Source organism: Streptomyces sp. NPDC039424 (genome assembly GCF_055639495.1).
Genome location: NZ_JBVKAI010000003.1, coordinates 365989 through 479658 on the forward strand (window position 1 = coordinate 365989; position 113670 = coordinate 479658).

100 protein-coding genes, 1 tRNA gene and 4 pseudogenes (2 of these 105 cut by a window edge) are annotated in these 113670 nt (G+C 71.4%); 58 read left to right on the top strand and 47 right to left on the bottom strand.

What is annotated here, in order from left to right; translation table 11 throughout:
• Both ACZ7L0_RS09900 and ACZ7L0_RS09905 read left to right on the top strand, forming a co-directional pair.
• Positions 1 to 80, top strand: partial view of an SDR family oxidoreductase gene (locus ACZ7L0_RS09900; RefSeq protein WP_471241927.1) — the 3' portion only. Its footprint begins 655 nt before the window's first position; 80 of the gene's 735 nt are visible here — the last part of the coding sequence; its start codon lies beyond the left edge, outside the window; it ends in the stop codon at positions 78 to 80.
• Between the two features lies 1 nt (position 81).
• The gene (locus ACZ7L0_RS09905; RefSeq protein ID WP_471241928.1) at positions 82 to 993 is read left to right on the top strand and encodes an SDR family oxidoreductase; all 912 of its coding nucleotides are present in this window, start codon (positions 82 to 84) and stop codon (positions 991 to 993) included.
• A gap of 7 nt (positions 994 to 1000) precedes the next feature.
• Here ACZ7L0_RS09905 and ACZ7L0_RS09910 read toward each other — a convergent pair whose 3' ends face one another.
• Positions 1001 to 1474: a MarR family winged helix-turn-helix transcriptional regulator gene (locus tag ACZ7L0_RS09910; protein WP_471241929.1), complete on the bottom strand. Its 474-nt coding sequence runs from the start codon at positions 1472 to 1474 to the stop codon at positions 1001 to 1003.
• A gap of 145 nt (positions 1475 to 1619) precedes the next feature.
• Here ACZ7L0_RS09910 and ACZ7L0_RS09915 point away from each other — a divergent pair, with 145 nt between their 5' ends.
• A complete protein-coding gene (locus ACZ7L0_RS09915) occupies positions 1620 to 3062 on the top strand; it encodes an MFS transporter (RefSeq protein WP_471241930.1) in 1443 nt (480 codons plus the stop codon).
• 52 nt (positions 3063 to 3114) lie between these two features.
• Here the strand turns inward: ACZ7L0_RS09915 and ACZ7L0_RS09920 are convergent, their stop codons facing one another.
• Both ACZ7L0_RS09920 and ACZ7L0_RS09925 read right to left on the bottom strand, forming a co-directional pair.
• Entirely contained in the window at positions 3115 to 3996 is an 882-nt protein-coding gene (locus ACZ7L0_RS09920) for a hypothetical protein (protein ID WP_471241931.1), read from the bottom strand.
• Between the two features lie 38 nt (positions 3997 to 4034).
• The gene (locus ACZ7L0_RS09925) at positions 4035 to 5807 is read right to left on the bottom strand and encodes a glycoside hydrolase family 35 protein (RefSeq protein ID WP_471241932.1); all 1773 of its coding nucleotides are present in this window, start codon (positions 5805 to 5807) and stop codon (positions 4035 to 4037) included.
• Between the two features lie 136 nt (positions 5808 to 5943).
• Between ACZ7L0_RS09925 and ACZ7L0_RS09930 the strand changes: the two genes are divergently transcribed.
• The 5 genes from ACZ7L0_RS09930 (at position 5944) to ACZ7L0_RS09950 (ending at position 11429) form a co-directional block, all read left to right on the top strand.
• On the top strand, positions 5944 to 6843 hold the full coding sequence (locus ACZ7L0_RS09930; protein WP_471241933.1) for a helix-turn-helix domain-containing protein: 900 nt from the start codon (positions 5944 to 5946) through the stop codon (positions 6841 to 6843).
• Between the two features lie 11 nt (positions 6844 to 6854).
• Positions 6855 to 7205: a chorismate mutase gene (locus ACZ7L0_RS09935; protein WP_471241934.1), complete on the top strand. Its 351-nt coding sequence runs from the start codon at positions 6855 to 6857 to the stop codon at positions 7203 to 7205.
• Positions 7206 to 7319: 114 nt separating this feature from the next.
• A complete protein-coding gene (locus tag ACZ7L0_RS09940) occupies positions 7320 to 7865 on the top strand; it encodes a response regulator (protein ID WP_471241935.1) in 546 nt (181 codons plus the stop codon).
• Between the two features lie 113 nt (positions 7866 to 7978).
• Complete coding sequence (pepN, locus tag ACZ7L0_RS09945; protein ID WP_471241936.1) at positions 7979 to 10483, top strand: aminopeptidase N; 2505 nt, start codon at positions 7979 to 7981, stop codon at positions 10481 to 10483.
• A gap of 112 nt (positions 10484 to 10595) precedes the next feature.
• The gene (locus tag ACZ7L0_RS09950) at positions 10596 to 11429 is read left to right on the top strand and encodes an NAD(P)H-binding protein (protein ID WP_471241937.1); all 834 of its coding nucleotides are present in this window, start codon (positions 10596 to 10598) and stop codon (positions 11427 to 11429) included.
• A gap of 23 nt (positions 11430 to 11452) precedes the next feature.
• Here the strand turns inward: ACZ7L0_RS09950 and ACZ7L0_RS09955 are convergent, their stop codons facing one another.
• On the bottom strand, positions 11453 to 12001 hold the full coding sequence (locus ACZ7L0_RS09955) for a GNAT family N-acetyltransferase (protein ID WP_471241938.1): 549 nt from the start codon (positions 11999 to 12001) through the stop codon (positions 11453 to 11455).
• Between the two features lie 199 nt (positions 12002 to 12200).
• Here ACZ7L0_RS09955 and ACZ7L0_RS09960 point away from each other — a divergent pair, with 199 nt between their 5' ends.
• Together ACZ7L0_RS09960 and ACZ7L0_RS09965 are read left to right on the top strand one after the other, a co-directional pair.
• On the top strand, positions 12201 to 13559 hold the full coding sequence (locus ACZ7L0_RS09960) for a pyridoxal phosphate-dependent decarboxylase family protein (RefSeq protein WP_471241939.1): 1359 nt from the start codon (positions 12201 to 12203) through the stop codon (positions 13557 to 13559).
• Positions 13556 to 14977, top strand: coding sequence for a lysine N(6)-hydroxylase/L-ornithine N(5)-oxygenase family protein (locus ACZ7L0_RS09965; protein ID WP_471241940.1), 1422 nt, complete (start codon positions 13556 to 13558; stop codon positions 14975 to 14977). Before ACZ7L0_RS09960 ends, ACZ7L0_RS09965 begins: the two co-directional genes overlap by 4 nt.
• Positions 14978 to 14996: 19 nt before the next feature.
• Here ACZ7L0_RS09965 and ACZ7L0_RS09970 read toward each other — a convergent pair whose 3' ends face one another.
• Entirely contained in the window at positions 14997 to 16802 is a 1806-nt protein-coding gene (locus ACZ7L0_RS09970) for a bifunctional metallophosphatase/5'-nucleotidase (protein WP_471241941.1), read from the bottom strand.
• 148 nt (positions 16803 to 16950) lie between these two features.
• Between ACZ7L0_RS09970 and ACZ7L0_RS09975 the strand changes: the two genes are divergently transcribed.
• Positions 16951 to 17640: an SIMPL domain-containing protein gene (locus tag ACZ7L0_RS09975; protein WP_471241942.1), complete on the top strand. Its 690-nt coding sequence runs from the start codon at positions 16951 to 16953 to the stop codon at positions 17638 to 17640.
• Positions 17641 to 17921: 281 nt separating this feature from the next.
• On the top strand, positions 17922 to 19358 hold the full coding sequence (gene pyk / locus ACZ7L0_RS09980; protein ID WP_471241943.1) for a pyruvate kinase: 1437 nt from the start codon (positions 17922 to 17924) through the stop codon (positions 19356 to 19358).
• Positions 19359 to 19380: 22 nt separating this feature from the next.
• Here pyk and ACZ7L0_RS09985 read toward each other — a convergent pair.
• Both ACZ7L0_RS09985 and ACZ7L0_RS09990 read right to left on the bottom strand, forming a co-directional pair.
• Positions 19381 to 20135 (bottom strand): annotated as a pseudogene (locus ACZ7L0_RS09985) (helix-turn-helix domain-containing protein).
• Positions 20136 to 20240: 105 nt separating this feature from the next.
• A tRNA-Leu gene (locus ACZ7L0_RS09990) sits at positions 20241 to 20315 on the bottom strand.
• Between the two features lie 98 nt (positions 20316 to 20413).
• Here ACZ7L0_RS09990 and ACZ7L0_RS09995 point away from each other — a divergent pair.
• Positions 20414 to 21079: an ANTAR domain-containing response regulator gene (locus ACZ7L0_RS09995; protein ID WP_471241944.1), complete on the top strand. Its 666-nt coding sequence runs from the start codon at positions 20414 to 20416 to the stop codon at positions 21077 to 21079.
• A gap of 95 nt (positions 21080 to 21174) precedes the next feature.
• Here ACZ7L0_RS09995 and ACZ7L0_RS10000 read toward each other — a convergent pair whose 3' ends face one another.
• The 7 genes from ACZ7L0_RS10000 to ACZ7L0_RS10030 all read right to left on the bottom strand — a co-directional run bounded on the left by ACZ7L0_RS10000 (position 21175) and on the right by ACZ7L0_RS10030 (position 30087).
• Positions 21175 to 21891, bottom strand: coding sequence for an ABC transporter ATP-binding protein (locus ACZ7L0_RS10000; protein WP_471241945.1), 717 nt, complete (start codon positions 21889 to 21891; stop codon positions 21175 to 21177).
• Complete coding sequence (locus tag ACZ7L0_RS10005) at positions 21888 to 22775, bottom strand: ABC transporter ATP-binding protein (protein ID WP_471241946.1); 888 nt, start codon at positions 22773 to 22775, stop codon at positions 21888 to 21890. The genes ACZ7L0_RS10000 and ACZ7L0_RS10005 overlap by 4 nt, the downstream gene beginning before the upstream one ends.
• Before the next feature lie 6 nt (positions 22776 to 22781).
• On the bottom strand, positions 22782 to 24569 hold the full coding sequence (locus tag ACZ7L0_RS10010) for a branched-chain amino acid ABC transporter permease (RefSeq protein WP_471242205.1): 1788 nt from the start codon (positions 24567 to 24569) through the stop codon (positions 22782 to 22784).
• A gap of 5 nt (positions 24570 to 24574) precedes the next feature.
• Entirely contained in the window at positions 24575 to 25513 is a 939-nt protein-coding gene (locus tag ACZ7L0_RS10015; RefSeq protein WP_471241947.1) for a branched-chain amino acid ABC transporter permease, read from the bottom strand.
• A 109-nt stretch (positions 25514 to 25622) separates the two neighbouring features.
• Positions 25623 to 26846 carry a branched-chain amino acid ABC transporter substrate-binding protein gene (locus ACZ7L0_RS10020; RefSeq protein ID WP_471241948.1) on the bottom strand — a complete coding sequence of 408 codons (1224 nt, stop codon included), beginning with the start codon at positions 26844 to 26846 and terminating at the stop codon, positions 25623 to 25625.
• A gap of 441 nt (positions 26847 to 27287) precedes the next feature.
• A complete protein-coding gene (locus tag ACZ7L0_RS10025; RefSeq protein WP_471241949.1) occupies positions 27288 to 27758 on the bottom strand; it encodes a hotdog fold thioesterase in 471 nt (156 codons plus the stop codon).
• Between the two features lie 49 nt (positions 27759 to 27807).
• Positions 27808 to 30087, bottom strand: coding sequence for an FdhF/YdeP family oxidoreductase (locus tag ACZ7L0_RS10030; protein WP_471241950.1), 2280 nt, complete (start codon positions 30085 to 30087; stop codon positions 27808 to 27810).
• 177 nt (positions 30088 to 30264) lie between these two features.
• Between ACZ7L0_RS10030 and polA the strand changes: the two genes are divergently transcribed.
• Positions 30265 to 32991, top strand: a complete 2727-nt coding sequence (polA, locus tag ACZ7L0_RS10035) for a DNA polymerase I (RefSeq protein WP_471241951.1) — start codon at positions 30265 to 30267, stop codon at positions 32989 to 32991.
• 205 nt (positions 32992 to 33196) lie between these two features.
• Positions 33197 to 33604 (top strand): hypothetical protein, encoded by a 408-nt coding sequence (locus ACZ7L0_RS10040; protein WP_471241952.1) that lies wholly within the window; start codon positions 33197 to 33199, stop codon positions 33602 to 33604.
• Here the strand turns inward: ACZ7L0_RS10040 and ACZ7L0_RS10045 are convergent.
• Complete coding sequence (locus ACZ7L0_RS10045; RefSeq protein ID WP_471241953.1) at positions 33525 to 34379, bottom strand: DUF4184 family protein; 855 nt, start codon at positions 34377 to 34379, stop codon at positions 33525 to 33527. The genes ACZ7L0_RS10040 and ACZ7L0_RS10045 overlap by 80 nt on opposite strands.
• 250 nt (positions 34380 to 34629) lie before the next feature.
• Here ACZ7L0_RS10045 and ACZ7L0_RS10050 point away from each other — a divergent pair, with 250 nt between their 5' ends.
• The 3 genes from ACZ7L0_RS10050 to pgfA all read left to right on the top strand — a co-directional run bounded on the left by ACZ7L0_RS10050 (position 34630) and on the right by pgfA (position 37702).
• Positions 34630 to 36375 carry a lytic transglycosylase domain-containing protein gene (locus tag ACZ7L0_RS10050; RefSeq protein WP_471241954.1) on the top strand — a complete coding sequence of 582 codons (1746 nt, stop codon included), beginning with the start codon at positions 34630 to 34632 and terminating at the stop codon, positions 36373 to 36375.
• 150 nt (positions 36376 to 36525) lie between these two features.
• Positions 36526 to 36660, top strand: a complete 135-nt coding sequence (locus ACZ7L0_RS10055; RefSeq protein ID WP_471241955.1) for an SPW_0924 family protein — start codon at positions 36526 to 36528, stop codon at positions 36658 to 36660.
• Positions 36661 to 36709: 49 nt separating this feature from the next.
• Positions 36710 to 37702, top strand: coding sequence for a cell envelope lipid trafficking protein PgfA (gene pgfA, locus ACZ7L0_RS10060; protein ID WP_471241956.1), 993 nt, complete (start codon positions 36710 to 36712; stop codon positions 37700 to 37702).
• Here pgfA and hrpB read toward each other — a convergent pair.
• Both hrpB and ACZ7L0_RS10070 read right to left on the bottom strand, forming a co-directional pair.
• Positions 37692 to 40232, bottom strand: coding sequence for an ATP-dependent helicase HrpB (gene hrpB, locus ACZ7L0_RS10065; RefSeq protein WP_471241957.1), 2541 nt, complete (start codon positions 40230 to 40232; stop codon positions 37692 to 37694). The genes pgfA and hrpB overlap by 11 nt on opposite strands.
• A 4-nt stretch (positions 40233 to 40236) precedes the next feature.
• A complete protein-coding gene (locus ACZ7L0_RS10070) occupies positions 40237 to 41046 on the bottom strand; it encodes a class I SAM-dependent methyltransferase (RefSeq protein ID WP_471242206.1) in 810 nt (269 codons plus the stop codon).
• 367 nt (positions 41047 to 41413) lie between these two features.
• Here ACZ7L0_RS10070 and rpsA point away from each other — a divergent pair, with 367 nt between their 5' ends.
• The 4 genes from rpsA to ACZ7L0_RS10090 all read left to right on the top strand — a co-directional run bounded on the left by rpsA (position 41414) and on the right by ACZ7L0_RS10090 (position 45218).
• Positions 41414 to 42907 (top strand): 30S ribosomal protein S1, encoded by a 1494-nt coding sequence (gene rpsA / locus ACZ7L0_RS10075; RefSeq protein ID WP_471241958.1) that lies wholly within the window; start codon positions 41414 to 41416, stop codon positions 42905 to 42907.
• 178 nt (positions 42908 to 43085) lie between these two features.
• Positions 43086 to 44024 carry a PAC2 family protein gene (locus ACZ7L0_RS10080; RefSeq protein ID WP_471241959.1) on the top strand — a complete coding sequence of 313 codons (939 nt, stop codon included), beginning with the start codon at positions 43086 to 43088 and terminating at the stop codon, positions 44022 to 44024.
• Positions 44025 to 44157: 133 nt separating this feature from the next.
• Positions 44158 to 44787 (top strand): dephospho-CoA kinase, encoded by a 630-nt coding sequence (coaE, locus tag ACZ7L0_RS10085; RefSeq protein WP_471241960.1) that lies wholly within the window; start codon positions 44158 to 44160, stop codon positions 44785 to 44787.
• A 50-nt stretch (positions 44788 to 44837) separates the two neighbouring features.
• A complete protein-coding gene (locus ACZ7L0_RS10090; RefSeq protein ID WP_471241961.1) occupies positions 44838 to 45218 on the top strand; it encodes a tetratricopeptide repeat protein in 381 nt (126 codons plus the stop codon).
• Between the two features lie 7 nt (positions 45219 to 45225).
• Here ACZ7L0_RS10090 and ACZ7L0_RS10095 read toward each other — a convergent pair whose 3' ends face one another.
• Entirely contained in the window at positions 45226 to 45546 is a 321-nt protein-coding gene (locus ACZ7L0_RS10095) for a DUF6343 family protein (RefSeq protein WP_471241962.1), read from the bottom strand.
• Positions 45547 to 45612: 66 nt separating this feature from the next.
• Here ACZ7L0_RS10095 and ACZ7L0_RS10100 point away from each other — a divergent pair, with 66 nt between their 5' ends.
• From ACZ7L0_RS10100 to ACZ7L0_RS10110, 3 genes are all read left to right on the top strand, one after another.
• Positions 45613 to 46545, top strand: coding sequence for an acyltransferase domain-containing protein (locus ACZ7L0_RS10100; RefSeq protein ID WP_471241963.1), 933 nt, complete (start codon positions 45613 to 45615; stop codon positions 46543 to 46545).
• Positions 46546 to 46651: 106 nt separating this feature from the next.
• Positions 46652 to 47344, top strand: coding sequence for a class I SAM-dependent methyltransferase (locus ACZ7L0_RS10105; RefSeq protein WP_471241964.1), 693 nt, complete (start codon positions 46652 to 46654; stop codon positions 47342 to 47344).
• Between the two features lie 91 nt (positions 47345 to 47435).
• On the top strand, positions 47436 to 47879 hold the full coding sequence (locus tag ACZ7L0_RS10110; RefSeq protein WP_471241965.1) for a DoxX family protein: 444 nt from the start codon (positions 47436 to 47438) through the stop codon (positions 47877 to 47879).
• 39 nt (positions 47880 to 47918) lie between these two features.
• On the opposite strand, the gene ACZ7L0_RS10115 is transcribed toward ACZ7L0_RS10110, so the two are convergent.
• Positions 47919 to 48506: an RNA-binding S4 domain-containing protein gene (locus ACZ7L0_RS10115; RefSeq protein WP_471241966.1), complete on the bottom strand. Its 588-nt coding sequence runs from the start codon at positions 48504 to 48506 to the stop codon at positions 47919 to 47921.
• A 95-nt stretch (positions 48507 to 48601) separates the two neighbouring features.
• Here ACZ7L0_RS10115 and ACZ7L0_RS10120 point away from each other — a divergent pair, with 95 nt between their 5' ends.
• On the top strand, positions 48602 to 49303 hold the full coding sequence (locus ACZ7L0_RS10120; protein ID WP_471241967.1) for a uracil-DNA glycosylase: 702 nt from the start codon (positions 48602 to 48604) through the stop codon (positions 49301 to 49303).
• 14 nt (positions 49304 to 49317) lie between these two features.
• Here ACZ7L0_RS10120 and ACZ7L0_RS10125 read toward each other — a convergent pair whose 3' ends face one another.
• Positions 49318 to 49977 (bottom strand): GntR family transcriptional regulator, encoded by a 660-nt coding sequence (locus tag ACZ7L0_RS10125; RefSeq protein ID WP_471241968.1) that lies wholly within the window; start codon positions 49975 to 49977, stop codon positions 49318 to 49320.
• Positions 49978 to 50136: 159 nt separating this feature from the next.
• Between ACZ7L0_RS10125 and ACZ7L0_RS10130 the strand changes: the two genes are divergently transcribed.
• Together ACZ7L0_RS10130 and ACZ7L0_RS10135 are read left to right on the top strand one after the other, a co-directional pair.
• Positions 50137 to 51609, top strand: a complete 1473-nt coding sequence (locus ACZ7L0_RS10130; protein WP_471241969.1) for an NCS1 family nucleobase:cation symporter-1 — start codon at positions 50137 to 50139, stop codon at positions 51607 to 51609.
• 5 nt (positions 51610 to 51614) lie between these two features.
• Positions 51615 to 52334 (top strand): aspartate/glutamate racemase family protein, encoded by a 720-nt coding sequence (locus ACZ7L0_RS10135; RefSeq protein ID WP_471241970.1) that lies wholly within the window; start codon positions 51615 to 51617, stop codon positions 52332 to 52334.
• Here the strand turns inward: ACZ7L0_RS10135 and ACZ7L0_RS10140 are convergent, their stop codons facing one another.
• From ACZ7L0_RS10140 to ACZ7L0_RS10150, 3 genes are all read right to left on the bottom strand, one after another.
• A complete protein-coding gene (locus tag ACZ7L0_RS10140; protein WP_471241971.1) occupies positions 52335 to 52793 on the bottom strand; it encodes a GNAT family N-acetyltransferase in 459 nt (152 codons plus the stop codon).
• Positions 52790 to 53191 carry a RidA family protein gene (locus ACZ7L0_RS10145; protein WP_471241972.1) on the bottom strand — a complete coding sequence of 134 codons (402 nt, stop codon included), beginning with the start codon at positions 53189 to 53191 and terminating at the stop codon, positions 52790 to 52792. The genes ACZ7L0_RS10140 and ACZ7L0_RS10145 overlap by 4 nt, the downstream gene beginning before the upstream one ends.
• 92 nt (positions 53192 to 53283) lie before the next feature.
• Positions 53284 to 54234, bottom strand: a complete 951-nt coding sequence (locus tag ACZ7L0_RS10150; RefSeq protein WP_471241973.1) for an expansin EXLX1 family cellulose-binding protein — start codon at positions 54232 to 54234, stop codon at positions 53284 to 53286.
• A gap of 290 nt (positions 54235 to 54524) precedes the next feature.
• On the opposite strand from ACZ7L0_RS10150, the gene ACZ7L0_RS10155 reads away from it, so the two are divergent.
• A complete protein-coding gene (locus tag ACZ7L0_RS10155; protein WP_471241974.1) occupies positions 54525 to 56399 on the top strand; it encodes an FUSC family protein in 1875 nt (624 codons plus the stop codon).
• 172 nt (positions 56400 to 56571) lie between these two features.
• Positions 56572 to 56748, top strand: coding sequence for a hypothetical protein (locus tag ACZ7L0_RS10160; protein ID WP_471241975.1), 177 nt, complete (start codon positions 56572 to 56574; stop codon positions 56746 to 56748).
• 6 nt (positions 56749 to 56754) lie between these two features.
• Here the strand turns inward: ACZ7L0_RS10160 and ACZ7L0_RS10165 are convergent, their stop codons facing one another.
• From ACZ7L0_RS10165 to ACZ7L0_RS10175, 3 genes are all read right to left on the bottom strand, one after another.
• On the bottom strand, positions 56755 to 58719 hold the full coding sequence (locus ACZ7L0_RS10165; protein WP_471241976.1) for an ABC transporter ATP-binding protein: 1965 nt from the start codon (positions 58717 to 58719) through the stop codon (positions 56755 to 56757).
• A 132-nt stretch (positions 58720 to 58851) separates the two neighbouring features.
• Positions 58852 to 59280, bottom strand: coding sequence for a hypothetical protein (locus tag ACZ7L0_RS10170; RefSeq protein WP_471241977.1), 429 nt, complete (start codon positions 59278 to 59280; stop codon positions 58852 to 58854).
• Positions 59277 to 59972 (bottom strand): ATP-binding protein, encoded by a 696-nt coding sequence (locus tag ACZ7L0_RS10175; RefSeq protein ID WP_471241978.1) that lies wholly within the window; start codon positions 59970 to 59972, stop codon positions 59277 to 59279. Before ACZ7L0_RS10175 ends, ACZ7L0_RS10170 begins: the two co-directional genes overlap by 4 nt.
• 221 nt (positions 59973 to 60193) lie before the next feature.
• On the opposite strand from ACZ7L0_RS10175, the gene ACZ7L0_RS10180 reads away from it, so the two are divergent.
• From ACZ7L0_RS10180 to ACZ7L0_RS10190, 3 genes and pseudogenes are all read left to right on the top strand, one after another.
• Positions 60194 to 61054 carry a helix-turn-helix domain-containing protein gene (locus ACZ7L0_RS10180; protein ID WP_471241979.1) on the top strand — a complete coding sequence of 287 codons (861 nt, stop codon included), beginning with the start codon at positions 60194 to 60196 and terminating at the stop codon, positions 61052 to 61054.
• Complete coding sequence (locus tag ACZ7L0_RS10185) at positions 61055 to 61309, top strand: DUF397 domain-containing protein (protein ID WP_132854465.1); 255 nt, start codon at positions 61055 to 61057, stop codon at positions 61307 to 61309. It abuts the gene before it with no gap.
• Positions 61310 to 61445: 136 nt separating this feature from the next.
• A pseudogene (locus ACZ7L0_RS10190) lies at positions 61446 to 61604 on the top strand (SAM-dependent methyltransferase); the annotation flags it as partial.
• 15 nt (positions 61605 to 61619) lie between these two features.
• Here ACZ7L0_RS10190 and pdxR read toward each other — a convergent pair.
• The gene (pdxR, locus tag ACZ7L0_RS10195; RefSeq protein WP_471241980.1) at positions 61620 to 63053 is read right to left on the bottom strand and encodes a MocR-like pyridoxine biosynthesis transcription factor PdxR; all 1434 of its coding nucleotides are present in this window, start codon (positions 63051 to 63053) and stop codon (positions 61620 to 61622) included.
• 47 nt (positions 63054 to 63100) lie between these two features.
• Here pdxR and ACZ7L0_RS10200 point away from each other — a divergent pair, with 47 nt between their 5' ends.
• Complete coding sequence (locus ACZ7L0_RS10200; protein WP_471241981.1) at positions 63101 to 63580, top strand: carboxymuconolactone decarboxylase family protein; 480 nt, start codon at positions 63101 to 63103, stop codon at positions 63578 to 63580.
• 16 nt (positions 63581 to 63596) lie between these two features.
• On the opposite strand, the gene ACZ7L0_RS10205 is transcribed toward ACZ7L0_RS10200, so the two are convergent.
• From ACZ7L0_RS10205 to ACZ7L0_RS10215, 3 genes are all read right to left on the bottom strand, one after another.
• Positions 63597 to 65084 (bottom strand): glutamate synthase subunit beta, encoded by a 1488-nt coding sequence (locus tag ACZ7L0_RS10205; RefSeq protein ID WP_471241982.1) that lies wholly within the window; start codon positions 65082 to 65084, stop codon positions 63597 to 63599.
• A gap of 190 nt (positions 65085 to 65274) precedes the next feature.
• Positions 65275 to 65754 carry an anthrone oxygenase family protein gene (locus ACZ7L0_RS10210; RefSeq protein ID WP_471241983.1) on the bottom strand — a complete coding sequence of 160 codons (480 nt, stop codon included), beginning with the start codon at positions 65752 to 65754 and terminating at the stop codon, positions 65275 to 65277.
• A 131-nt stretch (positions 65755 to 65885) separates the two neighbouring features.
• Positions 65886 to 66578, bottom strand: coding sequence for a DUF2293 domain-containing protein (locus ACZ7L0_RS10215; RefSeq protein WP_471241984.1), 693 nt, complete (start codon positions 66576 to 66578; stop codon positions 65886 to 65888).
• A 61-nt stretch (positions 66579 to 66639) separates the two neighbouring features.
• Here ACZ7L0_RS10215 and ACZ7L0_RS10220 point away from each other — a divergent pair, with 61 nt between their 5' ends.
• Both ACZ7L0_RS10220 and ACZ7L0_RS10225 read left to right on the top strand, forming a co-directional pair.
• Complete coding sequence (locus ACZ7L0_RS10220; RefSeq protein WP_471242207.1) at positions 66640 to 67281, top strand: nucleoside/nucleotide kinase family protein; 642 nt, start codon at positions 66640 to 66642, stop codon at positions 67279 to 67281.
• 63 nt (positions 67282 to 67344) lie between these two features.
• Positions 67345 to 67758, top strand: a complete 414-nt coding sequence (locus ACZ7L0_RS10225; protein ID WP_471241985.1) for a PPOX class F420-dependent oxidoreductase — start codon at positions 67345 to 67347, stop codon at positions 67756 to 67758.
• A gap of 28 nt (positions 67759 to 67786) precedes the next feature.
• On the opposite strand, the gene ACZ7L0_RS10230 is transcribed toward ACZ7L0_RS10225, so the two are convergent.
• Complete coding sequence (locus ACZ7L0_RS10230) at positions 67787 to 68914, bottom strand: magnesium and cobalt transport protein CorA (RefSeq protein WP_471241986.1); 1128 nt, start codon at positions 68912 to 68914, stop codon at positions 67787 to 67789.
• Between the two features lie 103 nt (positions 68915 to 69017).
• Between ACZ7L0_RS10230 and ACZ7L0_RS10235 the strand changes: the two are divergent.
• Positions 69018 to 69712 (top strand): annotated as a pseudogene (locus tag ACZ7L0_RS10235) (methyltransferase domain-containing protein); the annotation flags it as partial.
• 64 nt (positions 69713 to 69776) lie between these two features.
• Here the strand turns inward: ACZ7L0_RS10235 and ACZ7L0_RS10240 are convergent.
• Together ACZ7L0_RS10240 and ACZ7L0_RS10245 are read right to left on the bottom strand one after the other, a co-directional pair.
• On the bottom strand, positions 69777 to 70727 hold the full coding sequence (locus tag ACZ7L0_RS10240) for a carbohydrate kinase family protein (protein WP_471241987.1): 951 nt from the start codon (positions 70725 to 70727) through the stop codon (positions 69777 to 69779).
• A complete protein-coding gene (locus ACZ7L0_RS10245; protein WP_471241988.1) occupies positions 70724 to 71632 on the bottom strand; it encodes a pseudouridine-5'-phosphate glycosidase in 909 nt (302 codons plus the stop codon). The genes ACZ7L0_RS10240 and ACZ7L0_RS10245 overlap by 4 nt, the downstream gene beginning before the upstream one ends.
• A gap of 100 nt (positions 71633 to 71732) precedes the next feature.
• Here ACZ7L0_RS10245 and ACZ7L0_RS10250 point away from each other — a divergent pair, with 100 nt between their 5' ends.
• On the top strand, positions 71733 to 72161 hold the full coding sequence (locus tag ACZ7L0_RS10250; RefSeq protein WP_471241989.1) for a VOC family protein: 429 nt from the start codon (positions 71733 to 71735) through the stop codon (positions 72159 to 72161).
• A 15-nt stretch (positions 72162 to 72176) separates the two neighbouring features.
• Here the strand turns inward: ACZ7L0_RS10250 and ACZ7L0_RS10255 are convergent, their stop codons facing one another.
• Positions 72177 to 72731 carry a methylated-DNA--[protein]-cysteine S-methyltransferase gene (locus ACZ7L0_RS10255; protein ID WP_471241990.1) on the bottom strand — a complete coding sequence of 185 codons (555 nt, stop codon included), beginning with the start codon at positions 72729 to 72731 and terminating at the stop codon, positions 72177 to 72179.
• 51 nt (positions 72732 to 72782) lie between these two features.
• Positions 72783 to 73655 carry a glycerophosphodiester phosphodiesterase gene (locus ACZ7L0_RS10260; RefSeq protein ID WP_471241991.1) on the bottom strand — a complete coding sequence of 291 codons (873 nt, stop codon included), beginning with the start codon at positions 73653 to 73655 and terminating at the stop codon, positions 72783 to 72785.
• Positions 73656 to 73944: 289 nt separating this feature from the next.
• On the opposite strand from ACZ7L0_RS10260, the gene ACZ7L0_RS10265 reads away from it, so the two are divergent.
• From ACZ7L0_RS10265 to ACZ7L0_RS10290, 6 genes and pseudogenes are all read left to right on the top strand, one after another.
• Positions 73945 to 74811: an MHYT domain-containing protein gene (locus ACZ7L0_RS10265; RefSeq protein ID WP_471241992.1), complete on the top strand. Its 867-nt coding sequence runs from the start codon at positions 73945 to 73947 to the stop codon at positions 74809 to 74811.
• A gap of 40 nt (positions 74812 to 74851) precedes the next feature.
• Positions 74852 to 76999, top strand: coding sequence for an excinuclease ABC subunit UvrB (gene uvrB / locus ACZ7L0_RS10270; protein WP_471241993.1), 2148 nt, complete (start codon positions 74852 to 74854; stop codon positions 76997 to 76999).
• A gap of 157 nt (positions 77000 to 77156) precedes the next feature.
• Positions 77157 to 77735 (top strand): TerD family protein, encoded by a 579-nt coding sequence (locus ACZ7L0_RS10275; RefSeq protein ID WP_471241994.1) that lies wholly within the window; start codon positions 77157 to 77159, stop codon positions 77733 to 77735.
• Between the two features lie 46 nt (positions 77736 to 77781).
• A complete protein-coding gene (locus tag ACZ7L0_RS10280; protein WP_471241995.1) occupies positions 77782 to 79746 on the top strand; it encodes a TerD family protein in 1965 nt (654 codons plus the stop codon).
• A 221-nt stretch (positions 79747 to 79967) separates the two neighbouring features.
• Entirely contained in the window at positions 79968 to 80969 is a 1002-nt protein-coding gene (locus tag ACZ7L0_RS10285) for a TerC/Alx family metal homeostasis membrane protein (protein WP_471241996.1), read from the top strand.
• Between the two features lie 103 nt (positions 80970 to 81072).
• Positions 81073 to 81438: pseudogene (locus tag ACZ7L0_RS10290) on the top strand (ionic transporter y4hA); the annotation flags it as partial.
• A gap of 124 nt (positions 81439 to 81562) precedes the next feature.
• On the opposite strand, the gene ACZ7L0_RS10295 reads toward ACZ7L0_RS10290, so the two are convergent.
• Complete coding sequence (locus ACZ7L0_RS10295; RefSeq protein ID WP_471241997.1) at positions 81563 to 82852, bottom strand: MFS transporter; 1290 nt, start codon at positions 82850 to 82852, stop codon at positions 81563 to 81565.
• A 93-nt stretch (positions 82853 to 82945) separates the two neighbouring features.
• Positions 82946 to 83992: a S66 family peptidase gene (locus ACZ7L0_RS10300; protein WP_471241998.1), complete on the bottom strand. Its 1047-nt coding sequence runs from the start codon at positions 83990 to 83992 to the stop codon at positions 82946 to 82948.
• A gap of 102 nt (positions 83993 to 84094) precedes the next feature.
• Here ACZ7L0_RS10300 and aroQ point away from each other — a divergent pair, with 102 nt between their 5' ends.
• Positions 84095 to 84568 carry a type II 3-dehydroquinate dehydratase gene (gene aroQ / locus ACZ7L0_RS10305; protein WP_471241999.1) on the top strand — a complete coding sequence of 158 codons (474 nt, stop codon included), beginning with the start codon at positions 84095 to 84097 and terminating at the stop codon, positions 84566 to 84568.
• Positions 84569 to 84593: 25 nt separating this feature from the next.
• On the opposite strand, the gene ACZ7L0_RS10310 is transcribed toward aroQ, so the two are convergent.
• The 5 genes from ACZ7L0_RS10310 to ACZ7L0_RS10330 form a co-directional block, all read right to left on the bottom strand.
• Entirely contained in the window at positions 84594 to 85346 is a 753-nt protein-coding gene (locus ACZ7L0_RS10310; RefSeq protein ID WP_471242000.1) for an amino acid ABC transporter ATP-binding protein, read from the bottom strand.
• A complete protein-coding gene (locus tag ACZ7L0_RS10315; protein ID WP_471242001.1) occupies positions 85343 to 86275 on the bottom strand; it encodes an amino acid ABC transporter permease in 933 nt (310 codons plus the stop codon). Before ACZ7L0_RS10315 ends, ACZ7L0_RS10310 begins: the two co-directional genes overlap by 4 nt.
• Positions 86272 to 87156, bottom strand: a complete 885-nt coding sequence (locus tag ACZ7L0_RS10320) for an ABC transporter substrate-binding protein (RefSeq protein WP_471242002.1) — start codon at positions 87154 to 87156, stop codon at positions 86272 to 86274. Before ACZ7L0_RS10320 ends, ACZ7L0_RS10315 begins: the two co-directional genes overlap by 4 nt.
• Before the next feature lie 280 nt (positions 87157 to 87436).
• Positions 87437 to 88093, bottom strand: a complete 657-nt coding sequence (locus ACZ7L0_RS10325) for an MBL fold metallo-hydrolase (protein ID WP_471242003.1) — start codon at positions 88091 to 88093, stop codon at positions 87437 to 87439.
• A gap of 47 nt (positions 88094 to 88140) precedes the next feature.
• Positions 88141 to 88830 carry a maleylpyruvate isomerase family mycothiol-dependent enzyme gene (locus ACZ7L0_RS10330; protein ID WP_471242004.1) on the bottom strand — a complete coding sequence of 230 codons (690 nt, stop codon included), beginning with the start codon at positions 88828 to 88830 and terminating at the stop codon, positions 88141 to 88143.
• A 222-nt stretch (positions 88831 to 89052) separates the two neighbouring features.
• Here ACZ7L0_RS10330 and uvrA point away from each other — a divergent pair, with 222 nt between their 5' ends.
• The gene (gene uvrA, locus ACZ7L0_RS10335; RefSeq protein ID WP_471242005.1) at positions 89053 to 92064 is read left to right on the top strand and encodes an excinuclease ABC subunit UvrA; all 3012 of its coding nucleotides are present in this window, start codon (positions 89053 to 89055) and stop codon (positions 92062 to 92064) included.
• Positions 92065 to 92118: 54 nt separating this feature from the next.
• Here uvrA and ACZ7L0_RS10340 read toward each other — a convergent pair whose 3' ends face one another.
• From ACZ7L0_RS10340 to ACZ7L0_RS10350, 3 genes are all read right to left on the bottom strand, one after another.
• A complete protein-coding gene (locus ACZ7L0_RS10340; RefSeq protein WP_471242006.1) occupies positions 92119 to 93030 on the bottom strand; it encodes a carbohydrate kinase family protein in 912 nt (303 codons plus the stop codon).
• On the bottom strand, positions 93027 to 94070 hold the full coding sequence (locus ACZ7L0_RS10345) for a LacI family DNA-binding transcriptional regulator (protein WP_471242007.1): 1044 nt from the start codon (positions 94068 to 94070) through the stop codon (positions 93027 to 93029). Before ACZ7L0_RS10345 ends, ACZ7L0_RS10340 begins: the two co-directional genes overlap by 4 nt.
• 127 nt (positions 94071 to 94197) lie before the next feature.
• Positions 94198 to 95145, bottom strand: a complete 948-nt coding sequence (locus ACZ7L0_RS10350) for a hypothetical protein (protein WP_471242008.1) — start codon at positions 95143 to 95145, stop codon at positions 94198 to 94200.
• Between the two features lie 304 nt (positions 95146 to 95449).
• Here ACZ7L0_RS10350 and uvrC point away from each other — a divergent pair, with 304 nt between their 5' ends.
• The 12 genes from uvrC to pgi all read left to right on the top strand — a co-directional run bounded on the left by uvrC (position 95450) and on the right by pgi (position 111024).
• On the top strand, positions 95450 to 97480 hold the full coding sequence (gene uvrC / locus ACZ7L0_RS10355; protein WP_471242009.1) for an excinuclease ABC subunit UvrC: 2031 nt from the start codon (positions 95450 to 95452) through the stop codon (positions 97478 to 97480).
• Complete coding sequence (gene rapZ, locus ACZ7L0_RS10360) at positions 97477 to 98478, top strand: RNase adapter RapZ (RefSeq protein ID WP_471242010.1); 1002 nt, start codon at positions 97477 to 97479, stop codon at positions 98476 to 98478. The genes uvrC and rapZ overlap by 4 nt, the downstream gene beginning before the upstream one ends.
• Positions 98475 to 99542, top strand: a complete 1068-nt coding sequence (locus ACZ7L0_RS10365) for a gluconeogenesis factor YvcK family protein (protein ID WP_471242011.1) — start codon at positions 98475 to 98477, stop codon at positions 99540 to 99542. Before rapZ ends, ACZ7L0_RS10365 begins: the two co-directional genes overlap by 4 nt.
• Positions 99533 to 100522, top strand: coding sequence for a DNA-binding protein WhiA (gene whiA / locus ACZ7L0_RS10370; RefSeq protein ID WP_030642347.1), 990 nt, complete (start codon positions 99533 to 99535; stop codon positions 100520 to 100522). The genes ACZ7L0_RS10365 and whiA overlap by 10 nt, the downstream gene beginning before the upstream one ends.
• 148 nt (positions 100523 to 100670) lie before the next feature.
• Positions 100671 to 103625 carry a M14 family metallopeptidase gene (locus tag ACZ7L0_RS10375; RefSeq protein WP_471242012.1) on the top strand — a complete coding sequence of 985 codons (2955 nt, stop codon included), beginning with the start codon at positions 100671 to 100673 and terminating at the stop codon, positions 103623 to 103625.
• A gap of 248 nt (positions 103626 to 103873) precedes the next feature.
• A complete protein-coding gene (gene gap, locus ACZ7L0_RS10380; protein ID WP_471242013.1) occupies positions 103874 to 104881 on the top strand; it encodes a type I glyceraldehyde-3-phosphate dehydrogenase in 1008 nt (335 codons plus the stop codon).
• 137 nt (positions 104882 to 105018) lie between these two features.
• Positions 105019 to 106230 (top strand): phosphoglycerate kinase, encoded by a 1212-nt coding sequence (locus tag ACZ7L0_RS10385; protein ID WP_471242014.1) that lies wholly within the window; start codon positions 105019 to 105021, stop codon positions 106228 to 106230.
• Positions 106231 to 106236: 6 nt separating this feature from the next.
• On the top strand, positions 106237 to 107013 hold the full coding sequence (gene tpiA / locus ACZ7L0_RS10390; RefSeq protein ID WP_471242015.1) for a triose-phosphate isomerase: 777 nt from the start codon (positions 106237 to 106239) through the stop codon (positions 107011 to 107013).
• 114 nt (positions 107014 to 107127) lie between these two features.
• Complete coding sequence (gene secG, locus ACZ7L0_RS10395) at positions 107128 to 107358, top strand: preprotein translocase subunit SecG (RefSeq protein ID WP_388384486.1); 231 nt, start codon at positions 107128 to 107130, stop codon at positions 107356 to 107358.
• Positions 107359 to 107571: 213 nt separating this feature from the next.
• Positions 107572 to 107907: an RNA polymerase-binding protein RbpA gene (locus ACZ7L0_RS10400; protein ID WP_003976875.1), complete on the top strand. Its 336-nt coding sequence runs from the start codon at positions 107572 to 107574 to the stop codon at positions 107905 to 107907.
• Positions 107908 to 108029: 122 nt separating this feature from the next.
• Positions 108030 to 109298, top strand: coding sequence for an MFS transporter (locus tag ACZ7L0_RS10405; RefSeq protein WP_471242016.1), 1269 nt, complete (start codon positions 108030 to 108032; stop codon positions 109296 to 109298).
• 73 nt (positions 109299 to 109371) lie between these two features.
• Positions 109372 to 111024, top strand: coding sequence for a glucose-6-phosphate isomerase (pgi, locus tag ACZ7L0_RS10410; protein ID WP_471242017.1), 1653 nt, complete (start codon positions 109372 to 109374; stop codon positions 111022 to 111024).
• 207 nt (positions 111025 to 111231) lie between these two features.
• Here the strand turns inward: pgi and ACZ7L0_RS10415 are convergent, their stop codons facing one another.
• Positions 111232 to 113514 carry an ABC transporter permease gene (locus ACZ7L0_RS10415; RefSeq protein ID WP_471242018.1) on the bottom strand — a complete coding sequence of 761 codons (2283 nt, stop codon included), beginning with the start codon at positions 113512 to 113514 and terminating at the stop codon, positions 111232 to 111234.
• A 7-nt stretch (positions 113515 to 113521) separates the two neighbouring features.
• Positions 113522 to 113670: the final stretch of an ABC transporter ATP-binding protein gene (locus ACZ7L0_RS10420; protein ID WP_471242019.1), read on the bottom strand. The gene runs 613 nt beyond the window's last position; 149 of the gene's 762 nt are visible here — the last part of the coding sequence; the start codon falls outside the window, past its right edge — the gene reads right to left on this strand; it ends in the stop codon at positions 113522 to 113524.

Consider the following 113670-nt stretch of genomic DNA (forward strand, 5'->3'; position numbering starts at 1 on the left):
GCGGGGCGAGCCTGCTCGTGCACGGGGGCGGGGAGCGACCCGCGTTCCTGGACGCCGCCACCGCCAACAAGGAGGTCTGACATGAACGCGAGCGGAATCTGTGCGGGCCGCGTCGTCGTGGTCACCGGCGCCGGCCGGGGGCTCGGCCGCGCCCACGCCCTGGCCTTCGCCGCCGAGGGCGCGCGGGTCGTCGTCAACGATCTGGGCGTCGGGCTCGACGGGGCGCCCGGGCCGGACAGCCCGGCGGGCGCCGTCGTGGCCGAGATCCGGGCGGCGGGCGGCGAGGCGACGGCCCACGGCGGCGACATCTCGACGACCGAGGGGGCCGCCTCGCTGATCCGGGCCGCGGTGGAGACGTACGGCCGTCTCGACACCCTCGTCAACAACGCCGGTTTCCTGCGCGACCGGATGCTCGTCAACCTCGACGAGGACGACTTCGACGCCGTCCTCCGCGTCCATCTCAAGGGCCACTTCCTGCCCCTGAAGCACGCCGCCGCGCACTGGCGGGCCGAGGCCAAGGCGGGGCGCACTCCGGTGGCCCGGATCGTCAACACCAGCAGCGGCGCGGGACTGCTGGGCTCGGTCGGGCAGGGCAACTACAGCGCCGCCAAGGCCGGGATCGTCGGCCTGACCCTGGTCGCGGCGGCCGAGCTGCGCCGGTACGGGGTCCAGGTCAACGCCATCGCGCCGGCGGCCCGCACCCGTATGACGGAACGCGCCTTCGCCGAGGCCATGGCGGCTCCCGGCTCCGGCTTCGACGCCATGGCGCCCGAGAACGTCTCCCCGCTGGTGGTCTGGCTGGGCTCCGCCGCGAGCGCCGGAGTGACCGGCCGGGTCTTCGAGGCCGAGGGCGGCCGGATCACCGTCATGGAGGGCTGGCGGCCGGGCCCCACGGCCGACCGGGGCGCGCGGTGGACTCCGGCCGGGGCGGGGGAGAAGGCGCTGAAGCTGCTGGCGGAGGCGGAGGCTCCGGGCGCGGTGTACGGGGCGTAGGAGCCGGTCAGCCGGTCAGCCGGGCGGCGGCTGCCTGCTGCCGCTCGCTCATCACGCCCAGGAAGCGGATCACGGTCCGCAGCTCCTCCGTGCTGAACGCCTCGCAGGCCTCGGCGACGTCGCGCGCCCAGTCCTCGAAGAACACGGCCAGTTCGCCGACCTTCTTGTCGTCCAGCTCCACGACCACCCGGCGCTTGTCCGTGGGGTGCCTGACCCTGCGGGCGAAGCCCTTGGCCTCCAGGCGGTCCAGCAGTCCGGTGACGGAGGCGGGCGCCAGGCCGGTCAGCCTCGCGAGGTCCTTCGCGGTGAGCGGGCCCTCGCGCAGGAGGTAGTCGAGGGTCTTCTCCTCGGTGGCGTTCAGCCCCTGCTTCGCGGCGACCGCCGAGTGGAACATGATCGTGACGGCGCTGTGCGCGCGCCCCACCTCCATGAGGCGCCGCAGTGTCTCGTGCCGCTCCGCTGCGTCTTCGTCCCGCGTCATGGCTCCAGGCTAGCAAAAATTTCGTTCGGTCGAACTAAGTACTTGCGTGGGCCGAGGTGCCGGTGCAACTATTTCGTTAGTCCGAACGAAATAAATCTGAGCGCTGAATCCTAGGCGCAGCACATCCTGGATCAGGGGAGCCAGCATGACCACGTCCCTCACCGCACCACCGCTCACCGAGGCGGAGCCGTATCCACGCCGCTGGGCCGCCGCCGTCGTGATGATGATCGCGGCGCTGATGGACCTGCTGGACGTGACGATCGTGAACGTCGCCATCCCGTCCGTCGGGCGTGACCTGCACGCCTCGTCGAGCGAGCTGCAGTGGCTGGTCTCGGCCTATCTGCTCGGCTTCGCCGCCACCCTGATCGTCTCCGGCCACCTCGGGGACCGTCTCGGACGCCGGACCCTCTTCCTCGCCGGTACGGCGGGCTTCGGGCTGGCGAGCCTGGCCTGTGGGGTGGCGCAGTCGCCCGGCCAGCTCATAGCCGCCCGCGCGGTGCAGGGGGTGCTGGCGGCGGTGCTGGTGCCGCAGGTGCTCGGTTCCTTCCGCACGCTGTTCCGGGGCAAGGAACGCGGGGCCGTCTTCGGGGTGTACGGCGCCGTCGCCGGGTTCGCCTCGGCGGTGGGGCTGCTGCTCGGCGGGCTGCTCACCGACGCCGACCTGTTCGGCTGGGGCTGGCGGTCGGTGTTCCTGGTGAACGTGCCGGTGGCGCTCGGCACCTTCGTCGCGGGGCTGTCGCTGGTGCCGGCCACCCGGGAACGGTCGGCGGGGCGCCCGGACGTGCTGGGCAGCCTGGTCCTGGCCGCCGGCCTGGTGGCGATCGTGCTGCCGCTGGTCCAGGGCCGGGAGAACGGCTGGCCGCTGTGGGGCTGGGCCTGCCTCGCCACCGGTACGGTCGCGGTCGGCGGGCTCGGGCTGTACGAGGCCCGGCGCCGGCGCGGGGGGAAGACCGTGCCGCTGCTGCCCGCGCGGGCCTTCCGGCTGCCCGCCTTCTCCGTAGGTGTTCTCGTCCAGCTGCTGTTCTCCGTGGGGATGCAGGGCTTCTTCCTGGTCTTCGCGATCTGGCTGCAGGGGGGCGAGGGGTACTCGCCGATGCAGGCCGGCATGGTGACCGCGGCCTTCTCCGTCGGCGGCTTCCTGACCGCGCCCGCCGCGGACGGGCTCGCCGTGCGGTACGGGCGGACGGTGCTCGGCGCCGGGGCGCTGATGATGGCGGGCGGCTTCGGCTGGGTGTGGGCGTCGGTCGACGGGGCCGCCGCCGCGCACACCGGGGCGTGGCCGCTGGTGCCCGGACTGGTGGTCGCCGGCGCCGGACTCGGGTTCCTGGTGGTGCCGCTGGTGAACGTGGTGCTGTCCGCGGTGCCGGGCGAACTCGCGGGCGGGGCGTCCGGGATCTTCTCCACGGCCCAGCAGTTCGGGGGCGCGCTCGGGGCGGCGGTGATCGGGACGGTGTTCTTCGACCACGCCGGCCAGGGGACGACCGAGGCGCTCGGCTCGGCGATGCCCTGGGTGACCGGCGGGTTCGTGGTGTGCGCCGCCCTGTGCGCGGCACTGCCCCGGCGGGCGGTGGCCGGGCACCAGGAGTGACACGCGCGAAGGGGCGGGACCCGGATGGGCCCCGCCCCTTCAGTCGTCTCCGCTACGTGTCGCACTCCAGCACCGTCCGGCACAGCGAGCACCGTGCCCGGACCCGCCCCTTCACCGGCACCCGGATCCGCTGGTGGCAGGTCGGGCAGGGGAAGGAGACGCGCAGGTGGCCGCCGCCGTCGGGGGAGAAGGTGTAGGGAACGCCGGGCTGGGGGCCGGGGGCGTGGCGGCGGTCGCGGGCGTAGCGGCGGCGGCCCGCCCAGCCGGCGGCGGTCAGCGGGGGCTGCTGCTCGTCCTGGCGGGCCTGGGCCATGCCCTTGACGTACGCCGTGTACGCCTGCGGGCTGGTGAACCACACCGAGGGGTCCTCATGGAAGACCAGGGCGCGCTTGGCCAGTACGTAGCCGAACTCCTCCGGGGTGAGGTAGCCCAGCTTCTGGGAGGTCAAGGAGTCCTCCCGGTAGGCGTCCAGCAGCAACCAGCCCGCCCCCAGGTAGGTGGTCGCCGTGTCCGTGAGGATCTCGTTGTCCGCCGTGCCGGGGAAGGACAGGTCGAGGCGATGCAGGTAGACGTGCATCACCTCGTGGGCGAGCGCCGCTCCGATGTCGCGCCGGTGGGTGCGGAACCGGTCGTTCAGCTCCACGAAGTACTCGGGCCCGGCGGCGAGTTCGACATTCGCCGCATGGGTCATCTCGCGGAAGCTCACGACCAGACGGGCGTCCGGCAGCCGGAAGTGCCGCACCATCTCCCGGGCCACGCGCTGCGCCCCCAGGTAGAGGTCGTCGGTGTCGCAGAAGGCCACGTCGGCGGGGGCCAGGCTGGCGGAGAACGTCTGGACGGTGTCGTACGAGAGGCGCTTGTACAGCGCGGTGATGGCGGCCCGCACCGTCTCCAGATGCGGGTAGCCGTGCTCGACCGGTCCGCCGTTAGCCACGTCCGTACCCCCAGAGACGTTCGGGCCTCCTCTCCACTCTATGCGCGGGGCCGCGGCGGGGCGCTCAGCCGTGCGGTGGGCACCCCGGGCTCCGTCTCCTGGAGTTCCAGCACCCACACCTCGTTGTCGCCCTCCCGCAGGACCGGGCCGGGGACGTACAGGGACCGCTGGGGGCCGGCGGACCAGTAGCGGCCCAGGTTGAAGCCGTTGACCCAGACGAACCCGCGGGTCCAGCCCGGCAGTTCCAGCCGCGCGTCCCCGGCCCCGTGGACCGTGACGGTGCCCCGATACAGCCCCGGGGCGCCGCCGGCGGGCAGCGCGCCGAAGGGCACCGGCTCGACGCCGCCGTCGAAGGCGTCCAGCCGCAGTCCACGCGCGCGTACGCCGTGCAGATACTGCCGCTCGTGCAGGACGCCCCCGGTGAGGCCCTTGGGCTCGCCGCTGCGGGGCCCGTAGTTGACCCGCCCCAGGGACTCCACCCACACCTCCACGCGCGCGGGCCCGGCGACGGGCTTCTCCAGCGTGTCGTCCTCCTCGGTGAGCACCCCGGCCCGCTCCCCGTCGACGTACACCACCGCCAGATCGCGCAGCCCGCGCAGGGCCAGCGGGTACGGCTGCCGCGGGCCCGGCACACTCACCTCGTAGCGGACCAGCCCCCGGTCGACGTCCAGCTCCTCGAAGGTGGGCGGCACGCCACCGACGCTCTCCCGGCCGCCGAGTGCCTCCAGCACGTCCCCCAGGGGGGCCCAGTCGGACAGCCGCACCTCCGTGGGAACACCCAACGGTGCCGGGAGCGGGGGCGGTTCGGGCAGCGGGCCGGGATTGTGGGCGGCGAGCACCTCGCGGAAGGCCCAGAACTTCTCCGTGGGGCGCCCGTACTCGTCGATCGGCGCGTCGTAGTCGTACGAGGTCACGTCCGGCTCCAGCGGCCCCTCGTGCATGTCGCCGCCGCCCCGGTTGGCGCCCGCCCAGCCCGCGAAGTTGGTGCCGCCGTGCGCCATGTACACGTTGACCGAGGCGCCGCACTCCAGGATCTCCCGTAGGCTCCGCGCCGCGTCCGCGGCATCCCGGACGACATGCTCGCCGCCCCACCGGTCGAACCAGCCGCACCAGAACTCCATGCACATCAGCGGCCCGGAGGGCTGGTGCCGGCGCAGCGTCTCGAAGGCCTCGCGCGCGCGGGAGCCGAAGTTCACCGTGGCCAGGACGCCCGGCACCGAGCCGCCGGTGAGCATGTGGTCCTCCGGGCCGTCGGAGGTGCACAGCGGGACCGTGATCCCCTTGGCGCCGAGCATGTCGGTCAGGTGCCGCAGATAGACCTCGTCGGAACCGTAGGCGCCGTACTCGTTCTCGACCTGCACCATGATCACCGGTCCGCCGCGGTCGGACTGCCGGGGCACGACCTCGTGCAGCAGATGGTGGAACCAGCGGTCCAGGTGGGCCAGATAGCGCTCGTCACGGGTACGCACACGCGTGCCCAGCTCGCCCGTCAGCCAGTGCGGCAGGCCGCCGTTCTCCCACTCGGCGCAGATGTAGGGGCCCGGCCGCACGATCGCCCACAGCCCCGCCTCCCGCACCGCGTCCAGGAAGCGGCCCAGGGACTGTACGTCCCGGAAGTCGCCGGGGCGCGGCTCGTGCAGGTTCCACGGGACGTACGTCTCCACGCAGTTGAGGCCCATCGACCGCAGCAGCGCCAGCCGGTGACGCCAGTGCGCCTCGTGCACCCGGAAGTAGTGCAGCGCGCCGGAGAGCAGCCGCACCGGCCGCCCGTCCAGCAGGAAATCCGTGTCCCCCACAGTGAACTCGCTCATGCGCCCACCCTCGCCCCTGGCGGCGATCAACTCCATGGACAAAGATCGGCTGTACTTGGACGGAAGCGATGCCGGAAACGACGTCCGAAACGACGGAAACAACGCCGGTAGCGACGCGGGGGAGGAGCGCGCGGCCATGTACCACACCTGGATGCGGTACTTCAGCCCCAGCCCGGTCCACCACCGCCTCGGTCTGGTCTGCCTCGGCGTCGGCCTCCAGTACGGCGCCCTGCCCGCCGTCGGACCGCGCACCCTCGACCACCACGTCGCCGTCGTGATCAGCACGGGCGGCGGCTGGTACCGCGGCCCCGACGGGCGCCCCACCACCATCACCGCGCCGGCGCTGCTGTGGCTCACACCCGGCGTGCCGCACCACTACGCGGCCGACCCGGCGAACGGCTGGGACGAGGGGTTCGTCGGCTTCACCGGCCCGGCCACCGCCACGTACACCGAACTCGGCTACATCGAACCCGAGCGGCCCGTCGTGCCCCTCGCCGACGCCACCGGCCCCCGAGCCGTCGTCGGCCGCATCGCCCGCGCCGCCGGCCGCGGCAACCCGCTGCTGGAGGTGGAGACCGGCGCCGCCGTCCACGAACTCCTGGTCGCCCTGCGCCGCGCCCGCGCCGACCTCGCCCCCGACGGCGACCCGGTCCTACAGGCCCTCGCCCGGGACGCCTGCACCCCGATGACGGTCGCCGAACACGCCGCCCGGCACAACATGACCCCCGCCGAGCTGCGCGCCGCCGTCCGGCGCGGTGCCGGGTGCAGTCCCAAGGACTACCTGCTCGGCATCCGCCTGGGCCGCGCCAAGGAACTCCTCGCGGCCACCGACCTCCCGGTCGCCTCCGTCGCCCGCCGCGTCGGCTACGACGACCCGGCCTACTTCTCCCGCCTGTTCGCCCGCCGCGTCGGCCTGGCCCCCGTCCGCTTCCGCGCCCAGCAGGGCCGCGCCGCCCCCGGCGACGGCAACGACCGCGCCCCCGACGATCCGTCCGCGATGGAAGACCCCCACGCCCCCGAGGACGACAGGGCCTAGGGTTGACGCCCATGACCACCAGCAACACCGGTAACGGAGCCGTCGACCCCGCCGTCCGCGAGGAGCTCGAGCGGCTGCGCGAGAGCATCGACAACATCGACGCGGCCGTCGTGCACATGCTCGCCGAGCGCTTCAAGGCCACCCAGCAGGTGGGCCGGCTCAAGGCCGTCCACCAGCTGCCGCCGGCCGACCCGGCGCGGGAGGGGCGGCAGATCGCCCGGCTGCGCAGCCTCGCCGAGAATGCCAAGCTCGACCCGGCGTTCGCCGAAAAATTCCTCAATTTCATCATCGCCGAAGTGATCAGGCATCACGAGCGCATCGCCGAGGACACCGTCAACCACCAGGCGTCGAGCGCCACCTGATCACCGGCGGCAGCCGCGGACCGGGCCGCCGGAGCGCACTCCCCGTCAATCGGCGAGCACCCGCTGTCAGTGCCGGGAAGTAAGCTGGTTGCTCACGTGGGAGGGACGTTGGCCATGCCATCGGATGCCAAGATCCTCATCGTCGACGACCACAAGGACACCTTGTACGCGCTGGAGAGCGCCCTGGCCCCGCTGGGCTACCGGCTCGGCCGGGCCACCAGCGGCGACGAGGCGCTCAAGCAGGTCCTGCGCGGTCAGGTCGGCCTCCTGCTGCTGGACGTCCGCATGCCCGGCGTCAGCGGCCTGGACGTCGTGCGCTATCTGCGCCGCCTGGAGCAGACCCAGCACATACCCGTCATCCTGCTCACCGGCTTCGGCCCGGACCAGGAACTGACCGCCAGCGCCTTCGCCCTCGGCGTCGCCGACCTCGTCCTGAAACCCGTCGACCCCTGGGCCCTGCGCACCAAGGTCCGCTACCTCTACGACGCCCACCAGCACCGGCTCGCCCTGGAACAGGAGATCCGCGACCTGCGCGCCCTGGTCAAGGGCCACCCGGACGCCCAGGAACACGCCCCGCACCACTCCCCGCCCCCACCCGACAGCCACGTCCCACCCCAACGCGACGCCCACCGCAGCCGCGCGACACCGGACCGCAGCTAGGGCCCAGGCCCCGCCCCGGCGCACGCCCGGACGCGGCCCGGCGCCAACCGGACATAGGCCGCGTACCGATCCGCCTCTGTGCCGTGTCGGTGACATCAGGCAGCATGTCGTTCATGTCCGTACTGACGCGCGACGAAGCGCAGACCCGTGCCCAGCTCCTCGACGTCCACCGCTACACGATCGACCTCGACCTGACCACCGGGGACGAGCGCTTCGACTCCCGCACCGTGATCCGGTTCTCGGTACGGGCCGACGGCGCCAACGTGGACACCTTCGTCGAGCTCAAGCCCGCCGAGCTGCGCTCCGTCACCCTCGACGGACAGCCCCTCGACCCGGCGACCCTGGACGACAACCGGCTGCCCCTGAAGAACCTCACCCCCGGCGAGCACGAACTGCGCGTCGACGCGGCGATGCGCTACTCCCGCACCGGCGAGGGCATGCACCGCTTCACCGACCCCACCGACGGCGAGACGTACGTCTACTCCCAGGTGTTCATGGACGACGTACAGCGCGTCTACGCCGCCTTCGACCAGCCCGACCTGAAGGCCGTCTTCGAACTGAAGGTGACGGCCCCCGAGGGCTGGACCGTGCTCGCCAACGGCATCACCGAACACCTCGGCGAGGGCCGCTGGCAGGCCGCCCCCACCCCGCCGCTCTCCACCTACCTCGTCGCCGTCGCCGCCGGCCCCTTCCACTCCGTGCGCACCGAGCACCGCGGGCTGCCCTTCGGCATCCACTGCCGCCGCTCGCTCGCCCCCCACCTCGACGCCGACGCCGACGAGATCCTCGACGTCACGCGCGCGTGCTTCGACCGCTTCCACGAGAAGTTCGAGGAGCCCTACCCCTTCGACTCCTACGACCAGGCATTCGTCCCCGAGTTCAACGCGGGCGCCATGGAGAACCCGGGCCTGGTCACCTTCAGCGACAAGTTCGTCTACCGCTCCGCCGTCACCGACACCGAACGCCAGACCCGCGCCATGGTCGTCGCCCACGAGATGGCCCACATGTGGTTCGGCGACCTCGTCACCCTCAAGTGGTGGGACGACATCTGGCTGAACGAGTCCTTCGCCGAGTACATGGGCTACCAGACCACCCTCGAAGCGACCCGCTTCACCCAGCCCTGGGTCGAGTTCGGCGTCACCCGCAAGGCCTGGGGCTACGACGCCGACCAGCGCCCCTCCACCCACCCGGTCGCCCCCGAGGCCGTCGACGACACCGCCGCCGCGCTGCTCAACTTCGACGGCATCTCCTACGCCAAGGGCGCCTCCGCCCTGCGCCAGCTCGTCGCCTGGCTCGGCGAGAAGGACTTCCTGGCCGGCATCAACATCCACTTCGCCCGCCACAGGTTCGCCAACGCCACCCTCGCCGACTTCATCGACTCCCTCGCCGCCGCCACCGACCGCGACGTCCACGCCTGGGCCGACGCCTGGCTGCGCACCACCGGCGTCGACACGCTCACCCCGCGCGTCACCACCACCGACGAGGGCACCCGCGCCCTGACCGTCGAACGCGCCGGCAGCCGCCCGCACCGGATCACCGTCGGCGTCTACGACCAGGACCTCGCCGACGAAGGCCGCCTCACCCTGCGCGAACGCCTCGACGTCGACCTGCCGCAGACCGCCCCGCAGCCCATCGGCAAGCGCCCCGAGCTGCTCGTCCTCAACGACGGCGACCTGACCTACGCCAAGGTCCGCTTCGACCCCGAGTCCTTCCGGGCGGTGCGCGCCGGCCTGTCCGCCCTGCCCGAGCCGCTCACCCGCGCGGTGGTGTGGAACGCCCTCCGGGACGCGGTCCGCGACGGCGAACTCCCGCCCGCCACCTACCTGGAGGCCGCCCGCACCCACCTCCCGCACGAGACCGACCTCGCCCTCGTCCAGGGCGTGCTGGCCTTCGCCGCCACCCATGTCGCCGACCGCTACCTGGCGACCGAGGAACGTCCCGCCGCCCTGGCCACCCTCACCTCGCTCTGCCGCGACCTGATCCGCCGCACCGAGGACGGCGACAACCCCGGCCTGCGCCTGGTCGCCGTACGACACTTCATCGACGTCGCCGCCCACCCCGACACCATCGCCGCCTGGCTCGCCGACGGCACCGTGCCCGGCGGCCCGGAGCTCGACCCCGAGCTGCGCTGGCGCATCCTCGGCCGGCTCGCCGTCCTCGGCGCCACCGACGAGACCGCCATCACCGGCGAACTGGAGCGCGACCCCAGCGCCACCGGCCAGGAGGGCGCCGCCCGCTGCCGCGCGGCCCTGCCCGACCCGGAGGCCAAGCGCCGGGCCTGGGAGGCGATGTTCGCCACCGACGACCTGTCCAACTACCTGTTCATCGCCACCGCCCAGGGCTTCTGGCAGCCCGAACAGGCCGACCTGGTACGGGAGTACGTGCCGCGCTACTACGAGGACGTGGTCGCCCTCGCCGCCCGCCGCGGACCCGCCATCGCCGCCGCCGCCGGCCACTGGGCCTTCCCCGCCCATGCCGTCGACGACGAGAACCTCCGCCTGGGCGAGGCCTGCCTGCGCGACGCCGCCCCGGTCACCGCGCTGCGCCGCAAGCTCGCCGACGAACTCGACGACCTGGCACGGGCGTTGCGCGTACGGGAGGCCCAGGGCAGGTCCTAATACCGGCGACGTAGGGCACGTCTGGTCCTTGCCGACGATGCGGCGGACCGATCGTCCTTCCTAGGCTCGGCAGAGCCCGAGGACGATCGGCCGAGCATCCGAGGAGAAGACTGTGATCGTAGTGACCGGTGCCACCGGGAATGTGGGCCGTGCCCTGGTGGAACGGCTCGTCGCCGCGGACCGGCCCGTACGGGCGCTGACCCGCGACCCGCTGCGGGCCGGGCTGCCGGAGGGGGCCGAGGTGGTGCGGTTCGACCCCGAAGAGGGCGCCGCCCTGTTCGAGGGCGCGTCCAAGCTGTTCCTGTACGTGCAGGCGGGCGGCGCACAGGCCGGCGCCCTGCTCGACGCGGCCCGCACGGCCGGGGTCCGCCACGTCGTGCTGCTCTCCTCCGGCATCGTCCAGGAGGGCGCCGACGAGACCCACCCCATTCACGTCATGCACGCCACCGCCGAACGGCAGATCCGCGACAGCGGCCTGGAGTGGACCTTCCTGCGGCCCAACGCCTTCGCCACCAACGCACTGCAGTGGGCCCCGCAGATCCGTACCTCGGACACGGTCCGGGGCGTCTACGCGGGCATGGTCACGGCCCCCATCCACGAGGACGACATCGCCGCGGTCGCCGAACGCGTCCTGCTGGAGGCCGGACACGAGGGAGCCGCCCACCGCCTCACCGGTCCGGAGGCGGTCACCAACGCCGAACAGATCGCCGCGATCGGCCGGGCGGTCGGACGCGACCTGCGGTTCGTGGAGACATCGCCCGAGGAGGCCGGCCCCGAACTGTTCCCGCACGTGCCGCCGGAGGTGCTCCAGGGACTCCTGAAGTCCTTCGCGGCCACCGTGGGCGTCGCCCCGGAGATCACCACCACCGTCGAGAAGATCACCGGCGTCCCGGCCCGCACCTTCGCCCGGTGGGCCGAGGACCACGCGGACGACTTCCGGGCCTGAGCGGAGCGAGTAGACCGAGCGCGTCAGCCCCGGCCGACGCGCAACTCCGCCCGCCGCACGGCGGCTTCACGCGGCCCCGCCCGCCGGTTGCCCACGTCCGCGCCCACCCCCGACTCCTCCTCCAGCGTGAAGCCGAGCCGTTCCAGGAAGCGTTCGCCGGGCCGCCAGCCGGGCGGGACCGTCGCCCGCACCCGGGTGACGCCCCCCGCCCGGGCCAGGAGCGACTCGGCCAGCGCCCGGCCCAGGCCCCGGCCCCGTGCCCACGGCGCCAGCAGGAACATCCCCACCGACACGGCACCGGGCTCCGGGTGGTCCCGCACGGCGTCCACCAGGCCCGTCACCACACCGTCCCGCTCCAGGACCAGGAGCACCTTGTCCTCCGGGCGGGCCCCGTCCGGCAGCGAGTAGAACAGGCTCTGCACGTCACCGGGCGCCGACGGCAGACCCGTAGCGGCCACGAACCAGTCCTCGGACGCCTCGAACAGGGCCAGCAGCGGCGCCTCGTCCGCCGGGACGGGCTCCCGTACCACCACCCGCTCACCGGGCACGTCCACCATCCACGCGTCAACCATCCGACCGACGCACCCACCTTCCCTCACGGCCCCGACGACACGGTCTTCCCACATGGTCTTCCAACACGGTCTCCCCGTACGGGAGTACCCACTTTCGGGTTGTGATCGTCGGGCTTCCCGGACGCGCCGCCCCCTGCGCGTACAAGCTGGAACTCCCCCTGCGGATGTCCCCACGTCCCACGCCCCGTGAGGAGAGCCCATGAGCACGCCGTCCCTCGCCTCAGGACCCGACGGCCCCGCAGCCCTGGGGCCCCTGCTCGACACGGTCCTGGACGCCCTGCGCGAAGGCGGCCGGTCACGCGGCGGCCCGCTGCCCGCGGGCGGACCGGACGCCGTCGCCACACGGATCGCCGACGCCATGGGCGACGTCCTGCCCGACGACGGCGACCCCGACGCGCTGCGCACCCTCGTCCACGCCCTCGCCGCAGGCTCCGCCGACCCCGCCGACCCGCTGTGCGCCGCCCACCTGCACTGCCCGCCCCTCGCCGTCGCCACCGCCGCCGACCTCGCCGCGAGCGCCCTCAACCCCTCCCTCGACTCCTGGGACCAGGCCCCGGCCGCCTCCGCCCTGGAGGCCCTCGTCACCCGCGCCCTCGCCCAGGAGATCGGCCTGGCCGACGCCCTCGTCACCACCGGCGGCACCGAGGCCAACCAACTCGCCCTGCTGCTCGCCCGCGAGGCGCACGGCGGCAGCGTCCAGCTGATCTGCGGCGCGGGCGCCCACCACTCCCTGCCCCGCGCCGCCTGGCTGCTCGGCCTGCCCGACCCGGTCGTCGTCCCCGCGCCCCGCGGCACCCTCGACCCCGCCGCACTCGACGAGGCCCTCACCCGCCTCCCCGGCCCGCTGCTCGTCGCCGCCACCGCCGGCACCACCGACGCCGGACTGATCGACCCGCTGCCCGAGATCGCCGGCCTGTGCGCCGCCCACGGCGTCCGGCTGCACGTCGACGCCGCCTACGGCGGGGGCCTGGTCTTCAGCGACCGCCACCGGGAGAAGCTCGCCGGACTCGAAGCCGCCCACACCGTCGCCCTCGACCTGCACAAACTGGGCTGGCAGCCGGTCGCCGCCGGCCTCCTCGCCGTCGCCCGCCCGCGCGACCTCGCCGTCCTGAACCAGCGCGCCGACTACCTCAACGCGGACGACGACACCGAGGCCGGCTACCCCGACCTGCTCGGCCGCTCCCCGCGCACCACCCGGCGCCCCGACGTCTTCAAGATCGCCGTCACGCTGAAGACCCTCGGCCGCACCGGCCTCGGCGCCCTCGTCGACCAGGTCTGCGCCCGCGCCCGGCAGTTCGCCGCCCTCGTCCACGACCACCCGGGCTTCGAGCTCTACGACCGGCCGGTCATCAGCACGGTCCTGTTCCGGCCCGCGGAGGCCACCGACGACGCCGTCGCCGAGGTGCGACGCGGGCTGCTGCACGACGGACGCGCCGTCCTCGGCCGGGCCCGCATGGACGGCCGCCTCTGGCTCAAGGCCACCCTCCTCAACCCCCGCACCGGGCCCGACGACCTGGCCCATCTCCTGAAACTCGTGGAAGGGACCACCCCCCGATGAGCCAGACACCCAGCCCACCACCCCACGAGCCCGGAGTACCACGCGACCTGGTCGGCATCGGCATCGGACCGTTCAACCTCTCCCTGGCCGCCCTCGCCAACCCCCTCCCCGGACTCGACGCCGTCTTCTACGAACAGCGCCCCGGCTTCGACTGGCACCCCGGCCTGCTCATCGACGGCGCCACCGTCCAGGTCCCCTTCCTCGCCGATCTGGTGACGCTCGCCGACCCGGCCAGCCCCTGGACCTTCCTCAACTACCTCCGGGCCCGCGACCGGCTCTTCCCCTTCTACTTCGCCGAGCGCTTCCACATCCAGCGCGCCGAGTACGACGCCTACTGCCGCTGGGTGTCCCAGAACGTCCCCGGACTGCACTTCTCCCACCAGGTCGACGCCGTCCGCTGGAACAGCGAACACGACGTCTTCGAGGTCGACTTCACCCAGCTCGGCGCCGACGGGGAGGCCGAGGCCCTCGGCCGTACGCTCGCCAGGAACATCGTCCTCGGCGTCGGCACCGCACCGTATGTGCCGGATCCGCTGAAACCCCTGGTCGAGGCACCCGGCGTCCCCGTCATCCACGCCGCCGACTACCTCGACCACCGCGACACCGTCCTCGCCGCCGGCCATGTCACCGTCGTCGGCTCGGGACAGTCCGGCGCCGAGGTCTTCCTCGACCTGCTGCGCCACCGCCCGCCCGGCCGCGAGAGGCTGCACTGGCTCGGCCGCACGGAGGCCTTCGCACCCATGGAGTACTCCAAGCTGGGCCTGGAGCACTTCACCCCGGACTACACCCGCTACTTCCACGCCCTCACCGAGCCCGTCCGCGACCGGCTCGTCGCCTCCCAGTGGCAGCTCCACAAGGGCATCGACGCCGACACCATCGCCGCCATCCACGAAGAGCTCTACCGGCGCACCCTGCACGGCGGCTGGCCCGACGCCGTCCTGACCCCCGGCGTCCACCTCCGCACCGCCGGACGCATGGCCATCAGCAAGCTCGAACTCCACGTGGAACACGTCCAGCAGGGCACCCGGTCCAGCCTGACCACCGACGCCGTCGTCCTCGCCACCGGCTACCGCGAACGCCCCCTCGGCCGTCTCCTGGCCGGTCTCGACCCCTACCTGCGCCGCGACAGCGGCGAACGCCCGCGTATCGACGAGCGGTTCCGGATGCTCCTCGACCCGTGCGTCACCGGCGCGGTGTACGTGCAGAACGCCGAACTGCACACCCACGGCGTCGGCGCCCCCGACCTCGGCCTCGCGGCCTGGCGCAGCGCCACCATCCTCAACTCCCTCACCGGGAGGGACCCGTACCCGCTGCCCACCCGGACCGCCTTCACCACCTTCGGCCTCGGCCGGCAACCGCAGGTACCCCTCGCGCGGCGGCCGGCCAAGACCCTCATCCCCCTCGTCGAGGGACGATGAGCGGGAAAGCGCCGGACCTCTAGAACACCGGCGTGCCGTTCCGCGTGAGCTTCCAGTCCACCGACGCGAAGTCCTTCGGGTCCAGCACACCCTTCGCGGTCACCCACTCCGCGATCCGGGTCCGGATCTCGGTCGACTCCGACCACAGCTCCTTGGCCGAGGCGACATGCGGGAACGCGCCGCCGCCGTTGGCGCGGTAGTTGTTCACCGCGAGCACGAACTGCTGGGCGTCATCCAGAGCGGCACCGTTGAAGGTGAGGTTCTTGATGCGCGAACCGGCCGCCTGGGCGATGTCGATCTCGTACTGGAAGCCCGAGACGTAGTCGTAGTTGTAGTCCGGACGGCCACCGGCGTTGGTCAGCTTCTCCACGTCGACCGCCGCGTCGGCGGCCGTCTGGACGAAGTACTCCGCCGAGTACTCCAGGTACGCCCGCACCTGCGCGCCCGTCATCAGCTTCGCGACCAGCGTGTTGTCGTACACGTACAGGCTCGACAGGTCCCGGATCGTCACCTTGCCCGCCGGGATCTCCGAGGTGCGGGAGAACGGCGAGGCCTGCGCGATCACCGGCAGCGAGGCGTACTCGGTGCCCGCCAGCGCCGCCTTGACCACGTCCTCCTGGACCTTGGTGATCAGGTCGATGATCGGGGCGTCCTTGTAGCGGGCGTCGACCGTGGTCAGCGTCGCGGTCGCGGAGCCGACCACCTGGTTGACGTACTCGACGACCTTCGCGTGCTCGTCCGTCAGCAGCCTGGTGATCTTCGGGTCGTCGGCGACCGAGGCCGAGTTCAGCAGCTTGGCGGCGACCGACTCCACCTCCCACCTGCCCTTGCTGAACACCAGCTCGATGTCGAAGAGGGTGAGGCGCTCGGCGTAGCACAGCGGCTCCGACAGCACGACCGTCTTGCCGGTGGCCTCGTTGGTGACCTTCAGCTCCGGGATCTCCACATGCGCGTGGCCGACCAGGATCGCGTCGATGCCGGGCACCTGCTTGGCGACATTGGCCGCCGCGTTCTCCACGTACGGCAGCTGGTCACCGTACGACGAGGTACCGGAGGAGCCGGAGTGCGCCGACACGACGACCACGTCCGCGCCCATGGAACGCAGCTTCGGCACCCACTTCGCCGCCTGCTCCTCCAGGCCCGGGAAGGTCAGCTTCCCCTGGACGTACGCCTTGTCCCAGATCGCGATGCCCGGGTTCGTCAGGCCCAGCACCGCGACCTTCACCGGCGGGGCACCCGGTACATGGAACTTCTTGATGAAGTACGGCGGGAAGGCGGGCTTCAGCGTCTTCGCGTCCAGCGCGTTCGCACCCAGCAGCGGGAAGCGCAGCTGGTCCTCGAACTTGCGCAGCGTCTCGATGCCGTAGTTGAACTCGTGGTTGCCCAGGGCCGCCGCGTCGTAGCCGATCGCGTTCATCGCCTGCGCCATCGGGTGCACCGGGCCGCCCTTGGCGGTGATCGGGTCCACCTTGGCGTAGTAGTACGTCAGCGGGGTGCCCTGGATGGTGTCGCCCGCGTCCAGCAGCAGGGTGTTGCAGCGGCCCTTCTCCTCGCGCACCTGGTTCACCAGGGTCGAGATACGGGCCAGGCCCATCGCGTTGCCGGCCTTGTCGGAGTACTCCGCGTCCTTGAAGTAGTCCCAGTTGAAGACGTGCCCGTGCAGGTCGGTCGTCCCCATCACCGTCAGCGCGTACCGCTTCGCCGGCTTCGCGGGCTTCTTCGCCTCCGCCGCCTCGGCCGCCGGAGCCGCCGCCGCGCCGGCGACCGCCACACCCGCCCCGGTGGCGGCGGACTTCTTCAGGAACTTCCGACGGTTCAACGGCATGTCTCGTTCTCCTCGGGGATGGTCAACGACGCGCGTAGATTCTGACCCGTTCATGACGGACAGCAACAGGTCCGGGAGGTTTCGATCTGGTGACCTAATCGGTCAACTCCGCGTGCCCAACCGGGAAACCGGTGACAGAGTGGGGCGTATGACCACCCCCCACGGCACCCCGGACGCCCCCCTCCTCGTCGTCCGCGGCGAGGCCGAACTGGAAGTCGAGCCCGAGATCGCGCGCATCAGCGTCACGGTCAGCGCCCGCGGCCGCGACCGGCGCAGCGCCCTCGACGACCTCACCCGCCGCAACGCCACCGTCCTGGACCTGGTCAAGTCGTACGGGGACGCCGTGGAACGCCTGTCGACCGGCGCCTTCTCCATCATCCCGGAGCTCACCGAACGCGGCCGCGGCGAACGCGTCCACGCCTACCACGGCCGTGTCCACCTCACCGCGGAGTTCACCGACTTCACCGTCCTCGGCGAACTCACCACCCGCCTCGCCGACCTGGAGCTCACCCGCGTCGACGGCCCCTGGTGGACGCTGCGCCCCGACTCGCCTGTGCACCGCGAGGCCCGGCAGCAGGCCGTAAGGGAAGCCGTGCAGCGCGCCCACGAGTACGCGCGGGCGCTGGGCACCACCCTGGCCGCCCTGGTCGAACTCGCCGACACCGGCACCGAGCGGCCCCGGTCCACCCGGACACCCTTCGAGCGAGGCGTCCGCCGCATGTCCCTCGCCGAGGTCACCGAGGCCCCCGAACCGCTCGACCTGGAACCCCAGCGGCTGCACGTCAGCGCTCAGGTCAGCGCCCAATTCACCATGGTGCCGCCACAGTTGACCCCATAGGGGCGACGCCCATGGCTCGGCGTCCGCCCGGTGGACCGCGGCCTCGGCGAGCAGTAGATCGCGCTCGGCGCGCGGCCGGTGATCGACCGGGGGGTGACCCTCGCCGAGTGACCGTCTGCTGATTCCCTATGGCCTTATGTGACCTCACCGAATACGTCAAAATGCTCATCAGAGCGGGCGGTCGCACAATTCAACACTTGTCAACGACCCTTCATCCAAAGGTTGTTGAGTCGTCACGCCCCACCAATTCTCTACCGGCGGGTAAGGCCTAGGCTCGAATTATGCGCCGAGCAAAGATCGTCTGTACTCTGGGGCCCGCCACCGACTCATATGACCAGATCAAGGCACTGGTCGAGGCCGGAATGGACGTCGCCCGATTCAACCTCAGCCACGGCGGTTACGCCGAGCACGAGGAGCGCTACCAGCACGTGCGAAAGGCCTCCGACGAGACCGGCCGCAGCGTCGGGATCCTCGCCGACCTTCAGGGCCCGAAGATCCGGCTCGGCCGCTTCGCCGAGGGCCCCGTACTCCTTGAACGCGGCGACTCCTTCACCATCACCGTCGAACCGGGCGCGGAAGGCGACCGCAGCCACTGCGGAACCACCTACTCCGGCCTCGCCCACGACGTCACCCCCGGCGAACGCGTCCTCGTCGACGACGGCAAGGTCTGCCTGGAGGTCACCGCCGTCGACGGCCCCCGGGTCCACACCACGGTCGTCGAGGGCGGCATGATCTCCGACCACAAGGGCCTCAACCTGCCCGGCGTCGCCGTCTCGGTCCCCGCCCTCTCCGAGAAGGACGAGGCCGACCTGCGGTGGGCGCTGCGCACCGGCTTCGACGTCATCGCCCTGTCCTTCGTCCGCAGCGGCAAGGACATCGCGGACGTCCACCGGATCATGGACGAGGAGGGCCGCCGCCTCCCGGTGATCGCCAAGGTGGAGAAGCCGCAGGCCGTGGACGCGATCGAGGACATCGTCGCCGCCTTCGACGGCATCATGGTGGCCCGCGGCGACCTGGGCGTCGAGATGCCCCTCGAACAGGTCCCGATCGTCCAGAAGCGCGCCGTCAAGCTGGCCAAACGCAACGCCAAGCCGGTGATCGTGGCGACGCAGATGCTGGACTCCATGATCGAGAACTCGCGCCCGACGCGCGCGGAGGCGAGCGACGTGGCCAACGCGGTCATCGACGGCACGGACGCGGTGATGCTGTCCGGCGAGACGAGCGTCGGCAAGTACCCCGTCGAGACGGTCCGGACGATGTCCAAGATCGTCGAGGCGGCCGAGGAGGACATCCTGGCCAAGGGCCTCCCGCCGCTGACCGACCGCAACAAGCCCCGCACCCAGGGCGGCGCGGTCGCCCGCGCGGCCGCGGAGATGGGGGACTTCCTCGGCGCGAAGTTCCTGGTCGCCTTCACCCAGTCCGGCGACACCGCCCGCCGCCTCTCCCGCTACCGCTCGCCCATCCCCCTCCTGGCCTTCACCCCCGAACAGGCCACCCGCTCCCAGCTCAGCCTCACCTGGGGCGCCGAGACCTTCCTCGTCCCGCCCGTCGGCTCCACGGACGCGATGGTCGACCAGGTCGACGAACTGCTGCTGAAGTACGGCCGCTGCCAAAAGGGCGACATCGTGGTGATCACGGCCGGCTCCCCGCCCGGCGTCTCCGGCTCGACGAACATGGTGCGCGTCCACCACATCGGTGAGGACGACAGCCCCAAGTAGCGCACGCTGGGCCCCTCCCTTGTCAGTGCTTGGGGCCCACGTGGGCGTCCATCAGGGCTACGGAGGCTTTGCGGGCGACGGAGATGTTGTACGGGGTTCCGTCGCGGGCGCACTGCGTCCACTCGATACCGAGTTTGTCGAAGGTGTCGGTGCAGAGGCGGCGGATGTCCTCGGACACGTTGGTGAAGAAGTACCGGGGATATTCGTATCGCTTGCGCCGGCCGCCGACCACACGGGTGGTCCAGTTGGTGATGCGGCAACCGTCGGAGTGGATGAGGCCCCGGATGAACTCCCAGGGGTGGGCGTCGACGATCTGCTGCTGCCAGGGTTCGAGGGCGATGCGGCGTTCGTGTTTCTTGCCGGGGCCGTGTTGGGGGAACAGTCGAGGCCAGTGCGGGGAGTAGCTGGTCACCGCCGCGCAGCCCTGTTTCTGGAGCGTGCAGATGCCGACGCCGGGGCGCACTTTTGCGATGGCCTCGCGACACTGTTCCATGAGTCCGGGCCACGCATCGGCGCACGCGATCTCAGGTAGTAGCCGGTGCGCGGGTGAGCGCTGATGCATCCGTCACCGAGATAGAGGCCGAGTAGATAGGCGTACGCGCGGTCGTCGGAGGGCGGTCCGGGGTCCGGCGGCGCCATGCGGGGCAGCGGTTCGAGGCGGTCCTGCCACGAGCGGATCGCGGCGCGTGAGATGCCGGTCTCGCGGCTCACCGAGTTGAGGCTGCGCCCCTGGGCAACCAGCGCGAGGGCCCGCTTGCGTGTGCTGACGTCGTACATGCGGCCACTCTCCGAGGGGGATCGCGGCGACACGCAGCAAAAAGCGAATGTTCACGAGAACGTGGACATCCGCTTTCTGGAGTAACCTTGGATTCGAAGGAAAAGTGCCCCCGGTCGGACTTGAACCGACACTGTACGGGTTTTGAATCCGCGGCCTCTGCCAAATTGGGCTACGGGGGCCAATGAATCAAAGGTTGACGGTCACCCGCCGTGCTCTACCTTACCGCAGCTAGGTAGGCTCTTGTCAGCAGTACCCCGCCCCTGAACGAGGAGCCCCCGTGACCGCCCCCGAGTCGCCCCAGCCCGTAGACGTGCCCGACGACGACAAGTCGCACGTGCCTCCGCTGACGACCCGTGTCGTCATCGCCGAGGACGAGGCCCTGATCCGGCTCGATCTCAAAGAGATGCTGGAGGAGGAGGGGTACACCGTCGTAGGTGAGGCGGGGGACGGGGAGCAGGCCGTGGAGCTGGCCCGTGAGCACCGGCCGGACCTGGTCATCCTGGACGTGAAGATGCCCAAGCTCGACGGCATCTCGGCGGCGGAGAAGATCGCCGAGGAGTCCATCGCACCGGTGCTGATGCTCACCGCCTTCTCCCAGCGCGACCTGGTCGAGCGGGCCCGCGACGCGGGTGCCATGGCGTACCTGGTGAAGCCGTTCAGCAAGAGCGACGTCGTCCCGGCGATCGAGATGGCCGTCTCGCGGTTCAACGAGCTGAGGGAGCTGGAGAAGGAGGTCGCCGACCTCACCCAGCGGCTGGAGACCCGCAAGCTGGTCGACCGGGCGAAGTCCATCCTGCAGACCCAGTACGGGCTGTCCGAGCCGGCCGCCTTCCGGTGGATCCAGAAGACCTCCATGGACCGCCGGTTGTCCATGCAGCAGGTCGCCGAGGCGGTCATCGCGGACAACGAGGAGAAGAAGGCGACCAAGGCCGACAAGGGCTGACCCGCGATCACGCCGGTACGTCGTCGCACACGTACGACGAGGCCCGCGCCCCGGAGAAACGGGCGCGGGCCTCTTCGTGTCGTACCCCGGTCGGGCTAGTCCTCGCCCAGGTACGCCTTCCGCACCGACTCGTCGTGCAGCAGGTCACGCCCGCCGCCCGACAGGACGATGTTGCCGACCTCCATGACATGGCCCTGGTCGGCGAGCGACAACGCCGCCTGGGCGTTCTGCTCGACCAGCAGGATCGTGGTGCCCTGGGACTTCAGCTCGGCGATGGTGGCCATGATCTTCTGCATCATGATCGGGGACAGACCCATCGACGGCTCGTCCAGCATCAGCAGCTTGGGCTGGGACATCAGCGCCCGGCCCATGGCCAGCATCTGCTGCTCACCGCCCGAGAGGGTGCCCGCGGCCTGCTTGCGCCGCTCACCCAGGATCGGGAAGAGGTCGTACGCCCGCTGGATGTCCTTCTCGATGCCCTCCTTGTCCTTGCGGAGGAAGGCGCCGAGCTGGAGGTTCTCGGTGATGGTGAGGCGCGGGAAGATGTGCCGGCCCTCGGGGGAGTGGGCGAGCCCGAGGGCGACGATCTTGTGGGCGGGGACGCCGCTGAGCGGCTTGCCGTCGAAGACGATCTTCCCGGAGGTGGGCTTCAGCAGGCCCGACAGCGTGCGCAGGGTCGTCGTCTTGCCGGCGCCGTTGGTGCCGATGAGGGTGACGACCTGACCGGCCTCGACACTGAACGAGATGCCCTTGACGGCTTCGATCTTGCCGTAGGAGACCCTGAGGTCCTCGACCTCGAGCAGAGCGGTCACTGGGCTTCTCCCTTGGTGATGCTGGTGGTGCTCTCCGCGTCGGCCGGTGCCGTCTCGGCGGCGGCTTCGGCGGCCTCGACCTCGGCTGCCTCGGCCTCGCCGGGCTCGCCCTCGAACGGCTCGCCGAGGTAGGCCGCGATCACGCGCTCGTCCGCCTGGACGACGTCCGAGGTGCCCTCGACGAGCTTCTCGCCCTGGACGAGGACGGCGACGCGGTCGCTCAGGTTGAAGACGAAGCGCATGTCGTGCTCGATGAGGAGGACGGCGATGCCCTTGTCCCGGATGGCGAAGACCAGGTCCTCGGTGGCCCGGGTCTCCTGCGGGTTCATACCGGCCGTCGGCTCGTCCAGGAGGAGCAGGCCGGGCTCGGAGGCGAGCGCCCGGGCGATCTCCAGCTTGCGCTGTTCGCCGTAGGGCAGGTTGCGCGCCAGGTGGTCGCGCTTGGCGTCGAGGCCGACGAACTCCAGGAGCTCCATCGCCCGCGCCTCGGACTCCTTCTCGGCCTTCTTGAAGCCGGGGCCGCGCAGCAGCGCCGACCAGAGGCCTTCCTTGGTGCGCGTGTGACGGCCCACCAGGACGTTCTCCAGAACGGTCATGTTGGCGAAGAGCCGGATGTTCTGGAAGGTACGGGCGATGCCCGCCTGCGTCACCAGGTGCGGCTTGGGCGGCAGCACGGTGCCCTTGTACGACACCGTCCCCTCGGTCGGCACGTAGAGACCGGTGAGGCAGTTGAAGAAGGTGGTCTTGCCGGCGCCGTTCGGCCCGATCAGGCCGACGATCTCGCCGCTGTTGACGGTGAAGTCGACGGAGCGGACGGCGGTGAGGCCGCCGAAGCGCATCGTGACGTCACGGGCTTCGAGTACAGGAGTGGACGTGGTTGTCATCGTTCTTTACGCCCCTGCCTTGGTGACGGCCGGTTCGTCGGTCAGCGTCGTCTTGTCTGGTACGTCGAGTTGGCCGGTCTCGTGGAATTCGAGCTGGCGGCGACGGTTGGCGATGATGCCCTCCGGGCGGAAGCGCATCAGCAGGATCAGCGCGATACCGAAGGCGAAGAGCTCGTAGTTCTGCAGGAACTGGAGCTTCTCGGGGACCAGGTAGAGGACGCTCGCGCCGAGCAGCGGGCCGCTGACGGTGCCCATGCCGCCGAGGACGACGGCGGCCAGCAGGAAGGCCGAGTTGGGCGGGGCGGCGCCCGCGAACTGGTACGGCTGCGGGTTGACGCTGTAGTTGACGTGCGCCATCACGGTGCCGGCGAGACCGGCGAGGGAGGCGCCGAGGGCGAAGGCGACCAGCTTGACCCGGAAGCCGTTGATGCCCATGGCGGTGGCGGCGGTCTCGTCCTCGCGGATGGCGATCCAGGAGCGGCCGATACGGGAGTCGGCGGCGCGGGTGAAGACGAGCACGACGATGGCCGTGACGAAGAGCATCAGGAAGAGGTAGTTGGCGAACCGGCCCAGGGTGAACCCGCCGATGTCGTGTGCCTCGCCCAGGTTGAACCCGAAGATGTTGAGGTCCGGGATCTGGGTGATGCCGTTCGGTCCGCGGGTGATGTTCGGACCCGAGTCGCCGTCCAGGTTGTTGACGGTGATGCGGAAGATCTCACCGAAGCCGAGCGTCACGATGGCCAGGTAGTCGCCGCGCAGCCGCAGCGTGGGCGCGCCGATCAGGACACCGAAGACCAGCGAGGCGGCCATGCCGGTGAGGGCGGCGGCCCAGAACGGGAACTGCACGCCGGCGAACCGGGAGTACTCCGAGCCGGAGACCAGGGCCGCCGCGTAGGCGCCGACGCCGAGGAAGGCGACGTAACCGAGGTCGAGCAGACCGGTGAGGCCGACGACGATGTTCAGGCCGAGGGCGACGGTGGCGAAGATCAGGATGTTCACGCCGATGTTGGCGTTGTGGTCGTCGCTCTGGGTGAACGGGAAGATCACGGCGGCGGCGAAGGCGAGCGCGGCGGCGAAACCTTTGTGCCGGGCGGAGACGGTCGCGTAGCGGTCGAGGAGACCGGTGTGGACGAGGCCCCAGGCGGCGAAGACGAACAGCAGGATGTACCCGATGAAGGTCTCGCTCGCGTCGTTGTCGATGCCGATGCCGTAGGTGAAGGCGATCAGGGCGAGGGCGGTGCCGGCCGTGATGACGGCGCGCTCGGCGATCGGGGACAGCGTGCCGGGACGCGGCTGGTCGGGCTTGGCGAGGTAGCCGCGGAGGCCGGCCTCGGGGGCGGGGTGCGGCAGCGCGAGGGCGCCCACGACCGGGAGCGCGGAGGCCACGGCCGCCACATAGGCCCCGGGTTCGAGGTTGACCAGTCCGCCGAGGTCGACGGCGATGGCGATGGCCGTGTACCAGCAGACGGCGAAGGCGGACAGCGCCGTCAGCAGGACGGGGGAGGTGGCTTTGCCGGGGTTCAGCCAGCGCAGTACCGGCACGTCCCACAGGTTGAGGACGTACAGGAGGGTCAGGGCGCCGCCCACGAGGGCGAGGATCTGCAGCCCCGCCGGGTAGCCGTAGACCGTCAGGTCGCCGGGGAACTCGGGGGTCCAGGTCCAGCTGAGGAAGGTGCTGGCGATGGTGCCGACGGCGCCGACGGCGATGAGCAGACGGGCTGCGCCCGGCGGCAGCGGGACGGGCCCGCGTCCGGCCGCGACCGCGGCCGTGGTCTTGGTGGTGGTGTCGGTCATGCTGCTCACGCCCTGTCCGCGACGCGTTCGCCGAGCAGGCCTTGTGGCCTGAAGAGGAGTACGAGGATGAGGAGGACGAAGGCCCACACGGCGGCCCAGCCCTGCCCACCGAGCTGCTGCATGCCGGGGATGTCGGCGATGTAGGCGGTGGCCATGGCCTCGGCGAGACCGAGGACGAGGCCGCCGAGCATGGCGCCGTAGATGTTGCCGATGCCGCCGAGGACGGCCGCGGTGAACGCCTTGAGGCCGGCGATGAAGCCCATGTCGTAGGCGACGGAGCCGTACTTCAGGCCGTAGGAGAGGCCCGCGACCGCGGCGAAGAAGCCGCCGATGGCGAAGGCGATCACGATGATGCGGTTGGTGTCGATGCCCATCAGCTGCGCGGTGTCCGGGTCCTGCGCGGTGGCCTGCATGGCGCGGCCGGTGCGGGAGAGCCGGACGAAGAAGGCCAGGATGGCCATGCAGATCGGGGCGGCGATGATCAGGAAGACGTCACCGCTCTGGATCGTGAGCGAGCCGAGGTGGTACGGGCCGAAGGGCAGCTGCGGGAAGACGCGGGCGGACTTGGCGTCACCGTGGTACTTGTACCAGTTGAAGACCGCCTGCTGCAGGGCGAGGGAAAGGCCGATGGCGGTGATGAGTGGTGCGAGGCGTGGTGCTCCGCGCAGCGGCCGGTAGGCGAAGCGTTCGGCGCCGACCGCGATCAGGACGGAGACGAGTGCGCCGCCGAGGAGCATCAGTGGCAGCGCTATCCACATGGATATGCCGTCCGGGAGGGCGAGATAGACCGTGAGCGCGCCGAAGCCGCCGGTCATGAAGATCTCGCCGTGGGCGAAGTTGATGAGCTGGACGATTCCGTACACCATCGTGTAGCCGATGGCGATCAAACCGTACATCGAGCCGAGGAAAAGCCCGTTGGCCAGCTGCTGCGGCAGGGTGTTCACCGCATGGCCTCCATGTGGTGGGGAGAGTCAAGGGGGAGGTAGAAGGCGGGCCGCGCGGTGACGGTGGTCTGCGCCGCGCGGCCCTGGTGGTGCGGAGTGCTCGGATTGGCTACTTCGGGTTGGCGGTACCGCTCTTGACGGACTTCCACTCACCCTTGGTGACCTGGTACACGGTCAGCTGCTTGTTGGTGGTGTCGCCGAACTCGTCGAAGGCGATCTTGCCGGAGATGCCGTCGAAGGAGCTCTTCTGGACGGCGTCCACGATCTGGGCACGGGCGTCGGAGGGGACCTTGCCGTCCTTCACGACCTCGCCCACGGCCTTGATGATGGCGGTGGCGGCGTCGTAGGAGTACGAGCCGTAGGTGCCGTAGTCACCGGGGTACTTCTTGGCCTTGTAGGTGGTCACGAAGTCCTTGGCGGCGGGCAGGGTGTCGACCGGGACGCCGATGGAGGTGACGAGGTCGCCCTCGGAGGCCTTGCCGGCGGTCTTGATGTAGGTCGGGGTGAACATGCCGTCGCCGCCGAACAGGGGGATCTTGGCGCCGACGTCCTTGAGCTGCTTGGTCAGCACCTCGGACTCGTCGTACTGGCCGCCGTAGTACAGCAGGTCGGCGCCGGAGTTCTTGATCTTGGTGACGAGGGTGGAGAAGTCACGGTCGCCGACGCTGACGTGGTCGGTGCCGATGACCTTGCCGCCCTGCTTGACGAACTGCTCCTTGAAGATCTTGGAGAGGCCGGCGCCGTAGGTCTGCTTGTCGTCGACGACGAAGGCCTTCTTCTTCTTGAGGCCGTTGTAGGCGTAGTCCGCGGCGAAGGCGCCCTGGAGGGCGTCGGTGGTCGCGGTGCGGAAGTACGTCTTGAACGGGCGGGCCGGCTTGGTCTGCCAGTTCTTGCCCTGGGTCAGCTCCGGGGCGGTGTTGGACGGGGAGATCTGCACCAGGTTGGCGGTGGCGAAGACCTGCTGCATCTGCGTCGCGACACCGGAGTTCAGCGGGCCGACCACGCCGAGGACGTCCTTGTCGGACACCAGCTGGGTGGCGTTCTGCTGGCCGGTGGCGGGGATCGCCTTGTCGTCCAGGGCCTTGATCTTGAAGGTGACGCCGGGAACGGTCTTGTTCTTGTTGGCGTCGTCGACGGCGATCTGGGCGCCGTACTGGATGCCGAGGCCCGTGGCGGAGTTCTGACCGGTCAGCGGGGCGTCGACGCCGATGGTGACGGTGACGTTGCCGCTGTCGCCGCTCTTGCTGTCGTCGTCGCGGGAGCCGCAGGCGGTGAGAGTCAGAGCTCCGGTGGTCAGTACGGAGGTGAGAATCACCAGAGAACGCTGTCGCACATTCAGTCCTTTCCGCAGGCACGTCCGCCCCTGCGGGGACGGGGGATGCGGTGCCGGTACCTAACTCCCGATGGAGCGGTGACTGGCCGTGACTCTAAGCCCGGTATGTGGACATGGGCATCGCAGTGAGCTGGCTTGTGACTTTCTTGTTATGACGACGTGGACGGTGAAGTCGGGCGCGGGATGCTCTCGACTGTTTTGGTGGAATTTCCTCTCGGTCCACATTTTGAGAACCCGCACTTCCGCTTGGCCGTGAACCCGCCGCGAGGGGCCTGCCTGGTGGCAGGCCCCTCGCGGCGGTCCGGACGGGTCTCGGAGTGGTGCGCCGTCACGGTCGAAGCCGTGTGGCTGTATTGCGCCCGAGTTACGCAGCGTTACGTCAAGAAAGGGCAAGTCCGCATTCGGGGACATTCGGCCGCTGCGGGACTCGGCGCCGGGCGCTCACGCCTTCTCAGCACCCGAGACGTCACGGAGCAGGCAGGTGAGCCGCGCGGTGCACACCCGCCGCCCCTCCTCGTCGCTGATCACGATCTCGTACGTCGCGGTGGTCCGCCCCCGGTGCACCGGCGTCGCCACCCCGGTGACGAGCCCGGAGCGCACGCCCCGGTGGTGCGTGCAGTTCAGGTCGACGCCGACCGCGATCTTCGAGCTGCCCCCGTGCAGCATCGAGCCCACCGAACCGAGGGTCTCGGCCAGCACCGCGGAGGCGCCCCCGTGCAGCAGTCCGTACGGCTGTGTGTTGCCCTCCACCGGCATGGTCCCGACGACCCGCTCCGCCGACGCCTCCACGATCTGCACGCCCATCCGCGTGCCGAGATGGCCCGCGGAGAACAGCGCCATGAGGTCGATGCCGAGCGCGGCGTACTCGTCGATGACCGCTTGCGGGAACTTCACGTGCTGCTGCTCGCCCATGGGGCCCGGCTCCGTTCGTCGTACACCAGTCTCTCGGCTGAGCAAACGCTCAGTCGGTAGCCGATTGTTCCAGACGCACCACGACGGACTTGCTGGCCGGGGTGTTGCTGGTGTCCGCGGTGGCGTCCAGCGGGACCAGGACGTTGGTCTCCGGGTAGTACGCCGCCGCGCAGCCCCGGGCGGTCGGGTAGTGCACGACCCGGAAGCCGGGCGCCCGCCGCTCCACGCCGTCCTTCCACTCGCCGACCAGGTCGACGTACGACCCGTCGTCCACGCCGAGCCGCCGGGCGTCCTCGGGGTTGACCAGGACCACTCGGCGCCCGTTCCTGATGCCGCGGTAACGGTCGTCGAGGCCGTAGATCGTGGTGTTGTACTGGTCGTGCGAACGCAGCGTCTGCAGCAGCAGGCGGCCCTCGGGCAGCTCGGGGTACTCCACCGGGGCCGCTGTGAAGTTCGCCTTCCCCGTCGCCGTCGGGAAGCGGCGCTCGTCGCGCGGGGCGTGCGGCAGGGCGAAGCCGCCGGGACGGGCCGCGCGCGCGTTGAAGTCCTCGAAGCCGGGGATCACGCGCGCGATGCGGTCGCGGATGGTGGCGTAGTCCTTCTCGAACTCCTCCCACGGCACCGCGCTGTCCGCGCCGAGCACCCGGCGCGCGAGACGGCACACGATCGCCGGCTCGGACAGCAGGTGCCGGCTCGCGGGCTCCAGACGGCCCCGGGAGGCGTGCACCATGCCCATGGAGTCCTCCACGGTCACGAACTGCTCGCCGCCGCCCTGTTCGTCGCGCTCGGTACGGCCCAGCGTGGGCAGGATCAGGGCACGCGCGCCCGTGACGACGTGCGAGCGGTTGAGCTTCGTCGACACGTGCACGGTCAGCCGGGCGCGCCGCATGGCGGCCTCGGTGACCTCGGTGTCGGGGGAGGCGGAGACGAAGTTGCCGCCCATGGCGAAGAAGACCTTGGCCTCGCCGTCGCGCAGCGCGCGGATGGCCTGGACGACGTCGAAGCCGTGCTTGCGCGGGGGCGCGAAGCCGAACTCCTTTTCCAGGGCGTCCAGGAAGGCCGGGGCGGGGCGTTCGAAGATGCCCATCGTGCGGTCGCCCTGCACGTTGGAGTGACCGCGCACCGGGCACACGCCCGCGCCCGGGCGGCCGATGTTGCCGCGCAGGAGCAGGAAGTTGACCACCTCGCGGATGGTGGGGACGGAGTGCTTGTGCTGGGTGAGTCCCATGGCCCAGCAGACGATGGTGCGTTCGGAGGCCAGGACCATGCCGAGGGCTTTCTCGATCTCCGCGCGCGTCAGGCCGGTCGCGGTGAGCGTCTCGTCCCAGTCGGCGGCGCGGGCGGCCTCGGCGAACTCCTCGTACCCGTGGGTGTGTTCGCGGACGAAGTCCGCGTCGACCGCGCCCTCCGTCTCCAGGACCAGCTTGTTCAGCAGGCGGAAGAGCGCCTGGTCGCCGCCGATGCGGATCTGCAGGAACAGGTCGGTGAGGGCGGCGCCCTTGACCATGCCCTGGGGGGTCTGCGGGTTCTTGAAGCGCTCCAGGCCCGCCTCGGGCAGCGGGTTGACGCTGATGATCTTCGCGCCGTTCGCCTTGGCCTTCTCCAGGGCGGAGAGCATGCGGGGGTGGTTGGTGCCGGGGTTCTGCCCGGCGACGATGATCAGGTCCGCCTTGTAGAGGTCCTCCAGCCGGACGCTGCCCTTGCCGATGCCGATGGTCTCGCTGAGGGCGGAGCCCGAGGACTCGTGGCACATGTTGGAGCAGTCGGGCAGGTTGTTCGTGCCCAGCTCGCGCGCGAACAGCTGGTAGAGGAACGCGGCCTCGTTGCTCGTGCGGCCCGATGTGTAGAAGACGGCCTCGTCGGGGGAGCCCAGGGCGGAGATCTCCTCGGCGATGATGTCGAAGGCGCGCTCCCAGGTGACCGGCTCGTAGCGCTCGGCCCCTTCGGGGAGGTACACGGGGTGCGTGAGCCGTCCCTGCTGGCCGAGCCAGTAGCCGCTGCGGGTGGCGAGCTCGGCGACGGGGTGCGCGGCGAAGAACTCGGGGGTGACCCGGCGCAGGGTCGCCTCCTCGGCCACCGCCTTCGCGCCGTTCTCGCAGAACTCCGCCTTGTGCCGGTGGTCCGGCTCGGGCCAGGCGCAGCCCGGGCAGTCGAAGCCGTCCTTCTGGTTGATCCGCAGCAGCGTCAGCGCGGTGCGCCGCACACCCATCTGCTGCTGGGCGATGCGCAGGGTGTGTCCGATGGCCGGCAGCCCCGCCGCCGCGTGCTTGGGCTCCGCGACCTGCGGCGCGTCCTGGACCGGATCCCCCTTGGGCGGCTTCGTCGCCATCGCACGCTCCCCTTCGACTGGCGTGTGTGCTGTACATGGGATCCTCCCACGCGGCGGTGACAGGCCAGGAGAGAGAGTGGCAGGCCAAGGAAGAAGGGGAGAGGTGTTCCTCCGGGCCGGGCGCCCGCGAACCGGCCCCGGCCCCGGCTGTCAGTGGGGCGTGGCAGGATCGGGGGCGTGGCAGAGACAGCATCGAAGACGACCGACAAGACCCCCGGCGGCACCCGTCCCCGGCTGATGCTCATGGACGGGCACTCGCTGGCCTACCGCGCGTTCTTCGCGCTGCCCGCGGAGAACTTCACGACCGCGACGGGCCAGCCGACGAACGCGATCTACGGCTTCGCGTCGATGCTGGCCAACACCCTGCGTGACGAGGCGCCCACGCACTTCGCGGTGGCATTCGACGTGTCCCGCAAGACCTGGCGCTCCGAGGAGTTCACGGAGTACAAGGCGAACCGCTCCAAGACCCCGGACGAGTTCAAGGGCCAGGTCGAGCTGATCGGTGAGCTGCTCGACTCGATGCAGGCCCAGCGCTTCGCGGTCGAGGGGTTCGAGGCGGACGACGTCATCGCCACCCTCGCCACCCAGGCCGAGGCCGAGGGCTTCGAGGTGCTGATCGTCACCGGCGACCGCGACTCCTTCCAGCTGGTCTCCGAGCACACGACGGTGCTGTATCCGACGAAGGGCGTCTCGGAGCTGACCCGGTTCACCCCGGAGAAGGTTTTCGAGAAGTACGGATTGACGCCCGCCCAGTACCCCGACTTCGCGGCGCTGCGCGGCGACCCGTCCGACAACCTGCCCGGCATCCCGGGCGTCGGCGAGAAGACCGCCGCGAAGTGGATCAACCAGTTCGGTTCCTTCGCGGAGCTGGTCGAGCGCGTCGAGGAGGTCAAGGGCAAGGTCGGGCAGAACCTCCGCGACCATCTGGAGGCGGTCAAGCTCAACCGCCGGCTCACCGAGCTGGAGCGGCAGGTGGAGCTGCCCAAGGCGGTCGCCGACCTGGAGCGGGCGCCGTACGACCGCAAGGCCGTGGCGATGATCCTGGACACCCTGGAGATCCGTAACCCGTCCCTGCGTGAGCGGCTCTTCGCCGTCGACCCGGGTGCGGAGGTGGCCGAGACCACCCCGATCACGACGGACGGGGTGCAGCTCGACGGCACCGTCCTCGGTGCGGGCGAGCTCGCCCCGTGGCTCGCCGAGCATGGCGCCGAGACGCTCGGTGTCGCCACCGTCGACACCTGGGCGCTGGGCGCCGGCTCGGTCGCCGAGGTCGCGCTCGCCGCCGCCGGGGGAGCTGCCGCCTGGTTCGACCCGGCCGAGCTGGACGAGACCGACGAGAACGCGTTCGCGGCCTGGCTCGCCGACGCGGACCGGCCCAAGATCCTGCACAACGCCAAGGGCGCCATGCGCGTCTTCGCCGAGCACGGCTGGTCGGTCGAGGGCGTGACCATGGACACCGCGCTCGCCGCCTACCTGGTCAAGCCGGGCCGCCGCTCCTTCGACCTGGACGCCCTGTCCCTGGAGTACCTGCACCGCGAGCTGGCCCCCGCCGCGGCGGCCGACGGCCAGCTGGCCTTCGGCGCGGACGACGGAGCCGAGGCCGAGGCCCTGATGATCCAGGCCCGCGCGGTCCTCGACCTGGGCCAGGCCTTCGAGGGCCGCCTTCAGGAAGTGGGCGCGGCGGACCTCCTGCGGGACGTGGAGCTGCCCACCTCCGCGCTGCTGGCCCGCATGGAGCGGCACGGCATCGCGGCCGACCGGGCCCACCTCGAAGCCATGGAACAGATGTTCGCGGGCGCGGTGCAGCAGGCGGTGAAGGAGGCGCACGCGGCGGCGGGACACGAGTTCAACCTGGGCTCGCCCAAGCAGCTCCAGGAGGTCCTCTTCGGCGAGCTGGCCCTGCCCAAGACCAAGAAGACCAAGACCGGCTACACGACGGATGCCGACGCCCTGGCCTGGCTGGCGACCCAGACGGACAACGAACTGCCGGTGATCATGCTCCGCCACCGCGAGCAGGCGAAGCTGCGGGTCACGGTCGAGGGCCTGATCAAGACGATCGCGGGCGACGGCCGTATCCACACCACCTTCAACCAGACGGTGGCCGCCACGGGCCGGCTCTCCTCCACCGACCCGAACCTGCAGAACATCCCGGTCCGCACGGACGAGGGCCGGGCGATCCGCCGCGGCTTCGTGGTGGGCGAGGGCTTCGAGTCGCTGATGACCGCCGACTACAGCCAGATCGAACTGCGCGTCATGGCCCACCTCTCGGAGGACGCGGGCCTGATCGAGGCGTTCACCTCCGGCGAGGACCTGCACACCACGGCGGCCTCCCAGGTGTTCGGGGTGGAGCGCTCGGCGGTGGACGCGGAGATGCGCCGCAAGATCAAGGCCATGTCGTACGGCCTGGCGTACGGGCTGTCCGCCTTCGGCCTGTCCCAGCAGCTGAACATCGAGGCGGCCGAGGCCCGCGCCCTGATGGACGCGTACTTCGAGCGCTTCGGCGGTGTACGGGACTATCTGCGCCGGGCGGTCGACGAGGCCCGGGCGACGGGCTACACGGCGACGCTCTTCGGGCGCCGCCGCTACCTCCCCGACCTCAACAGCGACAATCGCCAGCGCCGAGAGGCGGCCGAGCGCATGGCCCTGAACGCGCCGATCCAGGGCACGGCGGCCGACATCGTCAAGATCGCCATGCTGCACGTGGGCAGGGCCCTGGAGGAGGCCGGCCTCAAGTCCCGGATGCTCCTCCAGGTCCATGACGAAATCGTCCTGGAGATCGCCCCCGGCGAGCGCGCGGCGGTGGAGGAGCTCGTCCGCCGCGAGATGGCGGGCGCGGTCCGGCTCCGGGCCCCGCTGGACGTCTCGGTCGGCGTCGGCCCCGACTGGGAATCCGCAGCGCACTAGCCTTTGGCTGTGCGACGGAGGGGGCGTTCCGGCCACGTTCATTCGTTTCCGGCAACGCCCTCTCCCACGGTGTGGGTGAGCCGCATTTCCCAGCTCACCCGCACGACCCCGCCCAAGCCCCGCCGGGAACCGGCCCCGCGGGGACCGTCACTCACGTGGCCCCCGCCAGAACGCCCCCGCGGCCCCCGCCCGTCAGGATGCGGGCATGGGTATACGCACGCTCCACCGCCGGACGGCCCACGCAGGGCCCACTGGCCCGGCGGGCGCCGCCGCGGCCCCGGGCACGCCGCCCCCGCCGGTTCCGGTCTTCGCGGCCGACGCAAGCACCGCCCGCATCCCCACCGACCCGGCCCAGGCCGTGCGCCGGACGACGGCAGACCTCGGACACCGGCTCACCCGGGCGGGACGGGCGACCGCCTGGCGCTCCTGGGCCGACCGCGGCCGCGGCTACCTCGCCCCGCTCCTCGCGCTTGTCCTCACCCGGCTGCCGAGACCCCGCCCGGCCCGCGCCATGACCGTCTTCGTGGCGCCCCTCACCGAGCGGCAGACCGGTCCCGCCGCGCACCGGCCGCCGCGGGACCGGCGCACACCCGGGCCGGACGCCACAGCCTGACCCCCAGGGCGTACACCAGCAGTCCCGGCACCAGCCCCGCGCCCACCCCGAAGCACAGCGTCGGCAGCAGCTCCCAGGGCTTGGCGGTGGTGCCCCAGTACGCCCACCACCGCAGCGCCCGCTGCGCCGCCCCGAGCGCCGCGCAGCCGCCGACCACCGCACCGGCCCACCAGCGGTCCCGTACCGACAGCGCCGGAACTCCCACCGGTTCACCGTCCGGCGCCCGCCGTACCGCACGCGTCACCCACGCCACGACCAGGAGGCCGCCCACCAGCGAACAGGCGTACTGCAGGTACGAGTACAGCGGCATGCCCGCCGCCACCCCGTTCAGGACCGGGAACAGCCTCACTCCCCACCGGTCGTGATGCGTGAACGCGTCCCACACGACATGCGTCAACGCGCCGAGCACCGCGCAGGCGTACCACCAGGCCGCCGTGGCGGGCCGTACGCGCGCGCGTGGCGCCCCGCACCGCGTCAGCGCCGCCCACCGCCCCTGGCGGCCCCGGGGCAGCAGGGCGACCAGCGGTTCGCGCAGGACCAGCCAGAGTCCCACCAGCCCCCAGGACACCAGTACGTCGACGGTGAACACCCCGGCGAAGGAGTGCGTGACGTCCCCGAACCGCATCGCCCCGGGCAGCACACTCGCCGCGTAGTAGGTCATGTCGGGGGAGAGGGAACCCGCGACGAGCACCGCCGGTACCAGCCGGCCGCGGCCGGATCCGTCCCCGCGCACCGCGGGCAGTACCGCCGCCGCATGGCTGAGTGTGAACGGCAACGGGGCCCCCTTGAACGGCACATGACCGACCGGCGAAATCCGGGCGCCACCGGGTGCCCAGTGAAAGGAAGTTGTCGTAGGGTCACCTGGGTCACCCTGCCGGGAGGCACGGTCGAACAGATCACCGTACGACTGGAAAAAGCGTAACGGGGGCAACCACAGCCCCGGGTCAACCGTCACAACAGGGCGAGCGGAAAGAGCGGGAAGACACAAGACGGGCGCTCGGGCGTCCACGGGAGGGGTTCACTCTATGGCGGCGCATTTCGGCAGTCGGCTGCGCAAAGGGGCGGCGACCACCGCCGTGGCCGCGGCAGCGGTCGCGGCTCTCTCCGCCTCCCAGGCTCCAGGAGTGACGGCCGACGACCAGGGCAGACAGGCCGCCGCCGGCGCCACCACCGCGCCGGACACCACCTCCGACGGCAACGCCACCGGCAACTCGCCGTACTACACGGACCTGCCGCCGCTGAACAGCCCGGAACCCGACGCCGGCCCGTCGCCGACCATCGGCACCCCCGCCTCGCGGGGCGAGGGCGAGGCGGGCATCCCCGCGACCGTGCTCGACGCCTACAAGAAGGCCGCGGAAGAGCTGCGCGGCTCCAAGCCGGGGTGCAACATGCCCTGGCAACTCCTCGCCGCCATCGGCAAGGTCGAGTCGGGCCAGGCCCGCGGCGGCCGCGTCGACGCGGACGGCACCACCATCGGCCGGATCCTCGGCCCGCAGCTCGACGGCAACGGCTTCGCGCTGATCAAGGACACCGACAACGGCCGGTACGACGGCAACAGCTCCTACGACCAGGCCATCGGCCCCATGCAGTTCATCCCGTCCACCTGGGCCTGGGCCGGCCGGGACGGCAACGGCGATGGCGCGAAGGACCCCAACAACGTCTACGACGCCGCGCTCGCCGCCGGCCACTACCTGTGCCGCAACGGCTGGGACCTGGCCGACCAGGGGGACCTGAACAGCGCGATCCTCAGTTACAACAACTCGCAGGACTACCTCAACCTGGTCCTGTCGTGGCTGGACTACTACCGCAAGGGCAGCCACTCGATCCCCGACGGCACCGGTTCGGTTCCCTCGCACCGCAGCGACGACGAGACGGCCGGGACCAGCCCCTCCCCGAAGCCGTCGACACCGGACAAGCCCAAGCCGGGCACGCCCAAGCCGGACCCGAAGCCGCACAAGCCGGACGACGGCGGCGGCACCAGCCCCAAACCCGAGCCGCCGTCCACGCCGGGCACCCCGAGCCAGCCGCCCACCCAGACCGACACCGTGGACCACCTGGAGGACGCGGGTACCGCCAAGCTCACCGCCCAGGCCGGGGACCCCTTCGCCAAGCGGATCAGCACGCGCGCCGAGACCAAGGCCGGCAAGGCCGTCGGCAAGGTCCGGATCCGGTTCACCATCCTCGGCGACACGGACACCACCTTCACCGGGGGCGAGAAGGTCGCCGCGGTGCTCACCGGCACCTCCGGCACCGCCGTCGCCCCCGCGCTCCAGGCGGGTGAGAAGACCGGCGAGTTCACGGTCCGGGCCACCGTCGTGGGCCGCACCCTCAGCGGCCTCGACTACAAGGCGACCGTGACCGAGCGTGCCGCCGACGTCCTCGCCCGCACCAGCGACACCGCGCTGACCTGCACGCCGGGCGGCGAGTTCGCCGACCAGGTGGAGGTGAAGGCCACCTACAAGGGCGCCGTCGCGGACAAGGTGGCGGCCACCGCGACCCTGATCAAGTCCGCGGACGACGCGACCGAGAACGACAAGGGCCCCTACTTCAAGGACGCCGACGGCAAGACCGTACGCACCCTGACGGGCCTGGAGACGGACGGCAAGGGCCTGCTGAAGCTGCCGAAGCTGTACGCGGACGACACCACCGGCACCTTCCTGCTGCGCATCACCACCACCGGTGGCGCGACGCTGACCGTCGAACTGAAGGTCGCCGCGGCCGACTCGACGGCGAGCCCGTCGCCGAGCAGTTCCGAGAGCCCGTCCGCGTAAGCACCGGCCGCGCCCGAGGGCGCCCCTCCGCTCCGGCGGCAGGGGCGCCCTCGGTCCGTATGCGTGCGACGTGTTCTCATCTCGCCCTCCCGTTGCTACCGTGCCCGGACCTGACGATGTATCAGTTCCGGACGGCCGGGGAGGTCCCGCATGCGTGCCCTGATCGCCGCCGCGAGCGGTCTCGCCCTCGCGTTCGCCCTGGTCCTCGCGATCACCGCGCTGGGCCCGCCGACCGGCACGACGTCCCCGAAACCCCTGCTGACGACCGTGCCCCCACACCCGTGACCACGGTGCCCGCACGCCCGTGAACCGCCCGCCCGGGAGGGAGGCCGAGATGCGCCGCAAGGCCAGTCTGGTCCTGCTCGCCTGCGCCGTGTTCTGCGCGGCGCTGTCCCCGCTGCTGCGCTGGTACGCCTTCCCGCGCTTCGCCAAGATCCCCGCCAACCGGTACGAGAACATGGTCCTGGAGGCGAAGGGCGCCACCCTCCTCGACTACGGCACCATGAAGGCGAAGAAGGTCTCCAAGGTCACCATCGTGCAGACCCTCAAGGGCGACGTGGAGGCATCCCGGAAGATCGAGCGGACGGCGGGGAAGGACGTGGTCGTCTGGGACGGCCTGTCCTATGTGCAGGGCCCCGACGGCAAGATGGTCTCCAAGATCCCCGAGCGCTACATCTTCGACGCCCACTCCCAGGAACCCGTCCACGCCACCGGCGAGATGGTCGACGGCGACCCGGTCAGACGGGAGGGCATCGAGTTCAAGTGGCCCTTCCTGACGCAGAAGCGGGACTACGAGTACTTCGACGCGCAGACCCGCACCACCAACCCCATCCACTACAAGCGCACCGAGACGTTCCGCGGCGTGCGGGTCTACTACTTCGAGCAGACCATCCCGTGGACCAAGGTCGGCATGCCGAAGACCATGCCGGTCAAGGGCATCACGCCCGAGTCCGTCGCCAAGACCGGCACCACCCGCTGGTACACCACCGTCCGCAGGTTCTGGGTCGAGCCCGTCACCGGTGCCCCCGTCTACGGCGAGGAGATCCACAAGGAGGAGCTGCGCGGCGGCACCCTGCTCGGCGGGCGCGCCAAGGTGACGGCGTTCGCGGGGCACGTGAAGATGCGCGAGGACTACATCGAGCACACCGTGACCCTGGTCAAGCACAACCGGACGATCATCCTGCTGCTGGCGTCCTATCTGCCCTGGGGCTTCCTGATCCTGGGAGCCCTGCTGCTGGCGCTGGCCCTCTACCTGGAGGCGCGCGGCCGCCGGCCGTCGGACCCGGCGCCCCCGAAGACCGCCGCCCCGAAGCCGGTCAGCGCCTGAGCCGGGCGTTGGTGTGCCGCGTCGGCTCCGCGGTGGCCGGGTCCTCGGGCCACGGATGCCTGGGATACCGCCCGCGCAGTTCGGCCCGCACGCCCTTGTAGCCGTCCTTCCAGAAGGAGGCGAGGTCGGCGGTGACGGCGACGGGCCGCCCGGCGGGGGAGAGCAGATGGACGAGCAGCGGCACCCCCGCCACCGCGGGCGACTCCTGAAGCCCGAACATCTCCTGGAGCTTCACGGCCAGGACGGGCCGCTCCGGGTCGCCGTAGTCGATCCGGATCCTGGACCCACTCGGTACGGCGATCCGCTCGGGGGCGAGTTCGTCGAGCCGCGCGGCCTCCCCCGAGGCCCAGGGCAACAGCCGCCCGAGCGCCTGCCCCGCGTCGATCCGCGCGAGGTCGGCGCGCCGCCGGGCCCGGCCGAGCTCGGGCTCCAGCCACTCGTCCACGCGCGCGTGGAGCGCCTCGTCGGACACGTCCGGCCAGGGCTCCCCGAGCCGCAGCCGCAGGAAGGCCAGCCGCTGCCGCAGGGCCACCGCCTCCGTCGGCCACCGCAGCAGCCCGAACCCCTCCTGCCGCAGCCCGTCGAGCAGCGCCTCGCGTACGGCGGCGGAGTCGATGTCCTTCAGCGGCCGTACCGCCAGCTCGACGGCCCCGAGCCGCTCCACCCGCCGCGCGACGACGTCCCCGTCCGCCCAGCGCACCTCGTCCCGCTCCTCGCGGAACGCCCCCGCCGCGGCCCGCGCGAGCTCCTCGTCGACCGTGGCCCCCTGCCGCACGCGCGCGTGCCCTTTGCCCACCGGCCGGTCGGCGACTGCGATGGCGATCCAGGGCGCCCCGCGCAGGGGAGACCCGTCGGGCAGTTCGGCCCGGGTGCCCGAGACCATGAGGTACGACCCGCCGTCGAGCCTGGCGATCCGCTCGGGAAAGGCGAGTGCCGCGACGAGCCCGGCGGCCTGCTCGTCGCCGTGGACCGCGCCGACCTCGACGGTCACTCGTGACCGACGGGTGCGGGTCGGCGGGTCGGAAACACCACCGACGACGGCCCGCAGCCGCCGAACCTCCGCCCGCCACCGCCCCGAATAGGCGTCACCGCCACGCCGAGCACTCCGCAGAGCACCGGCGAGATCGTCCCCGTACTCCCGCGGCACCTCTTCACTGAGCAGCGCGACGACTTCCGCGGCCCGTTCGGGGCCCACCGACGACGCCGAATCGAGCAGGGCCCGCCCCAGCCGTGGGTGCAGTCCCAGCAGCGACAAGCGCACCCCCCGCTCCGTGGCCGAACCGGCGGAGTCCACCGCCCCCACCGCTGTCAGCGCGGAGCGTGCGGCCGCCATCGCGCCACCCGGCGGAGCGTCCAGCAACGCCAGCCCCGAGGCGTCCGGATCCCCCCAGCAGGCCGTCTGAAGGGCGAACGCCGTCAGATCGGCCACCTTGATCTCCGGGGACGGGAAACGCGGCAGACGCGCGTCCTCGGCCTCCGCCCAGCACCGGTACACCGTCCCCGGCCCCTCACGCCCGGCGCGCCCCGCCCGCTGCCGCCCGGCCGCCCGCGAGGCCCGCACCGTCGTCAGCGCGCTCAGCCCGCGCGCGTGATCCACCCGCGGCTCCCGCGCCAGCCCTGAGTCCACGACCACCCGCACTCCGGGAACCGTCAGCGAGGACTCGGCCACCGCCGTCGTCAGGACCACCCGGCGCCGCTCGCCGGGCGCCAGCACCGCGTCCTGCACCGCCGCCGGCGCCCGCCCGTGCACCTGGAGCACCTCGACGTCGCCGAGGTCCCCGAGCAGACCGGCGACCCGCGAGATCTCGCCCACGCCCGGCAGGAAGCACAGCACGTCCCCCGGCCGCTCGGCCAGCGCCCGCCGCACCACCGTCGCCACATGCCCGAGCAGAGCGGGGTCCACGCGCATCCCGTGCGGCGGGCGCACGGGACGTACCGGCGGCGCCCACACCACCTCGACCGGATACGAGACGCCCTCGGCCTCGACCACCGGCGCACCGCCCAGCAGCCGCGCCCACCCCTCGGCGTCCGTGGTCGCCGACGCGGCCACCAGACGCAGCTCCGGCCGCAGCGTCTCCCGTACGTCCCACAGGAACGCGGCCACCGTGTCCGCGTCCAGGTGCCGTTCGTGGCACTCGTCGAGTACGACCACGTCGACGCCCGTCAGCTCCTGGTCCCGCTGGATCCGCTGCAGCAGCACTCCGGTGGTGACGACCTCCACGCGCGTGTGCGGCCCCACGACCCGCTCACCGCGCACGGTGTGGCCCACGCTCTCCCCGGGCCGCTCACCCAGCAGCCACGCCATCCGCCGCGCGGCGGCCCGGGCCGCGATCCGGCGCGGCTCGGCCACGACCACGCGCCGCGCCGGCCCGTCGCCCAGGAGTCCCGCGAGCTCCAGCGGGACCAGCGTCGTCTTGCCCGTCCCGGGCGGTGCGACGAGGACGGCGGTGCCGTGTCCCGCCAGGGCCTCGTTCAGGGCGGGCAGGGCATCCCGTACCGGCAGGGCGTCCAGAGCGTCGTAGCGGATCACACGCTCAGTCTCGTACGCACACGAAGATCGCCGTCCCCGGGATCAGGTTCCCGCGCAGCGGCGACCACCCGCCCCACTCCGCGGTGTTCCAGGCCGGCCACTCCGGCTCCACCAGGTCCACCAGCCGGAAGCCCGACGCCACGATGTCCCGGACCCGGTCGCCGAGCGTGCGGTGGTGCTCGACGTACACCGCCCGGCCGTCCTCTTCCTGCTCGACGTACGGCGTGCGGTCGAAGTACGAGGCGGACACCGACAGCCCCTCCGGCCCGGGCTCGTCCGGGAACGCCCACCGGATCGGATGGGTCACCGAGAACACGAACCGCCCGCCCGGCCGCAGCACCCTGCACACCTCGCGCAGCACCAGCCGCGGGTCGGCCACGAACGGCAGCGCCCCGTACGCCGAGCAGGCCAGGTCGAAGGAGCCGTCCGCGAAAGGCAGCGCACCGGCGTCGGCGCACACCAGCGGAAACGATCCGCCGATGCGCAGCGCGTGCTGCAGCTGGCGGTGGGAGAGGTCCAGGGCCACCGGGCGGGCACCCTGGGCGGTCAGCCAGCGCGAGCACTGGGCCGCGCCCGCGCCGATCTCCAGCACGTCCTTGCCCTTCAGCTCCTCGGGCGGGCCGAGCAGCTCCGCCTCCACCTCGTCCAGGCCCTCGGGGCCCCACACGAAGCGGTCGTCGCCGAGGAACGTGCCGTGGTCGTTCTGGTACTCGTCCGCGTTCCGGTCCCACCAGCCCCGGTTGGCCCGGGAGCTCTCCGTCACCCCGGCGTCACGCCGGGTGGCTTCCGGTTCGAACGGTTCGGGCTCTTGGATGATCGGCTCCCTCGTCGTACTCTTCCGTCCAGCCCGCCGGGGCCGTGTCACGGAAGAGGTCCTTCATGGCCTGCTTGGCCTCGTGGGACGTTTCTTGTGCCGGGTATGCGGCGATCCGCCCCGGGTGTGCGCCTTCGCGCATTGACCCTGTCCGGCTGCCCCCGTATGCTACAAGTTGCGCTGCGGGCCTGCGCACCTCAGACGTAGCAGGCTGCGCTCGCATCTGTTGTATGTCCCCTCGGTTGTCGAGGCGCCACCGGAGTTTTTCGGGGCGCTTCCTTGGCTGTCCGGCTTCTGCAGAGCGAAACGGGCTCCCGGCGTAAGCAGTACCTACGACTTCAATGTCCGTACCGGAGCCCTTTCCCACATGACGAGCAGCACCGAGACCACCGCCACCACCCCGCAGGTTGCGGTCAACGACATCGGTAACGAGGAAGCCTTCCTCGCCGCGATCGACGAGACGATCAAGTACTTCAACGACGGCGACATCGTCGACGGCGTCATCGTGAAGGTCGACCGGGACGAGGTCCTGCTCGACATCGGTTACAAGACCGAAGGTGTCATTCCGAGCCGCGAGCTCTCGATCAAGCACGACGTCGACCCGAACGAGGTCGTCAAGGTCGGCGACGAGATCGAGGCCCTTGTTCTCCAGAAGGAGGACAAGGAAGGCCGCCTGATCCTCTCGAAGAAGCGCGCCCAGTACGAGCGTGCCTGGGGCACCATCGAGAAGATCAAGGAAGAGGACGGCATCGTCACCGGTACCGTCATCGAGGTCGTCAAGGGTGGTCTCATCCTCGACATCGGCCTCCGCGGCTTCCTCCCGGCCTCCCTGGTCGAGATGCGCCGCGTCCGCGACCTCCAGCCCTACGTGGGCAAGGAGCTCGAGGCGAAGATCATCGAGCTGGACAAGAACCGCAACAACGTGGTCCTGTCCCGCCGTGCCTGGCTGGAGCAGACCCAGTCCGAGGTCCGCCAGACGTTCCTCACGACCCTCCAGAAGGGTCAGGTCCGTTCCGGTGTGGTCTCCTCGATCGTCAACTTCGGTGCCTTCGTGGACCTGGGTGGCGTCGACGGTCTGGTCCACGTCTCCGAGCTGTCCTGGAAGCACATCGACCACCCCTCCGAGGTTGTCGAGGTCGGCCAGGAAGTCACCGTCGAGGTCCTCGACGTCGACATGGACCGCGAGCGCGTCTCCCTGTCGCTGAAGGCGACCCAGGAAGACCCGTGGCAGCAGTTCGCCCGCACCCACCAGATCGGCCAGGTCGTGCCCGGCAAGGTCACGAAGCTGGTTCCGTTCGGTGCGTTCGTCCGCGTGGACGAGGGCATCGAGGGTCTGGTCCACATCTCCGAGCTGGCCGAGCGCCACGTGGAGATCCCGGAGCAGGTCGTCCAGGTCAACGACGAGATCTTCGTCAAGGTCATCGACATCGACCTCGAGCGTCGTCGCATCAGCCTCTCGCTGAAGCAGGCCAACGAGTCCTTCGGTGCCGACCCGGCCTCGGTCGAGTTCGACCCGACCCTGTACGGCATGGCCGCGTCGTACGACGACCAGGGCAACTACATCTACCCCGAGGGCTTCGACCCCGAGACCAACGACTGGCTCGAGGGCTACGAGACCCAGCGCGAGGCCTGGGAGCACCAGTACGCCGAGGCGCAGCAGCGCTTCGAGCAGCACCAGGCTCAGGTCATCAAGTCCCGCGAGGCGGACGCCGCCGCTGCCGCCGAGGGTGGCGAGGCCGCCGCTCCGGCCGCGTCGGGTGGCGGTTCGTACTCCTCCGAGGGCCCGGACACCTCCGGTGCGCTGGCCTCGGACGAGGCGCTGGCCGCGCTGCGCGAGAAGCTGGCCGGCGGCCAGAGCTGAACGCAGTCGCTGAGGCTTAGCCGACCGGTCTGACCGACCGGCTCAGTCGATCGAGGGCCCGCATCCTTCCTGGGTGCGGGCCCTCGGTGTGTCCGCGGACACGATCACCCGCGTGACACGGGAATGTCCGCACAACCTCCCGCGTTGTACATGACGAACACGAGGAGGGGCGGTCACTGTGCTTGATCCGCAGGATTTGTACGCGTGGGAGCCGAAGGGGCTGGCCGTCGTCGACCTGGCGCTCGCCCAGGACTCGGCCGGTCTTGTCATGCTCTACCACTTCGACGGATACATCGACGCGGGTGAGACCGGCGACCAGATCGTCGACCGGCTCCTTGACACCCTGCCCCACCAGGTGGTCGCCCGCTTCGACCACGACCGGCTCGTGGACTACCGCGCGCGCCGCCCGCTGCTGACCTTCAAGCGCGACCGCTGGACCGAGTACGAGGAGCCCGGCATCGAGGTCCGGGTCGTCCAGGACACCACCGGCGCGCCGTTCCTGCTGCTGTCGGGCCCCGAACCGGACGTGGAGTGGGAGCGTTTCGCCGCGGCCGTACGGCAGATCGTGGAGCGTCTCGGCGTCCGCCTGTCCGTGAACTTCCACGGCATCCCCATGGGCGTCCCGCACACCCGTCCGGTCGGCCTCACCCCGCACGGCAACCGCACCGACCTCGTCCCGGGCCACCGCAGCCCGTTCGACGAGGCCCAGGTGCCCGGCAGCGCCGAGGCCCTCGTCGAGTACCGCCTCATGCAGTCGGGGCACGACGTCCTGGGCGTCGCCGCGCACGTCCCGCACTACATCGCCCGCTCCCCGTACCCGGACGCGGCGCTGACCGTCCTGGAGTCCATCACGGCCGCGACCGGACTCGTCCTGCCCGGCATCGCGCACTCCCTGCGCACGGACGCCCACCGGACGCAGACCGAGATCGACCGGCAGATCCGGGAGGGCGACGAGGAACTCACCTCCCTCGTCCAGGGCCTCGAGCACCAGTACGACGCCGCCGCGGGCGCCGAAACCCGCGGCAACATGCTCGCCGAACCGACCGACATCCCGTCCGCGGACGAGATCGGCCGCGAGTTCGAACGCTTCCTGGCGGAGCGCGAGGGCGACAACTGATCCCCTGCCACCGACAGGACACCCGCCGGGTGTCCTGTCGGTGGCAGGGCCAGAGGGTGACAGCGCCAGGGAGTCTCTCGCAAACCCCGCGACGGGCGGCATGATCCACAAGGCATCCCCTAAGCTTCCGCTCATGCTGACTGTGGGCCTGACCGGTGGGATCGGCGCCGGCAAGAGCGAGGTGTCGCGGCTGCTCGTCGAGCACGGAGCCGTGCTGATCGACGCGGACCGCATCGCGCGCGAGGTCGTGGCGCCCGGTACCGCCGGGCTCGCGGCCGTCGTCGAGGCCTTCGGCGAGCAGGTGCTCGCCGGGGACGGCAGTCTGGACCGGCCCAAGCTGGGCTCGATCGTCTTCGCCGACCCGGAGAAGCTCGCCGTACTGAACTCGATCGTGCACCCCTTGGTGGGCGCCCGCTCCCGCGAGCTGGAGAACGCGGCGGCCGACGACGCCGTAGTGGTCCACGACGTCCCGCTGCTCACGGAGAACGGCCTCGCGCCGCTGTACGACGTCGTGGTCGTCGTCGACGCCGGTCCCGACACCCAGCTCGACCGGCTGGTCCGGCTGCGCGGCATGACCGAGGAGGACGCCCGCGCGCGCATGGCCGCGCAGGCGCCGCGCGAGAAGCGTCTGGAGATCGCGGACATCGTCATCGACAACGACGTCCCCCTGGCGGAGCTGGAGCGGCGCGTGCGGGAGGTGTGGGACGACCTGGTCCGCAGGGCGCGGGCACGGGGGGCCGCGCAGGCGTCGCCCCAGGAATAGCGGCCCTCGACGCGGGCGTTGAACCCTTCCAGCGAGGGAAGGACTTTTCCGTGCCCGAGACCAGCGGATCCACCGGACGTACTCCGGAGACGCATGTCATTGACTTCCGTGCCGCCGAGCAGCTGCTCAACGCGCGGGACCCGCGGGGTGCGGTGAAGCTGCTCGACGGGGTCATCGCCGCGCACCCGGAGAACACGGCCGCACGGCTGCTGCGCGCGCGTGCCTTCTTCGCCGCCGCGCAACTGCGGCCCGCCGAACTCGAATTCACGATCGTCCTGGAGCGCGAGCCGGACAACGCCTTCGCGCACTTCGCACTCGCCCGCACCTACGAACGCCAGGGACGGCACGACCAGGCCAAGCGCCACTTCCGGCTGGCGGCCGCGCTGGACCCGAACCCTCGGTACCTGAAGGCGGCCCGTTTCGACGCGTGACCGCCGGTCACGGGTGGCGGCGCCGCGGCGCCCGGAACGGCTGGCGGTGCTCCGGCCGACGGCGGGGCAGGTGGTCATCCAGCGGGCGGTAGGGCGGGACGTCCCGGCCCGGCTGGTAGTGCGGCCCCTGCCGGATGTGCCGCAGGATCATGGCCATGTCGACGGCGGCCACCAGCCACAGCACCCCGCAGGCAGCCGCCCACCCGAGGCGCCCGGCGAGCGCGAACGCCGCCGTGCCGAAGACCGCCCAGGCCAGCCCCCACACGCTCAGCCAGAACCGCATCCGCAGCGCACTGCGCGCGGTCGCCGGCTCACTGCCCGTACGCATCGCCGATCACGCTCCTCCCTCCCGCGTACCCTTCGACGAGGACGCTCACCCGAGGGGGACCGCACCGTGCTGCCGGACGAAGACGATCTGCCCGAGCTCCTGCTCGACCTCGCCGTGCCGCACGAGGACATCAACGAACTGGTCGGACTGCGGCGCGCGGTGACGGGCGACCCCGACGTGCTGCGGCTCCTGTCGGAGTGTGTGGCGGAGCTGGTCCGGGACATGGGGGAGCTCGGCAGGAGGCCGGACCTCGACGAACGGATCGCCGCGGCTCCGGACGCCCTGGGGCGGTACTTCGCCGTGTACGTCTTCCTCGCCGCGCTCCCGCACACGCGCGCGTATCACCGGGAGCGCGGTATCCCGGCCGATGTCGCCCGCCGCACCCTGGCCGACCTCGGCCGCCACCTCGCCGTCCACCGCCGGCGGTACGGCACGGGAGGAGTGCCGGGCCCGGGCTGGCTCGTCCGCCACTTCCGCGGCGAGCTCTACCAGCTGGGGCGGTTGCAGTTCGAGCGGGCACCGCTCGGCGAGCGCACGGCACGGGGGCTCGTGGCGGCCGGGCTGCGGGCGGTGCCGGGCGAGCCCTGCCTCGCCGTGCACATCCCCGACTTCCACGGCCCGCTCACCCCGAAAGCCTGCGACCGCTCCGTGGCCCTGGCACGCGCGTTCTTCGCCCGGCACCATCCCGAGGAGCGGTACACGATCGCCGTGTGCCACTCCTGGCTGCTGGACCCGCAGCTGAAGCGGTACCTGCCCGCCCACTCCAACATCGTCCGGTTCCAGGAGCGGTTCCGGACCGCCCGCGAGGACACCGAGCCGGCCGACCACGAGCCCGTCCAGTTCGTCTTCGGCGACCCGGACCTGCCGGTGCGGGAACTGCCGCGCCGGACCTCCGTGGAGCGGGCGGTCGGGGATCATCTGCGGGCGGGGGGCCACTGGTACGTCGGGCACGGGTGGTTTCCGTTCGCAGACGGAGGATCTTCCGCTGGGCGATGCTGAACTCCCCACCGTCGGCGGGAAGTTCCCCCTTCGACGAGGAATGGCTCGCACGAGTGAACCGGCCCCGGATGGGAACGGCCGTCCGCCGGTGGACCGTTGTTCGGGCATGACGGTTGAGATGCGTGAGGGGTACGAGGGGACGGGTCCCGGTGCGATCACACCGGACGGCTGCGCGGTGGAGCTCTACTCGCGGTTGCCCGTGCGGGACGAGCCGGACGTCATCGCCGCGGCCGTGCCGGCCGGCGCGCACATCCTGGAGCTGGGCAGCGGCGTGGGACGCGTGACCCACGCCCTCCTGGAGCGCGGGTTCACGGTGACGGCGGTGGACGAGTCGCGGGAGATGCTGGAGCGCGTCCGCGGGGCGCGCACGATATGCGGTCCGATAGAGGACCTCGACCTGGGCGAGACCTTCGACGTGGTGATGCTGGCGTCGTTCCTGGTGCACACCGGGGACGTGGCGGTGCGCCGGGGCATGCTGCGCACCTGCGTCCGGCACGTGGCGAAGGGCGGCTGTGTGCTGATCCAGCGGGAGGGCGAGGACTACCACACGCGTGTGCCGCGCGAGCGCGTCGACCCCGGCGGCTTCACGCTACGGATCGTGTCGTCGGAGCCGGTCGGGGACGGGGTGCACTCCGTGCGGGCGGAGTACGACTTCCCGGACGCGGCCTGGACGCAGACGTTCCGGGCCCGCCCGATGACCCAGGAGCAGTTCGAGGAGGCGCTGGCGGAGGCGGGACTGGAGGTGGAGGAGTACCTGACCCCGGACGGGGTGTGGGTGCGGGCGGTGCCGACGGCCTAGGGGAGCGCTCATGCGGCGGCGATGAGTTCTCGGCCCGAGGCGGGTCTACCCCGGTGACAGCGACCGGGACCGCTTCCCCGAGGAGACCTCCATGTCCGAGACCATCGCCCCCACCACCCCTGCCGCCTCCGGGACCGCCCGTCGCCGCCGTGCCCGGGTCGCCCTGCGTACGGTTCAGGTGCTGCTCGCCCTCGTCTTCGGCGTCGCGAGCGCGCTGCCCAAACTGATCGCGCACTCGTCGGCCGTGGAGTCCTTCGACAGGATCGGCTGGGGCAGTGCGGGCATGTACACGATCGGTGCGCTGGAGCTGGCCGGGGCCGTCGCCCTGCTGGTCCCGGTTCTGCAGTCGGTGGCGGCGACGGCGCTCAGCGCGCTGATGGTGGGTGCCTTCATCGTCCAGCTCACCGTCTTCGACGGTCAGTACGCGGCGACACCGCTGATCCTGCTCGTGCCGCTGGTCCTCATCGCCTGGGCCCGGCGCGGACGCAACGCGGAGCTGCTGCGGCTGCTGCGCCCGGCCCGGCGACGGGCGTGACCCCTCCGTACGGCGGCGGTGACGTCCGACGGGCCGAGGTCAGCGTCCTCCGGGCCCCTTGAGCCCGTTCAGCGCCCGCAGGCGTTCCAGCTCGCGGCGGTCGCGCTTGGTGGGGCGGCCGGTGCCGGGGTCGCGGAAACCGGCGGGGGCCACGGCCTCGCGAGGCGGGGGCGGCGGGGAGTTGTCGACGTAGCACTGCACCGCCACGGGGGCCCCGACCCGTTTGCGGATCAGGCGCTTGACGATGACGATCCGCTCCCTGCCCTCGTGCCGCAGGCGCACCTCGTCGCCGACGCGCACGGAGTACGCGGGCTTGACGCGCTCGCCGTTCACATGGACGTGTCCGCCACGGCAGGCGGTGGCTCCGAGGGAGCGGGTCTTGATCAGCCGGACGGCCCAGATCCAGCTGTCGATGCGCACGGTCTCGCCGCCCGCCGGTCCGGCCGCCTCCGCCGCGGCCACGGCGGCGGCGACCTTCGGATCGACGGCCTGCGTGTCCGCGCCCGCGGCGCCGCCCGTGGAGCCGGCGGCGGCCGGCGTCTCGGTCGCGTCGGGGGCGTCCGTCGCGCGTGGTCCGGTGCCGCCGGTGTCGCGAGTGGTGTCCTCGTCCGCATCCTGCAAAGCCATGCTCCCGACCTTAGCTCGCCGGGCCGGGGGAGCCGGACTGGTTTTCCGGGGGTGACGCGAGCCGCGCCGACCGCGTCCGGCCCTACCGTGGAGGCATGAACAGCAGCGGTCTGGCCCAGCTCGACCAGCACGTCGCGGGCTGCCGGGCCTGCCCTCGGCTGGTGGCCTGGCGGGAGGAGGTGGCCCGGACCAAGCGCGCCGCGTTCGCCGACTGGACGTACTGGGGGCGGCCCGTGCCCGGCTTCGGGCCGCCGGACGCCCGGCTGCTGGTCATCGGCCTCGCCCCCGCCGCGCACGGCGGGAACCGCACCGGTCGTATGTTCACCGGCGACCGCTCCGGGGACGTGCTGTACCAGGCCCTGTACGACGTCGGACTGGCCTCGCAGCCCACCTCCGTGCGGGCCGGCGACGGGCTGGAGCTGCACGGCGTCCGCGTCTCCTCACCGGTGCACTGTGCCCCGCCCGCCAACAAGCCGACCCCCGAGGAGCGGGACACCTGCCGCCCCTGGCTGGTGCGGGAGCTGCGGCTGCTGCGGCCGACGCTGCGGGCCGCGGTCGTGCTCGGCGCCTTCGGCTGGCAGGCCGCGCTGCCCGCCTTCGCCGAGGCGGGCTGGACCGTGCCCCGGCCCCGGCCGGCCTTCGCCCATGGCGCCCGGGTGCGGCTGGACGGCTCCCAGGGCGTGCTCGACCTCTTCGGCTGCTTCCATGTCAGCCAGCGCAACACCTTCACCGGCCGGCTCACCCCCGAGATGCTGCGGGAGGTGTTGCGGACGGCGGCGGAGGCGGCCGGGCTGTGAAGGACGGCCCGGCGTCAGTGGGTGCCGGAGTCCTCGCCGAACAGATGCCGGACCGTGGACCGGTAGTTGGCCTGGACGTGACGGAGTGCGTGGGCGCGGGCGCGGTCGGGATCACCGGAGGCGATCGCCTCGTACAACTCGCGGTGTTCGGCGAGGAGTTGGGGCCACTCCTCGTTCTGCCGGGTCAGCCAGCGCAGGCGGCCGTCGACCGGGTCCATGACGGAGATCAGCAGGCTGTTGCCCGCCAGGGCCAGGATGCGGTCGTGGAAGCGGGTGTTGACGTCGGTGATCGTCTCGGCGTCCCCCGCCTCGGTGGCTGTGGCCGCCTGGGCGAGCAGCTCGCGCAGCTCCGTCAGCGCCTCAGGGGTGGCCCGTGCCGCGGCGAGCCCGGCCGCGAACACCTCCAACGCCTCGCGCAGCTCGAAGAGTTCCTTGACGTCGGTGGGGGTCAGCCGGCGTACGACCGTGCGGCGCGGGGTCTCGAAGAGGACGAAGCCCTCGGCGACCAGGGCCCGGATCGCCTCCCGGACCGGCACGCGCGAGACCCCGAAGTGCTCGGCCAGCTCGCGCTCGACGAGCCGGTCACCAGGGCGCAGACGGCCCGCGATGATGTCCTGCCGCAGGCTCGCCAGGACACGCTCCCGCACCGCGCCGAGGGGTTCGATCTTCGTCATGGGGCCATCCTCGCCGACGCGACCGCTGATTTACGCACTTGTTACGGGAGGGACATCGGTCGGGACGCTTGACGGCGAGACCATGACCGAAGTTTGGTATACCAAACGGTCCGGCCACCTCCGAGCAGCCCTCCGCCGTCCCCCGTCCATGGAGGCCCCGTGTCCCTCGCCGACCGTGCCGAAGCCACCGGCACACCAGCGTTCGTCCCCGATCCCCGGCTCACCAATGACGACCTCGCCCCCGCGGCCAACCGCTCCTGGAAGGTCTTCGACCTGTTCGCCATGTGGATGTCCGACGTCCACAACCTCGGCAACTACACCTTCGCCGCCGGGCTGCTCTTCCTCGGCATGAACGTCTGGCAGATCTTCACGTCCCTGCTGGCCGGCTTCGTGATCATCTACCTCGGGATGAACATGATGGGCCGCATCGGCCAGCGCACCGGAGTCCCCTTCCCGGTCGTCAGCCGCATCGCCTTCGGTGTGTGGGGCGCCAACATCCCCGCCCTGATCAGGGCCGTCATCGCCATCATGTGGTACGGCATCCAGACCTACCTGGCCTCCGTCGCGGTCAACGTGATGCTGCTGGCGGCCTGGCCGGGCCTGGAGTCGTGGACGCACGGCTCCTTCCTGGGGCTCGACGCGCTCGGCTGGGTGTCCTTCGTGGCGCTGTGGGTGGTCCAGGCGCTGATCATCAGCCAGGGCATGGAATCGGTCCGGAAGTTCCAGGACTTCTGCGGCCCCGCCATCTGGGTCGTCATGATCGCGCTCGCGGTCTGGATCCTGGCCAAGGCCGGCTGGACCATCTCGCTCACCACCACCCCGCACCCGGTGTCCGTGGGCGAGCAGTGGCGCCAGTGGTTCGGCGCGGTCGGCCTGATCCTCGCCACCTACGGCACGCTGATGCTCAACTTCTGCGACTTCTCCCGCTTCGCCCCCGACTACAGGACCGTCAAGCGGGGCAACTTCTGGGGCCTGCCGGTCAACTCCACGGCCTTCGTGATCGTGTCGGTGATCGTCACGGCGGGCGCGTACGAGGCCTTCGGCAAGGAGATCACCGACCCCGCCTACCTCGTCGCCGAGATCGGCAACAAGTGGGTGCTGGTGATCGGCGCGCTGACCTTCGCCGTGGCCACCATGGGCGTCAACATCGTCGCCAACTTCGTCTCACCCGCGTACGACCTGGCCAACGTCTGGCCGCAGAAGATCACCTTCAGGGTCGGCGGCATGATCAGCACGGTGGCCGCGCTGGTGGTGACCCCGTGGAACCTGTTCTCCAACCCGAACGTCGTGAACTACTTCCTCGGCGGCCTCGGCGCCTTCCTGGGCCCGCTGTTCGGCGTGATCATGGTCGACTACTACTGGGTGAAGCGCGGCCGGGTGGACGTCCAGGCCCTGTTCGAGGCCGCTCCCGGCTCCCGCTACCACTACCGCAAGGGCGTCAACCCCAAGGCGCTGTGGGCGTTCCTGCCGTCGGCGGCGGTCGCCGCGGTGCTGGCACTGGTGAAGACCTTCAGCGACGTGGCGCCGTACTCCTGGTTCATCGGCACGGCACTGGCCGCCGGGCTGTACGCGGCGCTGTGCCGGAGCACCACCCCCGCCCCGGCCCCTGCCCCGGCCGCGGTGGAGGTCTGAGCGGAGTGCGGATCGTCGTCACCAACTGCAACACCACGCGGGAGATGACCGAGGAGATCGTGCGAGGTGCCCGGGCCGCAGCAGGCCCGGGCACCACCGTGACCGGGCTGACCCCCGCGTGGGGACCGGAGTCCGCGGAGGGCTGGCTCGACAGCTATCTGTCCGCCGCGGCCGTCCTCGACGCACTGCGCGCGTACGACGGACCGCCGTACGACGCCGTCGTCCTGGCCGGGTTCGGGGAGCACGGGCGCGAGGGCGTACGGGAACTGGTGGACGTACCCGTCGTCGACATCACGGAGGCGGCGGCGCATCTCGCCTGCCTGCTCGGGCGGCGGTACGGCGTCGTCACCACGCTCGAGCGCTCCCGCGGGCAGATCGAGGACAGCCTGGAGACTGCCGGGGTCGCGCGCAACTGCGCCGCGGTCGTCGGCACGGGGCTGGGTGTCCTCCACCTCGGCGACGACGAACGCTCGCGGGCGGCCTTCCTGGCGGCGGCCGAACGGGCGCGCGAGGCCGGGGCGGAGGTGCTGGTGCTCGGCTGTGCCGGGATGACGGGACTGCAGCGGGCGGTGGGGGAGAAGCTCGCACTACCGGTCGTCGACGGGGTCGGGGCGGCGGTCAAACTGGCCGAGTCGCTGGTGTCGCTGGGCCTCAGGACGAGCCGGGCCGGCAGTTACGGGAAGCCGCTGCCCAAGCGGAGGACATGGGGCCGCCCACCCGGCTGATCACGGCCGCCACTCATAACGGACGTCCGGCTCCCGCTCCTCGTTCCCACTGCCGTCCGTGAACTCGACGGCGACGAAGCCGTGCCGCTCGTAGAACCGGTGGGCGGGCTTGTTGACCTGGAAGGTCCACAGGGTGAGCCCCTGGGGACCGCGTTCCTTGGCCAGTTCGACGAACCGGTCCCCGATGCCCCGCCCACGCCAGTCGGGGTCGAGGTAGAGCTGGGACAGCAACGCGCCGTCGAGCACCATCATCCCCACGATCCCGCCCGCCGCCTCCGCGACCCAGGTCTCGCGCAACGGCACGACCACGTCCCGGATGTGGTCGCGCACCTCGTCGTCCGAACGCGGCCGGACGACCGTCGGCAGCGCGGCGGCGAAGGAACGCAGCCAGACCTCGGCGACGGCGGCGGCATCGGCAGCGACCGCCCGGCGCAGGACGACCGCCGCCCCGGTTGTCACTCGGGTACCACAGCAGTCGCCGTGATCTCCACCAACTGCCCGGTGTACCCGAGGCAGGCCACCCCGAGCAGCGTCGACGAATGCGGCCCCGCACTGAGCCCGGAGGCCTCCACCACCTCCCACACGGCGGACAGCACCGCGGGCTCACCGCTCACCACGTACACGTCCGTGGCCACCACATGCGCCAAGTCACTTCCCACCGCCGCCAGTTGCTCGCTCAGGTTCGCGACGACCTGCCGGGCCTGCCGCACGGGGTCCTCCAGGCCGACGACCTCCCCCTTCTCATCGAGAGGCACGGCCCCGGCGAGGAACGCGAGCTTGGTGCCCGCCTCGACGACGGTGGCGTGCGAGTAGGTCGGCGGCGGAAAGAGACCGGGGGCGTTGACGCGCCGGATCATGGGTGAGGGCTCCTGGGTGGTCGAGTGGCGGACAACCACCCGATCATCCGGGCCGACGCCCTTCGCCGCATCCCAATTTCCCCGACGGTCCGTCAGTGGCGGGCGAACTGGACGCGGGTCGCCTGGACGGCGTCCGGGCGGATGGCGATGCCGTCGACGGTCAGCTGTTCCCCGTAGATGTCGGTGAGCCTGAGTGAGCCGCCGCAGCCGGTGCCGTCCTCGGAGAGGAAGTAGTTGTAGTCGGTACGGGCCAGCTGACGCCAGCCGTTGCCGGTGCCGACCTCCAGCCGGGCCAGCGGGTTGCGGTGGCCGAGCGCCTGGATGCCGCACCAGTTGCGGCTGGAGCCGGTCTTGTAGCGGATCGAGACCGTGTCGGACGTGCTCGGGCTCAGCAGGCTCCAGGTGATCGAGATCCGGCCGGCGGAGAGGTCGGCGACCTTGGCGAAGGCCTGCTCGCTGAGGTCGAGTTGCCCGGGTGCGCACTCGGGGCACTCATTGGTGATCCGCACCGTGACGGAGGCGCCGCCCGCCGCGCCGACGCGTATGTACGCCCCGCACGCCTTGGATGTCTCGTAGTCGGTGTGGTTCATCGCCGCGACCATCAGGTCGGGGCTCGGGCCGTACTGGCAGGCGCCGTTGCCGTCCCCGGCGTCGTAGTGGGTGGCGACTGCGCTGTGGGTGACCCCGGGCCTGATCCGTCCCGCGAGCGATGCCGTGGCGGAAACCGGTCGCGAGGTGGACGCGGGGGTGCGGGTGGGCGATGGCCGCGCCGATGCGGTGGGCGTCCTCGTGGGCTTCGGGGTGGTCTTGGCGGGCGTCGGGGCCGGGGACGCCGTGGACGGCTTCGACGCCGGCGCCGTGTGCGACACGCCCGGCCGGGCGCTCGCGGCGGGAGCGGCCGCGGCTCGCACGGTTCGGGGCTCGCCCTCGGGCCCGAACGCCATCAAGAGCGATATGACGATTCCCGCGGCTGCCACGGCCACGGCGGAGACGAGGGCCGTGCGTCGCCTGGGGACGGGGCGGCGGTGGGAGGAGGATGCCACGGGTGACTCCTTCGAGTCCTTCGAGTGCTCACGTAATACGCGAGAACATGCGCTTCTGACTCACCAGTGGTCACGGCGACCGGAAAGGTTGCCGGGGTTGTTGCCGGGCTTGTTCACGACGCGCACTACGGAATTGCGTTCATAAAGAACCCAGCTCCCCGGCCATTTGTCACACCGGCGAAACACATGCAGACCTTCCTGCCCGGGAACACGATCTACGGTTGAACCACCGACCGCCCGGCCACCGTCGCCCGAAGGCACACCCCCGCCCTCGTCCGCACAGGAGCCCAGTGACCCGCGCCACCGTCGTCCTGCCCCCCTGGCTCGCCCACGCCTTCCGCGCCCAGCGCGGACCCGTCCCGTGGAGCGCGGTCACGCGAGGGGCGCTCGCCGCCGGTCCGCTGCTCCTCGCCGCCGTGCTCACCGGCCACACCTCCCTCGGTGTCGTCGCCGCCATCGCCGCCATGCTCGCCGGGACCAACGACCGGCCGGGCAGCCGACGCGCCTCGGTGAAGCGGCTCGGCGTGCCCGCGCTGGCCGGGGCGGCGGGGCTGATCGTCGGGACGTACGGCGGGCAGCACCTGGCGGCCGTGCCGCTGACGCTGCTGCTCACCGGGCTCGGCCTGGTCGCCGGAGGGGCGAGTGCCGTCGGGCCGGTGGCCAGCCCCGCCGGCACGCAGTTGCTGGTCGCCGCCGCCATCGGGGCCGGGATGCCGCTGCCCGACCCGGGATGGCAGCGGGCCCTCGCCTTCCTCGCCGGGGCCGGGTGGCTGCTCGCGCTGCGGCTGGTGCTCCCCACACCGGGCTCCCTCACCGGCGACTTCCGCTTCGACGGGGAGCGGGACGCGGTCGCCGGGGTGTACGACGCCGTCGCCGCGCTGCTCGACGCCGTGGGGACCGACGGCGCCACCGCCCGGCGGGCCGCGCTCACCGCCGCCCTCGACCACGCGCAGGACGCCCTCACCGGACCCCGGCTGCGCCGCCACGCCAGCTCCGCGACCGAGCGCCGGCTGCACGCCCAGTACGCCGCCGCGCTGCCCCTCGCGGAGGCCGCGACCGCCCTCTTCTGGGAGGGGGACGCGCTCGACGAGCGGGCCTCCGAGGGACCCCGGCGGCTCGCCGCCGCCGTGCGCGGCAACAGCGCCACCGGTCCGCTGCCCGCGCCCCACCGGTCCGCTCCCGCGCTGCGCGCCCTCGACGACGCCCTGCTGCGCGCCGCCGAGGTCTTCGACCGGGCCGAGGGCGCACAGCAGCGGCTGCACACCCGTCGGCGCAGTCCGAGGGACCTCCTGCGCGCCGCCCTCGGGACCGGCGGGTGGGAGTACGGCCTCAGGGTCGCCCTCTGCTTCGGGGCCAGCGCGGCCATCGCCCAGGCCCTGCACCACGCCCGCTGGTACGGGCAGCACGAGCACTGGTACTGGCTGCCCGCCACCGCCGTCTTCCTCGTCAAGCCCGACCTCGGGCCCCTCGCGTCACGCGTGCTGTGCCGGGCTGCCGGTACCGTGCTGGGCGCCCTCCTCTTCGCCGGTCTCGCCGCGGTCCTGCCCCGGCCGGAAGGGCTCGTCGCGCTGGTGGCCGTCAGCGGGGCGCTCGTCCCCGTCGCCACCCGGCACTTCGCCGCGCAGACCGCCGTGGTCACCGTCCTCGTCCTCGCCCTCGTCATGGTCGGCGGGGAGCCGCAGGCATCCGTCGGCCGGATCGGTGAGACGCTGCTGGCCTGCGCGATCGTGCTGATCGTCGGCCACCTGCCGATGCCGGGGGCGCGCGGCGCGGGCGTACGGCAGCGGCTCGCGGCGGCCGGGGGCGCCGTGCAGGCCTACCTCACCCACGTGCTGAGCGAGTCAGACGACCGCGCCGAACGGTGGACCCTGCGCCGCGAGGCCTACCGCACCCTCGCCGAGGCCCGTACCGCGATAGCCGTCTCGGCCGCCGAACTGCCCACCCTCGCCCGGCACACGGAGGGCACGGACGCCGTCGCCGCCGTCCTCGAACGGCTCGTCGACACCACCACGGCGTGCGCCGTGCACCTCGACGACACGGGTCGGCTCACCCCGCACCAGACCCGGCTCCTCACCGAGCTAGTCGGCGAACTGGAGCGGGGGCGCGAGCGGCTCGGACTGCGGGTCGCGGGCACGGCGCCACGAACGGCGCCGACCGTACGTTGACGATCAGTGCTGAATCCGACACGGCGGGTGCTGTAGATGTCGCAAAGTGAACGGACTCTCACCTACCGCAGTGAACAGGTGTCAACAATGTCTCAGTCCCGTCACTGAGCGAGGCTTTTCCGTTCTCCAGAGCGTTAACTCCTACAAGTACGACGCTTTCTGGAGGTGCAGGATGGTGAACGGGCGAACGGTGCTCGAACGCTTTCCCGCCGGCGGACCACGGGGTTCCTGGCCGGCCGAGGAGTTCGCCCACGCGCGGCGCCTCGAAGGGCTGCCCGCCGAGGTGGTCATGGACCTCGCGACCGACACGTTCCTGGTGATCGTGCGGGGTGCCGACGCCGTCGAGTGAGCAGGCTCAGCCCGCCTTCGGGGCGGGCAGCTTCGCCGTGAACTGTTCCGCCTGGAGCGCGTACAGCTCCGCGTAGAGGCCCCCGGTGGCCAGCAGTTCCTCGGGGGTGCCGGACTCCACGAGCCGGCCCTCGTCGAGGACGTGCACCAGGTCCGCGTGGCGCACCGACGCCAGCCGGTGGGTGATCAGCACGACCGTCTGGCCGCTGCCCGCCAGCGCGCGGATCCGCTCGAAGACCTCCAGCTCGGCCCGGGCGTCCAGCGCCGCGGTCGGCTCGTCCACGATCAGGATGTGCCCGCGCCGGTACGCGGCCCTGGCGATCCCCAGCCGCTGCCACTGACCGCCCGACAGCTCGTGCCCGCCGCTGAAGTTGCGGGCCAGCAGGGTGTCCAGGCCGCGCGGCAGATCCGCGACCACGTCCTGCGCGCCCGCCTCGTCGATCGCGGCGGCCAGACGCTCCTCGGTGAGGGGCGCCGAGGAACGGCCGACGGCGACATTGACCCGGGCGGTGAACGGCCAGCGCTTGAAGTCCTGCGCGACCATCGCGACCCGTTCCGCCAGCTGGTGCCGGTCGGCCCGCGCCGCGTCGACGCCGTCCCACAGGATCCGGCCCCGCTCCGGCTTGTACAGGCCCGCGAGCAGCTTGACCAGGGTCGTCTTGCCCGAGCCGTTCTCGCCCACCAGGGCCACGATCCGGCCCAGCGGGACGGTGAGCGTGATGTCGTCCAGGGCGGGGCGGGTGGACTCACCCGGATAGCTGAAGGTGACGTTCTCGAAGCGGATCTCGCGCGGGTCCTCGGGCAGCGCGTCCCCGCCGACCGGGATCGCGCGCTGGGCCGCCTCGGTGTACAGCCGCTGCAGATCGCCCACGAACAGGGCCTCCTCGTGCAGCTGGTTGATCTCCAGCACCAGGGTGTCGAGGCTCGCGGAGCCGGTGCGGATCGCGATCACCGCGGTGCCCGCCACGGACAGCGCCATCGCCCCGGACAGCAGCAGCGCGCCCAGCGTCGCGTACGTCGCCGCGGTCGCCAGACCCGTCCAGGCCGCCGCGATCAGGCCCGTACGGGCCGCGAGCCGGGCCAGCCGGGCCTGCTCCGCCTCCGCGGTCTCCGACATCGCCCGGAAGTGGCGCAGCAGAAACGGGCCGACCCCGTGCACGCGGATCTCCGGCGCGGCCTCAGGTTCGGTGAGCAGGCTGCTGATCAGATGCCCGGCGCGGGCGTGCTGCACCCAGGTGTGGAAGGACTCGTACCGGCGCCGGGCGTTGGTCAGCGCGCCCCAGGCGCTCGGCAGGGTCATCGTGGCCAGCAGCGGCAGCAGCGCCGGGTGCAGCACGGTCAGCACGCCGGCCGCCGCGACCAGCGAGATCAGCGCGTTGATCACACGTGTGCCGTACATGATCATGCGCCGCGCCGACGAGGCCCCGTACTGCGCGGTGTCCAGCAGTTTGTGGAAGGCGTGGTCCTCGATCGCGGACAGCTCCACGGCCGCCGCCCGCTCCAGGTACAGCTCGGTGGCCACCCGCTCCACCTTGGGCTCCAGCCGCCCGGTCGCGTACGTCGACGCGGCCCGCAGCAGCGTGCTCACCAGCATCACCGCGGCCATGGCGACCAGGGCGGGGGCGCAACCGCGCAGCCGGTCCTCCAGGGAGCCGGCCCCGATCAGCCGGCCCAGCACGCTGTTCACCGCCAGCAGGCTCACCGCCTGGGCCGCACCCCGGCCCGCCTCGGCGGCCAGCACCGTCCGCGCGGCCCTCCGGTCGGCCTCGCGGGCCAGCCGGAAGCTGGACGCCAGCATGCCGGGCAGCCGGGTCACCATGGCCTTGAAATCCAGCTCCAGGAAGGCGTCCCGGTGCTGGTTCCACCCCATGTCGTAGCGCAAGGGGCCCCCGAACAGCAGCCGCTCCGACTCGGACACCTCGGGCCCCGCCGAGCCGCGCCTCTTGCCCACCGTGAACCTCCCCCGGGTCATGACCGACGGCCACTATTCCGGCGCGAACGACCGAGGGGCAGGGCGCGAGCCGCATGGGCGGGGGCGCGCGGGGCGTACGCGGTGGGGGCAGCGGGCGGACCTCACCCGGGGAACCCGCCGAAGCGGGCAGCGCTACGCGCTCATTGCCCGCGACCAGTCCGGCGTCGTCCCCGTCACCCGGCACAGCGCGAGGTAGAGCGGTATCGGCGGAGTGTACGGAAGGGTGCCCTCCGGCCGGTGGATGAGGCGGGCGGCCTCGGGGACCGGGGCACCGGGGGCGTAGCGGGCGGGGGCGGGCCAGGGCAGGGCGTAGTCGGAGTCGGACGGAACGATCCACCACCAGTGCGCCCCGTCGGTGTACACGCATCCCACGCGTGGCAGCCGGGGCACCACCACCGGCCCGAAGCGGGCCGGGACGGCCACGGCGTCGCAGCCCAGCGGGGCGGTCATGCCGTCGGGCACGGCCAGCCGCAGGGCGCCGCCCGAAGGGCCCTGTTCGCGCCGCAGACGCACCAGGGTGTTCAGGCCGATGGCCTGGCCGGGGCCGGGGGTGCCGGTCACGGCCTTCCCCACGACCGGTCCCGCTCGCGCGGAACCATCCCGAGCGCGTCCCCGCCGTGCCGGGCCTTCGCCTGCTCCTCCTCGCCCGAGCCGTGCCCCGAGCCGTGCCCGGAACCGTGACCCGCGCCGTGCGGCGGGGCCGGCTTGGAGCGGGCGCCCCAGCCCAGGTCGTTGCGCGGTCCGTCCGTGTCGTCGCGCGGAGCGTCGGCCTTGCGCGGCAACTCGGCCCAGACCAGCAGGCCCAGCCCGTGTTCCTGGGCACCCCAGGCCCGGCAGAGGGCGTCGACGAGGAGCAATCCCCTCCCGTGCTCCTCGTCGGGCCGCTGCGGGGACGGGCAGGGCTCGCCGGGCGCGCGGCCCTCGTCCTGCACGGCTATGCGCACCATGTCGTCGTGGTCGTGCAGCTCGCACACCACGCGACTGCTCGCGGTGTGCACGATCGCGTTGGTGACCAGCTCGGATATCACCAGGGCCGCGGTGTCGCAGGTGTCCGCGCAGACCGACCAGCCGGTCAGCCGGGCACGCGCCAGGCGCCTCGCCTGGGCGGGCGAACCCGGATGTGCGGCCAGCTCGAAGCGGAACCGGCGCTCGGCAGCGGCCCCGGCCGGGGCGACTCCCGCAGCGGCACCGAGGCCGAATCGGCCTGCGGCGGCGTCTGTTCCTAAGGGCGCGGACGGAATCACGCTTGCCACTATCGCCCCGCCGTGAACACTTGGCAAGTGTCACTCTGAAAATTGCAGAGTGCTGTGTGACTCGGTCAAACCCCGTGGCACACTGCTCGCAACAGCACGTTGAGCGGCGCCAGTTGGGATCGTCGAGGATCCAAGGATCTTCGAACGGGATTTCGAATGGCGCCGTAGGTCTGTCAGCATTCATTCGCGTATCAGTCGTATTCGTCCAGGGAGGTGGGGGCGTGAGCGAACCACGGTCCGCGCCCACGGTGGGACAAGTGGTCCTCGGCAGACGCCTGCTGGACCTGCGGGAACGCGCTGGCCTCAAGCGCGAGGAGGCCGCCCGCATCCTCCGCGTGGCCCCCGCCACCGTCCGCCGGATGGAGATGGCCGAGGTCGCCCTCAAGATCCCGTACCTCCAACTGCTGCTGAAGGCCTACGGCGTCTGCGACGAGGAGGCCGAGGCCTTCGTACAACTGGCCGAGGACGCCAACAAACCCGGATGGTGGCAGCGGTTCCACGACATCCTGCCGGGCTGGTTCTCGATGTACGTCAGCCTGGAGGGCGCGGCAAGCCTCATCCGGTCGTACGAACCGCACTTCGTGCCCGGTCTGTTCCAGACCGAGGACTACGCGCGCGGGGTGCTGAAGTCGGGCGCCATCGGCCAGACCAGCCCCGAGGACATCGAGCGGCATGTCGCGCTGCGCATGGAACGCCAGCAACTGCTCACCCGTTCCGACGCGCCCCGCCTCTGGGCCGTGATGGACGAGACGGCGCTGCGCCGCCCGGTCGGCGGCCCGGAGGTGATGCGCGCGCAGATCGACAAACTGCTCGAGGTCACGAAGCTGCCCCATGTGACGCTCCAGGTCGCCCCGTTCGCCAACGGGCCGCACCCCGGCACGTACGGGCCCTTCGTGCTGTTCCGATTCGCCATGCCCGAACTGCCGGACATGGTCTACAGCGAGTACCTGACCGGCGCGGTCTACCTGGACGCGCGCACCGAGGTGGCGACCCACCTCGAGGTCATGGACCGCATGGCGGCGCAGGCCGCTACTGCACAACGCACGAAGGAGATCCTCCGGGATCTCCGCAAGGAGCTGTGAATGGATCGCATCAAGCCGCGCAGTCGCGTCTACAACGGCATGCCCGCGCGGGAGCTGGGCAGCGAAGGGTGGCACAAGCCCTGGAGCGGCGGCAACGGCGGCAACTGCCTGGAAGCGATGAAGCTCGCCGACGGCCGGATCGCCGTGCGCCAGTCGACCGACCCTGACGGTCCCGCGCTGATCTACACCACGGACGAGATGACCGCCTTCATCGAGGGCGCCAAGGCGGGGGAGGCCGATTTCCTACTGTCCTGACCCCTGTTGACTATGTTTCTTGCTCAACTTCCCTCTCCTGGTACGAGACTTTGGCACGGAATCTTCAGAACCTTGGTACGGAACCTTGGTCCGGAATCTTGGTCCGGAATCTTGGTACGAACTTGATCATCCAGTCCGCGCGTTCATGCACCGCGCCACCCGCTGGCTCGCCCAGCACGGCGTACGGCGGTTCCTGGACATCGGCACCGGCACGCGGCGGCCCTACTTCGTCTCCGACGAGGACGGCGCGCACGAGCTGGTCGACCGGCTGCTGGCCGAACTGCCCTCGGGCAGCTGCCCCGGCCTCGGGTCACGGCGGCGGCAGTACGGCGCACAGCGCGTCCACCGCCGCCGTGTACGCGTGTTCCGGCGGCGTCGCGTACCCCACGACCAGTCCGTCCCGGGCGGCCATGTCCGTCTCCGGGTGCCGGAACGCGGCGAGTCCGTCGAGGGCCACCCCGTGCCAGGAGGCCGCCTTGACGGCCGACCGTTCGGTGCCGGGCGGGAGCCGGAGCACCGCGTGCAGCCCGGCCGCGATGCCGGTGACCCCGATGTGCGGGGCGTGCGCCGCGAGGGCCGCGACGAGCCGGTCACGGCGGCGCCGGTAGCGCTGCCGCATGCGCCGCACATGGCGGTCGTACGACCCCGAGACGACGAAGTCGGCCAGTGCCAGCTGGTCCGGGACGCTCGCCCACGCCTCGCGCTCGCCCTTGGCCGCGAGCACGGCGCCGACATACCGCTCCGGCAGCACCATCCACCCCAGCCGCAGCGCGGGCGACAGGCTCTTGCTGACCGACCCGATGTGGATCACCCGCTCCGGGTCGAGGCCCTGGAGCGCCCCGACCGGCTTGCGGTCGTACCGGAACTCCCCGTCGTAGTCGTCCTCCAGGACCACTCCGCCACGCGCGCGTGCCCAGTCGATCACGGCCGCCCGGCGCTCCGGGTGCAGCGGCCCGCCGGTGGGGAACTGGTGCGCGGGCGTGAGCAGCACGGCCCGCTCCCGCCCCAGCCGGTCCACCCGCGCGCCGTGTTCGTCGAGGGGGAGCGGCATGGTCCGTGCTCCGGCCGTCGCGAGCACCTCCCGGTGGAAGCCCAGGCCGTACGCCTCCACCGCCAGCGGACCGCGCAGCACCCCACCGCCGCCCTGGCCGAACAGCAGCCGCAGCGCGTGGGCGAAGCCGGAGCAGATCACGATCCGGTCCGGCTCGGTGCGCACGCCACGCGCGCGTGCCAGGTACTCCGTGAGCGCCACCCGCAGTTCGAGGCGTCCGGCGGGGTCGCCCGGCCCGAACGCCTCGGCGGGCGCCGTCTGCAGGGCCCGCCGGTACGACGCGCTCCAGGCCGCCCGCGGGAACGCGGACGCGTCCGGCGTGCCCTGCCGCAGGTCGTGCCGGGGCCCACGCGCGCGTACGGGCGCCTTCTTCGGCGTCCGTACGGCCCGCCGCAACGGCTCGGCCCGGTCCGCGACCCGGGTGCCCGAGCCCTGACGGGCGGTCAGCCAGCCCTCGGCGACGAGTTCCGCGTACGCGTCGGCGACCGTGTTGCGGGCGACGCCCAGGTCGGCGGCGAGCGAGCGGTACGGCGGCAGCCGGGTGCCCGGAGCCAGCCGGCCGCCGCGCACGGCCTCGCGCAGCGCCCGGATCAGCGCCGCCCGCCGCCCGCCCGGCCCGGACAGCTCCGCCTGCAGGTCCAGGTGCAGGTCGGCACCGATCCGCTCCGCGAGATTGACCCACGATTCCGCCATGGAAATGCACCCTACAGCCGGTCTTTGCGGCCCGTAGGTTGAAGGACATGACGACGAACACGAGCCACACGGTCCACACCCGCCTCGACTTCGCGAAGTCCGCCCCGAAGGCCTTCCGCGCCCTCGTCGGCTTCGACGCCGCCGCCCGCGAGGGCCTCGACCCCGCCCTGGTCGAGCTGATCCAGATCCGCAGCTCGCACCTCAACCACTGCGCCTATTGCCTGCACATGCACACGGGTGACGCCCGCAAGGCCGGTGAGAGCGAGGACCGGCTGCACATGGTCGCCGTGTGGCGCGAGGCCCGCCACTTCTTCACCGAGCGGGAACAGGCCGCGCTCGCCCTCACGGATGCGGTCACCCTGGTCGCCGACGGCGGAGTCCCCGACGAGGTCTACGCCGAGGCGGCGGCCCGCTTCGACGAGACCGAACTGGCCCATGTGCTGGCCCTGATCTTCGCGATCAACACGTGGAACCGGGTGGCCCTGTCGACGGCCAAGGTGGCGGGGACGGACGAGCGGCGCCGCTGACGCCCGGGACGACGGTTCACACCCTCATGGGCCGGTCGTACGGCCCTATCGGCGCCGGCAGCCGCGAACTCCCCGTCAGATGACGGTCGACGGCCGCCGCCACCGCCCGCCCCTCCGCGATCGCCCACACGATGAGCGACTGCCCGCGCGCGGCGTCCCCGGCGGCGAACACGCCGGGGACGTTGGTCGCGAAGCCGGCGTCCCGGGCGACCGTGCCGCGCGGCTGGAGCGTCAGTCCCAGCTGGTCGACGAGCCCGTCCCCGCGGTCGGGACCGGAGAAGCCGAGCGCGAGCAGGACGAGGTCGGCGGGGATGTCCCGCCCGGTACCGGGCAGCGGGCGGCGTCCCGCGTCCACCTCGACCAGGTGCAGCGACCGCACATGCCCGTCCGCGTCGCCGGTGAAGCACAGCGTCGACGCCGCGAACAGGCGCGCGTCGGCGTCCGCCGCCGGCGCGGTCTCCAGGTCGCGCGCCTCCTCGTGCGCGGCCGACAGCCGGTAGATCTTCGGGTACGTCGGCCAGGGCTCGGCGTCCTCGTCGCGCTCGGCGCCCGGCTGGGCGTAGATGTCCAGCTGGGTGACGGACGCGGCCCCTTCCCGCACCGCCGTGCCCAGACAGTCGGCGCCCGTGTCGCCGCCGCCCACGATCACGACGTGCTTCCCGGCGGCCGACAGCGGCGACACCGCCAGGTCGCCCTCGCACACCCGGTTGGACAGCGGCAGGTACTCCATCGCCTGGTGTATCCCGGCCAGCTCCCGCCCCGGCACGTCCAGTTCCCGCCAGGCGGTGGCTCCCGTGGCGATGACGACGGCGTCGTACCGCGTGCGCAGCTCGGCAGCGTCCACGTCCCTGCCGACCGCCGTCGAGGTACGGAACTTGGTGCCCTCGGCGCGCATCTGCTCAAGCCGCCGCTCCAGATGCCGCTTCTCCATCTTGAACGCGGGGATTCCGTACCGCATCAGCCCCCCGATCCGGTCGTCCTTCTCGTACACGGCGACCGTGTGCCCGGCCCGGGTCAGCTGCTGGGCCGCGGCGAGCCCCGTCGGGCCGGAGCCGATCACCGCGACCGTCCGCCCGGACAGCCTCTCCGGCGGCCGGGGCGGCGCGAAACCCTCCTCCCAGGCCCGGTCGGCGATCGCGCACTCGACGTTCTTGATGGTGACGGCCGGCTGGTTGATCGCGAGTACGCACCCCGACTCGCACGGCGCCGGACACAACCGCCCGGTGAACTCCGGGAAGTTGTTCGTGGCGTGCAACCGGTCGCTCGCCGCCCGCCAGTCCTCGCGCGACACCAAGTCGTTCCACTCCGGGATGAGGTTCCCCAGCGGGCAGGCGTCGTGGCAGAACGGGATGCCGCAGTCCATGCAGCGGTCGGCCTGCTTGCTGACGATGGGCAGCAGGGCACCGGGGACGTACACCTCGTCCCAGTCCCGGACCCGCTCCGGGACCGGCCTGCGCGGCCACTCCTCGCGGGGCGTGGTCATGAATCCCTTGGGATCGGCCATGGCCGTCTTCCTTGCGTAGGCGTAGGACGGGCCGTGCGTCATCGGCGGCACACTCTTTCGGCCACTTTACGTCCGCTTCGCGCCGCCCGCAGAGGGGGTGGACAGCGCTTTCTCGCGGGTTTCTCGTGACCTCTCCCGGGCCCCTCCTGGGCCCGCCTCAGGCGCCGGCCAGGATTCCCCGAGACCCCCCTCAGGTGAGGGCCAGCAGATACACCAGCGCGGCAGCGGCCGAGGCCGCCAGGCGGAGGTGGTTCCAGAAGGTCCACTCGCGCACATACGTCGGCCAGTACGCGGCGGCCTCCGGGGTGCCCGGATCCAGCCGCAGCAGTGTCTCGTTGCGCGGCACGTTCGCGACCATGGTCAGCCCGAACGAACCGAACAGGTACAGCGCGCTGCCCAGCAGCAGCTCCACTCTGCCGTCGTCCGGCCACAGGACGAAGGTCACCACGGCGATCACGGTGCACAGCACGGCCGACCCCACGAAGAGGCCCATGAAGGCCGGCGTCACCGCCGCCACGTTGATCGCGTTCATCGCGGCGACGCCCTGCGCGGGCGGCAGCGCGGCGAGCCCTCTCATCACGAACGTCGAGAACCCGTAGAAGACCCCGGCCATCAGCCCGGTCCCCAGCACACCCAGCACCACCAGCACCAGATACGGCCCGTCGATCATGCCGTGACCACCTTCCGCCTCGAACCGGGCGACCGTTGTCGCCGCCCGTGTCTTCTGTCACCTCAAGTGAATGCCCGCGGGCCAGGCGGAAGCACGGCCGAGGAGCTCGTGGGCGGGTGGGAGCGCCGGTCTCACCCGACGCCCATGCCCGCCGTCCGCCAGCGCCGCAGCACCGTCTCCACGGCCGCCGCGATCCGCCGCCGCGCCTCGTGCCGCGGCACCCCGCTCATCAGCAGCTGGTCGTACGGCGTGTCCAGGTGCCGTACGGAGGCCACGACCGCCGAGATCACCGCGCTCTCGGTCAGCGCCCGCCCGGCCGCGCTCCGCCCGACCCGTCCGCTGCCGCGCACCGACGCGTGCGCGGCGATCGCCCGGGCCCGCTCGGCCGGACATCCGGGAAACAGCCGCCGGATCTCCACCGCGAAGGCCTCCGCGAACCGCGTGTCCTGAGCCGCCCGGCGCCGCGCGTCCCGTGCCCGGCGCCGCCGCCGCGCCTCCGCGTCCGCCAGACACCGCTCCTCGGCCCGGGCCAGCGCCCCCTCCTCCACGAGGACGCCCTGCCGCTCGTACCGGCTTTTACGCCGGTTGAAGCGCACCACCACCGCCGACAGCGTGCTCTCCTCACGCGATCTGCGCGTCAGCGCGGTGTCGCCGCGCGGCAGGAACACCAAATGTCCGAGGTCGGCGCAGTCGAGGCAGCGCGGCACGCCCTCCTCCAGCACGAGCAGCGGCACCGGCCCGCGCCGGCACCCGGCGCAGTGCTTGCGCCGCAAGGGCTGGACGACGACAAGTCCGGGGAACGGGGGAGGAATTGGCCGTGCCATGACCGGTTCCTTCCCCTGGTGGTCCGGGTCGGCACGTCGCTCGCCCCGGCCGCGCGGCATCATGGGCCCTGTGCGACTCGAAGCGATCACTTGGGACCGGCTCGGTGAGCTGCTCGCCGGGCGGCTGGCCGAGCTGAAGCCCGCGGACGGCGGCTCCTGGGCCCGCGTCGCCTTCGACGGGGCCCCGGCTGCCCGGCCCGGGGACCTCGCCGAGCGCGTCGCTCAGGCGCTGCGGGTGCGCGGTCGCCCCTCGCTGGTCGTGGGGACCGAGGGCTTCCTGCGCCCCGCCTCACTCCGGCTGGAGTACGGCCGACGGGACGTGGAGTCGTATTACAACGGCTGGTTCGACACCGGCGCCCTGTGGCGCGAGGTCTTCGGCCCGCTCGAACCCGGCGGGAGCGGCCGTGTCCTGCCCGACCTGTGGGACCCGGTCACCGACCGCGCCACCCGCAGCCCGCATGTCCAACTCCCGCCCGGCGGCCTCCTCCTGCTGCACGGCCCGCTCCTCCTGCGGCACTGGTTCCCCTTCGACCTGACGGTCCACCTTCTCCTCTCCCCGGCCGCCCTGCGCCGCCGTACCCCCGAGTCCGACCACTGGACGCTCCCCGCCTTCGAGCGCTACGCGGCCGAGACCGGCCCCGCCGAGACGGCCGACGTCCTGGTGCGCGCCGACGACCCCCGGCACCCGGCGTGGAACGGCTGACACCGGCACAGGTGATCCCGCCAAGAACTTTTATATGCATGTGCATTTAGATAGGGTGGCGTCATGACGATCTCCACGGACGATCACCTCTCCTTCGACGACTCCGTTCGCGCCCTCCTCGACGGCAGGAACTTCGCCAGCGTCGCCACGCTCGGCCCCGACGGCGCACCGCAGAACTCGGTGGTCTGGATCAAACGCGAGGGCGACACCGTGCTCTTCTCCTCCGTCGACGGACGCCGGAAGGTGCGCAACCTCCGCCGCGACCCCCGCATCAGCCTCTCGGTCTTCGACCTGGCCAACCCCTACAACTCGGCCGAGATCCGCGGCACCGCCGAAATCCTCCCCGACGAGCCCAAGCGGCTGCCGTACGAGCTGTCGCACAAGTACCTCGGCATCGACCCGCCCGCGGAGAAGGACGACGAGGCTCGCGTGATCATCAGGATCACCCCGCGGAAGGTCGTGGCCTTCTCGGCCTGAGACCCGGACACCGGCCCGCCGGCCGGTGTCAGAGCCAGCCGTTGCGCCTGAATCCGCGGTACAGCACCAGACACGCGACGGATATCACGCCTATGACGAGCGGATAGCCGAACCGCCAGTGCAGCTCCGGCATGTGATCGAAGTTCATGCCGTACACACCGCACACCATCGTCGGTACGGCGATCACCGCCGCCCAGGCCGTGATCTTCCGCATGTCCTCGTTCTGCGCGACCGTCACCTGCGCGAGGTGCGCCTGCAAAATGGAGTTGAGCAGTTCGTCGAAGGACGCGATCTGTTCCTTGGCCCGCATCAGATGGTCCAGGACGTCCCGGAAGTAGGCCTGTATCTCTGGGGCGACCACCCGTATCGGCCGGGTCGCGAGATCCTCTATCGGGCGGCCGAGGGGCGCCACGGCCCGCTTCAGTTCGAGGAGTTCACGCTTCAGCTGGTAGATGCGCCCCGGATCCACCCGCGCGCCGTTCTCCGCGAACACGTCCGTCTCGACCTGGTCGATGTCGGCCTGCACCGAGTCGGTGACGGTCAGATAGTCGTCGACCACATGGTCCGCGATCGCGTGCAGCACGGCCGCAGGCCCCTTGGCGAGCTGCTGCGGATCCGACTCCAGCTCCTCCCGCAGCGGGCCCAGCGAGCCGTGCCGCCCGTGCCGTACCGTGATCACGAAGTCATGGCCGACGAACACCATGATCTCCCCGGTGTCCACCACCTCGCTCGTCGCCGTCAGCTGCTCGTGCTCGACGTAGCACACCGTCTTGAACACCGCGAACAGCGTCTCGTCGTACCGCTCCAGCTTCGGCCGCTGATGGGCCTCGACGGCGTCCTCGACCGCCAGCGGGTGCAGATCGAAGAGCTCGGCGATGCCCGCGAACTCCCGGTCCGTCGGCTCGTGCAGCCCCAGCCAGACGAATCCGTCGCCGGTCTTGCGCACCCGCTCCAGGGTGTCCACCAGGTCGCCGTCCTCGGGGGCCCGGACGCCGTCGCGGTAGGTCACACAGTTCACCACCGAGGAGCCCAGCGGGGAGCGCGCGGGATGGCTCAGGTCGACCTTCGGCCGCCGCCTGGCCAGCCGCGCCACCTTGCGCAGACCACCGACCCTGCCGAGGTCCCTGACCTTCCGCAGATTCCCTGCCATGGACATCTGGATCTCCTTGCGTGGATCTCCTCGCCTAACGCCACCGCGTCTTGCCCGGCCAGTTTGCCAGTCCCGTGCGAGCTGCGGGTAAGGCTGTGGAAACGGAGGATTCCGCTTTGTTCCCGGCTGTGGACAGGGGGTTGGTTCTGGACATGCGGGGCAACTGGGAGGATCGTGGCATGACGCGCTCCGACGGGTACCTCCTCGACAACCGGCAGGCCGAGGCGGGGCAGCGCTCATCGACATCTCGCAGGTCGCCGAGGCCGCCCGTCCGCCGGTGGAGGCGCGCGTCCACGACGTCGGCGCGCAGGAGCCGCCGGGGGAGGGCTTCGACCTGGTGCACGCCCGGCTCGTCCTGGTCCACGTGCCCGACCGGGAAAGGGCGTTGTGGTCGATGGTCGAGGCGCTGCGGCCCGGCGGCCGGCTCCTGATCGAGGACGCCGATCCGGCCCTGCAGCCCCTGCTCTGCCCCGACGAGTACGGCCCGGAGCAGCAACTCGCCAACCGGCTGCGGCGCGGCTTCCGCACCCTGCTCGCCGACCGCGGCGCCGACCTGTCGTACGGCCGCAAGCTCCCGCGCCTGCTCCGCGAGGCCGGGCTGCGCGACGTGGCGGCCGAGGCCTACTTCCCCGTCACCCCGCCCGCCTGCGCGGCCTTGGAATCCGCCACCGTCCGTCAGATCCGCGGCCGGCTCGTGGCCGCGGGGCCGGCCACCGACGAGGAGATCGACCGGCACCTGTCCAACGTCGCTCCGGCACCATGGACCTGGCCACGGCGCCGATGATCTCGGCGTGGGGGCGGAAGGCGCAGGGCTGCGCCACACGCGAGAGGCCCGCCCCCAGGCGTGGGTCGCGCCGGACCGGTGCCGTCACCCGGGTACCGGCGGTCTGCCGCCCACCCGTTCCACCGCCCGCGCACCCGCCCGGCAGCCCACGGCCGCGGCCGCCTCGGGATCCGCGCCCGCGACGAGAGCGGCGAGGAAGGCGCCGGTGAACGCGTCGCCGGCGCCCGTGGTGTCCCTCGGCACCGCCGGCACGGCGGGGACACGGGCGAGCACGGCACCGGAGCGGGCCACCAGCGCACCGTCCGCGCCCCCCTTGGCCACCACCAGCGGGACTTGACGGCTCAGCTTGGCCGCCGCGTCCACCGGATCCGGCAACCCGGTGAGCAGCCCCGCCTCGTCCCTGCTGGGCAGCAGCACGTCCACCCGCTCGGCGAAGGCCAGGAACCGGTCCACCCCCAGCTCCGCGAGGAAACCCGCCGACGCCGGATCCAGGCTCACCGGAACCCCGCGCGCGCGTGCCGCCTCCAGGGCCACCGCCGCCAGGGCACGGCTCGGCTCCGAGAACAGCAGATAGCCCGACAGATGCAGCCGGGCGACCCCGTCGAGCAACGCCTCGGACCAGTCGGCGGGTTCCAGCCGCAACGACGCGCCGCTGTCCGTGAGGAACGTGCGCTCGGCCGAGGCCCCCGTGTCGACCAGACAGACCACCGTCCCGGTAGCCGCCTCCGGGTCGACCACGAGCCGGGGCCGCACTCCGGCGGCGACCAGCTCCCGCTCGTGCCACGCCGCCGCGTCCGCGCCGACCCGCCCCAGCAGCCGTACCTCCGCACAGCCGGTGTGGGCCGCCCAGCAGGCCACGTTGGCTCCCGCGCCACCCGGCAACGTCCGGATCGCGGCGGCCGTGTCGGTGCCGGCGGCGAGCGGCCCTCGATGCCGGGCGACGACATCGGTGACCACGTCTCCGACGACCAGCAGCGCCCCGCTCCCGCTCGCCCCGGCCCCCGGCCCCGGCGCCGCCCCGGCGTCCGTCCTCACCCCCGCGCCCGGGCCGCCGCGATCCGCGCCGCCAGCCGTACGTTGCCGCGCACGGCCGCGAGGTTGGCGCTCAGCGAGGCCCCGTCCGTGTGCCGGACCAGGTAGTCGAGCAGGAACGGTGTGACCGCCTGGCCGGTGACGCCCTCCTCCTCGCACGCCTGCAGCGCGTCCGCGAGCACGCGCGCGTGCAGAGCCGGATCGAGCTGTTCCTCCTCCGGGACAGGGTTGGCGACGATCAGCGCCGACTCCGGAACGCCGAGGCCGTCCTGGGCCCGCATGACCTCCGCCACCTGCTCCGGAGTGTCCAGCGTCCAGTCGACGGGGTGCCCGGAGTCGGAGAGGTAGAAGCCGGGGAAGCGGTCCGTGCCGTATCCGGCGACGGCGACGCCCAGCGTCTCCAGGCGCTGCAGGGTGGCAGGCACGTCCAGGATCGATTTCACCCCCGCGCACACCACCGTGATCCGCGTCCGCGCCAGCAGACCCAGGTCCGCGGACTCGTCCTGCGTCACCGTCCACTCGCGGTGCACACCGCCCAGCCCGCCCGTCGCGAACACCCGGACCCCCGCCAGTGCCGCCAGCAGCGCGGTCGCCGACACCGTGGTCGCCCCGCTCGCTCCCGCCGCCACCGCGAGCGGCAGGTCGCGGTGGCCCAGTTTGCGGATGCCGTCCTCGTTGGCGACCCGCTCCAACTGCTCCTTGTCGAGGCCGACATGGGGCCGCCCGTCCAGCACGGCGATCGTGGCGGGTACGGCGCCCTCCTGCCGTACCACCTGTTCCAGCTCCCGGGCCACCTGCAGGTTGCGCGGGCGTGGCAGCCCGTGCGCGATGATCGTGGACTCCAGCGCCACCACGGGTCGACGCGCGTCGATCGCCTCACGTACTTCCTCGGACACCACCAGCACCACGTGCCTGCCTCCTGTCAGTCCGTTCCCCCCTCATCTCTGGCGGGTCGTGCCCCCGGATAAACGCTTGCGGCCTGTGGTGGCCGCCACCAGCCTTGGCCGTATGACCGACAACACCACACGTCTCGACCATGTCGTCCTGTGGGTGAGCGACCCGGTTGCCGCGGCCGACTTCTACGAGAAGACGGTCGGGCTGGAGCCCCTCAGGCTCGCCGAGTTCACCGCGGGCACGGTGTCGTTCCCCTCCGTGCGGGTCAACGAGGAGACGATCCTGGACCTCGCGCCCCGCAGCCTCGCGGAGCGCATGAACATGCTCCCCGGCTCCGCCGACAGCGCGGGCCATCCCGTCAACCACGTCTGCCTCTCCCTGCCGTCCGACGCGTTCGACGCGCTCCGGGCCCGCCTCGAAGAGCACGGCGTCCCGGTGTCCGGGATCGCGCACGACTCCTACGGCGCCCGCGGCGAGGCCAGGCGCAGCTTCTACTTCCGCGACCCCGACGGCAACGTCTTCGAGGCCCGGCACTACGGGTGACCGGCCGCCCGGCCGTCAGAACAGCGGCTCGGGCAGGACGCCCTCCAGGGCGAGCAGCTTCCGCTTGGCCTCCAGCCCGCCCCCGAACCCGCCGATGCCGCCGTCGCTCTCGACCACCCGGTGGCACGGCACGACGACCGGCAGCGGATTGGCGCCCATCGCCGCGCCCACCGCCTGCGCCGCGCCCGGCTGGCCCACCCGTCCGGCCAGGTCGCCGTACCCCACGACCGTGCCGTACGGGACGGCCGCGGCCAGTTCGCGCAGGACCTGCCGGTTGAAGCCGGAGATCAGCGACCAGTCCAGCGGCAGCTCGAAGTCGTGCCGCTCACCCGCGAAGTAGGCCCGGAACTGGCGTATCGCCTCGGCCAGCAGCGGCGAGCCGGGCGCCTCGACCGGCTCGGTGCCCAGCCGGGCCGCGAGCCGCTCCAGCGCCCGCTCGCGCACCGTGTCGGTGGCGTGGAAGACGACGTTGACCAGGCCGTCGCCGGTCGCCGCCAACAGCAGCGGACCGATGTCGGTACCGACGACGGCCCACACCACCCGCTGCTCGTACTGCCCGTGGCTGTCCATGTGCCCCACCGTACGGCTCGCCACTGACAACGCCGGACCGCCGGGCGCGGCTCATGATCCGTTCAGCGCCGCCCGCACCACATCGGGCTTGTTCGTGATGACGCCGTCGACGCCGTAGTGGGCCACGGTCCGGGCCGTGGCCGCGTCGTCCACGGTCCAGGCGAAGACACCCATGGGCCTGCCGTGCGGTCCGTCGAGCGCGTGCACGGCGGCGACGTAGTCGGTGGAGAGCGATCCGTACGACGGATTGATCAGGTCGGTGAAGCCCGCGTACTGCCGCAGCCCGGCCGCCGACGGCCTGCCGAGGAAGCCGGTCGTCAGAGCGGGCTTCAGGTCGTGGACGATCCGCAGGCTGTCCGCGCTGAAGCTCTGCACGATCAGCCGCCCGAGGTGCCGGTCGTCCAGCCAGCCCTCGTTGCCGAGGAGCTTCAGGGTCTGCCGCTCGATGCCCGGGTAGAGCTCGGGGTTCTTGATCTCCAGGAGCAGCTTCTGGTGGTTGTGCTCGACGCGGCGCATGTACTGCTTCAGTGTCGGCACGCGGGTGCCCGCGTAGGCGGGGCCGAACCAGCCGCCCGCGTCCAGGCGGGCGATCTCGGCGGCCGTGAAGTCCTTCACCTTCCAGGGCGCCCGGCCGGGGAAGACGTCCTCGACGTCCGTGGTGCGTTCGAGGCTGTCGTCGTGGATGACGACGAGCTCGCCGTCCTTGGTGCGCTGGACGTCGTTCTCGACCCAGGAGAAGCCCAGGCAGGCCGCCTTGTCGATGGCGGGCAGGGTGTTCTCCGGCGCGTAGGCGGAGGCGCCCCGGTGGGCGATGACCTGTGGCCGCCCGCCGGGATCGTCCGTCCGGGCGTGGGATGTGGGAGACAGCAGGGCGGCCGTCCCCAGGAGTGCGGCCGTCGTGGCGGCGACTACGCGTGCGTGCATGCGTACTCCTCACGTCGAGCGGTGCGGGCAATCACGGACAGCACCAGAGTGACATCGGAGGGTCAACGGGAGCGGGGTGTGCGATGGCCACAAATTGAATGGAGTTGTCCAAGTCCGCACACTGCTGCCGCACAAGTGGGTCAGGGGTGTGTTTCTTTGCCGGAAAATCGTTCGACCATTCCGGGGGGAGTCATACTCTCTGCGACGGCCTTGACCGCTGGAGCGGTCCTGGGCCGGGGGGCGCTTGTCAGATATTCCGGGACGCAACAGGGCGGAAGGGCAGTCGCGCATGCAAGGCACGGTCGACGGTTTCAGCTACGGGGTCGTGACCCCGTTGGTGGCCTATCTGATGGCCTGCCTGGGCGGTGCCCTCGGCCTGCGCTGCACCACACGGTCGATGCTGGTGGCCCACTCCTGGCGCCCCGCCTGGCTCGCCCTCGGCTCGGCCGCGATCGGCTCCGGCATATGGACCATGCACTTCGTCGCGATGATGGGCTTCACGGTCAAGGAGACGCCGGTCCACTACGACAAACCGACCACGTACGCGAGCCTCGCACTCGCCATCGTCATGGTCGGCGTCGGGATCTTCATCGTCGGCTACCGGGGCGCCGCCGGCACGGCCCTGTTCACCGGCGGCACGATCACCGGCCTGGGCGTCGCCTCGATGCACTACCTCGGCATGGCGGGCATGCGCCTCAACGGCAAGCTCGAGTACAACACGCTCACCGTCGCCGCGTCGGTCGTCATAGCGGTCGTGGCCGCCACCGCCGCCCTGTGGGCGGCCGGACAGGTGCGGGGCTTCCTGTGGAGCGTGGGCGCGAGCCTCGTCATGGGGCTCGCCGTCAGCGGCATGCACTACACCGGCATGGCCGCCCTCAGCGTCCATCTGCACGGCACCGCCGCGACCACCGCGGGCGACTCGGCCGCCACCCTGCTCGCCCCCATGCTGATCGGCCCCCTCGCCTTCCTCCTGCTCGCGGGCGTCGTCGTGATGTTCGACCCGCTGATGGTCATGGGCAAGCCCGACTGGAGCCGCGCCGAGCACAAGCCGGGTGTCCCGGCCGGCGCCATGGCCCACCACCCGGGCCGCCGCCCGGCGCCGCGCCCGGCCCGCCCGCAGGGCCACCGCAGCTCGCGCACCCCGCAGAACCGCTGATCAGGACCGGTTGTCAGTGCGGGGTCGTACGGTTGACTCCATGCGGCCCGTTTCCCACATCGAACGCACGGTGGCGCCCTTCGAGGTCGTCAGCCCGTACCAGCCCAGCGGCGACCAGCCGGCGGCCATCGCCGAGCTGGCCCGACGCATCGAGGCCGGTGAGAAGGACGTCGTCCTCCTCGGCGCGACCGGCACCGGCAAGTCCGCCACCACCGCGTGGATGATCGAGAAGCTCCAGCGCCCCACGCTCGTCATGGCACCCAACAAGACGCTGGCCGCCCAGCTGGCCAACGAGTTCCGTGAGCTGCTCCCGAACAACGCCGTCGAGTACTTCGTCTCGTACTACGACTACTACCAGCCCGAGGCATACGTCCCGCAGTCGGACACCTACATCGAGAAGGACTCCTCGATCAACGAGGAGGTCGAGCGCCTGCGCCACTCGGCGACCAACTCGCTGCTCACCCGCCGCGACGTCGTCGTGGTCGCCTCGGTCTCCTGCATCTACGGCCTGGGCACTCCGCAGGAGTACGTGGACCGGATGGTCCCCCTCAGGGTCGGCGACGAGCTCGACCGGGACGAGCTGCTGCGCCGCTTCGTCGACATCCAGTACACGCGCAACGACATGGCGTTCAGCCGCGGCACCTTCCGGGTCCGCGGCGACACCATCGAGATCTTCCCGGTGTACGAGGAGCTGGCCGTCCGCATCGAGATGTTCGGCGACGAGATCGAGGCGCTCTCCACGCTCCACCCGCTCACCGGCGAGATCATCAGCGACGACCAGCAGCTCTACGTCTTCCCGGCCTCCCACTACGTCGCCGGCCCCGAGCGCATGGAGCGGGCCGTCAACGACATCGAGAAGGAGCTGGGGGAGCGCCTGGCCGAACTGGAGAAGCAGGGCAAGCTCCTGGAGGCCCAGCGCCTGAGGATGCGCACGACGTACGACATCGAGATGCTCCGCCAGATCGGCAGCTGCTCCGGCGTGGAGAACTACTCGATGCACTTCGACGGCCGCTTGCCCGGCTCCCCGCCCAACACCCTGCTCGACTACTTCCCGGACGACTTCCTGCTCGTCATCGACGAGTCGCACGTCACGGTCCCGCAGATCGGCGCCATGTACGAGGGCGACGCCTCTCGCAAGCGCACCCTCGTCGACCACGGCTTCCGGCTGCCCTCCGCCCTGGACAACCGCCCCCTGAAGTGGGAGGAGTTCCAGGAGCGGATCGGCCAGACGGTCTACCTGTCGGCGACCCCGGGCAAGTACGAGCTCTCGCGCGGGGACGGCGTGGTCGAGCAGATCATCCGCCCCACCGGCCTGGTCGACCCGGAGGTCGTCGTCAAGCCGACCGAGGGGCAGATCGACGACCTGGTGCACGAGATCCGCTCGCGCACCGAGAAGGACGAGCGCGTCCTGGTCACCACGCTCACCAAGAAGATGGCCGAGGACCTCACGGACTACTTCCTGGAACTCGGCATCCAGGTGCGCTATCTGCACAGCGACGTCGACACGCTGCGCCGCGTCGAGCTGCTGCGCGAGCTGCGCTCGGGTGAGTTCGACGTCCTGGTCGGCATCAACCTCCTGCGGGAGGGCCTCGACCTGCCCGAGGTGTCCCTGGTGGCCATCCTGGACGCCGACAAGGAGGGCTTCCTGCGGTCGGGCACCTCGCTGATCCAGACCATCGGCCGCGCGGCGCGCAACGTCTCCGGCCAGGTCCATATGTACGCCGACAAGATCACCCCGGCGATGGAGCGGGCCATCGACGAGACCAACCGCCGCCGGGAGAAGCAGGTCGCCTACAACAAGGCCAACGGTATCGACCCGCAGCCGCTGCGCAAGAAGATCAACGACATCGTCGCGCAGATCGCCCGCGAGGAGGTCGACACCGAGCAGCTGCTCGGCTCCGGCTACCGCAAGCTGAAGGACGGCAAGGGGGCCAAGGCCCCGGTGCCGTCGCTCGGCGACAAGGCGGCCAAGGGCGCGAAGGCCGCCAAGTCCGCCAAGGGCAAGGCCAAGGACACGGTGCCCACGGACCGTCCCGCGGCCGAACTCGCGGAGCAGATCGAGGAGATGACCGAGCGCATGCGTGCCGCCGCCGCGGACCTGCAGTTCGAGATCGCGGCCCGGCTGCGTGACGAGGTCTCAGAGATGAAGAAGGAACTGCGCCAGATGAGGGAGGCGGGTCTGGCCTGAGCCCGGCCGCCTTACCGGGCCCCGGCATCCGCGCAGAGTGTTGCAACACCGACACAAAGCGCGGGTCGGGGCTCGGCACTGTCAGTGCCCCTGCGTAGGGTCTTGGTCAACCGCGCAGTCCGCGGCAACAGGGGAAGTCCGAGAAGGGAAATCAGCCGTGACCGTCAACATGACCAAGGGTCAGGCCATCAGCCTGGAGAAGAAAGACGGGGGCAGCCTGTCCGCGGTCCGGATGGGTCTCGGCTGGCAGGCGGCTCCCCGACGCGGTCTGTTCGGTTCGCGCACCCGGGAGATCGACCTGGACGCCTCCGCGGTGCTGTTCGCCGACAAGCAGCCCGTCGACGTGGTGTTCTTCCGTCACCTGGTCAGCGACGACGGCTCGGTGCGGCACACCGGCGACAACCTGGTGGGAGGCGTGGGCCAGGGCGGCGACGACGAGGCCATCCTGGTCGACCTGCAGCGCGTCCCGGTCCACATCGACCAGATCGTCTTCACCGTCAACTCCTTCACCGGCCAGACCTTCCAGGAGGTGCAGAACGCGTTCTGCCGCCTGGTCGACGAGGCCACCGGCCAGGAACTGGCCCGCTACACGCTGGCGGGCGGCGGGGCGTACACCGCCCAGATCATGGCCAAGGTCCACCGCGTGGGCACCGGTTGGACGATGACCGCCCTGGGGTCTCCGGCCAACGGCCGCACCTTCCAGGATCTGATGCCGGCCATCCTGCCGCACCTGTAGGCCCGCCGGTACGGCGCACGACACACGACACGGGGGGACGCAGGCGATGACGGCCGAGCTGGTGCGGGGCCAGAACCACCCGCTCTCGCAGGTCCGGCTGGAGATCCGGATCACGGCCGGGATGCCGGTCGTGGCCGGGGCGACGCTCAGCGACGAGAACGGCAAGGCGCGCGGCGTCGAGTGGGTGGTCCACCCGGGCGCCCCCACCCTGCCCGGCCTGGAGGTCTCCCGCCAGGCGGCCGCCGAGCACCGCCTCGCGGTGGACCTGGCCGCCATGCCCGAGGCCGTGCACCGCGTCGACGTGCTGCTCGCCCTGCCCTCGGGGCCGGGGGGCCCGCTCCGCTTCGGCGCCTTCGCCGCCCCCTCCGTCGCGGTCACCACCCTCGACGGCACCGAGGTCGCGCGCTACACGATCACCGGCCTGGACGCCGAATCGGCCGTCGTCGCCCTGGAGCTGTACCGCAGGCAGGGCGCCTGGAAGGTACGCGCTGTCGGCCAGGGCTACGCGGGCGGCCTCGCCGCGCTCCTCGCCGACCAGGGGGTGCCCCAGGCCGACGAACTCGCGGCCGGCATCCAGGAGGCGGTGGCGCGAGGCCTGGCCCGTTCGGTACCGGCACCTCCGCCGCGTACGGCGGACGGGGACCTTTCCCGGCAGGCAGCGGCTTCCGCACCCGGCCTCGACCGGCCCGGCCCGCCACCTCAGGGCGCCCCCGAGGCCGCACCACCCCGGCCCCCGCACCCGTACGCCGGGCAGACGCCACCCGCGGGTACCCAGCCCTCCGAACCCTCCGGCGGCCCCGTCGACTACACCCACCCCCGCCGCCACGCGGCTCCGCCACCGCCCGCGCCCGAGGCGCCACCCGCGCCGTCGGGGCAGCCCTCCGCGCCGGTCGCGGGTGACGCGGTGGGATGGTCCATGGACGAGCGGCTGTACAACCAGGTCTGGGGCATGTTCGAGGACCTCGCCCGTACGACGGCCGCCTACCGCAGCGCCGTCGACTTCGCCGACTCGCGCATGGAGAAGGAGCTCGACCAGATCCTGTCCGATCCGCGCAGCCGGCTCGGCTCGGCGGGCGACGCGGCGCGCGAGGCGGCCCGCGCCAAGCGGGAGCAGATAGTCGACCAGGCACAGGCGGTCCTCGACCGCGACCTCGCCCAGCTCACCGCCGAGGCCGAGGTCGTCGAGCCCGCCCTGCCGCCGGCGTTCGCCCGCTGGGACAACCCGGTCTGGCACGGCTACGGGGTGCCGACGGAGCAGCCGTTGGCCGTGCGCCTGGGCGATCTCCACCTGCCCGAGTGCGCGCCGCTGCGCATCCCGATGCTGGTCCGGCTGCCGCTGGAGCGGGGCCTGTGGATCGACAGCGGTCGCGTGCCGGCCGTCGACGGCTCGGTCACCGAGCCGGATGAGGTGCGGCCCCTCGCGATGGCGGCGGCGGTGGCGCTCGCGACCCGGCTGCTCGCCGTGCATCCGGCGGGGGAGTTCGGCGTCCATGTGATCGACCCGGCCGGTTCGGCGGCGCAGGCGCTCGTGCCGCTGGTGCGCAGCGGCGTGCTCGCCGCTCCGCCCGCCACCGGTGCCGCGGGCGTGGCGGACGTCCTGGACCGCCTCACCCGGCGCGTCGACCTGGTGCAGATGGCGCTGCGCGGGGGTGCGGCCGAGTCGTTGCCGCCCGATCTGGACACGGCCCGGCAACTGCTGATCGTGAACGACTTCCCGCACGGCTTCGACGACCGGGCCGTGACCGGTCTGCGGTATCTCGCGGACGAGGGGCCGGACGTCGGCGTGCATCTGCTGATGGTCGCCGACCGCGAGGACGCCGCCGCCTACGGGCCTTTGCTCGACCCGCTGTGGCGTTCACTGATGCGACTCACCCCGGTGCCCGACGACCACCTCGCCGACCCCTGGGTCGGTCACGCCTGGACGTACGAGCCGTCGCTGGTGCCCCCCGGCAGCGAGGTGCTCCACCATGTGCTCAGCAAGGTCGCGGCAGCCCGTCCCAAGTACTCGTAAACTCGCCTGACCAGCTAGTTTGGGTTTTCCTTTACCAAGCTCTTTACCTTTCCTTGGTGAATGGGGTACTGTTTTCCGTACGGAGGGGAGTACTCCCTGACTGCGGCGTACCCGTCAATACGGATCGGACAAGATCCCGGGGCGTCGGCCCATCCCGGGTGGAAGAGACCTCCGGCAGCGATGACGCTGGCCATTTGCCGTTACGTACTGCCGGAGGCGCAGTGGATGTTTCCGCCCCCCTGTGGGTCCTGACCATCGTCGGCCTCGCCGTTCTCATCGCGGTCGACTTCTTCATCGGCCGCAAGCCCCATGACGTCTCGATCAAGGAAGCCGGGATCTGGACCGTCGTCTGGATCGCCCTGGCCGGGCTCTTCGGCCTGGGCCTGCTCGTCTTCGGCGGCGGACAGCCCGCCGGAGAGTTCTTCGCCGGTTTCATCACCGAGAAGTCGTTGAGCGTCGACAACCTCTTCGTCTTCGTCCTGATCATGGCGAAGTTCGCGGTGCCCTCGCAGTACCAGCAGCGGGTGCTGCTCGTCGGGGTGCTCATAGCCCTGGTCCTGCGGGCCGCCTTCATCGCCGCCGGAGCCGCGATCATCACGAGCTTCTCGTGGGTGTTCTACATATTCGGCGCCTTCCTGATCTGGACCGCCTGGAAGCTCATCCAGGAGGCCCGGGCCGACGAGGAGGACGAGGAGTACGAGGAGAACAAGCTGCTCAAGGCTGCCGAGCGCAAGTTCGGGGTGGCCGACCGCTACCACGGCACCAAGCTGTGGATCCAGCAGAACGGCAAGCGCGTCATGACGCCGATGCTGGTCGTGATGCTCGCGATCGGCACCACCGACGTCCTCTTCGCGCTCGACTCGATCCCCGCGATCTTCGGCCTGACGCAGGACCCGTACATCGTCTTCACCGCGAACGCCTTCGCACTGATGGGTCTGCGGCAGCTGTACTTCCTCATCGGCGGCCTGCTGAGGAAGCTGGTCCACCTCTCCTACGGCCTGTCGGTCATCCTCGGCTTCATCGGAGTGAAGCTGGTGCTGCACGCGCTGCACGAGTCCGGGGTGCACGTCCCGGAGATCAGCATCCCCGTCTCGCTCGGCGTGATCTGCGGGGTCCTGATCGTCACCACCGTCACCAGTCTCATGGCCTCCAGGAAGCAGGAGGCGGCCGAGGACGCGGAGACCAGGGGTGAAGGCGCCTCGAAGGACAGCGTCGGCGCCTGACCGCGCCGGACGGTTGCGGGGACCCCCGTCGCACGGGCGCCGGGCCCCCGCAGCGGAAAGGACTGGAACGCGCACCCCCGTACGCCTCTGTCACCATCGCTGCATGATCACTCGGCTCAGGTCGCTCACCCCGCGGTGGACGCTCCTCGTGCCGGTGCTCGCGGTCGTCCTGCTCGCCCTCACCTGGGGGCGCGAGCTTCCCGGCGCGGTGGTCGCGCTGGTGACCGTGGTCCTCGCCGGATCCGTGCTGGCCGCGGTGCACCACGCCGAGGTGGTCGCCCATCGCGTCGGTGAGCCCTTCGGCTCCCTCGTCCTCGCCGTCGCCGTCACGATCATCGAGGTCGCCCTCATCGTGACGCTCATGGCCGACGGCGGCGCCAAGAGTTCGACGCTGGCCCGGGACACGGTCTTCGCGGCCGTGATGATCACCTGCAACGGCATCGTCGGCCTGTGCCTTGCCGCACGGTCTGGGTGGCGACGAACAGGCCGTACAGGACGAGCGAGGACAGCGCGGCGAAGGCCAGTTGCGCGGTCGTCCGCGTCGATCACCTCGCCCTGCCGGGTGATCGGCAGGGCGTACCTGGAGCTGGCGATCAATCCGTAGCGGCGGTCAGACCGGTGGCCGGTTCCACCGCCCCGGCCGGTACCGGGCGCGTCTCCGGCAGCAGGGCGAAGCACCCCAGGCTGAACAGCGCGATCGCCGTCAGATAGGCGCCCACACCCCATGGGACGCGGCCGGAGCGCTCGGCGAGCGCGGTGGCAACGATGGGGGTGAGGGCACCGCCGAGCACCCCGCCGAGGTTGTAGCCCACCGCGGCGCCGGTGCACCGCACCCTCGGCTCGTACAGTTCGGGCAGATACGCGGCGATCACCGCGAACATGGTCACGAACGCGACCAGCGCACCCGCGAAGCCGAGGAACATCAGCAGGGGTTCGCCGGTCGCCAGGAGCGCGACCATCGGGAACATCCACAGCGCGGTCGCCGCACACCCCGTCAGGCACATCGGCCGCCGTCCGAACCGGTCGCCGAGCAACGCCATCAGCGGCGTGAGCGCCCCCTTCACCACCACGGCGGCCATGACACAGGTCAGCATGACCGTACGGCTCACTCCCAGCCGTTCCGTCGCGTAGGCCAGGGACCAGGTCGTCACCGCGTAGAACACCGCGTAGCCGACCGCCAGCGCGCCCGCCGTCAGCAGCACCAGCCGCCAGTGGTGGCGTACGACCTCGACGAGCGGCACGCGCGCGTGGTCCTCGATCTCCAGGAACCGGGGGCTCTCGGCCAGCGAGGATCGCAGCCACAGACCGGCCACGGCCAGCACCCCGGCCCCCCAGAACGGCACCCGCCACCCCCACTGCGCGAACTGCGCGTCGGACAGCCCGGCCGCCAGCGCCAGCATCAGGCCGTTGGCGAGCACGAAGCCCACCGCGGGCCCCACCTGTGGAAAGCTCGACCACAGCACGCGCCGCCCGGCCGGCGCGTGCTCGGCGGTCAGCAGCACCGCCCCGCCCCACTCCCCGCCGAGGCCCAGCCCTTGCAGGAACCGCAGGACAAGCAGCAGCACGGGCGCGGCCACCCCGATCGAGCCGTACGTCGGCACGCAGCCCACGGCGACCGTGGCGGCGCCCGTCAGCAGCAGCGAGACCACCAGAACCTGCCGTCTCCCGCGCCGGTCCCCGATGTGCCCGAACAGCACCGAGCCCAGCGGCCGGGCCACGAACCCCACGCCGAAGGTCCCGAAGGCCGCCAGCGTCCCCGCCACCGGCGAGAACGTCGGGAAGAACAGCGGCCCCAGGACCAGGGCCGCCGCGGTTCCGTAGGCGAAGAAGTCGTAGAACTCGATCGCGGTTCCGGCGAGCGAGGCGGCCGCGAGCCGCGGCATGGAGGGCGCCCTCACGGAGCGTACATCGTGCATGCCGCGTCAACTACCCACGGTGACCAAGGGTTACGGGGGCGTGCGGGAGCGTGTCCTGCGTCAGTAGGTGACCGTGATGCGCCGCGCGGGCCCGTCGACGCGAATGGCGCCTCCGTAGGGAATGACCAGCTGAGGGTCCGTGTGGCCGAGGTCCACGTCGAAGACGGCCAGGGTGCCGGGGGCGTACGCGGCCAGCGCGCTCCGCACGGCCTCGCGCTGCTCGGCGGCGTACCGCGCGCCCTCCTCCGGGCTATTGGGGTGCTCGAAGGACCAGGTCCTGGCACGGCCCATCAGCAGCGCCCCGAAGCGCTGCAACAGTCCGCGCTCGCCCATGTTGCGCAGCATCCGGAAGACCTCCGTGGCGCTCGGCAGCTCCTCCGAGGTCTCCAGGAACAGCACGCCGCCGTCATACACCGACAGGTCGCGCGACACCTCGCGGTCGGCCATCAGCAGCCAGGAGAGGATCTCCAGGTTGCCGCCCCAGCCGCGCCCCTCCACCACGCGGTCGGCGTTGAACCAGCTCCAGCCCGTGCTCGGCCGGGTCTCCGGTTCCGCCTCGAAGGTCGCCGGGTCGGCCCAGTCGCCGTTGACGTCGTTCCACCGCTCGGCGGGCCGCAGTTCGTACGGACCCGAGGTGAACAGCGCCGCCCGCAGGGAGTCGGCGGTCTGCGGGTGCATGGCTCCGGGACGGCCCAGTTCGCACATCACGGTCGCGCCGTGATAGCCGACGACGCCCGCGTTGTACAGGAACGCGAGCAGGTTCGTGTTGTCGCTCATGCCGAAGAACGGCTTGGGGTTGGCCCGCAGCAACTCCCGGTCCAGCAGCGGCAGCACGGTGATCTGGTCGTCGCCGCCGATCGACGCGATGACCGCCTTGATACCGGGGTCGGCGAAGGCGGCGTGGATGTCGTCGGCCCGCTCCTGGGGCGTCGTGCCCATCTTCCGTGTCGTCGGGTACTCGACCGGTTCGAGGCCGTAGTCCCGGCGCAGCCGTTCCAGGCCCAGTTCGTAGGGGAGCGGGAAGAGTTCGGGCAGGCCGGCCGAAGGCGAGATGACGGCTATGCGGTCGCCGGGCGAGGGCTTGGGAGGGTACGAGGGTGTCGTCATGCCGGGAGGGTATGGCCTCGGCCCTGCTCGTTTCACCGTGATAAACCGGGTGCGAGCGGCGGTCCCCGGTGGACCGCCCACCCCGAACGGACCGGAGGAACCGTGCCCCGCACCCTGGCCAACGCCCCGATCATGATCCTCAACGGGCCCAACCTGAACCTGCTCGGCCAGCGCCAGCCCGAGATCTACGGCTCCGACACACTCGCCGACGTCGAGGCCCTGTGCGCCAAGGCGGCGGCCGCGCACGGCGGCACGGTCGACTTCCGGCAGTCCAACCACGAGGGTGAGCTGGTCGACTGGATCCACGAGGCGCGGCTGAACCATTGCGGGATCGTCATCAACCCCGGCGCCTACTCGCACACGTCGGTCGCGATTCTGGACGCGCTCAACGCCTGCGACGGCATGCCGGTGCTGGAGGTCCACATCTCCAACATCCACCGGCGCGAGTCGTTCCGGCACCACTCGTACGTCTCCCTGCGCGCCGACGGCGTCATCGCGGGATGCGGGGTGCAGGGCTACGTCTTCGGCGTGGAGCGGGTCGCGGCGCTGGCGGGGGCGGCGCAGGCCGACGCGTAACCCCCGCCCATCAGGCGCACGCCCCTTACAGGCGTCCCGCCTCCACGATCCGCCGCAGGAAGCGCCGCGTGCGCTCCTGTCGCGGGTCACCGAAGACCTGCTCGGCGGTGCCGCGCTCCAGCACGACACCTCCGTCCAGAAAACAAACCTGGTCCGCGACATCCCGGGCGAAGCCCATCTCGTGCGTCGCCAGCACCATGGTCATGCCGTCGTCCTTCAGGTCGCGGACCACGCCGAGCACCTCGCCCACCAGCTCGGGGTCGAGGGCGGCGGTGATCTCGTCGAGCAGCAGCAGCCGGGGGCGTACCGCCAGCGCGCGCACGATCGCCACCCGCTGCTGCTGACCGCCGCTCAGCCGGTCCGGGTAGGCGTCCGCCTTGCCGCCGAGACCGAGGCGCTCCAGCAGCTCCCTGGCATGTTCCTCGGCCTCCGCGCGGGGCACGCCGTGCACCCGGCGCGGGGCGAGCGTGATGTTCTCCAGCACGGTCATGTGGGGGAACAGGTTGTACGCCTGGAAGACCACGCCGATACGGCGGCGTACCTCGTCCTGGTCGACCCGGGGGTCGGTGATCTCCTCGCCGTCCAGCCAGATGGCGCCGTCGTCGATCTCCTCCAGGAGGTTGGCGCACCGCAGCAGCGTGGACTTGCCGGAGCCGGAGGCGCCGATCAGCGCCGTCACCGTGTGCGGGGCGACCTCCAGGTCGACGTCGCGCAGCACGACCGAGCCGCCCAAGGTCTTGCGGACGGACTCCATCCGCAGCACCGGAGCGTCGCTCATATGGCACCTCCCTGGGCCCGCTGCCGGTCCATCCTGGCCGTCACCCAGTCCGTGAAGCGGGTCATCGGGATGGTCAGCGCCACGAAGAGCAGTCCCGCGACGATGTACGGCGTGTAGTTGAGGCTGCGGCCGACGATGATGTCCGCCGCCCGTACCGCGTCGATGGCGCCGCCGATGGAGACCAGTCCGGTGTCCTTCTGGAGCGACACCAGGTCGTTGAGCAGCGGCGGCACCTGACGGCGCACGGCCTGGGGCAGCACCACGTACCGCAGCGCCTGCCGGTTGGTGAGGCCGAGCGAGCGCGCGGCGGCGCGCTGCGAGGGATGCACCGACTCGATGCCGGCCCGGAACACCTCGGCGACGTACGCCGAGTACGTCAGGGTCAGCGCCGTACCGCCGAGCAGCACGGGGTCGACGGTCACGCCCTGCAGCCGCAGCGCCGGCACGCCGAGCACCACGATCATCAGGTTGATGATCAGCGGCAGTCCGCGGAAGAAGTCCGTGTACGCGGCCGCCAGCACCCGCAGAGGGAAGAACACCGGTCCGCGCAGGGTGCGCGCGATGGCGATCAGCATGCCGAGGACCAGTACGGCGGCCCCGCAGATGACCAGCAGCCGGACGTTCAGCCACAGCCCGTCGAGGACCTTGGGCAGCGCCTCGCGCGCGTACCGCCCGTTGAAGAACGTCTCCTTGGTGCGCTGCCAGCCCGGCGCACTGACGACGACCAAGTACAGGACGACCCCCGTGACCAGGGTCGAGATCGCCGCGATCGCCGTGGCGCGGCGGGCCCGGACGCGCTTGAAGCGCTCGCGGTCGAGCCGCCGCTGGGAGGGGACGTAACCGTCGCCCGCGCCCGGCCCGCCGCCCCCGGACATGTCACCCTCGTCGTCCGCGCCCTCCTGGCCGGACTCCTCCTTGGCGACCGTCACTTGAGCACCGGGGCGTCGACGGCGTCGGAGAGCCACTGCTTCTCGATCTTCGCCAGCGTGCCGTCCTCGCGCAGGGCGTCCACAGCGTCGCTCACGCAGGAGGTGAGCGCGCTGCCCTTGTCGAGCACCAGCCCGAACTGCTCCGGCGTACCGCCCTGGTTCTCGAACTGTCCGACGATCTTGGCGTTCGTCACCTCGGCGGCCGTGATGTAGAACGCGGTCGGAAGGTCGGTGACGATCGCGTCGACCTGACCGTTCTTCAGCGCGGACTTGGCCTGGTCGTTCTTGGCGTACACGGCGGCGGCCTGCTCCGGCTTCACCACGTCGTCGATGTAGTCGAGGCTGGTGGTGCCGACCTGGGCGCCCAGCTTGAGGCCCTTCAGGTCCGCGATGCTCGTCGCCTTCGCCGCCTTGCCGCCCTTCAGCGCGATGACGGCCTGCCGGACGTCGTAGTAGCCGGACGAGAAGTCCACGGCCTTCTTGCGTTCGGCGCTGATCGACACCTGGTTGATGTCGAAGTCGAAGGTCTTCACCCCGGGCGCGAAGGCCTTGTTGAAGGGGACGCTCTGCCAGACGACGGCGCTCTTGCCGTAACCGAGCCGCTGCGCCACGGCGTAGGCCACCGCCGACTCGAAGCCCTTGCCGCTCGCCGGCCTGTCGTCCTTGAACCAGGGCTCGTACGCCGGCTGGTCGGTGGCGATCGTCAGCTTGCCGGAGGTCTTGGTGGCCAACTTGCCCTTCGCGCAGCTCTTTTCGGCCGAACCGGACGGAGTGGCGGCCGCCTTCTCCTCCGGCTGCGGAGCACAGCCGACAGCTGTGGCGAGCAGGGCTGTGATGGCGACGGCGACAGCGCGACGCAGTGCGCTAGGGGCGAGGTGCATGGCGGGAGAGTGGCAGCCGACGTCCCGTTTGTCGAGGTCACAGGGGGAACTGTCCGCATACTGGGAACGGGTGTTGCGTTCTCGTGAACACTTCCCGTGCGGTTCGCCTGGGGCCGCCGGTCGAGGGCGGGGAACGAGGGGACCGGCGGCCCGATCCGCGCGGGTGCCGTTTCCCGCGCGGGGCTCTTACCAGTTGAGCGCGCGACAACGCGCCCCGGGAGCGTGCACGGGCCGTCAGCAGGGGTGCGCGATTCACACGGGGCGCGCGCCGGCCCCGGGTTCACCACCCGCGCGCGTGCCACTCCGGCAGATGCGGTCGCTCGTCGCCCAGTGTGGTGTCGTTGCCGTGGCCCGGGTAGACCCAGGTCTCGTCCGGCAGCACGTCGAAGATCTTCGTCTCGACGTCGTGGATCAGGCTGGCGAACGCCTTCGGGTCCTTGCGCGTGTTCCCCACGCCGCCCGGGAAGAGGCAGTCCCCGGTGAAGACGTGGGGGTGGCCGTGCGGATCGTCGTAGACGAGCGCGATCGAGCCGGGCGTGTGCCCGACCAGATGGCGCGCGACGAGCTCCACGCGCCCCACCCGGATGACATCGCCGTCGTCGACGAGGACGTCGGTCGGCACCGGAATGCCCGCGGCGTCGTCGCGGCCCGCGTACGTACGGGCGCCCGTGGCCGCCACGACCTCGGCGAGCGCCTGCCAGTGGTCACCGTGCTGATGCGTGGTGACGACGGACGCGATGCCGTCGTCACCGATCATCCCGAGCAGCGTCCGCGCCTCGTTGGCGGCGTCGATCAGCAACTGCTCATCCGTGGCCCGGCAGCGCAGCAGATAGGCGTTGTTGTCCATCGGGCCGACCGCGATCTTGGTGATCATCAGGTCCTTGAGCTCGTGCACGTCGGCCGGTCCGCCGACCGTCACCTCTCCGCTGTACGTCATGACGATCAGCCTATAGCGGGGGGAGCGGCCGGGGGATCGTCCTCGTACTACAGCGGGGGAAGCGCCGGAAGCGCGCCGCCCTTCACCGCGAGCGCGGAGCCGTCGCGGCGCCCGGCGAGCCAGCCGAGCAGATCGGCGGCCGGCCCCTCGACCGAGACCGGGTCTCCCTCGGCGCCGCCCCCGGTGCTCCAGGTCCGGCCGTCGTCGGTACGCAGTCCGGTCGAGGGCACGTCCTTGTGCCCGGCGAAGCGCTCGGCGAGAAAGCCGATCTCCCGCTCCACGAACTCCGCCGGAAGATCCTCCAGCTCGTAGCCGATCCCGAGGTCCACGTGGTGCAGCTCGACCTCGATCCAGCGCCGGAAGGGCACCCGGGACGCGGAGTCGGTGACCCCGTTGCGCAGCGCCACCGTGCGCGACCAGTCCGCGGGCGCGGCCCCCGTCTCCTGGAAGCGGGCGGCGCTCTCGCGCAGGTCGGCGAGGTGCACGTCCAGGGGGCGCGGGGCGTCCCGCTCGATGTCGGCGTCCCGGGCGTGCGCCGACTCGTACATGGGACGTCCCTCGAGGACGTTCACGAGCGCGTCCGCGTTGCGGGCGAGGTGGGCGAGGAGATGGCCGCGGGTCCAGCCGGGCAGCCGTGTCGGCTCGGTCACGGACGCGTTGTCCAGCGCGGCGGCTGCGGTGAGCAGCCGCTCGGTCGCGTCACGTACAGACGCCAGGTCATGAGCGTGATCAATCATGGTGCTGACCTTAATCCCGCCACCCGTTCGGGTGAAGGTGGTGAAGCTGGGCCGTAAATCGAATACGCGTGCTATATGGTCGAGTGCGGCGTCGGGCATGCTGGATGGCTGGGGATTGTTATCCCACCGGGAATCCGACCGGCGTTGTCAGTGGCTCCCCCTAGTCTGAAGAAGACGGGGGCCCCGCCCCTGTCACTTCTCTCAAGAAAGGTGCGGACCGGCGTGGCCGACCGTCTCATCGTCCGTGGCGCGCGCGAGCACAACCTGAAGAATGTCTCGCTCGACCTGCCCAGGGACTCGCTCATCGTCTTCACGGGCCTGTCCGGGTCGGGCAAGTCCTCCCTGGCCTTCGACACGATCTTCGCCGAGGGTCAGCGCCGCTACGTGGAGTCGCTCTCCTCGTACGCCCGCCAGTTCCTCGGCCAGATGGACAAGCCGGACGTCGACTTCATCGAGGGCCTGTCCCCGGCGGTCTCCATCGACCAGAAGTCGACCTCGCGCAACCCGCGCTCGACGGTCGGCACCATCACCGAGGTCTACGACTATCTGCGCCTGCTGTTCGCGCGCATCGGCAAGCCGCACTGTCCCGAGTGCGGGCGGCCGATCTCGCGCCAGTCCCCGCAGGCCATCGTCGACAGGGTCCTGGAGCTGCCGGAGGGCAGCCGCTTCCAGGTGCTCTCGCCGTTGGTGCGCGAGCGCAAGGGCGAGTTCGTCGATCTCTTCGCCGACCTGCAGACCAAGGGGTACAGCCGCGCGCGCGTGGACGGCCAGACCGTCCAGCTCTCCGACCCGCCCACGCTGAAGAAGCAGGAGAAGCACACCATCGAGGTGGTCGTCGACCGCCTCACGGTGAAGGACTCCGCCAAGCGCCGGCTCACCGACTCCGTGGAGACCGCGCTCGGACTGTCCGGCGGCATGGTCGTGCTCGACTTCGTCGACCTCCCCGAGGACGACCCCGAGCGCGAACGCATGTACTCGGAGCACCTCTACTGCCCGTACGACGACCTGTCCTTCGAGGAGCTGGAGCCCCGCTCCTTCTCCTTCAACTCCCCCTTCGGCGCCTGCCCCGAGTGCACCGGCATCGGCACGCGCATGGAGGTCGACCCCGAGCTGATCGTCCCGGACGAGGACAAGTCGCTCGACGAGGGCGCCATCCACCCCTGGTCGCACGGGCACACCAAGGACTACTTCGGCCGCCTGATCAGCGCCCTCGCGGACGCCCTGGGATTCCGGACGGACATCCCCTTCGCCGGTCTGCCGCAGCGCGCCAGGAAGGCCCTGCTCCACGGCCACAAGACGCAGATCGAGGTCCGCTACCGCAACCGGTACGGACGCGAGCGCGTGTACACCACGCCCTTCGAAGGCGCCGTCCCCTTCGTCAAGCGCCGGCACAGCGAGTCCGAGAGCGACGCCAGCCGCGAGCGCTTCGAGGGCTACATGCGCGAGGTGCCCTGCCCCACGTGTCACGGCACGCGCCTGAAGCCGATCGTCCTCGCGGTCACGATCATGGGGAAGTCGATCGCCGAGGTCTCCGCGATGTCCATCAGCGACTGCGCGGAGTTCCTGGGCGAGCTGAAGCTGAGCGCCCGCGACAAGAAGATCGCCGAGCGCGTGCTGAAGGAGGTCAACGAGCGGCTGCGGTTCCTGGTCGACGTCGGCCTGGACTACCTCTCGCTCAACCGCGCGGCCGGCACCCTCTCCGGCGGCGAGGCCCAGCGCATCCGCCTGGCCACCCAGATCGGCTCCGGCCTCGTCGGCGTCCTCTACGTCCTCGACGAGCCGTCCATCGGTCTGCACCAGCGTGACAACCACCGGCTGATCGAGACCCTGGTCCGGCTGCGGGACATGGGCAACACGCTGATCGTCGTCGAGCACGACGAGGACACCATCAAGGTCGCCGACTGGGTCGTCGACATCGGTCCGGGCGCGGGCGAGCACGGCGGCAAGGTCGTGCACAGCGGCTCCCTGAAGGAGCTGCTCGCCAACGACGAGTCGCAGACCGGCCAGTACCTGTCCGGCAGGAAGTCGATCCCGATGCCCGGCATCCGCCGCCCGCGCGACCCCTCGCGGCAGCTCACGGTGCACGGCGCCCGGGAGAACAACCTCCAGGACATCGACGTGTCCTTCCCGCTGGGGGTGTTCACGGCCGTCACGGGTGTGTCCGGCTCCGGCAAGTCGACGCTGGTCAACGACATCCTGTACACGCACCTGGCCCGCGAGCTGAACGGCGCGCGCAACGTCCCCGGCCGGCACACGCGCGTGGACGGCGACGACCTCGTCGACAAGGTGGTGCACGTCGACCAGTCGCCCATCGGCCGCACCCCGCGGTCGAACCCGGCGACGTACACCGGCGTCTTCGACCATGTCCGCAAGCTCTTCGCGGAGACGACCGAGGCGAAGGTCCGCGGCTACCTGCCCGGCCGCTTCTCCTTCAACGTCAAGGGCGGACGCTGCGAGAACTGCGCCGGCGACGGCACGATCAAGATCGAGATGAACTTCCTCCCGGACGTCTACGTCCCGTGCGAGGTGTGCCACGGCGCCCGGTACAACCGGGAGACCCTGGATGTCCACTACAAGGGCAAGTCCATCGCCGACGTCCTGAACATGCCGATCGAGGAGGCGACGGAGTTCTTCGAGGCCGTCCCCGCGATCGCCCGTCACCTCAACACGCTGAAGGACGTCGGCCTCGGCTACGTCCGGCTCGGCCAGTCCGCGACCACCCTCTCCGGCGGTGAGGCACAGCGTGTGAAGCTCGCCAGCGAGCTGCAGCGCCGCTCCACCGGACGCACGGTCTACGTGCTGGACGAGCCGACCACCGGTCTGCACTTCGAGGACATCAGCAAGCTGCTCAAGGTCCTCTCCGGTCTGGTGGAGAAGGGCAACACGGTCATCGTCATCGAGCACAACCTCGACGTGATCAAGACCGCCGACTGGATCGTCGACATGGGTCCCGAGGGCGGTGCCGGCGGCGGCCTCGTCGTCGCGGAGGGCACCCCCGAGCAGGTGGCCGGGGTTCCGGCCAGCCACACCGGCAAGTTCCTGCGCGAGATCCTGCAGCCGGAGACGATCAGCGACGCCACACCGTCGGCGAAGGCACCGACCAAGGCGACGGCGAAGAAGACGGCCACGGGCCGGACCGCCAGGACCGCCAACAACACGGCGACGGACAAGGCCGCCGGGGCCGCGAAGAAGGCGGCACCCGCGAAGAAGACGACGCGGGCGCGGAAGGCCTGAGCCTCGCGAAGAGTGACGGTGTCCCGCGGGAACTCCCCGCGGGACACCGTCTTCTCAGATCTCCCCCGCCTCGGCGGCGAACGGCGGCTCGGCCCCCGCCCGTGAACAGGTGATCGCCGCCGCGCGCGCCGCGAACCGCAGCAGCCGCGTCCAGCCGTCGGCGCCCAGAGCGGCGACGGCCGTGGGGGAGAGGGCGTCCCAGGTGGACAGGCCGTGCAGCAGGGCCGCGTTCACCGTGTCGCCGGCGCCGATGGTGTCCACCACGTCGGCCTTCTCACCGGGTACGGAGTGCTCCGCGCCGTCCCGGGTGAAGACGGTGAGGCCGTCGCCGCCCCGGGTGATCACGACGGCCGAGGGGCCCGCCGACAGCCATTCGCCCGGGGTGCCGCCGAGCCACCGGGCGTCCTCCTCGGAGAGCTTCAGCAGCGTCACCGACGGCAGCCAGCTCTTGAAGCGGGCCCGGTAGGCGTCCGCGTCGGGGATCAGGCCCGGCCGGATGTTCGGGTCGAGCGCGGTGAACAGACCCTGCCCGGCCGCGGTCCGCATCAGCTCCTCGTAGGCGCTCGCCCCGGGTTCCAGGACGAGCGAGCAGGTACCGAAGGACACCGCGCGTGTCGCCGCGGGGAGCGCGGCGGGGGCCGTGAACAGACGGTCGGCGGTGCCCTGGACGTAGAAGGAGTAGGCCGCCGAGCCGTCGCCGCCGACGGTCGCGACCGCGAGGGTGGTCGGTTCCGTGCCGCGCTGCACGGCCGAGACGTCCACGCCCGCCTGCCGGAGCCGGTCGAGCAGGGCCTCACCGAAGGCGTCGTAGGAGGTGCGGGAGCAGAAGGCGGTGGGGGAGCCGAGACGGCCGAGGGCCACGGCCGTGTTGTAGGGGCCGCCGCCGAGCGCCGGCCGCAGCCCCGCGAGGGCGCCCCGGCCCTGCGGTACCAGGTCTATCAGTGCCTCACCGGCGACGACGATCACGAGTCGGTTCCTTTCTCGGGCTCCTGAGGGCATCCGCAGGACGTGCGGTGGACGAAGGAGCAGGGCAGCCGCACGGTCCGGGTGGGCCCGTCCGGTGCGGCCAGACGGTCGAGGAGCACCCGGACGGCCTGGGCGCCGATCTCCCTGCTGGGCTGGGCGATCGCGGTGAGCCGGGGTGAGAACAGGTCGGCCCAGGTGAAGTCGTCGAAGCAGCACAGGGCGATGTCGCCGGGCACGGACAGCCCCCGCTCGCGCAGGGCGCGCAGGGCGCCGATGGTCATCGCGTTGTTGGCGGTGACCAGTGCCGTGGGCGCGGGGATGAGGGCCAGCAGGGCCGCGGTGGCCCGGGCGGCGCCGGCCGACTCGGAGTTGCCGGAGACCACGAGGCGTTCGTCGTGGGCCAGTCCGGCGGCGGCGAGGCCGTGCCGGTAGCCGGTGATCCGCTCGCTGGTGGTGCTGAGCCCCGGCAGTCCGGCCACCAGCCCGATCCTGCGGTGGCCGAGTCCGGCGAGGTGCGTCACGAGCCGGGTCATCGGTTCGGTGTTCTCCGCGCAGACCTGGTCGAAGCGCGGGGCGTCGTCCGTGGGGCCGCCGTCGATCACCCGGTCCAGCAACACCGTCGGCACGGCGTGCCGGCCGAGGTAGGCGAGGAGCTCGCGCGGGTGTGCGGACGGGGCGACGATCATGCCGTCCACCCGGCGCTCGTGGAGCAGCTGGACGACCTTGCGTTCGTGCGCGGGGTCGTCGTGCGGATCGGCGATGAGCAGGCTGTAGCCCTCGTTCAGGGCGGCGGCCTCGACGCCCTGGAGGATCTCCGTGAAGTACGGGTTGCTGATCGCCGACACCGCGAGCCCGATGGAGCGGGTGCGGGAGGTCACCAGGGAGCGGGCGAGGGTGTTGGGCGTGTAGCCGAGCTCGTCGATGGCGTCCAGGACCGCCTGGCGGGTGTGGGGCAGCACCGTCCGCGTGCCGTTCAGCACGTGGGAGACGGTCGCCACGGAGACTCCGGCGCTCCGGGCTACGTCGGCCATCGTGGGCATCGGCTCGGTTCCCTCCTGGGCCGCGGTGGGCCTTCTGCGCGGAAGGTATCGCATTCACCGCCTGACGTAAACGCTTACGCAAACGTTTACGTGGCTTCCGCGCCCTCCTAGGAGTCCGGCCTCGGGATCAGTCCCAGTCCCAGCCGATGCCCACGATGCCCGGCCGGGTCCGCGACTCGACCAGGTGCACCGAGCGGTGCAGTCCGCTGAGCGGCAGCTCCTGCCGGCCGATGCGCGGGGCCGCCGTGGAGTGCTGCGTGAACCGGTGGCAGCGCACCGGCAGCGCGTCCGCGTCGAAGCGCACCTGGAGGGCGTACTGGCCGCCGGGGAAGCCGAAGCCGCGGGCGTACTCGCGGGAGACGCCGGCCGTGCCGTCCTCGACGCCGTACCGGAACAGGAAGGTTTCGCCGGACCGCAGCCTGGTGCCGAAGAGCAGCTCGGCCACGAGCACCCCGGTGTCCTGGTCCCAGCGGACCCGGCCGGTGCGGCAGTTCTCCAGGGCGTGCACCGCCATGCGCCGCGGCACACAGCCCGGGTCGCCGTGGTGCACGGCCACGAAGCGGTCCACGCCGTCCCGGTGGGCGCGCACGATGTGGTGCGACTCGCGGCCGGCCAGCTCCCGGCGCACCCCGATCCGTACCCGCTCGTGATGGCCGAGGGTGTGCAGCCCGCCGTCCAGGGACCAGCCCAGATCGGCCTGAAGCCGGTCCAGGACGTCGGAGGCCTCGATCAGGGAGCGGTACGAGCGGCCCGCCGGACGCGCGGCGGCCTGGCGCTCGTCGGCCTCGGCGAGCAGCCGGATCAGCGACTCCTCCGGCAGCTGAAGGATCTCCTCCAGCGCCCGCACGGCCCGCAGCGACTCGGGGCGCTGCGGACGGCGGGCGCCCTGCTGCCAGTAGCTCAGGCTGGTCACGCCCACCTTGACCCCGCGGCGCGACAGATGGTGCTGCACGCGTTGCAGCGGCAGTCCGCGAGCGGCGATCGCGGCGCGCAGGGCGACATGGAACGGGCCGCCGCGCAGGGCCGTGTCCAGTTCCGCGGTGGCGACGTCCGCGTGCTGTGTGGCATGCCGCATGCAGAGGCCCTTTCTGTGAAGTTCACTACGGCTGGTCAGACCGTTCGTGTGGGCCTGAGGCCCTGTCCTGGGGGCCACCCCGTCGGCGTCGGGGCGTCCGCACATCTGTACGCCTTCTCCATGCGCCGTCGTTCACGGCCCCCGAGTTCCCCCGCATTGAAGCGTGTTGACCTTGCTCCGACAACACCTCGCGTTCGGCCGCCGTACGCACCTGGCCGAGCCACGACCCCGGGCGGGCCGGGAGGCACGCGGCGTTGTCCACAGCCCCGTCGCGGTGTCGGTGCTCGCCAGTAGGGTGTGAGACATGGCCGACCCCTCCAGCTACCGCCCCGTGCCGGGACAGATCCCGGACTCCCCCGGGGTCTACAGGTTCCGGGACGAGCACCGCCGGGTGATCTACGTCGGAAAGGCGAAGAGCCTGCGCCAGCGCCTGGCCAACTACTTCCAGGACCTGGCGAGCCTCCACCCCCGTACCCGGACGATGGTCACCACCGCCGCGTCCGTGGAGTGGACCGTGGTGTCCACGGAGGTCGAGGCGCTGCAGCTGGAGTACTCCTGGATCAAGGAGTACGACCCCCGGTTCAACGTCAAGTACCGCGACGACAAGAGCTACCCGTACCTCGCGGTGACGATGAACGAGGAGTTCCCGCGCGTGCAGGTGATGCGCGGTCACAAGAAGAAGGGCGTCAGGTATTTCGGGCCGTACGGGCACGCGTGGGCCATCCGCGACACCGTCGACCTGCTGCTGCGGGTCTTCCCGGTGCGCACCTGCTCGGCCGGTGTCTTCAAGAACGCCGCCCGCACCGGCCGCCCCTGTCTGCTCGGCTACATCGGCAAGTGCTCGGCCCCCTGCGTCGACCGGGTCTCCGCCGAGGAGCACCGCGAACTGGCCGAGGAGTTCTGCGACTTCATGGCCGGCCGCACGGGCACGTACCTGCGCCGCCTGGAGAAGCAGATGATGGCGGCGGCCGACGAGATGGAGTACGAGCGGGCCGCCCGCCTGCGCGACGACATCGAGGCCCTGAAGAAGGCCATGGAGAAGAACGCGGTCGTGCTCGCCGACGCGACCGACGCCGACCTCATCGCCGTCGCGGAGGACGAGCTGGAGGCGGCCGTCCAGATCTTCCACGTGCGCGGCGGCCGGGTGCGCGGTCAGCGCGGCTGGGTGACCGACAAGGTCGAGGAGGTCACCACCGGCGCCCTGGTCGAGCACGCCCTGCAGCAGCTGTACGGCGAGGAGAGCGGCGACGCGGTCCCCAAGGAGGTGCTGGTCCCCGCCCTGCCCGAGCCGGCGGAGCCCGTGCAGGAGTGGCTGACCGAGCGCCGCGGGTCCGGCGTCTCCCTGCGCATCCCCCAGCGCGGCGACAAGAGGGCCCTGATGGAGACGGTGGAGCGCAACGCCAAGCAGGCCCTCGCTCTGCACAAGACCAAGCGCGCCTCCGACCTCACCACGCGCTCGCGCGCGCTGGAGGAGATCGCCGAGGCCCTCGACCTGGACAGCGCCCCCCTCCGAGTGGAGTGCTACGACATCTCGCACCTCCAGGGCGACGACGTGGTCGCCTCCATGGTCGTCTTCGAGGACGGCCTCCAGCGCAAGAGCGAATACCGCCGCTTCCAGATCAAGGGCTTCGCCGGCCAGGACGACGTCCGCTCCATGCACGAGGTGATCACCCGCCGCTTCAGGCGTTACCTCGCCGAGAAGGAGAAGACCGGCGAGTGGGTGGACGACGACCTCAAGGACGACGAGGGCCGCCCCAAGAAGTTCGCCTACCCGCCCCAGCTCGTCGTCGTCGACGGCGGACGGCCCCAGGTCGCGGCGGCCCAGCGGGCCCTGGACGAGCTCGGCATCGACGACATAGCGGTCTGCGGCCTCGCCAAGCGCCTGGAGGAGGTCTGGGTACCGGGCGAGGACGACCCGGTGGTCCTGCCCCGCACCAGCGAGGGCCTCTACCTGCTCCAGCGCGTCCGCGACGAGGCGCACCGGTTCGCCATCACCTACCAGCGGACCAAGCGCGCCAAGCGCTTCCGTTCGAGCCCCCTGGACGAGGTACCCGGCCTCGGCGAGACCCGCAAACAGGCGCTGATCAAGCACTTCGGCTCAGTGAAGAAGCTGCGGTCCGCCACCATCGAGCAGATCCAGGAGGTGCCCGGCATAGGCCGCAAGACGGCCGAGACCATCGCCGTGGCACTCGCCCAAACGGCCCCGGCCGCACCCGCCGTGAACACGGCCACAGGAGAGATCATTGAAGACGAGGAACCCGAGACGACGGCGGGTGACTCGGGGGAGCCCGTGATCGCGGGCGCCCCGGACGAACGACGGGGGCAGGAGACATGACCGAGCACGACGCACAGCCCACAGCGGACCGAGATCCTGCGCACAAGGAAACGGGCGAGGATCAGCCCCAGCAGGCGGTCCAGGACAACGGAGCACAGGTGAGCACGGGCAACGAGACAGCCGGGGCCCCCGAAGCGGCCATCCCCGAGCTGGTGATCATCTCCGGCATGTCCGGAGCCGGCCGCTCGACGGCCGCCAAGTGTCTGGAGGACCTCGGCTGGTTCGTCGTCGACAACCTCCCGCCGGCCCTGATCCCCACCATGGTGGAGCTCGGCGCCCGCTCCCAGGGCAACGTGGCGCGGATCGCGGTCGTCGTCGACGTACGCGGCCGGCGCTTCTTCGACAACCTGCGCGAGTCCCTCGCCGACCTGGAGTCCAGGAACGTCACCCGGCGGATCGTCTTCCTGGAGTCCTCCGACGACGCCCTGGTGCGCCGCTTCGAGTCGGTGCGCCGGCCGCACCCCCTCCAGGGCGACGGCCGCATCGTCGACGGCATCGCCGCCGAGCGCGAGCTGCTGCGCGAGCTGCGCGGCGACGCCGACCTGGTGATCGACACCTCCAGCCTCAACGTGCACGAGCTGCGAGCCAAGATGGACGCCCAGTTCGCCGGGGAGGAGGAGCCCGAGCTGCGGGCCACCGTGATGTCCTTCGGCTTCAAGTACGGCCTCCCGGTCGACGCCGACCTGGTCGCGGACATGCGCTTTTTGCCCAACCCGCACTGGGTCCCGGAGCTGCGCCCGTTCACCGGAGTCAACGAGGAGGTGGCCGCGTACGTCTTCAACCAGCCCGGCGCCAAGGAGTTCCTCGACCGGTACGCGGAACTGCTGCGGCTCATCGCGGCCGGCTACCGCCGCGAGGGCAAGCGGTATGTGACCATCGCGATCGGCTGCACCGGCGGCAAGCACCGCTCGGTCGCCATGTCGGAGAAGCTCGCCGCGCGCCTCGCGGCCGAGGGTGTGGAGACGGTGGTCGTACACCGGGACATGGGACGGGAATGACGGAACGTACACCGCGGCTGAGCCGGCTGCGCCGGATGGTGCCGGAGGCCCGCGCGGGCCGTCCCGCCGAGGTCCGCGGCGCCAGGCCGCGCCGGCGCGGCGCCCAGCCCAAGGTCGTCGCCCTCGGCGGCGGCATGGGCCTGTCCGCCTCGCTCGCCGCGCTGCGCCGGATCACCGGCGACCTCACCGCCGTCGTCACCGTGGCCGACGACGGCGGCTCCAGCGGGCGTCTGCGCGACGAGCTGGGCGTGCTGCCCCCCGGCGACCTGCGCAAGGCGCTGGCCGCGCTGTGCGGTGACGACGACTGGGGCCAGACCTGGGCCCGGGTCATCCAGCACCGCTTCCAGTCCAAGGGCGACCTGCACGAGCACGCGGTCGGCAACCTGCTGATCGTCGCCCTGTGGGAGCAGCTCGGCGACCACGTCCAGGCGCTGGACCTGGTCGGCAAACTGCTGGGCGCGCACGGGCGGGTGCTGCCCATGTCCGCCGTCCCGCTGGAGCTCCAGGCCCTGGTCAAGGGCCACGACCCGGACCGGCCCGAGGACGTGGACACCGTCCGGGGCCAGGCCACCGTCGCCCTCACCCCGGGCGAGGTGCAGTCCGTGCACCTGGTGCCGCACGACCCGCCCGCCGTCCCCGAGGCCGTCGCCGCCGTCCTCGACGCGGACTGGGTGGTGCTCGGACCCGGCTCCTGGTTCTCCTCGGTCATCCCGCATCTGCTCGTCCCCGAGCTCCTCGACGCCCTCACGCAGACCAAGGCGCGCCGGGTACTCTCCCTGAACCTCGCCCCGCAACCCGGAGAAACCGAGGGCTTCTCTCCGCAGCGTCATTTGGAGGTTTTGGGGCGACACGCCCCTAAACTCGCCCTGGACGTGGTGCTGGCCGACGAGGCCGCCGTGCCCGACCGCGACTCGCTCACCGAGGCCGCCAAGCGGCTGGGAGCCGCGGTCGAGCTGGCGCCGGTGGCCCGGACCGACGGCTCCCCCCGGCACGACCCGGAGCTGTTGGCAGCCGCGTACGACCGTATTTTTCGGATGCATGGAAGGATCGGCCCATGGCGATGACGGCAGCGGTGAAGGACGAGATCTCTCGGCTTCCCGTCACCCGCACCTGCTGCAGGAAGGCGGAGGTCTCCGCCATTCTGCGGTTCGCCGGCGGCCTCCACCTGGTGAGCGGGCGCATCGTGATCGAGGCGGAGCTGGACACCGCGATGGCGGCCCGCCGCCTCAAGCGGGACATCCTGGAGATCTTCGGCCACAGCTCCGAGCTGATCGTGATGGCGCCCGGCGGGCTGCGCCGCGGCTCGCGTTACGTCGTGCGGGTGGTCGCAGGTGGTGACCAGCTGGCCCGGCAGACCGGCCTGGTGGACGGCCGGGGCCGCCCGATCCGGGGCCTGCCCCCGCAGGTCGTCTCCGGCGCCACCTGCGACGCCGAGGCCGCCTGGCGCGGCGCCTTCCTGGCACACGGCTCGCTCACCGAGCCCGGCCGCTCCTCCTCCCTGGAGGTGACCTGCCCCGGCCCCGAGGCCGCGCTCGCGCTGGTCGGCGCCGCCCGCAGGCTGTCGATCGCCGCGAAGGCCCGCGAGGTCCGGGGCGTGGACCGGGTGGTCGTCCGTGACGGCGACGCGATCGGCGCGCTGCTCACCCGGCTCGGCGCGCACGAGTCGGTGCTGGCCTGGGAGGAGCGCCGGATGCGCCGCGAGGTGCGCGCCACGGCGAACCGGCTCGCCAACTTCGACGACGCCAACCTGCGCCGCTCGGCCCGCGCCGCCGTCGCCGCCGGCGCACGGGTGCAGCGCGCCCTGGAGATCCTCGGCGACGAGGTCCCCGAGCACCTCGCCGCCGCCGGGCGGCTGCGCATGGAGCACAAGCAGGCCTCTCTGGAGGAGCTGGGCGCCCTCGCCGACCCGCCGCTGACCAAGGACGCCGTCGCCGGCCGTATCCGCCGGCTGCTGGCGATGGCCGACAAGCGCGCCTCCGACCTCGGCATCCCGGGGACCGAGGCGAACCTCAGCGAGGAGCTCGCCGACAACCTCGCGGGCTGACTGACACCCGATCAACTGTTCGGTGCCGACGGTCATTTGCGCCGTCGGCACCGTCGATCCCTGTCCTTGAGGCGCCCTTGACTCGATCATGAACTCTCATGAGCCTGGCATGGTTCGCCGCCGTGGCGAACCACTGCTAGGGGGGTACATGAGACACAGAGCGAGATCGATCCTCGCTGTCGGCGCGCTCCTGCTCGGCGGAGCCAGCCTCGCACCCATCGCCCAGGCACAGAGCGGGACTTCCCCTCAACCCGACCCGGACGAGGTCAAAGTCTTCCGCGCCGAAGTCACCCAGAAGCAGGTACCCCTGCTGCTCGAGGCAGGACAGGACGGCCACGAACTCGGCGAGGAGGTGACCGGCGCCGGCAAGCACGCCGTCGAGGTCTACCTCACCGACAAGCAGGCGAAGAAGCTCGAGAAGCAGGGCGTCGACCTCACCGAGCACACCCTTTCGGCCAGGGCGGAGAGCCGCGTCGAGGACGCCGCCCAGGGCGTGTTCCGCCCGTACAGCGGCAGCGGCGGCCTGAAGGAGGAGATCCTCCGGACCGGCCAGGAGAACCCCGGCCTCACCAAGGTCGAGTCCATCGGCAAGACGGTGGGCGGTCAGGACATCCTCGCGGTCAAACTGACCAAGAACGCGAAGCGGTCCAAGGACGGCTCCAAGCCCTCCGTGCTGTACATGTCCAACCAGCACGCGCGCGAGTGGATCACGCCGGAGATGACCCGGCGCCTGATGCACTATTACCTCGACCACTACAAGACGGACAAGCGGATCAAGAAGCTCGTCGACTCGACCGAGCTGTGGTTCGTGCTCTCGGCCAACCCCGACGGCTACGACTACACCTTCAAGAGCTCCGGCACCCGCCTGTGGCGCAAGAACCTGCGGGACGTCAACGGCGACGGCGTCATCTCCACCGGCGACGGCGTCGACCTCAACCGCAACTTCGCCTACAAGTGGGGCTACGACGACGAGGGTTCGTCCCCCAACGCCACCAGCGAGACCTACCGCGGCGCGAGCCCGGCGTCCGAGCCCGAGACCAAGGCGCTCGACGGCTTCGAGAAGCGCATCGACTTCAGGTACGGCATCAACTACCACTCCGCCGCCGAGCTCCTCCTCTACGGCGTCGGCTGGCAGGTCGCCACCCCGACCCCGGACGACGTCCTCTACAAGGCACTCGCCGGCACCCCGGACAACTCCGCGATCCCCGGCTACCACCCGCAGGTCTCCTCGGAGCTGTACACCACCAACGGCGAGGCGGACGGCCACGCCTCCAACGTCAACGGCATGGCGATGTTCACCCCGGAGATGTCGACCTGCCAGACCGCGTCGGACCTCGACCCGAACGACGCCTGGAAGGCCTCCGACTGCCGGTCGGTCTTCAACTTCCCCGACGACGAGAAGCTGATCCAGCAGGAGTTCACCAAGAACATCCCGTTCGCGATCTCCGTCGCCGAGACCGCCGCCCACCCCGACAAGCCGTCCTCCTCGGTCGGCCTGAAGGCCGCCGACTTCACCCCGGCGACGTTTTCCACCTCGTACTCGCGCGGCGCCGACCAGCAGGTCTCGGTCGTCGTCCGCAAATCGGTGCGGGACAAGAAGCTCAAGTACCGCGTCAACGGCGGCCGTACGCAGGACCGGGCGCTCAAGGCCTGGAAGGGCGGCGAGACCTACGGCGGTGACGACAACCTCTACTTCGACGCGTACCGGGCCAAGGTGCGGGACGGCGAGCCCGGCGACAAGGTCGAGGTGTGGTTCACCGGTAAGACGAAGAGCGGGAAGCACACCTTCAGCGCGCACTTCACCTACACCGTGGCCAAGCGGGTCAAGGCGGACACCCTCGTGGTCGCCGAGGAGGGCGCGGCCGCCACGCAGGCGCAGAAGTACGTGGACGCGCTCAAGGCGAACGGCCGCAAGGCGATCGTCTGGGACGTCGCCACGCGGGGAGCGCCCGACGCGCTCGGCGTGCTGAAGCACTTCCGCACGGTCGTCCACTACTCGGGCACGAGCGGCCCGGGCAACGCCACCCAGCTCCAGCTGCGCTCCTTCCTCAACGAGGGCGGCAAGCTGATCGAGGCGGGCGAGCTGGCCGGCGGCGACGTCGACCTCGGCGGCGGCACCCTGTCGGACGACTTCAGCCAGTACTACCTCGGCGCCTACTCGCGCACCTCGCTCGCCGGGGCCACCGGCTTCACCGGTTCCGGCAAGCTCGGCGGCTTCACCGCGGCCCTCGGCGGCGCGCCCGGCAACCCGCTGGACAAGGCCGGCACCTACGCGGTCACCTCCGACGAACTGTCCACCGCGACCTACCCGCAGTTCGCCAGCGCGGGCGCGGGCCAGTTCGCCGGGACCGCCAACCCGTACGGGCCGTACACGGGCTCGTACATGGCCGCGGCGGTGCACACCGACGACGCCTACAAGCGCCTCACCCGCACCGTCGACCTCACCGGTGTCGGCGCGGCCGCCAAGCCCACCCTGCGCACGCGTCTGCTGTGGGACACCGAGCCCGGCTACGACCACGCGGTGGTCGAGGCGCACACCACCGGCGCCGACGACTGGACGACGCTCCCGGAGGCGGGCGGGGCCACCTCCACGGCGGTGCCGAGCGAGTGCGAGGCCGGGTTCCTGGTGAACGAGCACCCGTGGCTGAAGCACTACCTGACCGTCGCGTCCGGCGGCTGCACCGCGACAGGCGCCACCGGCTCGTGGAACAGCCTCACCGGCGGCTCGGACGGCTGGCGTTCGGTCGACTTCGACCTCAGCGCCTACGCCGGGAAGTCGGTCGAGATCTCGATCGCCTACATCACCGACCCGGGCACCGGCGGCCACGGCGTCCTCGCTGACGACGCCTCGCTCGTGGTCGGCGGCACGGCGAAGGAGACCGAGGGCTTCGAGACGTCGCTGGGCGCCTGGAGCGTGACCGGACCGCCCCCGGGCAGCCCGGCGGCCCTGAAGGACTGGACGCGCACCGGAGCCCTGTTCAAGACGTACGGGGCGGTCACCACCGACCGATCCGTGCTGCTCGGCTTCGGCCTCGAACAGGTCCCTGCCGCGGCCGACCGGAAGGCCCTGGTGAAGAAGGCTCTGGCGGCACTCGACAAGTGAGCCGACGCGCTCACGAACGAGTGACTGGAGTGGAAATCCGGCACTGACACTCCCTGTCGAAACGGGGTGATTCCGGCGCAGAACCGGGGTGGTCCGTACCCCTACTGGCGGGTACGGACCGCCGTGCCGCGTATGAGGCATCTGGATGTCACCACCAAGGCCCCAGGGAGGTAGGGTCGGGGGTGGTCGGGGACATCCCATACAGCTCGCCGGTCTCGAAACCGGCGTACCAACGAGGAGATCGGTTCGTGACGATCCGCGTAGGCATCAACGGCTTTGGCCGCATCGGTCGTAACTACTTCCGCGCGCTGCTGGAGCAGGGTGCAGACATCGAGATCGTGGCTGTCAACGACCTGGGTGACACCGCGACCACCGCTCACCTGCTGAAGTACGACACCATCCTGGGACGCCTCAAGCAGGAGGTCACCCACACCGCCGACACGATCACCGTCGACGGCCACACCATCAAGGTGCTCTCCGAGCGCAACCCCGCCGACATCCCGTGGGGCGAGCTGGGCGTCGACATCGTCATCGAGTCGACCGGCATCTTCACCAAGAAGGAAGACGCCGCGAAGCACCTCGCCGGCGGCGCGAAGAAGGTCCTCATCTCGGCCCCGGCCAAGGACGAGGACATCACCATCGTGATGGGTGTGAACCAGGACAAGTACGACCCGGCGAACCACCACGTCATCTCCAACGCCTCCTGCACCACCAACTGTGTGGCGCCGATGGCGAAGGTCCTCGACGAGAACTTCGGCATCGTCAAGGGCCTGATGACGACGGTGCACGCGTACACGAACGACCAGCGCATCCTGGACTTCCCGCACAAGGACCTGCGCCGCGCCCGTGCCGCCGCCGAGAACATCATCCCGACCACCACCGGTGCCGCCAAGGCCACCGCCCTGGTCCTCCCGCAGCTGAAGGGCAAGCTGGACGGCATCGCCATGCGCGTCCCGGTCCCGACCGGCTCGGTCACCGACCTCGTGGTGGAGCTCGGCCGCGAGGTCACCAAGGAAGAGGTCAACGCCGCCTTCCAGAAGGCCGCCGAGGGTGAGCTGAAGGGGCTCCTCGACTACACCGAGGACCAGATCGTCTCCTCCGACATCGTCAACGCCCCGGCGTCCTGCACCTTCGACTCCTCCCTGACCATGGTCCAGGAGGGCAAGAACGTGAAGGTCATCGGTTGGTACGACAACGAGTGGGGCTACTCCAACCGCCTCGTCGACCTGACGGTCTTCGTCGGCAACCAGCTCTGATCGCCGAAGCAGGCACCTAGGTGTGAGCGCAGGGCTCGGGCAGCGCATGATCGTGCTGTCCGAGCCCTGACTCACGTACAGATCAGGCCCTCTTCACGAGCACGAGCATCACGAGCCCTCCTCAGGAGTCCCCCTCAATGAAGACGATCGACGAACTTCTCGCCGACGGCGTGGACGGCAAGCGGGTCTTCGTCCGCGCCGACCTCAACGTGCCGCTCTCCGACGGCACGATCACCGACGACGGCCGCATCCGCGCCGTCCTGCCCACCGTCAAGGCCCTCGCCGACGCCGGCGCCAAGGTGGTCGTCGCCTCCCACCTGGGCCGCCCCAAGGGCGCCCCGGACCCGGCCTTCTCCCTGGCCCCCGCCGCCTCGCGACTCGGTGAACTCCTCGGCTCGCCCGTGGCGTTCGCGACCGACACGGTCGGCGAGTCCGCCCGCTCCACCGTCGCGGGCCTGACCGGCGGCCAGGTCGCCGTCATCGAGAACCTGCGCTTCAACACCGGCGAGACCAGCAAGGACGACGCCGAGCGCGGCGCCTTCGCCGACCGGCTCGCCGAGCTCGCCGACGTGTACGTCGGCGACGGCTTCGGCGCGGTCCACCGGGGGCACGCCTCCGTGTACGACCTCCCGGCCCGCCTGCCGCACTACGCCGGCTACCTCATCGCCACCGAGGTCGGCGTCCTGAAGAAGCTCACCGAGGACGTGGGGCGCCCCTACGTCGTCGCGCTCGGCGGCGCCAAGGTCTCCGACAAGCTCGCCGTCATCGACCAGCTGCTCGGCAAGGCCGACCGCCTGCTCATCGGCGGCGGCATGGCCTACACCTTCCTCAAGGCCAAGGGCTACGAGGTCGGCATCTCCCTCCTCCAGGAGGACCAGGTCCCGGTCGTCACCGAGTACATGGCGCGCGCCGAGAAGCAGGGCGTGGAGCTCGTGCTCCCCGTCGACGTCGTGGTCTCCCGGGAGTTCCCGGACCTGAAGGCCAAGGCGCCCACCGAGCACACCGTGGTCGACGCGGACAAGATCCCCGCCGACCAGGAGGGCCTGGACATCGGCCCCAAGACCCGCGAGCTGTACGCCACGAAGCTCGCCGACGCAGCGACCGTCTTCTGGAACGGTCCGATGGGCGTCTTCGAGCACCCCGACTACGCCGAGGGCACCAAGGCGGTCGCCCAGGCCCTCGTCGACTCGAACGGCTTCACCGTCGTCGGTGGCGGTGACTCCGCCGCGGCCGTGCGTACGCTCGGCTTCGACGAGAACGCTTTCGGCCACATCTCGACCGGTGGCGGCGCCTCCCTCGAATACCTCGAGGGCAAGACGCTCCCCGGCCTCGCCGCACTGGAGGACTGACCCCGCATGACCACTCGTACGCCGCTGATGGCGGGCAACTGGAAGATGAACCTCAACCACCTCGAGGCCATCGCCCACGTCCAGAAGCTCGCCTTCGCCCTCGCGGACAAGGACTACGAGGCCGTCGAGGTCGCCGTCCTGCCGCCCTTCACCGACCTGCGCTCCGTGCAGACCCTGGTCGACGGCGACAAGCTGAAGATCCAGTACGGCGCCCAGGACCTCTCGGCACACGACTCGGGCGCCTACACCGGCGAGATCTCGGGCTCGATGCTGGCCAAGCTGAAGTGCACGTTCGTGGTCGTCGGCCACTCCGAGCGCCGGCAGTACCACAACGAGACCGACGAGCTCGTGAACGCCAAGGTCAAGGCCGCCTACCGGCACGGCTTGACCCCCATCCTGTGCGTCGGCGAGGAGCTGGACGTCCGCGAGGCGGGCAACCACGTCTCGCACACCCTCGCCCAGGTCGAGGGCGGTCTGCGGGACCTCCCGGCCGACCAGGCCGAGACCATCGTGATCGCCTACGAGCCCGTCTGGGCCATCGGCACCGGCAAGGTCTGCGGCGCCGAGGACGCCCAGGAGGTCTGCGCCGCCATCCGCGGCAAGATCGCCGAGCTGTACTCACAGGACGTGGCCGACAAGGTCCGCGTCCAGTACGGCGGCTCCGTGAAGTCCGGCAACGTGGCCGAGATCATGGCCCAGGCCGACATCGACGGCGCCCTGGTCGGCGGCGCTTCGCTGGACGCGGACGAGTTCGTCAAGATCGTGCGCTTCCGCGATCAGTGAGCCGGGCTGTGAGTATGCGGTAACGGCGATTCGTCGTACCCTTGCGGGGGCATGGCCGTGGTGCTGTGCCCCCGTCGTCCATCCGAATCCGAGGAAGTTGGTCCAGCCGTGGTTTTGGGGTTCTCGATCGCCCTGATCGTCTTCAGCCTGCTGATGATGCTGCTGGTGCTGATGCACAAGGGAAAGGGCGGCGGCCTCTCCGACATGTTCGGTGGCGGCATGCAGTCCTCCGTCGGCGGCTCCTCGGTCGCCGAGCGCAACCTGGACCGGATCACCATCGTGGTCGGTCTGCTGTGGTTCGCGTGCATCGTCGTCCTCGGCCTGCTGATGAAGACGAACAGCTGATCAGCCTCTCACAAGTACACACATTCCATACGTAAGGCCCCATGTTCGGTACGCGCCCCTGAGCGCGGCCTATCATGGGGCTTGCGTCTGCAGAGCGGGGGATTTGTAACTCCAATCACTGGACGCGCGTTGGGCCTTACGTAGACTGAGGCGCTCGCGGCGAAGCGAAACGCCGACTCGCTTCGCGGCACCATCACGCAGGGAGTTACGACCGTGGCAAGTGGCAACGCGATCCGGGGAAGCCGGGTCGGGGCGGGGCCGATGGGCGAGGCCGAGCGCGGCGAGTCTGCGCCGCGTCTGCGCATCTCCTTCTGGTGCTCCAACGGGCACGAGACCCAGCCCAGCTTCGCCAGCGACGCGCAGGTGCCCGAGACCTGGGACTGCCCGCGCTGTGGCTTCCCGGCCGGCCAGGACCGGGACAACCCGCCGGACCCGCCGCGCACCGAGCCCTACAAGACGCACCTCGCGTACGTCCGGGAGCGGCGCAGCGACGCGGACGGCGAGGCGATCCTCGCCGAGGCGCTCGCCAAACTGCGGGGCGAGATCTAGGAGTTGACAACCGGCCGGGTGCCCGCGGGCGCCTGGCCGGAGCCGTTTCGGCCGGTCACCGCCGACCGATTGTCAGTGGTGCCCTCTACGGTTTGTGCATCGGCGAACCGCGAGGGGGAGTTGTGGCGACGGTCGAGACCGCGGGCGGGGCCGCGCCCGCGTGGCGCGGGGGATTCGGACGGCTGTGGACGGCCGCCGTGGTCTCCCGGTTCGGGGACGCGTTACGGACCTCCGCGCTGCCCCTGCTCGCCGTGCGCCTCACCGACGACCCGCTCGTCATCGCATCCGTGACCGCCTGCGGGTACGTTCCGTGGCTGCTGTTCGGGCTGCTCGGCGGCGCCGTCGCGGACCGGGTGGACCAGCGGCGGGCGATGTGGGCGGTGGACACGGTACGAGGTCTGCTCGTCGCCGGTTTCGCCCTCGCCGTGGGACTCGGACACGCCTCGATCCCGCTGCTGCTCGCCCTCGCCTTCGCGCTGACCACCCTCCAGACGCTCTTCGACAACGCCGCCACGGCCCTCCTCCCGTCCCTCGTGGACCGCGAGGCGCTGGGCGGCGCCAACGCCCGCCTGATGACCGGCCAGCAGCTAGCCGGCGGCCTGCTGGCGGGTCCCTTCGTGCCGCTGCTGCTGACTGTGGGGGCCTGTGTGCCGTTCGCGGCCGACGCGGGCACCTACCTGGTCGCCGCCTCCCTCGTGGCCTCCCTGCGCACCCGCCCGCCCGAGCGGGAACCGCGCCCGGCGGGCAGCACCCTGCGGGCGGAGATCGGCGAGGGCCTGCGCACGCTGTGGCAGGACCGGGCACTGCGCGCGACCTGCGTGGCCACACTGCTGTGCAACATCGGCATGGGCGCCCTGATCGCCACACTGGTGCTGCACGTGACGCGCTGGCTGGACGCGGGCAGCGCGGGATACGCCGCCGCCATGACGGCGTACGCGGCGGGCAGCCTCCTCGGCGGCTTCGTCGCCCAGCGGATCGCCCGGCGAACCGGGCGGGTCGGCGCCCTGCTGACCGCGGGTGCCGTCCAGACGTCGTCTTTCGTGCTCATGGGCACCGTCCGGCACCTCGGCGCGCTCCTCGCCGGCATGCTGCTGCTCGGCGCGATGAACATGGTGTGGAACGTCAACCAGGTCACGCTGATGCAGCAACGCGGCCCCGCCTCCATGGTGGGCCGCATCGCCGCCGCCTTCCGCACCGCCTCGACCTCCGGCGCCCCGCTCGGCGCGCTCCTCGGCGGAGCCGTGGCCCGGGCGTACGGGCTGAACGGGCCCGCCCTGCTGGCGGCCGTGCTCTTCGCCCTCGCCGTCACCTCGTTGATACCCGCGCGTACGCCGGACGTACCTGTTGTTGCCTCGGACGACGGCGCCACGACCGTTCACGTCAGAGACTGATCAACTAGGTTGGAACCGGCAGCGGGGCAAGGTACGCAGCAGGGACAGGTAGGAAAGAAGGCTGAAGTCCGAAATGAACGCAGACGGCCGTACCAGGCTCAACCAGACGCCCGAGTGGACCGCTTTGGCCAAGCACCGGGAGGAACTCGCCGACACCCATCTGCGGGACCTGTTCGCCGCCGACGCGGGGCGCGGCGCCGGGTACACCCTCCAGGTCGGTGACCTGTACGTCGACTACTCCAAGCAGCTGGTCACCGACGAGACGCTGCGGCTGCTGCGCGAGCTGGCCGCCGCCACCGACGTCTTCGGCCTGCGGGACGCCATGTTCCGGGGCGAGAAGATCAACACGACCGAGAACCGGGCGGTCCTGCACGTGGCGCTGCGCGCGGCGCGCGACGCGGTGATCGAGGTCGACGGGGAGAACGTCGTCCCCGCGGTGCACGCCGTGCTCGACAAGATGAGCGACTTCGCCGAGCGCGTGCGCTCGGGTGAGTGGACGGGCCACACGGGCAGGCGCATCCGGAACGTGGTCAACATCGGCATCGGCGGCTCCGACCTCGGCCCGGCGATGGCGTACGAGGTGCTGCGCAGCTACACCGACCGCGGCCTCACGGTCCGCTTCGTGTCGAACGTGGACGGCGCGGACCTGCACGAGGCGACCCGTGACCTGGACGCGGCGGAGACGCTGTTCGTCATCGCGTCGAAGACCTTCACCACCATCGAGACCATCACCAACGCCACCTCGGCCCGCGAGTGGCTGCTGAGCGAGCTGAACGCCGGTCAGGAGGCCGTCGCCAAGCACTTCGTGGCGCTGTCGACGAACGCCGAGAAGGTCGCCGACTTCGGCATCGACACGGCCAACATGTTCGAGTTCTGGGACTGGGTCGGCGGGCGGTACTCGTACGACTCGGCGATCGGGCTGTCGCTGATGATCGCCATCGGGCCGGACCGCTTCCGGGAGATGCTCGACGGTTTCCGGATCGTCGACGAGCACTTCAGGACCGCGCCCGCCGAGTCCAACGTGCCGCTGCTGCTGGGGCTGTTGGGGGTCTGGTACAACAACTTCCACGACGCCCAGTCGCACGCGGTGCTGCCCTACAGCCACTATCTGTCCAAGTTCACCGCCTACTTGCAACAGCTGGACATGGAGTCCAACGGCAAGTACGTCGCGCGGGACGGGCAGGAGGCCGAGTGGCAGACCGGGCCGGTGGTGTGGGGGACGCCGGGCACCAACGGGCAGCACGCCTACTACCAGCTCATCCACCAGGGTACGAAGCTGATCCCGGCGGACTTCATCGGCTTCGCCGAGCCGGTCGCCGAGCTCCGTGACGAGCTCAAGGCGCAGCACGACCTGCTCATGGCCAACTTCTTCGCCCAGACGCAGGCGCTGGCCTTCGGCAAGACGGCGGAGGAGGTGCGAGGTGAAGGGGTGCCGGAGGAGTTGGTGCCGCACAAGACCTTCAAGGGCAACCGGCCGACGACGACGATCCTCGCGCGTGAGCTGACGCCGTCCGTGCTCGGGCAGCTCGTCGCTCTGTACGAGCACAAGGTGTTCGTCCAGGGCGCGATCTGGAACATCGACTCCTTCGACCAGTGGGGCGTGGAGCTGGGCAAGGTCCTCGCCAAGCGGGTCGAGCCCGCGCTGACGGAGGGGGCGGAGGTGCCGGGGCTGGATGCGTCGACCAAGGCGCTGGTTGCCAAGTATCGGGCGCTGCGGGGGCGTTGACGGGGGGTTTGCCCACCCGCCCGCCCGACTCGGTGGGTCGAGAGGTGGCCCTCGCCCTGGGGCTCCGCCCCAGACCCCGGCGGGGGCTGCGCCCCCTGCGCCCCGCCTGGGTTGCGGTTTCCTACCCCCGTGGGCTGCGTCTTCCTACACCCCGCCTGGGCTGTCCCCCCTACGCCCCCTGCCCCCGCCGCCAAGCGACCGCCTGCCTCACGTCACCGCGCTCAACGTGTCCGCCAGTCTCCGTCTGGCCGCCCGGCCTGCGGGTAGGGCGGTCAGGGCGGCGGCGCCCAGTACTGCTGCTGTGCTGAACAGCAGGAGGAGGAGGGGGGAGGGGGCCTGTGCGATGCCGGCGCCGATGCCGCTGGAGTGGCCCTGGGTGTTGATGAGCCAGTGGGCCAGGGGTAGGCCGAGTGCCGTGCCGGCCAGGACTGCGGCGAGGGCGGTGCAGCTTGTGGCTGTGATGGTGATCGCGGTGATCTGGCGTGGGGACATGCCGATCGCCTTGAGGGCGAGCAGGTCCCGCTCGCTCTCGCGGATGGTGCCGCCAATCGCGGTGAGCAGCTCGATCAGGCCGATGAGGGCCAGGACGGCGATCAGTCCGGCGACGACTGCGCGCAGGGGGGAGAGGCCGTCGGCCGGGTTCGTCACGGCGTGGACGTCCAGGTGGCCGCGGCCGGCCGTGGTGAGGTCGGCGGCGACCCGGTCGTGGTCGGTGCCCGGGCGCAGGCGCAGCTGGTAGAGGGCGGGGGACAGCCGGGGGTCGTTCTCGCGGAGGGTGTCCAGAGAGGTGGAGATGACCCGGCCGGCGTTCTCCGGTTCGATGCTGCGGCCGACGATGTGGAAGATCTGCGGCTGGTCGCCGACGGTCATCCGGACCCAGTCGCCGACGTGCGCGTCCAGCAGGTCGAGCAGGCCCTGGCCGGCCACCGCCTCGTCGGGGCCGGTGGCGGGGCGGCCCGCGGCGAGCGTGTAGGGGTAGGGGGCCTGGCGGGTGCCCAGGCCTCGCAGGGCGATGGTGGCTGTCTGGCCCGGGACCAGGGCGGCGACCTCGACGCCCGGGTAGACGGCGGAGACGCGTGGGTCGCGGTCCAGCAGGGTCCGGGTCTCCGCGTCGCTCATGCCGCTGTCCGCGCGGACGGTGAGCGCCGCCGGCAGGCCCATCCGCTCCGGGCTGCTGTGGAAGCGGTCGATGGTGGTCCAGGCGCTCATCGCCACCACGATCAGCAGCAGGGGCAGCGCCAGCCGCCCGATCGTGGCGAGCGTGCGCGGGCGGCGGGTGAAGGCGTTGTGCCAGCCCAGGACGAGCGCGGGCGGCAGACGCAGACCGAGGGCCCGGCGCGCCACGCCCGTCAGCCGTCCACCGCCGGCGGCGGCGGGACGCGGCACCGGCACCGGCGGCACCCGCCCCGCCCGCCAGGCCGCGAGCCCGGTGACCGCGCCGATGAACAGCACCGCGCCCACCGGCACCGCGAACAGGGCGACCGTGTGTCCCGGCAGCCCCTGCCACACGCCGACCGCGTCGCCGAGCCGCCCGGGGATCCGGGTGCCCAGTCCCTGGGTCAGCGCGGCGGCGGCCACGGCGCCGAGCAGGGCGTAGGCCACATGCTGGAGCAGGAAGATCCGCACGACCTGGGCGGGCGTGAAGCCGATCGCCTTCAGAACCGAGATGTCCCGCAGATGGCCGCGGATGCGGGTGCCGATCGCGCCGTGCACCGCGAACCCGGCGGCGAGCAACGCACCGAGCCCGAACAGGCCCAGCACCTGGCCGAGCAGCCGGTTGTCGCCCTGTGCCTCGGCCCGCGCCTGCTGCCAGGTGGACACCTCGCCGACCGCGCCGGCGCCCAGCACGGTGACGGCGCGCTGGACCGCGTAGTCCGTGTCCCCGGGATCGGTCAGGCGCAGCCCGGTCACCCGGCCGCCCGGGTCGCGCACGGCGGACGGCAGGGCCCAGACCAGGCCGGGCTGCTCGCCCGGCCGGTAGCGCGGCTCCGCGCTGTCGGCGACGCCCACCACGGTCAGCGTCCGCGCGGTGCCCGGCAGGGTGAGCCGGTCCCCGGGCTCGGCCAGCAGCGCCCGGGCGAGGCGGCTCTCCAGGACCACACCGTCCGGGTCCCGGGATTCGAGCCAGTGGCCGGAGGCGAGCAGTGGGCGGCCCACGGCGGGCTTCTCGGACGTACCGCGCAGTTCGACGGAGGCGCGGGTGCCGCGCGAGGAGACGGTGGCGGACTCGGTGGGGTAGGGCCCGGCGACCGACTCGACGCCGTCCAGCGTGGCGAGGCGGCCCGGGTCGGCGGACTCCACCGTGTGAATCCACACATGGGCGCCCCGGGACTGCGTGAAGACCCGCTGCCAGGGGTTGGTCGCATAGCCGAACAGCGCCGTGGCCAGCAGCAGCGAGGCGACGATGCCGGCGGTGGCGAGCACGATGAACAGCGCCTCGCCGCGATGCGTACGCAGATCGGAGTGCGCCCAGCGCAGGGTGGCCCGCATCGGTCGCTCAGTCCCTCAGTTCCAGCACACCCGAGACACCCGGCAGCCCCGCGCCCCGCCGCGCCGGCGCCCCGTCCAGCTCCGCGTCGTCGGCGATCCGCCCGTCGAAGAAGCTGATGACGCGGTCCGCGGCGCTCGCCAGCCGGGCGTCATGGG

Excerpts from the sequence above, each read along its gene's own strand:
- ACZ7L0_RS09905 (WP_471241928.1), top strand. The coding sequence starts at position 82 with ATGAACGCGAGCGGAATCTGTGCGGGCCGCGTCGTCGTGGTCACCGGC.
- ACZ7L0_RS09910 (WP_471241929.1), bottom strand. The coding sequence starts at position 1,474 with ATGACGCGGGACGAAGACGCAGCGGAGCGGCACGAGACACTGCGGCGC.
- ACZ7L0_RS09915 (WP_471241930.1), top strand. The coding sequence starts at position 1,620 with ATGACCACGTCCCTCACCGCACCACCGCTCACCGAGGCGGAGCCGTAT.
- ACZ7L0_RS09925 (WP_471241932.1), bottom strand. The coding sequence starts at position 5,807 with ATGAGCGAGTTCACTGTGGGGGACACGGATTTCCTGCTGGACGGGCGG.
- ACZ7L0_RS09930 (WP_471241933.1), top strand. The coding sequence starts at position 5,944 with ATGTACCACACCTGGATGCGGTACTTCAGCCCCAGCCCGGTCCACCAC.
- ACZ7L0_RS09935 (WP_471241934.1), top strand. The coding sequence starts at position 6,855 with ATGACCACCAGCAACACCGGTAACGGAGCCGTCGACCCCGCCGTCCGC.
- ACZ7L0_RS09940 (WP_471241935.1), top strand. The coding sequence starts at position 7,320 with ATGCCATCGGATGCCAAGATCCTCATCGTCGACGACCACAAGGACACC.
- pepN (WP_471241936.1), top strand. The coding sequence starts at position 7,979 with ATGTCCGTACTGACGCGCGACGAAGCGCAGACCCGTGCCCAGCTCCTC.
- ACZ7L0_RS09955 (WP_471241938.1), bottom strand. The coding sequence starts at position 12,001 with ATGGTTGACGCGTGGATGGTGGACGTGCCCGGTGAGCGGGTGGTGGTA.
- ACZ7L0_RS09960 (WP_471241939.1), top strand. The coding sequence starts at position 12,201 with ATGAGCACGCCGTCCCTCGCCTCAGGACCCGACGGCCCCGCAGCCCTG.
- ACZ7L0_RS09965 (WP_471241940.1), top strand. The coding sequence starts at position 13,556 with ATGAGCCAGACACCCAGCCCACCACCCCACGAGCCCGGAGTACCACGC.
- ACZ7L0_RS09970 (WP_471241941.1), bottom strand. The coding sequence starts at position 16,802 with ATGCCGTTGAACCGTCGGAAGTTCCTGAAGAAGTCCGCCGCCACCGGG.
- ACZ7L0_RS09975 (WP_471241942.1), top strand. The coding sequence starts at position 16,951 with ATGACCACCCCCCACGGCACCCCGGACGCCCCCCTCCTCGTCGTCCGC.
- pyk (WP_471241943.1), top strand. The coding sequence starts at position 17,922 with ATGCGCCGAGCAAAGATCGTCTGTACTCTGGGGCCCGCCACCGACTCA.
- ACZ7L0_RS10005 (WP_471241946.1), bottom strand. The coding sequence starts at position 22,775 with ATGACAACCACGTCCACTCCTGTACTCGAAGCCCGTGACGTCACGATG.
- ACZ7L0_RS10010 (WP_471242205.1), bottom strand. The coding sequence starts at position 24,569 with ATGACCGACACCACCACCAAGACCACGGCCGCGGTCGCGGCCGGACGC.
- ACZ7L0_RS10025 (WP_471241949.1), bottom strand. The coding sequence starts at position 27,758 with ATGGGCGAGCAGCAGCACGTGAAGTTCCCGCAAGCGGTCATCGACGAG.
- ACZ7L0_RS10030 (WP_471241950.1), bottom strand. The coding sequence starts at position 30,087 with ATGGCGACGAAGCCGCCCAAGGGGGATCCGGTCCAGGACGCGCCGCAG.
- ACZ7L0_RS10040 (WP_471241952.1), top strand. The coding sequence starts at position 33,197 with ATGGGTATACGCACGCTCCACCGCCGGACGGCCCACGCAGGGCCCACT.
- ACZ7L0_RS10050 (WP_471241954.1), top strand. The coding sequence starts at position 34,630 with ATGGCGGCGCATTTCGGCAGTCGGCTGCGCAAAGGGGCGGCGACCACC.
- ACZ7L0_RS10055 (WP_471241955.1), top strand. The coding sequence starts at position 36,526 with ATGCGTGCCCTGATCGCCGCCGCGAGCGGTCTCGCCCTCGCGTTCGCC.
- pgfA (WP_471241956.1), top strand. The coding sequence starts at position 36,710 with ATGCGCCGCAAGGCCAGTCTGGTCCTGCTCGCCTGCGCCGTGTTCTGC.
- rpsA (WP_471241958.1), top strand. The coding sequence starts at position 41,414 with ATGACGAGCAGCACCGAGACCACCGCCACCACCCCGCAGGTTGCGGTC.
- coaE (WP_471241960.1), top strand. The coding sequence starts at position 44,158 with ATGCTGACTGTGGGCCTGACCGGTGGGATCGGCGCCGGCAAGAGCGAG.
- ACZ7L0_RS10095 (WP_471241962.1), bottom strand. The coding sequence starts at position 45,546 with ATGCGTACGGGCAGTGAGCCGGCGACCGCGCGCAGTGCGCTGCGGATG.
- ACZ7L0_RS10105 (WP_471241964.1), top strand. The coding sequence starts at position 46,652 with ATGACGGTTGAGATGCGTGAGGGGTACGAGGGGACGGGTCCCGGTGCG.
- ACZ7L0_RS10110 (WP_471241965.1), top strand. The coding sequence starts at position 47,436 with ATGTCCGAGACCATCGCCCCCACCACCCCTGCCGCCTCCGGGACCGCC.
- ACZ7L0_RS10115 (WP_471241966.1), bottom strand. The coding sequence starts at position 48,506 with ATGGCTTTGCAGGATGCGGACGAGGACACCACTCGCGACACCGGCGGC.
- ACZ7L0_RS10120 (WP_471241967.1), top strand. The coding sequence starts at position 48,602 with ATGAACAGCAGCGGTCTGGCCCAGCTCGACCAGCACGTCGCGGGCTGC.
- ACZ7L0_RS10125 (WP_471241968.1), bottom strand. The coding sequence starts at position 49,977 with ATGACGAAGATCGAACCCCTCGGCGCGGTGCGGGAGCGTGTCCTGGCG.
- ACZ7L0_RS10145 (WP_471241972.1), bottom strand. The coding sequence starts at position 53,191 with ATGATCCGGCGCGTCAACGCCCCCGGTCTCTTTCCGCCGCCGACCTAC.
- ACZ7L0_RS10160 (WP_471241975.1), top strand. The coding sequence starts at position 56,572 with ATGGTGAACGGGCGAACGGTGCTCGAACGCTTTCCCGCCGGCGGACCA.
- ACZ7L0_RS10165 (WP_471241976.1), bottom strand. The coding sequence starts at position 58,719 with ATGACCCGGGGGAGGTTCACGGTGGGCAAGAGGCGCGGCTCGGCGGGG.
- ACZ7L0_RS10185 (WP_132854465.1), top strand. The coding sequence starts at position 61,055 with ATGGATCGCATCAAGCCGCGCAGTCGCGTCTACAACGGCATGCCCGCG.
- pdxR (WP_471241980.1), bottom strand. The coding sequence starts at position 63,053 with ATGGCGGAATCGTGGGTCAATCTCGCGGAGCGGATCGGTGCCGACCTG.
- ACZ7L0_RS10200 (WP_471241981.1), top strand. The coding sequence starts at position 63,101 with ATGACGACGAACACGAGCCACACGGTCCACACCCGCCTCGACTTCGCG.
- ACZ7L0_RS10205 (WP_471241982.1), bottom strand. The coding sequence starts at position 65,084 with ATGGCCGATCCCAAGGGATTCATGACCACGCCCCGCGAGGAGTGGCCG.
- ACZ7L0_RS10210 (WP_471241983.1), bottom strand. The coding sequence starts at position 65,754 with ATGATCGACGGGCCGTATCTGGTGCTGGTGGTGCTGGGTGTGCTGGGG.
- ACZ7L0_RS10215 (WP_471241984.1), bottom strand. The coding sequence starts at position 66,578 with ATGGCACGGCCAATTCCTCCCCCGTTCCCCGGACTTGTCGTCGTCCAG.
- ACZ7L0_RS10220 (WP_471242207.1), top strand. The coding sequence starts at position 66,640 with ATGGGCCCTGTGCGACTCGAAGCGATCACTTGGGACCGGCTCGGTGAG.
- ACZ7L0_RS10225 (WP_471241985.1), top strand. The coding sequence starts at position 67,345 with ATGACGATCTCCACGGACGATCACCTCTCCTTCGACGACTCCGTTCGC.
- ACZ7L0_RS10230 (WP_471241986.1), bottom strand. The coding sequence starts at position 68,914 with ATGTCCATGGCAGGGAATCTGCGGAAGGTCAGGGACCTCGGCAGGGTC.
- ACZ7L0_RS10250 (WP_471241989.1), top strand. The coding sequence starts at position 71,733 with ATGACCGACAACACCACACGTCTCGACCATGTCGTCCTGTGGGTGAGC.
- ACZ7L0_RS10255 (WP_471241990.1), bottom strand. The coding sequence starts at position 72,731 with ATGGACAGCCACGGGCAGTACGAGCAGCGGGTGGTGTGGGCCGTCGTC.
- ACZ7L0_RS10260 (WP_471241991.1), bottom strand. The coding sequence starts at position 73,655 with ATGCACGCACGCGTAGTCGCCGCCACGACGGCCGCACTCCTGGGGACG.
- ACZ7L0_RS10265 (WP_471241992.1), top strand. The coding sequence starts at position 73,945 with ATGCAAGGCACGGTCGACGGTTTCAGCTACGGGGTCGTGACCCCGTTG.
- uvrB (WP_471241993.1), top strand. The coding sequence starts at position 74,852 with ATGCGGCCCGTTTCCCACATCGAACGCACGGTGGCGCCCTTCGAGGTC.
- ACZ7L0_RS10280 (WP_471241995.1), top strand. The coding sequence starts at position 77,782 with ATGACGGCCGAGCTGGTGCGGGGCCAGAACCACCCGCTCTCGCAGGTC.
- ACZ7L0_RS10295 (WP_471241997.1), bottom strand. The coding sequence starts at position 82,852 with ATGCCGCGGCTCGCGGCCGCCTCGCTCGCCGGAACCGCGATCGAGTTC.
- ACZ7L0_RS10300 (WP_471241998.1), bottom strand. The coding sequence starts at position 83,992 with ATGACGACACCCTCGTACCCTCCCAAGCCCTCGCCCGGCGACCGCATA.
- ACZ7L0_RS10310 (WP_471242000.1), bottom strand. The coding sequence starts at position 85,346 with ATGAGCGACGCTCCGGTGCTGCGGATGGAGTCCGTCCGCAAGACCTTG.
- ACZ7L0_RS10320 (WP_471242002.1), bottom strand. The coding sequence starts at position 87,156 with ATGCACCTCGCCCCTAGCGCACTGCGTCGCGCTGTCGCCGTCGCCATC.
- ACZ7L0_RS10325 (WP_471242003.1), bottom strand. The coding sequence starts at position 88,093 with ATGACGTACAGCGGAGAGGTGACGGTCGGCGGACCGGCCGACGTGCAC.
- ACZ7L0_RS10330 (WP_471242004.1), bottom strand. The coding sequence starts at position 88,830 with ATGATTGATCACGCTCATGACCTGGCGTCTGTACGTGACGCGACCGAG.
- ACZ7L0_RS10345 (WP_471242007.1), bottom strand. The coding sequence starts at position 94,070 with ATGCCCACGATGGCCGACGTAGCCCGGAGCGCCGGAGTCTCCGTGGCG.
- ACZ7L0_RS10350 (WP_471242008.1), bottom strand. The coding sequence starts at position 95,145 with ATGCGGCATGCCACACAGCACGCGGACGTCGCCACCGCGGAACTGGAC.
- uvrC (WP_471242009.1), top strand. The coding sequence starts at position 95,450 with ATGGCCGACCCCTCCAGCTACCGCCCCGTGCCGGGACAGATCCCGGAC.
- rapZ (WP_471242010.1), top strand. The coding sequence starts at position 97,477 with ATGACCGAGCACGACGCACAGCCCACAGCGGACCGAGATCCTGCGCAC.
- ACZ7L0_RS10365 (WP_471242011.1), top strand. The coding sequence starts at position 98,475 with ATGACGGAACGTACACCGCGGCTGAGCCGGCTGCGCCGGATGGTGCCG.
- whiA (WP_030642347.1), top strand. The coding sequence starts at position 99,533 with ATGGCGATGACGGCAGCGGTGAAGGACGAGATCTCTCGGCTTCCCGTC.
- ACZ7L0_RS10375 (WP_471242012.1), top strand. The coding sequence starts at position 100,671 with ATGAGACACAGAGCGAGATCGATCCTCGCTGTCGGCGCGCTCCTGCTC.
- ACZ7L0_RS10385 (WP_471242014.1), top strand. The coding sequence starts at position 105,019 with ATGAAGACGATCGACGAACTTCTCGCCGACGGCGTGGACGGCAAGCGG.
- tpiA (WP_471242015.1), top strand. The coding sequence starts at position 106,237 with ATGACCACTCGTACGCCGCTGATGGCGGGCAACTGGAAGATGAACCTC.
- pgi (WP_471242017.1), top strand. The coding sequence starts at position 109,372 with ATGAACGCAGACGGCCGTACCAGGCTCAACCAGACGCCCGAGTGGACC.
- ACZ7L0_RS10415 (WP_471242018.1), bottom strand. The coding sequence starts at position 113,514 with ATGCGGGCCACCCTGCGCTGGGCGCACTCCGATCTGCGTACGCATCGC.